75 protein-coding genes, 1 pseudogene and 1 riboswitch (1 of these 77 only partly in view) are annotated in these 105,139 nt (G+C 36.0%); of the genes and pseudogenes, 39 read left to right on the top strand and 37 right to left on the bottom strand.

Annotation, left to right across the window (positions count from 1 at the left end; all coding sequences use genetic code 11):
• Window positions 1–78: 78 nt before the first annotated feature.
• Window positions 79–579 carry a pyridoxamine 5'-phosphate oxidase family protein gene (locus J7574_RS13175; protein WP_290968989.1) on the bottom strand — a complete coding sequence of 167 codons (501 nt, stop codon included), beginning with the start codon at window positions 577–579 and terminating at the stop codon, window positions 79–81.
• Window positions 580–808: 229 nt separating this feature from the next.
• Between J7574_RS13175 and J7574_RS13170 the strand changes: the two genes are divergently transcribed.
• On the top strand, window positions 809–1,240 hold the full coding sequence (locus J7574_RS13170) for a response regulator (protein WP_290968986.1): 432 nt from the start codon (window positions 809–811) through the stop codon (window positions 1,238–1,240).
• Here J7574_RS13170 and J7574_RS13165 read toward each other — a convergent pair.
• The gene (locus J7574_RS13165; RefSeq protein ID WP_290968983.1) at window positions 1,230–4,052 is read right to left on the bottom strand and encodes a PAS domain S-box protein; all 2,823 of its coding nucleotides are present in this window, start codon (window positions 4,050–4,052) and stop codon (window positions 1,230–1,232) included. The two genes, J7574_RS13170 and J7574_RS13165, sit on opposite strands and share 11 nt — an antisense overlap.
• A gap of 210 nt (window positions 4,053–4,262) precedes the next feature.
• Here J7574_RS13165 and J7574_RS13160 point away from each other — a divergent pair, with 210 nt between their 5' ends.
• Entirely contained in the window at window positions 4,263–4,604 is a 342-nt protein-coding gene (locus tag J7574_RS13160) for a hypothetical protein (RefSeq protein ID WP_290968981.1), read from the top strand.
• Window positions 4,605–4,960: 356 nt separating this feature from the next.
• A complete protein-coding gene (locus tag J7574_RS13155) occupies window positions 4,961–5,785 on the top strand; it encodes a hypothetical protein (protein ID WP_290968979.1) in 825 nt (274 codons plus the stop codon).
• 69 nt (window positions 5,786–5,854) lie between these two features.
• Here J7574_RS13155 and J7574_RS13150 read toward each other — a convergent pair whose 3' ends face one another.
• Window positions 5,855–6,115 (bottom strand): SemiSWEET family sugar transporter, encoded by a 261-nt coding sequence (locus tag J7574_RS13150; protein WP_290968976.1) that lies wholly within the window; start codon window positions 6,113–6,115, stop codon window positions 5,855–5,857.
• A gap of 487 nt (window positions 6,116–6,602) precedes the next feature.
• Window positions 6,603–7,448 carry an SDR family oxidoreductase gene (locus tag J7574_RS13145; RefSeq protein ID WP_290968973.1) on the bottom strand — a complete coding sequence of 282 codons (846 nt, stop codon included), beginning with the start codon at window positions 7,446–7,448 and terminating at the stop codon, window positions 6,603–6,605.
• A 393-nt stretch (window positions 7,449–7,841) separates the two neighbouring features.
• Between J7574_RS13145 and J7574_RS13140 the strand changes: the two genes are divergently transcribed.
• The 5 genes from J7574_RS13140 to J7574_RS13120 are packed head-to-tail and all read left to right on the top strand — an operon-like array spanning window position 7,842 to window position 14,408.
• Window positions 7,842–9,056, top strand: coding sequence for a response regulator (locus J7574_RS13140; RefSeq protein WP_290968971.1), 1,215 nt, complete (start codon window positions 7,842–7,844; stop codon window positions 9,054–9,056).
• A 16-nt stretch (window positions 9,057–9,072) separates the two neighbouring features.
• Window positions 9,073–12,636 carry a response regulator gene (locus J7574_RS13135; protein ID WP_290968968.1) on the top strand — a complete coding sequence of 1,188 codons (3,564 nt, stop codon included), beginning with the start codon at window positions 9,073–9,075 and terminating at the stop codon, window positions 12,634–12,636.
• Between the two features lie 14 nt (window positions 12,637–12,650).
• Window positions 12,651–13,016, top strand: a complete 366-nt coding sequence (locus tag J7574_RS13130) for a response regulator (protein WP_290968966.1) — start codon at window positions 12,651–12,653, stop codon at window positions 13,014–13,016.
• A gap of 7 nt (window positions 13,017–13,023) precedes the next feature.
• Complete coding sequence (locus J7574_RS13125; RefSeq protein ID WP_290968963.1) at window positions 13,024–13,836, top strand: protein-glutamate O-methyltransferase CheR; 813 nt, start codon at window positions 13,024–13,026, stop codon at window positions 13,834–13,836.
• On the top strand, window positions 13,815–14,408 hold the full coding sequence (locus tag J7574_RS13120; RefSeq protein WP_290968961.1) for a chemotaxis protein CheB: 594 nt from the start codon (window positions 13,815–13,817) through the stop codon (window positions 14,406–14,408). Before J7574_RS13125 ends, J7574_RS13120 begins: the two co-directional genes overlap by 22 nt.
• Before the next feature lie 62 nt (window positions 14,409–14,470).
• Here the strand turns inward: J7574_RS13120 and J7574_RS13115 are convergent, their stop codons facing one another.
• Window positions 14,471–15,241: a porin family protein gene (locus tag J7574_RS13115; protein ID WP_290968958.1), complete on the bottom strand. Its 771-nt coding sequence runs from the start codon at window positions 15,239–15,241 to the stop codon at window positions 14,471–14,473.
• Between the two features lie 12 nt (window positions 15,242–15,253).
• Entirely contained in the window at window positions 15,254–16,375 is a 1,122-nt protein-coding gene (locus tag J7574_RS13110; RefSeq protein WP_290968955.1) for a hypothetical protein, read from the bottom strand.
• A gap of 299 nt (window positions 16,376–16,674) precedes the next feature.
• Here J7574_RS13110 and J7574_RS13105 point away from each other — a divergent pair, with 299 nt between their 5' ends.
• The 5 genes from J7574_RS13105 (at window position 16,675) to J7574_RS13085 (ending at window position 25,418) form a co-directional block, all read left to right on the top strand.
• A complete protein-coding gene (locus tag J7574_RS13105; protein ID WP_290968952.1) occupies window positions 16,675–16,998 on the top strand; it encodes a DUF6660 family protein in 324 nt (107 codons plus the stop codon).
• 107 nt (window positions 16,999–17,105) lie between these two features.
• Window positions 17,106–20,246, top strand: a complete 3,141-nt coding sequence (locus J7574_RS13100; protein ID WP_290968949.1) for a CusA/CzcA family heavy metal efflux RND transporter — start codon at window positions 17,106–17,108, stop codon at window positions 20,244–20,246.
• 248 nt (window positions 20,247–20,494) lie between these two features.
• Window positions 20,495–21,736, top strand: a complete 1,242-nt coding sequence (locus J7574_RS13095) for a TolC family protein (protein WP_290968946.1) — start codon at window positions 20,495–20,497, stop codon at window positions 21,734–21,736.
• A 2-nt stretch (window positions 21,737–21,738) separates the two neighbouring features.
• On the top strand, window positions 21,739–23,010 hold the full coding sequence (locus J7574_RS13090) for an efflux RND transporter periplasmic adaptor subunit (RefSeq protein ID WP_290968943.1): 1,272 nt from the start codon (window positions 21,739–21,741) through the stop codon (window positions 23,008–23,010).
• Window positions 23,011–23,417: 407 nt separating this feature from the next.
• Entirely contained in the window at window positions 23,418–25,418 is a 2,001-nt protein-coding gene (locus J7574_RS13085; protein WP_290968940.1) for a heavy metal translocating P-type ATPase, read from the top strand.
• A gap of 107 nt (window positions 25,419–25,525) precedes the next feature.
• Here the strand turns inward: J7574_RS13085 and J7574_RS13080 are convergent, their stop codons facing one another.
• From J7574_RS13080 to J7574_RS13045, 8 genes are all read right to left on the bottom strand, one after another.
• A complete protein-coding gene (locus J7574_RS13080; protein ID WP_290968938.1) occupies window positions 25,526–26,167 on the bottom strand; it encodes a VOC family protein in 642 nt (213 codons plus the stop codon).
• Between the two features lie 344 nt (window positions 26,168–26,511).
• Window positions 26,512–27,654 carry a cytochrome c peroxidase gene (locus J7574_RS13075; protein ID WP_290968936.1) on the bottom strand — a complete coding sequence of 381 codons (1,143 nt, stop codon included), beginning with the start codon at window positions 27,652–27,654 and terminating at the stop codon, window positions 26,512–26,514.
• A 111-nt stretch (window positions 27,655–27,765) separates the two neighbouring features.
• Window positions 27,766–29,232: a hypothetical protein gene (locus J7574_RS13070; protein WP_290968933.1), complete on the bottom strand. Its 1,467-nt coding sequence runs from the start codon at window positions 29,230–29,232 to the stop codon at window positions 27,766–27,768.
• Complete coding sequence (locus J7574_RS13065) at window positions 29,219–30,709, bottom strand: RagB/SusD family nutrient uptake outer membrane protein (RefSeq protein WP_290968931.1); 1,491 nt, start codon at window positions 30,707–30,709, stop codon at window positions 29,219–29,221. The genes J7574_RS13070 and J7574_RS13065 overlap by 14 nt, the downstream gene beginning before the upstream one ends.
• Window positions 30,710–30,712: 3 nt before the next feature.
• Window positions 30,713–34,072 carry a SusC/RagA family TonB-linked outer membrane protein gene (locus J7574_RS13060; protein WP_290968928.1) on the bottom strand — a complete coding sequence of 1,120 codons (3,360 nt, stop codon included), beginning with the start codon at window positions 34,070–34,072 and terminating at the stop codon, window positions 30,713–30,715.
• Window positions 34,073–34,082: 10 nt separating this feature from the next.
• Window positions 34,083–35,183, bottom strand: a complete 1,101-nt coding sequence (locus tag J7574_RS13055) for a FecR domain-containing protein (protein ID WP_290968926.1) — start codon at window positions 35,181–35,183, stop codon at window positions 34,083–34,085.
• 66 nt (window positions 35,184–35,249) lie between these two features.
• Window positions 35,250–35,849 carry an RNA polymerase sigma-70 factor gene (locus tag J7574_RS13050; protein ID WP_290968923.1) on the bottom strand — a complete coding sequence of 200 codons (600 nt, stop codon included), beginning with the start codon at window positions 35,847–35,849 and terminating at the stop codon, window positions 35,250–35,252.
• Window positions 35,850–36,143: 294 nt separating this feature from the next.
• On the bottom strand, window positions 36,144–36,575 hold the full coding sequence (locus J7574_RS13045) for a DUF1810 domain-containing protein (RefSeq protein ID WP_290968921.1): 432 nt from the start codon (window positions 36,573–36,575) through the stop codon (window positions 36,144–36,146).
• Between the two features lie 362 nt (window positions 36,576–36,937).
• Here J7574_RS13045 and J7574_RS13040 point away from each other — a divergent pair, with 362 nt between their 5' ends.
• The gene (locus J7574_RS13040; RefSeq protein ID WP_290968919.1) at window positions 36,938–37,687 is read left to right on the top strand and encodes a dihydrodipicolinate reductase C-terminal domain-containing protein; all 750 of its coding nucleotides are present in this window, start codon (window positions 36,938–36,940) and stop codon (window positions 37,685–37,687) included.
• A 64-nt stretch (window positions 37,688–37,751) separates the two neighbouring features.
• On the opposite strand, the gene J7574_RS13035 is transcribed toward J7574_RS13040, so the two are convergent.
• From J7574_RS13035 to J7574_RS13025, 3 genes are all read right to left on the bottom strand, one after another.
• A complete protein-coding gene (locus tag J7574_RS13035; protein WP_290968917.1) occupies window positions 37,752–40,670 on the bottom strand; it encodes a PQQ-dependent sugar dehydrogenase in 2,919 nt (972 codons plus the stop codon).
• 188 nt (window positions 40,671–40,858) lie between these two features.
• The gene (locus J7574_RS13030) at window positions 40,859–41,605 is read right to left on the bottom strand and encodes a succinate dehydrogenase/fumarate reductase iron-sulfur subunit (protein ID WP_290968915.1); all 747 of its coding nucleotides are present in this window, start codon (window positions 41,603–41,605) and stop codon (window positions 40,859–40,861) included.
• Between the two features lie 174 nt (window positions 41,606–41,779).
• Window positions 41,780–43,690 (bottom strand): fumarate reductase/succinate dehydrogenase flavoprotein subunit, encoded by a 1,911-nt coding sequence (locus J7574_RS13025; RefSeq protein WP_290968912.1) that lies wholly within the window; start codon window positions 43,688–43,690, stop codon window positions 41,780–41,782.
• Between the two features lie 203 nt (window positions 43,691–43,893).
• Here J7574_RS13025 and J7574_RS13020 point away from each other — a divergent pair, with 203 nt between their 5' ends.
• Both J7574_RS13020 and J7574_RS13015 read left to right on the top strand, forming a co-directional pair.
• Window positions 43,894–44,334: a MarR family transcriptional regulator gene (locus tag J7574_RS13020; protein WP_290968909.1), complete on the top strand. Its 441-nt coding sequence runs from the start codon at window positions 43,894–43,896 to the stop codon at window positions 44,332–44,334.
• Window positions 44,335–44,336: 2 nt separating this feature from the next.
• Window positions 44,337–45,668 carry a S41 family peptidase gene (locus tag J7574_RS13015; protein ID WP_290968906.1) on the top strand — a complete coding sequence of 444 codons (1,332 nt, stop codon included), beginning with the start codon at window positions 44,337–44,339 and terminating at the stop codon, window positions 45,666–45,668.
• A gap of 54 nt (window positions 45,669–45,722) precedes the next feature.
• On the opposite strand, the pseudogene J7574_RS13010 reads toward J7574_RS13015, so the two are convergent.
• Window positions 45,723–45,836: pseudogene (locus J7574_RS13010) on the bottom strand (winged helix-turn-helix transcriptional regulator); the annotation flags it as partial.
• A gap of 37 nt (window positions 45,837–45,873) precedes the next feature.
• Window positions 45,874–47,151, bottom strand: coding sequence for an acetyl-CoA C-acetyltransferase (locus J7574_RS13005; RefSeq protein ID WP_290968903.1), 1,278 nt, complete (start codon window positions 47,149–47,151; stop codon window positions 45,874–45,876).
• 237 nt (window positions 47,152–47,388) lie between these two features.
• On the opposite strand from J7574_RS13005, the gene J7574_RS13000 reads away from it, so the two are divergent.
• Entirely contained in the window at window positions 47,389–49,782 is a 2,394-nt protein-coding gene (locus J7574_RS13000) for a TonB-dependent receptor (RefSeq protein ID WP_290968900.1), read from the top strand.
• Window positions 49,783–50,457: 675 nt separating this feature from the next.
• On the opposite strand, the gene J7574_RS12995 is transcribed toward J7574_RS13000, so the two are convergent.
• From J7574_RS12995 to J7574_RS12985, 3 genes are all read right to left on the bottom strand, one after another.
• Window positions 50,458–51,480, bottom strand: a complete 1,023-nt coding sequence (locus J7574_RS12995) for an LLM class flavin-dependent oxidoreductase (protein ID WP_290968898.1) — start codon at window positions 51,478–51,480, stop codon at window positions 50,458–50,460.
• A 76-nt stretch (window positions 51,481–51,556) separates the two neighbouring features.
• On the bottom strand, window positions 51,557–51,964 hold the full coding sequence (locus J7574_RS12990; protein WP_290968896.1) for a DUF1634 domain-containing protein: 408 nt from the start codon (window positions 51,962–51,964) through the stop codon (window positions 51,557–51,559).
• Window positions 51,951–52,787 (bottom strand): sulfite exporter TauE/SafE family protein, encoded by an 837-nt coding sequence (locus tag J7574_RS12985; protein ID WP_290968892.1) that lies wholly within the window; start codon window positions 52,785–52,787, stop codon window positions 51,951–51,953. Before J7574_RS12985 ends, J7574_RS12990 begins: the two co-directional genes overlap by 14 nt.
• Window positions 52,788–53,026: 239 nt before the next feature.
• Between J7574_RS12985 and J7574_RS12980 the strand changes: the two genes are divergently transcribed.
• Together J7574_RS12980 and J7574_RS12975 are read left to right on the top strand one after the other, a co-directional pair.
• Window positions 53,027–53,914: an AraC family transcriptional regulator gene (locus J7574_RS12980; protein WP_290968890.1), complete on the top strand. Its 888-nt coding sequence runs from the start codon at window positions 53,027–53,029 to the stop codon at window positions 53,912–53,914.
• A 99-nt stretch (window positions 53,915–54,013) separates the two neighbouring features.
• Window positions 54,014–54,520, top strand: a complete 507-nt coding sequence (locus tag J7574_RS12975) for a hypothetical protein (RefSeq protein ID WP_290968887.1) — start codon at window positions 54,014–54,016, stop codon at window positions 54,518–54,520.
• A gap of 72 nt (window positions 54,521–54,592) precedes the next feature.
• On the opposite strand, the gene J7574_RS12970 is transcribed toward J7574_RS12975, so the two are convergent.
• Window positions 54,593–55,027: a DoxX family membrane protein gene (locus J7574_RS12970; RefSeq protein ID WP_290968884.1), complete on the bottom strand. Its 435-nt coding sequence runs from the start codon at window positions 55,025–55,027 to the stop codon at window positions 54,593–54,595.
• A 147-nt stretch (window positions 55,028–55,174) separates the two neighbouring features.
• A complete protein-coding gene (locus J7574_RS12965) occupies window positions 55,175–55,735 on the bottom strand; it encodes a GNAT family N-acetyltransferase (protein WP_290968882.1) in 561 nt (186 codons plus the stop codon).
• Between the two features lie 278 nt (window positions 55,736–56,013).
• On the opposite strand from J7574_RS12965, the gene J7574_RS12960 reads away from it, so the two are divergent.
• The 5 genes from J7574_RS12960 (at window position 56,014) to J7574_RS12940 (ending at window position 61,037) form a co-directional block, all read left to right on the top strand.
• Complete coding sequence (locus tag J7574_RS12960) at window positions 56,014–56,145, top strand: hypothetical protein (RefSeq protein ID WP_290968879.1); 132 nt, start codon at window positions 56,014–56,016, stop codon at window positions 56,143–56,145.
• Window positions 56,146–56,186: 41 nt separating this feature from the next.
• Window positions 56,187–57,200 (top strand): zinc-binding alcohol dehydrogenase family protein, encoded by a 1,014-nt coding sequence (locus tag J7574_RS12955; RefSeq protein WP_290968877.1) that lies wholly within the window; start codon window positions 56,187–56,189, stop codon window positions 57,198–57,200.
• Window positions 57,201–57,345: 145 nt separating this feature from the next.
• The gene (locus J7574_RS12950; protein ID WP_290968874.1) at window positions 57,346–57,732 is read left to right on the top strand and encodes a DoxX family protein; all 387 of its coding nucleotides are present in this window, start codon (window positions 57,346–57,348) and stop codon (window positions 57,730–57,732) included.
• Window positions 57,733–58,137: 405 nt separating this feature from the next.
• Window positions 58,138–58,764, top strand: a complete 627-nt coding sequence (locus tag J7574_RS12945; protein ID WP_290968871.1) for a GNAT family N-acetyltransferase — start codon at window positions 58,138–58,140, stop codon at window positions 58,762–58,764.
• 68 nt (window positions 58,765–58,832) lie between these two features.
• A complete protein-coding gene (locus tag J7574_RS12940) occupies window positions 58,833–61,037 on the top strand; it encodes a TonB-dependent receptor plug domain-containing protein (protein WP_290968869.1) in 2,205 nt (734 codons plus the stop codon).
• Window positions 61,038–61,122: 85 nt separating this feature from the next.
• Here the strand turns inward: J7574_RS12940 and J7574_RS12935 are convergent, their stop codons facing one another.
• Entirely contained in the window at window positions 61,123–64,965 is a 3,843-nt protein-coding gene (locus J7574_RS12935; RefSeq protein WP_367272604.1) for a two-component regulator propeller domain-containing protein, read from the bottom strand.
• A gap of 52 nt (window positions 64,966–65,017) precedes the next feature.
• Between J7574_RS12935 and J7574_RS12930 the strand changes: the two genes are divergently transcribed.
• The 9 genes from J7574_RS12930 (at window position 65,018) to J7574_RS12890 (ending at window position 77,387) form a co-directional block, all read left to right on the top strand.
• The gene (locus J7574_RS12930) at window positions 65,018–65,275 is read left to right on the top strand and encodes a hypothetical protein (protein ID WP_290971165.1); all 258 of its coding nucleotides are present in this window, start codon (window positions 65,018–65,020) and stop codon (window positions 65,273–65,275) included.
• A gap of 171 nt (window positions 65,276–65,446) precedes the next feature.
• Window positions 65,447–68,452, top strand: a complete 3,006-nt coding sequence (locus J7574_RS12925) for a TonB-dependent receptor (RefSeq protein ID WP_290968867.1) — start codon at window positions 65,447–65,449, stop codon at window positions 68,450–68,452.
• Window positions 68,453–68,468: 16 nt separating this feature from the next.
• On the top strand, window positions 68,469–69,992 hold the full coding sequence (locus J7574_RS12920; RefSeq protein WP_290968865.1) for a RagB/SusD family nutrient uptake outer membrane protein: 1,524 nt from the start codon (window positions 68,469–68,471) through the stop codon (window positions 69,990–69,992).
• Window positions 69,993–70,268: 276 nt separating this feature from the next.
• Window positions 70,269–71,444, top strand: a complete 1,176-nt coding sequence (locus tag J7574_RS12915; protein WP_290968863.1) for a cellulase family glycosylhydrolase — start codon at window positions 70,269–70,271, stop codon at window positions 71,442–71,444.
• 332 nt (window positions 71,445–71,776) lie between these two features.
• Window positions 71,777–72,808: a glycoside hydrolase family 43 protein gene (locus J7574_RS12910; protein ID WP_290968860.1), complete on the top strand. Its 1,032-nt coding sequence runs from the start codon at window positions 71,777–71,779 to the stop codon at window positions 72,806–72,808.
• 264 nt (window positions 72,809–73,072) lie between these two features.
• A complete protein-coding gene (locus J7574_RS12905; protein ID WP_290968858.1) occupies window positions 73,073–74,095 on the top strand; it encodes a glycoside hydrolase family 43 protein in 1,023 nt (340 codons plus the stop codon).
• 365 nt (window positions 74,096–74,460) lie between these two features.
• Window positions 74,461–75,639 carry an aldose epimerase family protein gene (locus J7574_RS12900; protein ID WP_290968855.1) on the top strand — a complete coding sequence of 393 codons (1,179 nt, stop codon included), beginning with the start codon at window positions 74,461–74,463 and terminating at the stop codon, window positions 75,637–75,639.
• Between the two features lie 195 nt (window positions 75,640–75,834).
• Window positions 75,835–76,815, top strand: a complete 981-nt coding sequence (locus J7574_RS12895; RefSeq protein WP_290968853.1) for a glycoside hydrolase family 43 protein — start codon at window positions 75,835–75,837, stop codon at window positions 76,813–76,815.
• A gap of 158 nt (window positions 76,816–76,973) precedes the next feature.
• Window positions 76,974–77,387: a 3-hydroxyacyl-ACP dehydratase FabZ family protein gene (locus J7574_RS12890; RefSeq protein ID WP_290968850.1), complete on the top strand. Its 414-nt coding sequence runs from the start codon at window positions 76,974–76,976 to the stop codon at window positions 77,385–77,387.
• 119 nt (window positions 77,388–77,506) lie between these two features.
• Here J7574_RS12890 and J7574_RS12885 read toward each other — a convergent pair whose 3' ends face one another.
• The 6 genes from J7574_RS12885 to J7574_RS12860 all read right to left on the bottom strand — a co-directional run bounded on the left by J7574_RS12885 (window position 77,507) and on the right by J7574_RS12860 (window position 93,890).
• A complete protein-coding gene (locus tag J7574_RS12885; protein ID WP_290968848.1) occupies window positions 77,507–79,435 on the bottom strand; it encodes an OmpA family protein in 1,929 nt (642 codons plus the stop codon).
• Window positions 79,436–79,446: 11 nt separating this feature from the next.
• Window positions 79,447–80,370: a type IX secretion system membrane protein PorP/SprF gene (locus J7574_RS12880; protein ID WP_290968846.1), complete on the bottom strand. Its 924-nt coding sequence runs from the start codon at window positions 80,368–80,370 to the stop codon at window positions 79,447–79,449.
• A 50-nt stretch (window positions 80,371–80,420) separates the two neighbouring features.
• Entirely contained in the window at window positions 80,421–90,455 is a 10,035-nt protein-coding gene (locus J7574_RS12875) for a gliding motility-associated C-terminal domain-containing protein (RefSeq protein WP_290968843.1), read from the bottom strand.
• A 266-nt stretch (window positions 90,456–90,721) separates the two neighbouring features.
• Window positions 90,722–91,789 (bottom strand): BamA/TamA family outer membrane protein, encoded by a 1,068-nt coding sequence (locus J7574_RS12870; RefSeq protein WP_290968840.1) that lies wholly within the window; start codon window positions 91,787–91,789, stop codon window positions 90,722–90,724.
• A gap of 115 nt (window positions 91,790–91,904) precedes the next feature.
• On the bottom strand, window positions 91,905–93,101 hold the full coding sequence (locus J7574_RS12865; RefSeq protein WP_290968837.1) for an NAD(P)/FAD-dependent oxidoreductase: 1,197 nt from the start codon (window positions 93,099–93,101) through the stop codon (window positions 91,905–91,907).
• A 30-nt stretch (window positions 93,102–93,131) separates the two neighbouring features.
• Window positions 93,132–93,890 carry a DUF6597 domain-containing transcriptional factor gene (locus tag J7574_RS12860; RefSeq protein WP_290968835.1) on the bottom strand — a complete coding sequence of 253 codons (759 nt, stop codon included), beginning with the start codon at window positions 93,888–93,890 and terminating at the stop codon, window positions 93,132–93,134.
• A 309-nt stretch (window positions 93,891–94,199) separates the two neighbouring features.
• Here J7574_RS12860 and J7574_RS12855 point away from each other — a divergent pair, with 309 nt between their 5' ends.
• Window positions 94,200–94,724, top strand: a complete 525-nt coding sequence (locus J7574_RS12855; RefSeq protein WP_290968831.1) for a hypothetical protein — start codon at window positions 94,200–94,202, stop codon at window positions 94,722–94,724.
• Window positions 94,725–94,959: 235 nt separating this feature from the next.
• Here J7574_RS12855 and J7574_RS12850 read toward each other — a convergent pair whose 3' ends face one another.
• The 3 genes from J7574_RS12850 to J7574_RS12840 all read right to left on the bottom strand — a co-directional run bounded on the left by J7574_RS12850 (window position 94,960) and on the right by J7574_RS12840 (window position 97,359).
• Window positions 94,960–95,424 (bottom strand): IS1595 family transposase, encoded by a 465-nt coding sequence (locus J7574_RS12850; protein WP_290968829.1) that lies wholly within the window; start codon window positions 95,422–95,424, stop codon window positions 94,960–94,962.
• A gap of 656 nt (window positions 95,425–96,080) precedes the next feature.
• Entirely contained in the window at window positions 96,081–96,458 is a 378-nt protein-coding gene (locus J7574_RS12845) for a hypothetical protein (RefSeq protein WP_290968827.1), read from the bottom strand.
• Window positions 96,459–96,726: 268 nt separating this feature from the next.
• Complete coding sequence (locus J7574_RS12840) at window positions 96,727–97,359, bottom strand: nitroreductase family protein (RefSeq protein WP_290968824.1); 633 nt, start codon at window positions 97,357–97,359, stop codon at window positions 96,727–96,729.
• 105 nt (window positions 97,360–97,464) lie between these two features.
• Here J7574_RS12840 and J7574_RS12835 point away from each other — a divergent pair, with 105 nt between their 5' ends.
• On the top strand, window positions 97,465–97,821 hold the full coding sequence (locus tag J7574_RS12835) for a helix-turn-helix domain-containing protein (RefSeq protein ID WP_290968821.1): 357 nt from the start codon (window positions 97,465–97,467) through the stop codon (window positions 97,819–97,821).
• A 3-nt stretch (window positions 97,822–97,824) separates the two neighbouring features.
• On the opposite strand, the gene J7574_RS12830 is transcribed toward J7574_RS12835, so the two are convergent.
• From J7574_RS12830 to J7574_RS12820, 3 genes are all read right to left on the bottom strand, one after another.
• A complete protein-coding gene (locus J7574_RS12830) occupies window positions 97,825–98,310 on the bottom strand; it encodes a MarR family transcriptional regulator (protein WP_290968815.1) in 486 nt (161 codons plus the stop codon).
• Between the two features lie 5 nt (window positions 98,311–98,315).
• Entirely contained in the window at window positions 98,316–98,798 is a 483-nt protein-coding gene (locus J7574_RS12825; RefSeq protein WP_290968812.1) for a GNAT family N-acetyltransferase, read from the bottom strand.
• 124 nt (window positions 98,799–98,922) lie between these two features.
• The gene (locus J7574_RS12820; RefSeq protein ID WP_290968809.1) at window positions 98,923–99,516 is read right to left on the bottom strand and encodes a hypothetical protein; all 594 of its coding nucleotides are present in this window, start codon (window positions 99,514–99,516) and stop codon (window positions 98,923–98,925) included.
• A gap of 248 nt (window positions 99,517–99,764) precedes the next feature.
• On the opposite strand from J7574_RS12820, the gene J7574_RS12815 reads away from it, so the two are divergent.
• From J7574_RS12815 to J7574_RS12800, 4 genes are all read left to right on the top strand, one after another.
• A complete protein-coding gene (locus tag J7574_RS12815) occupies window positions 99,765–100,670 on the top strand; it encodes a DUF4440 domain-containing protein (RefSeq protein ID WP_290968806.1) in 906 nt (301 codons plus the stop codon).
• Between the two features lie 46 nt (window positions 100,671–100,716).
• Window positions 100,717–100,920, top strand: a riboswitch (cobalamin riboswitch).
• A 109-nt stretch (window positions 100,921–101,029) separates the two neighbouring features.
• Complete coding sequence (locus tag J7574_RS12810) at window positions 101,030–103,075, top strand: TonB-dependent receptor (protein WP_290968803.1); 2,046 nt, start codon at window positions 101,030–101,032, stop codon at window positions 103,073–103,075.
• Window positions 103,072–104,217: a DUF5074 domain-containing protein gene (locus J7574_RS12805; protein ID WP_290968800.1), complete on the top strand. Its 1,146-nt coding sequence runs from the start codon at window positions 103,072–103,074 to the stop codon at window positions 104,215–104,217. The genes J7574_RS12810 and J7574_RS12805 overlap by 4 nt, the downstream gene beginning before the upstream one ends.
• Window positions 104,218–104,220: 3 nt before the next feature.
• Window positions 104,221–105,139, top strand: the 5' portion of a protein-coding gene (locus J7574_RS12800) for a cell surface protein (protein ID WP_290968797.1). The gene runs 281 nt beyond the window's last position; 919 of the gene's 1,200 nt are visible here — the first part of the coding sequence; the start codon lies at window positions 104,221–104,223; its stop codon lies beyond the right edge, outside the window.

Genomic DNA, 105,139 nt, shown 5'->3' with positions numbered 1-105,139 from the left:
CTTAGCGAACTTTGCGCTCCCCTTGCGCCTTTGCGGTTAAAAAAAGTTAAAAAAGGTTAAAAAATTATGCAGTTAAAACTACAATTTTAAACTTCCTTCAATTCCGTCATCCATTGTTTTTCCTGTTATCAGAGCTGCTGTCATTTTAGCAATAGCAACCATTTTTCCGTTTTTGTTATTCCAATAATATCCATCTTCAGGAACCACCTTTATAACACTCAAATTCGGATCGTCTATACCGCCTGGCATCCAGATTTTTACAGCGGGATTCCATAACTTCTCTATCGTTTCTCTATGATACGAAATACTAGCGGTTCCGTGAAGCGTTAAAAACTTATCATGTGGTTCGGCAAAAAAGATTTCAACCATCGGATTCAAAGTAATTTCAGCGTTCTGTCCACTGTTTCGATCAGACAAAAACCAAAGCTGACCTAAATCATCGATTTTCTGAACAGACATTGGTCTAGATTGGATTCTATATTCTTTATATGTACAAAACATACACGTTTTTATATCTGCAGCCAGATCCTTTATTTTATCTACTGCAAACTCGTCTGTAAGGTCTTTATGATCGCCCATAACATTATATTTTTAAGTTAGATTTTTATAATAATATCTTGATAAATAACTTGTTACTTAACTATAAGTAAAGTTGGCTCTTTTTACCATTTTTTAGATTATATAATTAAACTTAGAAATTATGAGATTTCAATTTGATTGTATTTTTGTAAGAAATTAATTTAATATCTGCTAGTTACATAAAATTAAAGTATCTTTGAGAGATTCAAATTTTAAGCCCAAAAATAGCATGACAGATTTTACAATATTCTATACTGATGATGACGATGATGACTTGTGTATTTTTGCTGATGCAGTAGAATCTATACCGCAGAATATTAAACTGCAAACCTATTCTGAAGGGCAGAATTTTTTAGATGCGATTTTCGATCCTCCTGCAACACCTTATGTAGTCTTCTTAGATTTAAACATGCCAGGAAAAAACGGATTTGACGTTTTAGAAGAACTTCGTAACTCCGATTATCAAAAAGACATTCCTGTTGTGATTTATTCTACTTCAAGCGAACCCGGAATTATAGAAAAATGCCGTAATCTCGGGGCCAATTGCTTTATTACAAAACCAGTTCTAATGAAAGATATTATAAAATCGATAGAACATGCAATTCAGATTGACTGGAAAAAATTCATCCCTAACCAATCCAATTTTGTGTTTAAATATTGATTTCAGACAAATTGGGAATGTAAATACTGAAAGTAGAACCTTTACCTTTTTCGCTCGAAACAGTAATGAAACCTTTATGGTTTTCAACAATTTTTTTGACAATTGCAAGACCAATTCCTGTTCCGCGGTATTCACTTTCGGTATTTAGACGCTGAAAAACTTCAAAGATTTTTTCTTGATAAATTAGTTCAAAACCAATTCCGTTATCAGAAACCTGAAGCTGGAGGTATTTTTTATCTTTAAATTCGGCATTAGGCAACGATTTTCCATCTATCCATTTAACCGAAATTTTGACTTTTGGAGGAACTCCAGGACGAGAGAACTTTAGGGCATTTTCGACCAAATTATGCAATAGCTGTCTGAACTGAAACTGAATAAGAGTCGCTTCACCTAAGTTATGATATTCTACTACAGCTTTTTTTTCTTCAATTCGATCCGAAAAGTCGCTTATTACTTCTTCTGCAATTTCGTCTATTTTGACTGTTGTAAAAACTCGATCGGCAGAGTTGGCACGAGAATAGGTGAGTAGATCCTGAATTAGATTTTGCATTTTTTTTGCCGAAAACTCAATTCGTGTCAAATAAGATTTAGCATTTGCAGAAATATTCTGTTCGTCTAAGTCGGCCAGTCTGCTGGCAAAAGTCTGGATTTTTCGCAACGGTTCTTGCAAATCATGGCTCGAGATATAAGCAAACGACTGCAGTTCGATATTCATATTAACCAAATCCCTGTTTTTGAGTTCCAGTTGTGTGGTACGTTCAATAATTTGGTCTTCCAGCTGACTGGTAATGTTCTTTTGCTCTTCGATATCCGTGCTGGTTCCAACCCACATTTGCACCTTTCCAGATTCGTCTACTTGAGCAATAGCACGGCTAAGCTGCCATCTATACTCGCCGTCATAACGTTTAAATCGGTGAATAAACAGAAAATCATGCCCCGTTTTTACAGATTCCATCCAGAGTTTTACGTTTTCTTCTCGATCGTCGGGATGCACGATTTGAAGCCAGCCATTTTTTTCGATTTCTTCTTTAGATAATCCAGAATAGTTGTAAATCGTTTCATTAAAATAATTCAGATTTCCAAGAGTATCACTTGTCCAAATAAGCTGAGGCATTGAGTCGGCGAGGAGCCTGAATTTTTTTTCGCTCTTCATCAATACCTGCTGCATTTCTTTTTCGATTGTAAAATCCATTACCGTTCCTAGCATTTTAGAAGGTTCTTTATTTTCGTCAAAAAAGATTTTTCCATGAACTTTGATCCAGCTGATTGAACGGTCTACTTTTAAAATTCGGGCTTCATATTTATAAATTCCCGTTTTTAGTGCTTCCTCAAAAGCTTTAACCACAATAGGTTCGTCTTCGGGAATGATACGGCTTCGAATATCCTGATGGATAAGTTTTGTGTTTTTTTCAAATCCAAAAATAGTAAGAAGGGTATCACTATAGATTAGTTTTTTTGTTTTGAGATTCAGATCCCACAGGGCAATTTCTGCAATTTCAGCCGCTAAACGCACTCTTGCTTCGGCGGTTTCTACTTTTTTTCTTGCTTTTACTTTAGAGGTTACATCATACACCATACACATAATTCCTGAAGCTTTGCCATCTTTTTCATAGAGCGCATTGTATTCATAATCGAGATAGAATTTTTTTAGTTTGCCGTTAATGTCGACATACGCCACAGATTCATTTTCACGAATTGTTTTTCCGTTTGCAAGAACTTCGCGCAATAATCGGGGATATTTTTGATTTTTTAATTCTGGTAAGACTTCCAATAAAGGAAAGCCAATACAATCTTTTTCTTCCTTTTGCCAGATATTGGACATCATGCTTTTATTGGCCATTTCGATTATTAAATCGTTACCTCTAAAAATAGCCATTGCAATTGGCGAATCCATAACAATGTCACGAAAAGCTTTTTCTCTTTCTGCTAATACGTGTTTCGCTTTAACTTCTGCCGTCACTTCGTAAGCGACCACAATAACTCCTGTAATCTCATTTTCTTCCTGTAAAGGATAAAACACGAGATTAAAATAAGCTAATTCTTGTTTGTTATAGCGATTTAAGGTTACCTCAAATTCATCGGCATAATAAGGTTCTCCAGTTTCAATAACATTTTTTAAAATAGGATATGCTACCTCTTTCGTTTCGGGAATAGAATCAAAAATTGGTTTATTAAGAATATCGCTTTCTTGTTTATCAATAATATGAAGACAAGTAGTATTGGCCATCTCGACAATTAAATCGGCTCCTTTTAAAATACAGATCCCAAGCGGTAATTGCTTTACCGTATTTCTAAAACGTTTTTCGCTTTCTTCAATTCTTTTGCGAGCCATTACCTGATGAGTAGTTTCGTTGCAAATAACCAAAACGCCCGCTGTTTTTGCATTTTCATCATTAACTGGACTGTAGCTAAATGTCCAGTAAACGTCTTCCATTTTGCCATTTCTATAAATAGGCAGCAACTGGTCTTCGTGCCAGGTTGCTTCACCTTTTTGAAGTACTTGATCTATTAAAGGTTTTATAAAATCCCAAATTTCAGGCCAGTAGTCGGCACCTTTTTCTCCTAGAATAGCAGGATGTTTTCCATTATTTCCTAAACTTGGGCGATATGCATCATTATAAAAGCAAATATGATCTGGTCCCCAAAACAAAAACATGGGGAATTTAGAGTTTAGAAGAATTCCTAAAGTAGTGCGAAGACTTTGGGGCCATGATTCTACAGGTCCAACTGCTGTTTTACTCCAGTCTTTGGCACGGGTAAACGCACCCATTTCTCCGCCATTTGCCAGAAAATCATAAGTGTTGTGGTTCATTTAAAATTATATTTTTACAGTATTGTTAAGTGATTGATTTTTAATGTTTTAAAAACCAGTCTCCCTTAATTTTATTTATGCTGTACTAAAATTACTAAAAAATAAATATTCGTAGAAACGCGATTTTTGAATGAGGCAAGATTAAAATCGTTAGAGTTAATTTTATCTCATTTCTATGCGGAAATTTGATTAACAGTAAAAAATAAAGCAATGAAAAGGGAAGATTCAAAACACGAAACCGATAATATAAAGAGATATCAAGAAGAAGGATATACGGTAAATTATTTATTTGAAAACGACCATCTGATAGATTCTGAAAGTAAAGTAGCCTATAAGCCAGAAGATGTTTTTATTGTGGCGCATCATCGTTACGAAGGTATGAGTGATCCTGATGATATGTCTATTTTATATGTAATAGAAACTAAAGACGGCGGAAAAGGAACTCATTTACTAGGATATGGTCCTATGGCAGATTTGGAAGAAGCCGAATTTTTTAAAGACATTCCAAAAGCGAATTATTCCAAAAATGCAGACATAAACGAATTAACATAAAAGAATAAAAATAGATTGGTATTTTTATTTTGCTGATGAGCAGTTGTTTCAAATTTATTTGAGGCAGCTGCTTTTTTTTGAGGGACAAAGTGACAAAGTAACAAAGTGACAAAGTTTTTTAAACATAGTGCTTTGTTACTTTGAGCCTTTGTCTCTTTGAAGCTTTAAAGCTTTGTCACTTTGTTACTTTGAACCTTTGCAACTTCAAAATAAAAATTATGAAATATCTCGTCAAAATTGTATAAAGAATTGACTGACAATATAGACGAAATTTGGATTATAGAAATTTAGCAACCAAGGTTGGTATTTATACGTAAATAAAGTACTAGCCGCTTTTTTTAACCAAAAACCATATAATGAAAAAACTTTACATAAATACTGGAAGCTTTGAGGCTGTTTTTGATAACCTGAAAGATAGTTTTGGCGGAGATTTGACGATCGCTGCCAATGAGTACACATTGAAAATTAAATCAAGATGGGCCAACGGAAGTATTTCTGGAGTTCGCTTTGAAAAAGAAATGTCGTATCTGAATTTCGATTTGACTTTCAATCAAGATGTTAATTTAAGTATAGAATCTAATCCTTATGCGCCTGTATTTTTTGCGTATTGCGAAAAAGGCAATGTATTGCACAGTTTTGGCGCAAATGGAGCAATTAAGCGCTTAAAAAGACAGCAATCGGGTATTATGAGCAACTCAACTTCAATAAACAGTGTATTGTATTTTGAAAGCCATAAGCACATTCAGTTTTCATTAATCGGAATGCCAACAAATATTGAGAAAACTGCAGATATTGATTTTGCCTCTCAAATTAAAAAAAGATTTACGCATCAATCTGGAAATTACATTTATATCGGAACAGAGAACCTAAAAATAGGAGAGAAGTTTCAAGAGCTGAAAAAAATTCCGCAGCAAGGAACCGTTCGTTATATACTGATGAAAAACATTTTGAGAGAAATTTTAGAGTTGGAGATAGCGCAACACAGTTACAATTACCTGACTCCGTTTGTGCCAGTTTTAAATTTTGCAGTAAAACAGTTAACCGAAATCAAAAAACTATCAGACATGAGTCTCGGGCATATTGTAGCGCCAGTGCTGTCTTTTAAAAGAACCTTACAATCAAGAATTCTAAAAGAAAAATATTTGGAATTAGAACCTTACAATCAAAAATTAGCTAGCTAGTAAGCATAACATATTCTTCACTTTCAAAAAAACAGCTTCGATCGAGCTGTTTTTTTCTTTTTAAAAGCTTTACTCTTTTTCAAAATAAAGGATAAAATAAACCATAATGAGATTTAAAATCAACGATATGCTATTGGTAATAATAATCGGCAAGTCATTTTTCAAAATGCCATAAATCACCCACACCGCAATCCCGAAAGTAAGTGTGCCAAACATACGAAGCGAAATCTGTTTGACTTTCTTGGTTTTCCAAACCTTCAATATTTGAGGAACAGTCGAAATTGTAACACATGCTCCAGCGAAAAGTCCGATAATATCTATATAATTCATTTTTTTTAAGTTTTAAAGCGGCAAAGACCCTAAGACACAAAGTTTTTGCATGCATGGTTTTTTATATCTCGCAAAGACGCAGAGTCGCAAAGTTTTTGTTTTAAGTTTTTGCATGCATGGTTTATTATATCTCGCAAAGCCGCAGAGGCGCAAAGTTTTTATCTTCAAGGTTTTTATGCGTTTAGTTTGTCATTGCGAGGAACGAAGCAACCACACTAACAATTATCGACTTAGCAAATGAGATTGCTTCGTTCCTCGCAATGACAAACAGGTCGCTTAAAAAAACTTTGCGCCTTCGCGCCTTTGCGAGAAAAAAATATGCTCAAAGTAAAAAGACTTAGGATCTTAGTATCTCAGCATCTTAGCAACTCAAAAAACTTAGCGCCTTTGCGAGAAAAAAAATATACTCAAAGTAAAAAAAACTTAGCATCTTAGTATCTCAGTATCTCAGTATCTTAGCACCTTAGCATCTCAGAACCTTAGCACCTTAACCAACCAACTCCCCACCATTTACATGAATAAATTGTCCAGTGATATAACTGCTATCTTCAGAAGCTAAAAAAACATAAGCTGGTGCCACTTCAGAGGGCTGACCTGCTCTTTCCATGGGATTGTCTTTTCCGAATTCTGATAATTTATCAAAACTTGCTACAATTAGTGGAGTCCAAATTGGACCAGGGGCAACGCCATTGACCCGTATTTTCTTTTTGGCGAGCATACTCGAAAGCGAACGCGTAAAGCTTACAATCGCTCCTTTTGTGCTCGCGTAATCTGCCAAATGCTCGCTTCCGCGAAAAGCCGTAACAGAAGTCGTGTTGATAATAACATCGCCTTCTTTTAAAAATGCAAGCGCGGCTTTAGTAATATAAAAAAAGGGATAAATATTGGTTTCAAAAGTTTTATGTAGTTGAGCGTTTGTAATCTTTTCAAGCTCATTTTGAGGAAAATGTACCGCGGCATTATTCACCAATATATTTACATTTTTAAAGGTCGTATGGCATTTTTTAATTGCCGCACGACAGAACTTTTCGTCTTTCAAATCGCCACTTATCAAAAGACATTGTCTGCCTTCTTTTTCAACCATTGCTTTCGTTTCTAAAGCATCTTTATCTTCTTTCAAATATACTATTGCTACATTTGCTCCTTCTCTGGCAAAATGTACAGCAACGCTTCGGCCAATTCCGCTGTCGCCTCCTGTAATAAAAGCTGTTTTTCCTAGTAGTTTTCCGCTTCCAACATAATTTTCTCTTATAATCTCTGGTTCGGGCGTCATCATGTATTCGTTGCCAGGAAGATTTTGCTTTTGCTTTGGAAATGTTTGTTTCTTTTTCATGATTTCTTTCTTTTAAGCTTTTTTGTATGCTACCTAAAATTAACTCACAGATACAGTTTTGCTTGTCTTAAAAGAAAATTTGTTTGCCTCTATCAAAACAAAAGTCTCGATTGTGTATGAAAATACACTGGTTTTAGAAAAAGTTAAAAAATATAAGAAATTTCTAATAAGCTAACAGTCATATAGAACGGGTAAATAGGATCTTGATAGATGGGAATTTTGTAACTATTTCCGATTTAAATAAAAAACCTGCCCACTATTTTTTTTATACATTTGAGAATTTCCGCGTCATTTTTTAACAACTCATTTTGTAATTCTTTTGAAAAATAGGAAAAATTTTACGTTTTATTTAAAGTTAATTATTTTGATTTGCAACCGATTTAGCTTCCCGACATGGTATTAATTGTAGACGATATAAGGGCCAATATTATTGCCCTACAGAAAACATTGGAACTGCATAATATCGATGTTGATAGTGCCGAATCTGGTGAAGAAGCACTCAAAAAAATTCTTAAAACAGATTACTGCCTCATTATTATGGACGTTCAAATGCCAGGACTTGATGGCTTTGAGGTAGTAAAAATTCTTTCTGGCAATAAACGCACAAAAGATATTCCGGTTATTTTTCTGTCGGCACTCAATACCGAAAAAAAATACATCTTTAAAGGCTATGAAACAGGTGCTGTCGAATACATTACCAAACCTGTAGATAGCGATTTGCTGATATTGAAAGTCAAGACTTTTATTAAAATCTACGAACAGCAGAACGAGTTGAAAGCAATAAAAGACCTGCTTTCTAAAGAAATAAAAATTAGAAAAGAAGCGCAGGACAATCTCGAAATTAAGATTGCAGAAAGAACAAAAGAACTCGTGCAGAAAAATGAGGAACTCGAACTTCGGAATCACGAATTGCAACAGTTTTCCTGGGTAGTTTCCCACGATTTAAATGAGCCAATTAGAAAAATTCAAATCTTTATCAAAATTATAAAAGACCTTTACTTAAAAGCAGATGATAAAGCAGTCGATTATGTCGATCGAACCATAAAATCGGCAGAAAGAATGCAAACTTTAATTACCGATCTTCTGGCATATTCTAGACTTTCAGCCCAGGTAAAACCTGAAAAAACGGATTTGAATGTGGTTTTGCAGGAAGTATTGGGCGATTTTGATTATCTGATTGAACGTAAAAACGCTTTAATTAAAACCAACGAACTTCCAACAGTTGATAGCATTCCTAGTCAGATGCGTCAGGTTTTTCAAAATCTGATTGGGAATGCTTTAAAATTCTCAGGAAATGAGGATAAACCTGTTATTGAGATTACTTCAGAAATCATTTTAGAAAAGTCAATAGATAGTCCGACGTCTCCTGAAGGTAAGTTTTGCAGAATTACAGTAAATGACAACGGAATTGGTTTTGATGAGATTTATCTGGATCGCATTTTTATTATTTTCCAAAGTTTAAATGACCGTCAGACTTATGAAGGAACAGGAATCGGACTAGCAATTGCTAAAAAAATCATTGAAAAACATAACGGATTAATCACAGCTAAAAGCAAACCAGGCGAGGGGGCAAGCTTTATTATTGTGCTTCCATTAAAATACGAATAAAATAACTTAGAAATATATGAATGGTAATTTTAAAAGGAATTTATTAATTAGTTCACTAGTTTCACTGCTTGTACTTACAGTAAGTTCTGTTGCTTCGTTTATTAGCATTAAAAGTTTGCTCAATAGTAACTTTTGGGTCAACCATACCCAAGATGTAATTTATAATCTAAACGAAGGTTCGTCTATTCTTACGGAAGCCCAAACGAGCATGAGAGGATATTTGCTTACGGGAGACGAACAGTTTGTAGAGCGATTTAACGACTCCGAAATTAAATCGAATGCTTATTTTGAGAAATTAGATTTGCTAACCGCTGATAATCCTTCGCAAACCAAATTGCTAGAAGAATTGCGTAACAAACGCTCAGGGTTCTTTAAATACCTAAACAATCAGATCGTAAAAAAGCGTTTAAGCAAGGAAACCCTGATTTTCAATTTGAATGAAGGCAGAAATATGATGAACGAGATGAGAGCGATCATCAAAAAAGTAGAAAGTTCAGAACAAAAACTTTTAGAAGAACGAAACTCCAATTCAGAACGTTACGGAAATTATAGTTTAGCCTTAATTGTTATTGCTTTCTTTATTGCTTTTCTAATTTCGATTGTCTTCTTGATTCGAATTCTAAAAGATTACAATGAGAGAACTTTACTACAGCAAGAATTACAGAAAAAAGATAAGGAAACCGCTGAGAGACTTCAAGTTATTAGCGGTATTGCAACCCAAATTTCTAAAGGAAATTATGATGTTCAGATCGATGATAGAAAAGCAGATACATTAGGAGCTCTTGGTACTTCTATTCATGAAATGAAAGATTCATTAAAGAGTTCTTTCGAATTATTATCTCAAAAAGAATGGCTGCAGTCTGGAGTTGCAGCTTTGAATGATAAAATGTTGGGAGAGAAAACCATTCAGAAATTATCTAAAGATGTAATCGAATTTTTATGCCAGTATACCAATAGTAGCGCTGGAGTTTTGTATGTGGTAGATGGAGAAGAAATAACTATTTCTGGCGGGTATAGCTATATTCCGAGTAAAAGCAGGGAAAGAATTAAAAAAGGCGAAGGCTTGATTGGTCAGGCAATTGTTTCGGGAAAAATGCTAGAATTGAAATCGCTTTCTCCAGATAATATCCAGATCAATTATGCATTGGGAGAAATTAAACCAACGCATATAGTGGCGCTTCCGCTAATGGATTTTAAAGTTGAGGGAGCTGTAGAATTAGCAAGCATTTACGGGTTTTCTGTGCTGCAATTAGAGTTCTTGAATATGGTTTCTAATAACATCGGAATTGCTTTGAAAGCGACCCAAAACCGTAAACGTGTTTTAGAACTTTTGGAAGAAACCAAATCGCAAGCAGAAGAATTGCAAATTCAGCATAGCGAAATGGAAGCTATAAATGCAGAATTGGAAGCACAGACCGAAAAATTGCAGGCATCAGAAGAAGAGCTTCGCGTACAACAGGAAGAATTGGAGCAAACCAATGAGGAGTTGTCAGAAAGAAGCGTTTTATTAGAAGAAAAAAACACAGAAATTCAGAAAAAATCAGAAGCTTTGGAGCTTACAACGCGTTATAAATCGGAGTTTTTGGCCAATATGTCACACGAGCTGAGAACACCGCTAAACTCGATTTTGCTTTTGAGTCGTCTGCTTTCTGAAAATAATAATAAAACCATGAACAATGAAGAAATTGAATTTGCAAAAGTAATTCAGAGTTCAGGGAATAGTTTATTGGGCTTAATTGATGAAATTTTGGATCTGTCTAAAATTGAAGCAGGTAAAATGGATTTGGAGTTCTTGGATGTTTCTACAAAAGAAATCACCGACAATCTTCATAATTTGTTTTATATGGTGGCAAAAGAAAAGGGAATTAATTTTGAAATTATTGCCAAAGAAGCGCCAATTGTGATTAAAACAGATAAAATGCGTTTGGAGCAGATCTTGAAAAACCTGATTTCAAATGCCATCAAATTTACAGAAAAAGGAACGGTAAGCCTTGAAATTAAAGTAAACGACGATAACAACAAAATAATTTGTTTTATAGTAAAAGATACCGGAATCGGAATTCCGTTAGAAAAACAGCCCTTAATATTTGAAGCTTTCCAGCAAGCAGACGGTTCGACAAAACGTAAATACGGAGGAACAGGTCTAGGATTATCGATCAGCCGCGAGTTGGCAAAACTGCTTCGAGGCGAGATCGTATTGCATAGTAAAGTAAATGAAGGAAGTACATTTACGCTGTGCCTTCCCGTTTTAGGAATGGCTTTGAATAAAGTTTCGGTTTCTAAAAAACAAGATGAAGAGTTTTTTGAAGAAATAACAGAAGAAACAGATAGCAAGCCAAGATACATCAGCGAGGTTGTGCCAACAGAAATTGAAGACGACAGAGATTCAATTGTCGAAGGCGATAAAGTAATCTTGATTGTAGAAGACGATATTAATTTTGCTAAATCGCTACTGGCTTTTACACAGAAAAAAGGATACAAAGGAGTTGTTGCCGTAAGAGGAGATTATGCTTTGAATTTTGCTTTAATCTATAAGCCAATCGGAATTTTATTAGATATTGAACTTCCAATTAAAAGTGGCTGGCAAGTGTTGGAAGAGTTAAAGAATCATTCTCAAACCAAACATATTTCGGTGCACATTATGTCATCGCACAAATTAAAACAGGAAAGTCTGCTAAAAGGAGCGGTAGATTTCTTAGATAAACCTGTTGCTTTTGACAAAATTCCAGAAGTATTTATGCGCATTGAGCATATCATCAACAAAGAATCTCAGAAAGTTTTAATTATCGAAGATAACCCGAAACATGCTAAGGCATTGGCTTATTTCTTAGAAACGTATGATATCAATTCGGAGATTAAAAGCGAAGTTTCGGCTGGTTTATCTGCTTTGGGCAAACAAGAGGTAGACTGCGTAATTTTGGATATGGGAATTCCAGACAAACAGGCTTACGAAATTCTAGATGGCGTTAAGAAAAATCCAGGATTAGAAAATCTGCCGGTGATTGTATTTACAGGAAAAAGTTTGTCTGTAAATGAAGAATTGAAAATTAGAAAATACGCCGATTCTATTATTGTAAAAACGGCACATTCGTATCAGAGAATGCTCGATGAGGTTTCACTTTTCCTTCATTTGGTTGAAGAAAAGAAAGAAGGCAATACAAAAGATAATCACAAAAAACTAAATTCGCTCAATAATATTCTCTTTGAGAAAAAAGTACTAATTGTAGACGATGATGTACGAAATATATATTCGCTTTCAAAAGCCTTGGAAGCCTTTAGAATGAATGTAATTACAGCTTTTGACGGAAAAGAAGCCATCAAGATTTTAGACGAGAACCCAGACACAGATGTAGTGCTCTTGGATATGATGATGCCTAATATGGACGGTTACGAAACAGCCGAGAAAATAAGAAGCAACCCTAAATTTCTTAATTTAGCCGTAATTGCAGTAACAGCCAAAGCGATGACTGGAGACAGAGAAAAATGCATTAAGGCAGGAGCTTCAGACTATATTACAAAACCTGTCGATGTAGACCAGCTTTTATCGCTATTGCGAGTATGGCTGTATGACAAAATCTAATCTTTAAAATGGAAATGGGAAAAAAACGCGTGTTGATTGTAGATGACGATTCGAGGAATATTTTTGCTTTGGTTAACACTTTAAAAGCAAAATCGTACGACTGTGTCTCTTGTTTAAGTGCCGAAGAAGCGCTTAAAATATTAAAAGAAGATGCATCAATAGATGCCGTTTTAATAGATATGATGATGCCAGAAATGGATGGTTACGAGGCCATTCCGCTTATAAAAGAAATTCCGTCGCAGGAATCTACCTTAGTGGTTGCCGTAACCGCTCAAGCCATGGCGGGAGATAGAGAAAAATGTATAGAGGCTGGAGCAGATGCTTACATCTCAAAACCAGTAGATGTAGATAAATTGCTTCAGATTTTGGAAGAAATTTAATGGAATTATGATTGAAGATATTGAATTAGAAACTCTTATAAATGATGTTTACGAATATTATGGTTTTGATTTTGGAAGTTATTCCAGAGCTTCACTTAAACGACGAGTAAGCCGGGTTTTTTATTTAGATGGATTTAAACATTTTCATGAATTTTTATCTAAAGTCCGTACCGATCCAGAATATTGCAAAAGAATGGTCGATGAAATTACGGTTAACGTAACCGAAATGTTTCGTGATCCTTCATTTTATCTTACGCTAAGAAAAGAAGTTCTCCCGTTGTTAGGAACCAAGCCTTTTATCCGTATTTGGCATGCAGGATGTTCTACAGGAGAAGAAGTGTATTCAATGGCCATTATGCTGAAAGAAGAAGGATTGCTGCACAAATCGATATTATATGCAACCGATATAAACGCATCGGTGCTGGAAACAGCTAAAAGCGGTATTTTTCCGTTACGAATGATAAAAGATTACGCCGATAATTACCGAGATGCAGGCGGGCAGGAGGATTTTTCAAATTATTACATTGCCAACTACGGCTTTGCAAAGTTCAACGAAAATCTCTCTGAAAAAATGGTTTTTTCGCAGCATAATTTGGTTTCAGATACTTCGTTTAATGAGTTCGATCTTATTTTGTGCCGCAATGTTTTAATTTATTTTGATAACAATCTGCAAAAGAGAGTTGTAAATCTATTTGATGACAGCTTGGCTGTTTTAGGTTTTTTGGCGCTCGGAACAAAAGAAACAATAAAATATTCTATATCTCAAACCAAATACAAACAATTTGCTAAAGAGAAAATATGGAGGAAAATAAAAGAATAACAAATTGTAAAGTCGTTATAATTGGCGGTTCGGCAGGAAGCTTACAGGCATTATTGCAAATATTGCCTTTTATAGAAAAACCGATCTCTTTTGCTATTGTAATAGTAGTTCATAGAAAAAATTCAGACGAACAGACTTTAGAAGATTTAATTGCTTTAAAATCTCAAGTAATACTAAAAGAAGTAGAAGACAAGGTAAAACTGGAAGCAGGATTTATCTATGTTGCGCCATCCAATTATCATTTGCTATTTGAAAAAAACGAAACGCTGTCTTTAGACACTTCAGAAAAAATAAACTATAGCAGGCCAAGCATCGATGTTTCTTTTGAATCTGCTGCAGAAATATACGGCAATCGTTTGGTCGGAATATTGCTTTCGGGATCAAATTCGGATGGAACAATCGGTTTAAGAGCAATTCAAGCAGCTGGCGGAAAAAGTGTGGTGCAGAATCCGCTTTCTGCAGATATGCCTTTTATGCCCAAAAATGCTATTTTGCACACCACTCCCGATTTTGTTTTAACCACAGATGAAATTCTTGAGTTTATAAAAGAAATTAAGATTGCTGATTTTTGATTAACGATTTTTGATTTCAGATCGAAGAAATCAAAAATCGTTAATCTGCAATCTAAAATTGTTTATGGTTTATTTTTTTCGTCTTCAGGTAAGATCACCTTATTCATCTCAGCTTTTTCTTCGGCTCTTTTCTGTGCCGCTTTTCCTTTACCAATAGGAATTCCCGCAGTGATGTACCAAGATCTGTTGAATTGGTTATTCGGGCCATCGCCCTTCATTACGGTTACTAAACCGTAGTAATATTGAATGGTAAAATTTAAGCCATTTCCAACATTCAGATGATAGCCAGTTCCAAAAGCAAGTCCGGCATCAATAACATGAATCTGATCACGAATATTCTTTTTGTAAATAACATCGTCGTTGTTTATTTCGTTCTTAAACTGATCAAAAGCTTTGGCAAGCAAACCAAATTGAGGTCCAGCTTTAACGTAGATATTATTCTTGAACTGATATTTAATTAATATCGGAACATTAAAATAACGAATTTCACGATTTACGCTTCCGCCAGCAAAAGTATTGTCCAGATTTGCATCATTTAGAGAATAAACAGGAATATCTTGCGCTCCCATAGGCGATTTTACAATTACACCTGTATTGATCATCCAGGCTGGATTTTTTCTTGATCTAAGATCAAAATAAAAACCAAGATTGAAACCTGGATTGGTGGCAGAAGATCCCATATTAGAAATGGTAGAAAAATTAACGCCGCCTTCCAGACCAAATTCTAGAAACTCCGAATTCAGTTTATCTCCAAAAATTAAAGAAATCAAAACTTGTGACTGAGCAGAAGTAATGCAAAAAAAAGTGATAAAGATTAAAAAACCTTTTTTCATACAATTGCTAAATTAAAGTCCAAAACGGTACTGTAAACTTGCCAACACTTGGGTGCGAGAGCCTAAGAAACCACATTCTGCTCTAAACATAAAGTGCTTGTTGTACTGATATTGAGAACCAATAATAAAGTTCCACATATCTTTTGGTCTTTTTTGAAGAGAATATTGTACAGAAGAATCTGCACCTCTTGCTAGAGCATTATCCAGAGTGCCTAAGATATTGCCTGCACTTTCCAAAGCGCGATTTGCCGTATTGTGTTTCGCGACATTTGCAGGTTTTTTTTGTTCAGCAGGTGTTAAACTATCCCACCAGTTGTCAACTTTTGTTTGGTTTTCGGCCACTTTGGCAAGACCATCATCTACTTTTTGCTGTGCATTATCAAGATTAATGAAGTCCGATAAAGGAAGATCACCATTGGTATCTCCTGCAATATGCACTCTAAAACCTCCAACCCATATCGCTACATTTTCATCTGGTTTGTTAAACTTAAAGGTTTTACCTAATCTTGGTCCAAAAATATAAGAAAATGCAGGTTTGTCAAGCGAACTAATATCGGTCCAAGCCATATTCATATCAAGAGCAAGCCACCCTCCGCCAATACCAACTGTTGGAGTCATACCAAGACCAAATGTTGTAGCGTCAAAATTTGCTCTAGTGCTAAAAGAAGTAATTTGCGACCAGTTATTATCGGCATCCGGAATCCAGATTCCGGCATTAATTTTGGTTGCTGTGTTGGCTTTACCAAAAATCCCATATATATTTAAGAAAGGCAGAAGCCAAATATCGGGTCTAATCGTTACGGCAGTAGCTTCTACAGACGATTTGTCAAATCGAACAATTTCGTCTAGATTATATTTAGGGCCGTTATTAAAACCGACTTCCAAGTTGTTGATTACAATTTCTGAGTCCTGCCAGAACCAGTTTACAGATAAACCGGCCGAATAAGGAAGTTTATAACCTTTTTGAGCCACCTTCTCTCCCCAAATAGGAAGAGCATAAGGGTATTCTTCTACTTTAAGACTGTCTTTTAAGGGTTGATTTTTTTCTCCTACAATTTTATCGGTATAAACTTGTCCGAATATTTGAATGCTGAAAAATAATAAAGAGGCTGATATTAGTGTCTTACATTTCATTGATTAGAGTATTTTAAAATTAATTAATAACTGCGAAAAATAAATGGTACTAATGTGCGTGAAGAATTCTCTGCTTATTTTTTTTGGCTTATAGAAAATGTTTTTAAAAGTTAAATCTGGGACTTAAAGAATTGTTAATTATTGTTAAAGTTAACGAAATTTTCTTACCTCCAACAAAATTTTTGAAGAAAATAAAAAAACTATTAAAATAATTTTCAGACCCTTAGCAAGTCTATTATTTTTAAGATTATCAATATCGTTATGTAGGAAAACTAAAAATAAATCGTAATTTTACAGTCGTGAAATGGATAGCAATCATATTATCAATTTACCTCTTGGCACTTTCCAATATGCCCTGTGCAGATATGGAAGTCAACAGTGCAATGCATAAAACGGCTCAGTTTGCTTCAGAAGACAATCATTCGCATGATAAGGCCAATGATTTATGTTCTCCATTCTGTGTCTGCAATTGTTGCGGAGCGCAGGTTTTAAGCTACCATTCTGCTGTAAGTTTTGAATTCCCTAAAGCTTACAATCAAATCTCAATTTCTTTACCAAGTTATAATTCTGTTTTTATTTCCGATTTCTGCGGAAGTATTTGGCAACCCCCTCAGATAGCATAATGATTATGCCCATTTCAAGATTTTGAAAATGGGTGAGAGCGTTGTGGACTTTCCACACATTTACAGACAATTTAATTGTCTAATTTCTCACGTCATTATAGATTCAAATGTTAGATAAAATCATACAGTTTAGTATACGAAACAAATTCGTTATACTATTATTTACCCTTGTGCTTATTGCCTGGGGAAGCTATTCGCTTAAAAATTTACCTTTAGATGCTCTGCCAGATGTGACCAATAATCAAGTGCAGATTATTACAACTGCACCGACATTGGCAAGTCAAGAAGTCGAGCAATTAATTACATATCCATTAGAAAGAGCTGTAAAAACAGTTCCTCATGTAATAGAACTTCGCAGCATTTCCCGTTTTGGGTTATCTGTCGTAACCGTTGTTTTTGAAGACGATGTCGATATTTACTGGGCGCGCGAACAGATATTTCAACGCTTAAAACAAGCCGAAGAAAACATTCCAGATTATGTAAACTCTCCTGAACTAGCGCCAATTTCTACAGGTCTTGGAGAAATTTACCAATACGATGTGTATGCCAAAAAAGGCTACGAAAACAAATATAGTGCGATCGAATTGCGAACCATTCAAGATTGGATTATTATCCCTCAATTGCAGGGAATTAAAGGCGTTGCCGAAGTAAGTTCTTGGGGCGGAAAATTGAAACAATTCGAAATTGCCGTAAATCCGAATATATTAAATAGCCTTGGTGTTACGATTACCGAAATTTTTGATGCTTTAGAAAAAAACAATCAAAATACAGGAGGCGCTTATATTGAGAAAGACCAATATACCTATTTCATTCGCGGTGTCGGAATGGCAAAAGGCATAAAAGACCTTGAAAATGTAGTAGTAAAAAACCGAAACGGTTCGCCTGTTTTGGTTCGAAATGTAGCGCAGGTGCGTGAAGGCATAGCATTGCGTTACGGAGCATCGACAAAAGATGGAAAAGGAGAAATTGTTTCAGGATTGGTTTTGATGCTGAAGGGAGAAAATTCTAGCGCCGTTGTAAATCGTGTTCACGAAAAAATGGCACAAATCAATAAAAGCCTTCCCGAAGGAGTTGTTGCAGAACCCTTTATTGACAGAGGAAAATTGGTAGACAATTCGATTAAAACCGTTGCCAAGAATTTGTTAGAAGGAGCTTTAATCGTAATTTTTGTCTTGATTCTGTTTTTAGGAAATCTTCGTGCAGGATTAATCGTCGCTTCAGTTATTCCGTTAGCGATGCTTTTTGCAGTGATTTTAATGAATGCCTTTGGCGTAAGCGGAAACCTAATGAGTCTTGGCGCGATAGATTTCGGAATTATTGTTGACGGAGCCGTCATTATCGTCGAAGCCACTATGCATCATCTGCAGAAATTCAAAAACAAAAAAGAATTAACGCAAGAAGAAATGGACGAAGAAGTCTATAATTCGGCTTCGAAAATTAGAAATAGTGCCGCTTTTGGTGAGATTATTATACTAATAGTATATCTGCCAATTCTAGCTTTAATTGGAACCGAAGGAAAAATGTTTAAACCAATGGCTATGACGGTTGGTTTTGCCATTATCGGTGCCTTTATTCTTTCACTGACCTATATTCCAATGATGAGCGCTTTGTTTCTTTCGAAAAAAACAGAACACAAAGAAAATTTCAGCGACCGCATGATTGCTTGGTTAGAAAGCCGCTACACGCCGTTATTGAAAAAAGCTCTAGAATTTAAAAAAGTTGTGCTTTCTGTTGCCATTGGATTATTCGCTTTAGCGTTTTTCATTTTCCAAAATATGGGAGGCGAATTTATACCAACAATCGAAGAAGGCGATTTAGCAATTAACGCCACCATTATGACAGGAAGTTCGCTTTCGCAGATGGTTGAAACAACGACCAAATACGAGCAGATCCTGAAAGCTAAATTTCCTGAAATAAAAACTATCGTAAGCAAAATTGGAAGCGGGGAAATTCCGACCGACCCAATGCCGATTGAAAGCGGAGACTTGATTATTGTTCTAAAAGACAAGAAAGAATGGAAAGGCAAATACCGCAATTGGGAAGAAATTGCCAATGCCATGAAAAAGGAAATGGAAATTATTCCAGGAGCCAATATTGAAATTTCTCAGCCCATTCAAATGCGTTTTAACGAATTAATGACGGGAAGCCGATCTGATATTGCAATCAAAATTTTTGGTGACGATTTGGAGATTCTAGATGCAAAAGCGACCGAATTGATTTCGAAAATAAAAGGAATCGACGGAATCGGTGATTTAAAAGCAGATAAAATAACAGGATTACCGCAAATTACAATTAAATACGATTACGATAAAATTGCGCTTTACGGACTGAATATTTCAGACATCAACCAAATTATTCGTTCGTCTTTTGCAGGCGAAGTTGCTGGAAAGATTTACGACGAAAGCAAACGATTTGATGTTGTCGTAAGAATGGATGAAAACAATCGAGGCGATATTACCGATGTAAGCAATTTGTTTATTCCGCTTCCGAGTGGTCAGCAAGTGCCGCTTTCTCAAGTTGCTTCGGTAGAATATGAACAAGGTCCTGTGCAGGTTATCCGCGAAGACGGAAAACGAAGAATCACCGTTGGATTAAACGTTCGAGGAAGGGATATTAAAAGTGTGGTAGAAGAAATTCAGGCAAAACTAGACAAAAGTTTCAAACTTCCTGCGGGTTATTATGTAACCTATGGCGGACAGTTTCAGAATCTGATTGAAGCTTCACAAAGACTTTCGGTTGCCTTACCAATAGCTTTAGGGCTGATTTTAGTCTTGCTGTATTTCACTTTTAAAAGCGCCAAACAAGCACTGCTAATTTTTAGTGCGATTCCGTTATCCGCTATTGGAGGTGTTTTTGCGCTTTCGCTAAGAGGAATGCCATTTAGTATTTCGGCTGGAATTGGTTTTATTGCCTTATTCGGAATTGCCGTTTTAAACGGAATTGTACTGATTTCGTATTTCAATCAATTAAAAACAGAAGGCGTTTCAGATGCGTTTCAAAGAGTTATTATCGGAACTAAAACGCGTTTGCGTCCTGTTTTAATGACCGCTGCCGTAGCTTCATTAGGATTTCTGCCAATGGCATTGTCCACAAGCGGCGGAGCAGAAGTGCAGAAACCTTTAGCCACAGTAGTTATAGGCGGATTACTCTCAGCGACTTTATTAACCTTAATCGTTTTACCGATTTTGTATTTATTGCTTGAGCATGGATTTAACCGCAAGGAGAAATTAGTAAATGAGAAAATATGATAATTAGATAATTTATTACTGCGTGTAAAAAATAATTTCTCTCGCTCCCGATAGCTATCGGGACAGCAGATCTGGCAGATTAATTTAAAAAGAAAAATAGCTGCTTAATCTTTAAAATCTGCGAGAGACAAAAAAAATTTTCACGTAGATCTAAACAGATCGAAGCAGATTTAATATTGATTTATAAATTATAATCTGCGTTTATCAGCTTAAATCTTTTAAATCTGCGTGAAACAAAAAATATAAAAATGAAAAATTCAATATATAAAAATCAATCGAAAAAGCTTTGCTCCCGATGGCTATCGGGATTGCGGTTAAGTGCATTCCTATTAGCAAGCACTATAACATTTGCCCAGCAATCAATAAGCTTAGAAAAAGCAATAGAATTGGCCAAATCAAACAACATCGACTTAAAAATAGCCGATAAAGAAATAGAAAAACAAACTGTTCTTAAAAAAGCAGCTTTTCAGCCCGATCCGCTTCAGGTGCAGTATCAAGGCGGTCAGTTTAATAGTGCCGATTACGATCATAATGTTTCGGTACAGCAGTTTTTTCCGTTAGGAAACATCACAAAAGCCAATCGACAATTGCAGGAAGAACTGGCAAAACTGGCTGAAAAACGAAAAGCTTTGTCTTCGTATGAAATCGAAAAAGCTGTGACATTGGCCTATTATCAATATTTGTATGGCGTTTCGATTCAGAAACTCAATTCAGAATTGAATGATATTTACACGAAATTCCTAAAGAATGCTGAACTGCGTTTTAAAACAGGTGAAAGCGGAAACATTGAAGTCATTAGCGCTAAAGCCAAAGTAAAAGAAATTGAAACGCAGAAAGCGCAGTTAGAATACGATTTGTCTATTTATCAGAAACAATTGCAGTTTTTCATTCAAACAGACCAAAATATTGTTCCTGATTCTAATACCGCTTTACAATACACTTTTATAGAAAATCAGGATCATACAAAAGCCGAGACTTTGATGACCGATTTGTATCAGCAGCAAATTTCGGTTTATCAAAAAGAAGCAGGAACATTTAAAGCTTTACGCACGCCAAAAGTAGGTTTAGGTTATTTTGCGCAAACGATAAATAAGGAATCTCTTTTTCAAGGTTTTACGACAGGATTGCAGATTCCGTTATTTGGAGGCGTTAATACAACCAAAGCCAAAGCGGCTGAAATTAGTGTTTCGCAATCACAATTGGCTTTAGACAAGAACAAAATAATGTTGAATCTGCAAAAAGAAGAATTGCAGAATAATTTTCAAAAACAGCAGAAAAACTTAGCGTATTTCCAGAACGAAGGTTTGCATTACGCCGATCAGATTATCGAAACTGCCCAGAAAAGTTACGCCAATGGCGATATGAGTTATTGGTCGTATATCAGTTTTTTAAATCAAGCAATTGATATTAAAAAACAATTTGCAGAGGCAACGCACAGCTACAATCAAAGCGCGATCGAACTTCAATTTCCAACCATCAAAAACAATTAAAAATGAAAAATATATTTGATAATAGTTTAACCGCAAAGAACGCAAAGGAATTTTCGCAAAGAGCGCAAAGTTTAATTTCCCTGTGTGCTTTGCGCTTTGTCCTTGCGTGCCTTGCGGTTATTTTCATAACAAGTTGTAATGAAAAGAAAACCGAAGAGCCACAAGAAGAAGAAAAAGAAACAACAGAAGTTGCTTTAACTGCTTCTCAATACAAAACTGTAGGTATTGAAACAGGAATTGTAGAAAACCGAAACCTGAATAAAATCATTAAGGCAAACGGCTATACTACAGTTCCTCCGCAAAATTCTGCTGAGGTTTCGACGTTGATTGGCGGAACGGTAAAGGATATTTTTGTTTTGGAAGGAACCTATGTCAACAAAGGAAAAGTTTTGGCAACCATTCAAAATCTAGAAGTTATCGGAATGCAGGAAGATTACCAATCGGCTGTGGCGAATGTAGAATATCTGCAATTGGAATACAACCGCCAGAAAACGCTGAGCGACGAAAATGTGAATCCGAGAAAGACTTTTCAGGAAGTAAAAGCTAAGCTAGCAGCTGAAAGAGCGCGTGCCCAGGCCGCAAAAAACAAGTTGGATGCTTTACATGTTAATACAAAAGGAACAACATCAGTCGTGCCAATTGTTTCGCCAATAAACGGTTTTGTAGGGAAAATCAATATTGCGAAAGGTGCTTTTGCAAATACAGAAGTTTCGCTTTTTGAAGTGGTCGACAATAGTCAGATGCATTTGGACTTGAATGTGTACGAGAAAGATTTAGGTTCTATTTCAATAGGCCAAGTAATTGACTTTGTGTTAACGAATCAGTCCAATAAATCGATTAAAGGAAAGATTTTCGGAATCAATAAATCTTTTTCTAACGAAAGTAAAACGGTTGCCGTACACGCCAAAATTGATCCAGCTGATGCCAAAGGATTGATTCCGGGAATGTACGTTTCGGCAAATATCAATATTGTGAATGCAACAGTTCCGGCATTACCAAAAGACGCAGTGGTGAAAAATGCTGATAAATATTTCGTTTTTGTAAAAGAAGAAGAACGTGCAGCAGAAAAACACGAAGATAAAGCAGGAGAAAAAGAAGAAGCTCACGAAGAGGAAATTCATTTTAAAGCTGTAGAAGTGGTTCCTGGCACAACCGATTTAGGTTTTACAGAAGTGAAATTTGTTCACGATGTTCCTGCCAATGCTAAAATTGTTACAAAAGGTGCATTTTATCTGCTTTCTGCAATGAAAGGCGGGGGAGAGCATACGCATTGATTTTTTTGAAGGTGCTGAGGTTCTAAGTTGCTAAGATGCTTAGTTTTTTTGCTGGAGTCAAATATGCTCGCAAAGGCTCAGAGTCGCAAAGTTTTTGAATGCCTCCAGCTAAAGCTGGAGGCAATTGAAAAAGAAATTTTGTACACTCCAAAAATTATCGGAATAGAAGGTTTGAAATGATTTTATTTCACGCAGATTTTGCAAATTTTAGCAGATTTAATTTAAAATTATCTGCATAATCAGCTTAAATCTTTTTTAATCTGCGTGAAACAAAAAAACTTTGCGTCTTCGTGTCTTTGTGGCAAAAAAAACGATACAAAATGCTTAAATTTAGAGAATATTTTAAACATAGTTTCACTAAACTTGAAACATCAAACGTGAAACTTTAAAAGTTAAAAAAGTTATCCATGATACATCAAGATAAAGAAATAAAAAACACAAAAAATAAAGCCAAACCGTCTTGCAGCTGTTCACATGACGAACCTGTGCATTCTGAAAATGATGAGCACGATCATGGGGGACATGACCATGAACACAATGCCGGAGAGGGTCTTTTTAAACTATTTCTACCATCAATTATATCCTTTTTACTGCTGATTATCGGAATTGGTTTTGATAATTATTTTCCGCAAGAATGGTTTACTGGGTATGTTAGAATTGTGTGGTATGCTATTGCCTATCTTCCTGTTGGGCTTCCAGTTCTTCGTGAAGCTTACGAAAGCATTATGAAAGGAGATATTTTCTCAGAGTTTTTCCTCATGTGCATCGCCACAATTGGAGCTTTTGCTATTGGCGAATATCCTGAAGGTGTTGCCGTAATGTTGTTTTATACCATTGGAGAAACCTTCCAGGGAATGGCGGTTAACAGAGCAAAAACTAGCATTAAAAAGCTATTGGATCAGCGCCCAGATGAGGTGCATATTTTAGAAAATAACGTTGCAGTAAAAGTCAAAGCCAAAGACGTTCAGATCGGGGCCATTATTCAGCTAAAAGCTGGAGAAAAATTAGGTTTGGATGGTGAATTACTATCAGATTCAGCGTTTGTAAATACGGCAGCGCTGACAGGAGAAAGCAAACCAGCGACGAAAAAGAAAGGAGACACTGTTTTAGCAGGAATGATAAACGGAAGCACCATTATTGAAGTAAAAGTTACAACAGCTTATAGCGATAGTAAATTGTCTAAAATTTTGGAATTGGTGCAAAATGCCACGGCAAAAAAAGCGCCTGCCGAATTGTTTATTAGAAAGTTTGCTAAAATCTATACGCCAATTGTAGTGTATTTGGCAATTGCCATTTGTTTGATTCCTATGCTTTTTGTAGACAATTACGTTTTTACAGATTGGCTATATAGAGCTTTGGTTTTCTTGGTTATTTCTTGTCCTTGTGCGTTAGTTATCAGTATTCCGTTGGGATATTTTGGAGGAATTGGCGCTGCAAGCCGAAACGGAATCTTGTTTAAAGGCAGTAATTTCCTTGATAGTATTTCGACAATCCAGAATGTAGTGGTAGACAAAACAGGAACAATGACCGAAGGCGTTTTTAAAGTCCAAGAAGTCATCATAAAGCCTGAATTTAATAAAGAGGAAATCTTAAAACTGGTTAATGTTTTAGAGAATAAAAGTTCACATCCTGTGGCAACTGCTATTCATAATTATGTTGGACCAATTGATTCTTCGGTAGAATTGAAAGATATTGAGGAAATTTCGGGACACGGATTAAAAGCTATACATAACGGAAAAGAACTGCATGTAGGTAATTTTAAATTGTTGGATAAATTCAATATTTCATATGATATAGATCCTTCCACAATAGTTTATACTACCATCGCAATTGCTTACGAAAGCAAATTTTCAGGTTATTTGACTATTGCCGATGAAATTAAAGAAGATGCCAAGGAAACAGTTTCTAAACTAAAATCTTTAGGGGTAAAACTGACCATGTTAAGCGGCGATAAATCAAATGTAGTTCAGTTTGTGGCTGATAAACTAGGAATCTCTCAAGCTTTTGGCGATCTGCTTCCAGAAGATAAAGTCAATAAAGTCAACGAAATTAAAGCTAAAAACGAAACGATTGCTTTTGTTGGAGATGGTGTAAACGATGCGCCTGTAATTGCGTTGAGTACGGTCGGAATTGCAATGGGAGGTTTAGGAAGCGATGCCACAATCGAAACTGCTGATATTGTAATTCAAGATGACAAACCAAGTAAAATTGCAATGGCAATTAATATCGGAAAACAAACTAAAAAGATTGTCTGGCAGAATATTACATTGGCTTTTGTCGTAAAAGCTTTTGTCTTAATTCTTGGCGCAGGCGGACTAGCCACGATGTGGGAAGCTGTTTTTGCCGATGTTGGAGTAGCGCTTTTAGCGATTTTAAATGCAGTAAGGATTCAGAGAATGAAGTTTTAGCAAACTAGTCTAAAGTTTAGATAAAAAAATCCCCTAAATCTGCTAAATCTGCGAGAGATTATTTTTCTCGCAGATTTAGCAGATTCGGCAGATTTAGAATTAAAATTTTAGCTCAATAATATTTTCATCATTTTCAGCGATATTTTCACTGGATTACTTTCAGAAGGAATTTGGGTAGGATACCAATTTCGAGTTGGCTGAACCAGAATCAATAAACCTTCGTGGTCGCCAATGGCGGCAAACTTATCTGTATTTGTATTTTGAGAAAAGAAATGAAGTCCGTGCTCTTCAATTAATTGATTTCCTAGTTGTAACGGACTTTCGGTAACAATTCCGATTTCGCTTATGCTTAAAATAGAAGCAGAGTTGAATTCGCCAACTTGTTCGTTATTTAGATCATGTCGGGCAATGAATTCGAGTAGATTTCCGTTGTGATCGAAGAAATAAATAGAATGCGCATTCCAGTTTTCAAAATGAGTGACTACACTTTTATCTTCCAAAACAATTAGTTCCACTCTGTCTTTACACCATTGAATAGCTTCTTCAAGCTGATTTTCAGGAATATTAAAAGCAAAATGATATATCGAATTAAAACTAGGATCTTCAACAAATTTTAAAATGGAAGTTCCGGCTTGAAACGTAATTGATTTTTGGTCATTTTCTAGAATGAAAAGCCCAAAAATGTTTTGATAAAATGCTTTTGTTTTTTGAATATCGTTTGTTTTGATTTCTATCTGATCTATTCTCATAACTGTATTTTTTATAAAAGAAAAGCTTCTTTTGCGTGATAGACAAATTTAATAAAGACCAATAACACCAAGACTCCAGCGGTATTTTATCTATCAATAAAAGGATAATAAATGATTATCGATTGGCATTAAATGGCATCTCTAAATAGTTTATTAAAGTTATAAAAAGACAAATCGGTTTTGCTGCAAGATTATCGAAAAATCTTTCCATATTATAATTTACAACTTTAAATTGTATTAAATCTTCTTTTGACTTTGTTTTCGAATAAAAAAGCCCATTTCTGAAAAAGAAATGGGCCTAATAGATTTGCAGATTTTGGGGCAAATGCAAATCATCAACTAAATTATTTCGGCATTTCTGGAATTATAATTCTTCGTGTTGGTGTGCTTAAAGTTTCAATAAAAGCTAATAAATCGCTAATTTCTTCTTTGTTCAAGTCTAGTTTTCTTAGCATTGGATCTGCTTTTGGAATCAAGGTGTCTCTAGCTGTCCCTAAATATCTTTTTTGAACAGGAGACGGATTCCCTAGATTGTAAAATTCTACAACATCCAATAAAGTTGGAAAATGTCCGTGATGCATCCATGGTCTCGTATTTGCGACTTCTCGAAGCGTTGGCGTTCTAAATTTGCCAATATCTTTTACCTCTTTCGTCACATTATAACGTCCGAAATCTTCATTTTTGGTTCCGAATAAAGTCTGTCCGTCATTATGGAACTGATTATCGCTGAAATAAGGCGTATTGTGGCAATTGATGCATTGGGCTTTAGTTCTAAACAAATGCATTCCTTTCACCTGCTGATCGGTATAAATATCTGATTTTCCACTTACAAACTGATCAAATTTACTTTTCGGACTATTGATGGATCTTTCGAAAGTGGCAATGGCATACTGAATTCGCTCTAAAGTCACTTTTTTATCTCCAAAAGCATCTGTAAATAACGAATTATAGCCTTTTATTGTAGCGATTCTGTCAACAGCAATTGTTAGTTTTTCATTCATTTCTAACGGATCTTGAACAGGAAATTGCGCTTGATCTTCTAAACTTGAAGCACGCCCATCCCAAAATAAGGAAGTTGCATAAGCCGAGTTTAAAATCGTCATCGAATTGCGTTTTCCTGTTTGGCGGTCGTGGCCAAAAGAACGCGTTAAGTTATCTGTCCATCCCAATTCTGGATTGTGGCACGACGCGCAAGCAATTTGTCCGCTTTTAGATAATCTCGGATCAAAAAACAGAATCTTTCCCAGACTTTCTTTTTCTTTAGAATACGGATTATAATCAGGATAAGGAACCGCAGGAAGCTCTCCAATATCCTGAAATTTAGATTTGTCTACATTTTCATGTAATTCTGCAGAAGGCCATTTAGAAGAATCGCCGCTGGAATACAGTTTTCGTAATTCCTGAATATCGATGTAATCAGGGCCTTCCATGCTTTTATAAGCCGTTAAGCTGAGCAGGAAAAAGATTGGAATGATTAGTTTTTTCAATTCTTTTATGTTTTACGTTTTTCTTGATTTTGTTTTAAGTTTCATGTTTCAGGTTTCAAGTTTCAAGTTATTGCGAGACGTGAAACTTGAAACCTGAAACATTAAACTTTTTTAAAGTGTAACTTCTTTAGGGCACGGAATGCTTAACGCTGAAGGTTTTGGGTACGTTCTGTTATTGTACATTCTGTATTGCGTAGAAACAGTTCCTCCAAAAAGTTTCTCGTTTGTTAGTTTTAATTCAAATGAAATTTCAAATAAACCATTGCTGATTTCTTTGTACGTTCCTTCGCCAGAAATAGCGATTACGTGTGTATTTGTTGCGCTCGATCCGATTGTAATATCCTGCGGAATTACCAAAACAGTTCCTTCTGTTTTGCTGTTTCCGTTGGCAGGGAAAAATTCTAAAGCTGAGGTAATATTAAATCCTGGTGATATTGCAGCCGAACTACTTTCGTTAGAAAACCATCTTTTTAGACCGAAAGAATTTACAGTATTAGTTCCGCTGGCAACATTAAATCCGATCTTGAAAGCATCATGATAAACGTCATCGTTTGGGTTTGCTGTTCCTTTGTCGCTGTAAAGTATCGCATTCTCATTGTCTTTCGTTACTATTATAGGGAAAGTTAAAGCATTGAATGTCTGCCAAGAACAAGCTCCATTGTTGTTAAACCAGTGTTCTCCATATGTTAGATAAAATGCATTGGTTGGATCTGTAAATTTCGAAGCAGGGTAAGCCTTAACGTCTCTTGCTGATTTAATAGGTTTTACAATGGTTAAACTGATGTTTCCTGATGCAACATAATTAGGAGTATTGATAAGGGTTATTTTGCTTTCGTAACGCGCATCATCATTTTGTAAATCTTCTAAAAGAGTCAAATGATAGGTTATGGAACTTCTGTTATCTCCATAATCATCATGAGTCAAAGAATATTCGAAACCATTTTGGAACTTAAAAATAGGATTGGTTTCTATTTCAGAAGGAATAAACCCGTTCGGGAAATTTACTTTAAAATCAACTTTTTCGCCCACTTCGCCTTTTACAACAAATTGATTTATAGGGAAAGTATAATTTGTTGTGACTTGTCCCAAATTAATTGTAAAAATGTTATTTGGTGCTGCAGTATTTAGATTTCCAATATGAATATTAGGATCTGATGTATTTTCTAATTTTAGTGTAATAGATTGTTTGTCTTTCCATCTTTGATCAAAAGAAACGAAAATAGTATCGGTTAATTTGTTGCCTTGAAAAAGTAATTCTGTTTCTGGCTTTACGGTAAAAGTATCAAGGCTTCCAGATGTGGTTGCACTGAAAGAAGCTGTAACTGGAGTTTTTAAGGTTGAAGATGTTAAAGTAACAGGAACCTTTAATATTTTAACCGATTTATTTTCATATTCAGCTAATGTTAGCGCCGTTGTATTGACACTTGGATATTCTAAAGGAACACCATTGTTTGTCATGAAATTAAATCGAATATAAGGATCAATATTTTTAGAGTCCAATCTATAATCATCTTTAGAACAAGATGAAAATACGATTACAGCTAAGCTTAATGCGGATATAATTTTAGTACGATTCATTTTGTTTTAAATTTGTATTTAAGTTGATATTACTGCGCGGTATTGGCAAGATGTATTTTGGAGACGGATAAGTCACACTGCAAGCAGATGAAATACAGCCATCATTTCTAGAAACATCTTTTTTATTTCTAGCTATATCAAAAAACAAATGCCCTTCAAAACAAAACTCTTTTCTTCGTTCTAGGAGCAATGCTTCCAAAATATTGCTGTTGTCTGTTAATAATGTGGCTTTTGCTCGTGCTCTTATGGTATTAATATCAGTTCTTGCTTGATCTACGTTATTTAAACCAATAGCAGCTTCGGCACGAATTAGATATTGTTCGCTTAATCTAAAAGCGACGTAACCTGGATTATCCTGATATTTTTTTGTGAAATTGTAGTTTAATGGTACTAATTGCAGATTTACAATTGTCCCAATTGATTTGGTTAAAAACAACTGTTTTCTAATATCGTTGCTTTCGTATAAATAAATCAAATCATTAGATGCAGAATAATAGCCATAGTTTGAATTAGTTGTATATCCGTATGCACTAGCCATTGTTAAGCTTGCATTTCCTTCGTTGTTTCTTCGAACCGTGAATTCTAATAAAATTTCTGATATTGGAAGATCTGGCTGTTCCCATTGTGCAACATAATTTTCTGATACAGTTAAAACTACTCCCGAATTTGAAATAATATCATTTGCGGTGTCATAGGCATTTTTCCAATCTTTTTTGTATAAATAAACTCTTGATAATAAAGCTTTTGTATTTACTTTGTTAAAATAAGAATAAGTTGGTCCGCTTATTAAGGTATTGTCTGTATATAAATCTAAAGCAGTTTTAATATCATTAATGATTAAAGTATAGGTATTGGCAACAGTTTCTCTAGCTGGATAGGTAAGTTTTTCATTTGTAGATGCTTTGCTGTAAACAATTCCAAGATGAGAAGCATCGGCTGTAAAACCATAATTTTGCGAGTAAACTTGGCTTAGCAAAAAATGAGTATAAGCTCTAATAGTTAAGGCTTCTGCTTTAATTTGGTTTTTCTCCTCTATTGTCGCATCTGGCAAGGCATCGGTAAATTCTAGCAATAAATTAGCTTGATTAATAATGCCATAGCTATTTGCATAAAAAGAAGCCAAATTCGATTCTTCGGCTCTATCATCAAAAGAGTATATTCCTGCGGTATTATCTCTAATAGAAATAGTACCAGTATTTGTACTAGAACTAGTTGCACCAATGGTAGGAGTAAATTTTATATTTCCACCCTGCAAGTCGGCATAAGTTGCGTAAGGAGCAAATCGCATAAGTTCTTCAAGCTCTCCATAAAGTCCTGACATTGCCTGAAGTAAGCCTTTTTTATTTTCTAATTGTTCTGTTATAGAAACTTTTGTGCCTGGCTCTTGTTCAAGAAAATCACTACAGCTTTGCATCAAAAAAATAAAGGCTAGTAGGAAAGCGAATCTTAATATATTGGGATGTTTAAAATGTTTCATTTTTTAAAATTTGGTATTAATTCCACATGAAATTGTTCGCGATTGCGGATAGTTGAAACTGAATTCTCTAATTCCGTTCATTCCAGACGGACTCTTTTCTTTGTACCAGTAAAAGGCATTAGAAACATCAGCAAATACCGTTAAAGTCTCTAGAAAAGTGTTTTTGATTGGTACATTGTAGCTCAGGTTAATGTTGCTTAATTTAATATAAGTAGCATCGTAAACGTATTTGCTCAAGTTAGGCAGCAAAGTGTTTCTGCTTGGAGCAGGCTGTGAAACAATATCTCCTTGATTTTTCCAGTAATCATAAGCATTTACAGACATATTTCTATTAGATAAATTGCTGTATTTTGATACAATTTCATCAGAAATCAACTTGTCTCCACCCAATTGAAATGCTCCTGTAAATGATAAAGTAATACGGTTGTTGAATGAAAAGCTATTGCTAAAACCTCCAAAAGCTTTTGGTTGCGTATCGCCAATAGGTTCCCAATCTGTTTCGTTAAATAAACTTTTCCAAGTTGGAGCATCATAAATCTGGTCACCTTTTTTAATTAAATCACGCCCTGTAGCAGGATCAACTCCAGCCCATTTTACTCCCCAGATAGTAGTAGTGCTGTAACCAATTTTTTGTGCAAGAGCGAGATTTGAAGTAGAATAATCGCTTCCTAAACCAACTAGATCGGTTACTTTATTGTCAACTGTTGAAATATTAACGGTAGTAGTCCATTTGAATTTTCCTTTCTGAAACCATTTCACTCTTGTTGTAAGCTCAAAACCTTTGTTATACATGCTTGCAGCATTTAACTGCATGCTGTTATAGCCCGTTTCGGTTGGAATATCTCGGCTTGTAATTAAATCATTTAGATCATCATAATAATATTCTAATGTTAATGCAATTGAGTTGAAGATGTTGAAATCTACACCAGCATTAAATTTTTTGTTTTTTTCCCAGCTTAAATTTCCGTTAGGTGCTGTGCTTGGTGTGGCATAAGGATTTCCGTTATAACCATTCTGGCTCACATTGTACAAACCTTTGGCACGGTAAGAACCAATTCTAGAGTTTCCTGTAGAACCATAACTTATTTTTAGTTTTAAGAAATCAATCCAAGAAGAATTGCTTAAGAAATCTTCATTAGAAATAATCCAGGCCAGACCAGCACCACTATTCAAGGCTACGTTGGTGTCATCTCCAAAAACGGAGCTTTCGTCACGCCTTAAATTGGCTAAAACAAAATATTTCTTTTTGTAATTGTAATTTAATTGTCCGAAGAATGAAACTCTCGAATTATTATTGATTTCACTTCTATAGGACTGTTTTGTTTTGGTTTCGTCCTCAGTTGTTAAAGGATTATCGTCTTGAAGTGCATCTTCCACATTATTGACAATATTTGGATTTACAAATCCAGTTCCAGAGATAAAATCAAAGTTGTTTTTTTCTTCTCCAAGTTCAAATCCTATAACTCCATCAATTGCATGGTTTTGAGTTATTTCTTTATTAAACAGCATTTGGCCTTGCCAATTCCATTTGGTGCCATTTCTTTTATTAAGGACACGTCTTCCCCAGTTTGGATAAGTGGTTCCGCCTAAAATAAAACTTCCATTGTTTTGCCCGCTTTCGTTTTCACCAGAGAAATAGCGATCTTGAACTTTATCCAAATAGTCTAATCCGAACAAAGTTGCAAAACGGATATTTTTGTTCCATTCATAACCTAGATTCAAGCTTGTAATAAGCGCTTTGGATTCGGTTATATTTTTATTTTGATCGATAGCCGCTAACGGATTTCCTCCTGTTGGGCCAATTAAACCCAGTTTAGAATACGTTCCGTCTGCATTGTATGGAGAAATTGTAGGCAGATAAGCAAAATCATAATAAATATTTGGTGCATCTTTTTTAATGTAACTTGGATTAAATGATAGATTTACATCCCATTTTGACTGTTTGTAGCCAATATTGACTCCACCATTCAGCTGTTTAGTAGTATTGCCCATTTGCGGTTCGTCAATATTCAAATAGGTGATGTTGGTACGATACGTAATTTTTGAAGTACCTCCTGAAACGGCAAAATTATATTTATTATAAATTCCGGAATTATTTAAAAGATCAAACCAATCGGTATTGATTCCGTTGTAAACAACTGGATTATAAGTGGAGCTAGTACTTTTATTGAAAGCATTATTTATTTCGGTGTATTGCTCTCCGTTTAAGTATTTAATTTGATTAATTGCAGTAGAAACTCCTAATTGATTTGAAAACTGAAATTTAGCTTTACCTTTTGTGCCTTTTTTGGTTGTAATCAAAATTACTCCGTTTGATCCATCAGCTCCGTAAATACCAACTGCCGCAGCATCTTTTAGAACCGTAAAAGAATCAATATTATCTGGCGAAAGAAAAGCCAGCGGATTTGATAAGTTTTCTCCAAGACTTCCAGTTGCTTCAAAACCGGTGGTATCAATACCTTTTTGCTCATTCATAATCACACCATCAACAATAATTAATGGTTGAGTTGAAGTTCCTAAAAGATTTCCATTTAAAGATTTTAAAGTTCCCTGACCACGAATATTTATTTTAACAGCCGTACCAACACCAGAAGTATTTTCAACCAAAACGCCAGCAATTTGCCCTTCAATCATTTTATCTACACTTTCAGAAGCCTGTTGTATGGGAATATCTTTTGCTTTTAAAGTCGAAATACTTCCCACAATTTCTTCTTTTAATTTAGTTGTGCCGTAAGAAGAAGTAATAATAACCTGATCTAATTCGTCTGTAACTTCTTGAAGATAAAAGACAAATTCTTTTTTATAACCAGCAGCTTGCGACTGCGATTCCATTCCTAAATAGGCCACTTCAAGAATTTGATCTTTAATATTATCACCTTTTAATTCGTACGCAAATTTTCCGTTTGCATCCGTTATAGCACCCATTCCTGTTCCGTTTACACGAATAGCCGCGCCAGGAAGAGGCTGTTTGTCTTTTGCACTGTAAACTGTCCCTTTAATGATGCGTTCAGTTTCTGCAACAGTAGCATTAGATTTGTCAACAGGAGTAGCATCTGTCAATAAAACCTGTTTTTTCTGAATGTAATAGGAAATATTCGTGCTCTTTAATAACTTCTTTAAAGCCGTTTCTAGAGTAGCATTAGTAACATCTAAATCGGCCAATTGATCGGTATCTATTTTTTTTGCATTATAAATGATTCTGAAATCACTTTGCTCTTCAATAGATTTGATAATTAGACTTATAGGTTTGTTTTTTGCGTGTATTGTTATGAGTTTATTCTGAGAAAATCCTTTAAATCCAGATATGAGAATGGCTAAGAAAAACAGAATTTTTCTTAAAAGGGGTGGTATCGTAAATGTCATGTTTATTTAGTTATCGCAGATTGGTAATTGTAATGGTTTTGTGTTGAATAGAATAATTAAAAGGCGTGTCGCGTTTTAGCAGGTCTAAAATGTTCTCGACACTAGATGCGCTGATATTGATAGTACCTGTAAAATTCTGTCTGGCCAAATCAGAATTTTCGTTGATAATCTCAACATCATAAGTGCGCTGAATCATTTTGGCAATTGTAGAAAATGGAGTGTCTTTAAAAGTAAGCTCGCCTTTTGTCCAGGCAACATAAAGCATTGGATCGACTTCTTTTACAAACAACTTTTTCGAATTATTCTGCCATGTCGCCATTTGGTTGGGCTTTAACAAAATAGTGTTAGAAGAATTAAGAGCTTCAGACATTTGGATGCTTCCTTCAATTAATGTACTGTTAACTGTAGGGTTTTCAGGATAAGCACTTATATTAAATGTTGTCCCGAGAACTTCAATGTCTGCTTGATTGGCATGAACAATAAACGGATGCGATTTATCTTTGGCCACCTCAAAAAATGCCTCACCGGTTAAGTATACATTTCTGTTTCCGTTTAAGCCAAACTGTTCAGGATAACGCAATATTGTTCCAGAATTTAAACTTACAGCAGTGCCATCTGAAAGTTTAAGTTTGAAACGTTTTCCGTATGGAACCGAAAGCGTATTATAAATCACTTTCTGATCCTGGACTTTACCAAAGTAAACAATTTCATTCGGAAATTTTTTAGCCACCAAAACTCCTTTGTTATTTAGTAGCTTGGTTTCTGTTTTTCCTGAGATATATTCCAGACGGCCGTCGCCTAATTCCAGAACAATTTCTTTTGGAGCATCAGATTTACTGTTAAATAGATAAATAGTTGTACCTAAACCCAGAAGCACTAAAAAAGTAGCAGCGTATTGCAAATATCTTCTGTTGCTTTTTTTGGGTTTTGTCTGGATTGCTGGAGCAGTCGCAACAAAACCAGAAGAAAGAGTGGTTAGCGCCCAAATCTTCTTAGCTTTTATAAATTGCTGCTTGTTTTCTTCCGATGCTTCGATCCAATCAAAAAGTGCCTGAACTTCTTTTTCTGAAGCTTCGTTAGAAAGGTATTTATTTATTATTTCCGATGTCATATATGCTTTTTAAAACTTCTCACCATATTAAGTACACCTCAGAATTAAAATACCCTAACTTTTTTCTTAGTTATTATAAATAAGAATGAAAATTAAGAACAGATAATCAGACAGTTTAGTTTTTAAAATCTTCAAAGCCTTTGTCATATGGGCTTCTACAGCTTTTAAAGAAATTCCTAATTCTTCAGCGATTTCTGCATTTTTTTTATTCTCAAAGCGCTTTTTAATAAAAATTTCTCTGGTTTTTGGCGGCAATTCGCTGATAGATTCCTGAATGATACGTTCTAATTCGGTTAATTCTAAAGTGTCGAACTGAATTGAGTTTAAAACTTCGATATCCAGTTCTCTTTCTTTGTGGTTTAAGAGGTCATTTTTGAATTTATTCTTCACTTTATTATGACGGATTAAATTCAAGCATTTTGATTTGGCATAAGTAAACAAGAAAGCCTGAATTCCGTTAATAGATTCCACATTTTCTCTGTTTTGCCATAGGTGTAGTAAGGCTTCCTGAGCAAGATTTTCAGCTTCGTCAGCATCATAAATAAATTGAATGCTAAAAGACTGGATTCTCCTAAAATATTTATCGTAAAAAAAAGTGTATGCACTTTCGTCACCTTCCTTAAAGGAATGGAAGAGATCTAATTCGAAACGTACATTCTTATTCATTAACGGAATTTATTTTAGCAAAGCAATAATAGTTAAATTTAAATAACTACTCAATTTTGCGCAGAAAGCGGCAAATATAAAAGTTTATTTATATTAATTCTAAATAAAATAAAATTATTGATGGTTCCGAGAAATTTTATTCAGAAAAGGTTTGATTTGGTTGCTTTTTCTAATGTTTTTTAACCGCAAAGGACGCAAGGCTTAATGTAAAACTTTGCGTAAACCTTCGTGTCTTTGCGGTTAAAAAAGGCACAGCGTTGTATAATACTTGCGCTCTTTGCGGTTTAGAAAAAACTAAAGATTGCTATACAATAATTGCAACGTATGAAAATCGGATGATCCGTCGAAATATTTATGAAGGACTTCCTGAAAAACAGGTTCTGTATTTTGAACACTGGCAAATAATGTCATACACGATTGAAGATTTTCTACATCGAGACCTTCAAAAATATCAGAAACATTTTCTTCTTTTTTAATTAGTTCAGAAGTGATTTCTATAAGATGTTTTCCTAAAATAGGATGCTCTAGAAAAGCGATCGCTTCGTCAGCATTTTTGATTTCGTAAAATTTGGATGTATCGCTTGAACCCATTCCTTTTATCTGAGGAAAGATAAACCACATCCATGGAGATTCTTTTTTACCATTTTTGATTTCGTCAAGAGCTGTTAAATACAATTTGTTTTGAGCATCAAGAAAACGAAGTAATCCATTGTTATTGTAAGCCATTATTTACGATATTTATTTGGGGATATCAGGTCATAAATCTAGTTAAAATTTGTTTACTTGTATATCATCAAATCTTTTTTTTAAAGTCAATTTTTAACATTTTAATCAGAATAATTTAAAAGAGGAATTGACGGTAAAATTTGATGTCCCGATTTTGTATTAACAGATAAAATCGTACTAAGAGTCATTTTAATTGTTATAAAACCAAGTTTTTATTGGTGTTTCTGTTATGGTTTTTCTATTTTTATGAACGGACGGTTTTAAAACGGTCTGAAAAAATAAAGTCAGATTGATATTAGCCACTTTATAATATCAATATTTTCAAACTAGGGCACGCTTCGCCCATTAAAAAATAAATGCTTATGAGAATAGGATTAATCGGATTCGGAAAAACTGGAAAATCAGTAGCCTCAATACTGTTAGAGAATAAAAGATTCAGCCTTGAATGGGTTTTAAGACAAAGTAATGTTTTGGAACACAGATCGGTTCCCGAGTTTTTTGGAATCCAGTCGGATGAACCTGGTTTAATCTACTCTAGTTCTCATACTTCTGTTGAAGAATTATTAGAAAAACATCCAGTAGATGCCATTATCGATTTTTCTTCCAACGAAGGAATTTATACTTATGGAGAAACGGCAGCGAAATACAAAGTGAAAATTATTTCTGCAATTTCACATTACAAAGAGAAAGAATTGAATTTACTTAAAAAACTAGCAGATAAAACTACCGTCTTTTGGTCGCCCAATATTACTCTAGGAGTGAATTACCTATTGTTTGCAGCTAAATTTTTAAAGAAAATAGCGCCGTGGGTGGATATTGAAGTAAATGAAGAACATTTTAAAGCCAAGGAAGGAACATCTGGAACAGCAGTAAAAATTGCTGAAGCATTGGATGTTGACAAAGAAAACATCAATGTTGTGAGGGCAGGAGGAATCGTTGGGAAGCACGAAGTCATTTTCGGTTTTCCTTTTCAAACGGTTCGTTTAATACACGAATCGATTTCAAGAGAAGCTTTCGGAAATGGAGTTGTTTTTGTAGCCGAAAATATAAAAGAGAAAGAAAAAGGACTTTATAATTTTGAAGATATTTTGACTCCTTATTTTACTGTTTAAATCAAAACAAAAAACTCGCTAAATTTTCATTTTAGCGAGTTTTTTGTTTTATATAATTAAAATATTATTGTTTACTGATTCGGATTGCTTTACTGCTTTCTTTAGTCTTTACAAAATAAATGCCGCTTGCATATTCTGAAATCGAAATGATATTTCCAAAACCTTCTTTCAATTTAGAGCCTAAAACAGAATAAACAGTCCATTCTAAGTCTTTTGACAAATGAAATATTCCTTTTGATGGATTTGGGTACACAATGATTTTCTTTGACTCTTCGTCAGGATTTTCTACTCCCAGATTGCAATTGTTTACAGTATAGAAAACTTTTTTAGTATTGCTTCCGTTTGAATTGGTAACAGTTAGCGATACTTCTCTAGTACCTTCTGTAGAAAAAATAACCGAATGCGGTCCAATTCCTGTTGCGGTGGCAGGCTGTGCATTTGTACCAAAATTCCATGTATAACTATCAATTGTGCCAGTAGAAACAGAAGTGAAGTTTACAGCAGTATTAAGACATCCAGTTTGTGGACTGAATTCGAAATCTGCAACAGGAGCAGTATTATTTCCTGATAAAACAAATTCCATCTTATTGACATTGATATCGTTTTCATCAAAATATAAAGTAATAGTATGATTTCCTTGCGTTAAAGGAATATTAGGAATAGTAACCGTCTGCCATGCCTGAAAGCCTCCAGTATTAGGAATATTTACAACTCCTGTTACATTTACTCCATCAACTTCTAAATGTAGTTTTCGAGTATTGTAAGGCGTGGCAATTCTCAAATTGACAGCGTAATTTCCTGTAGTATTTACCTTTGCGGTATATTTTAGCCATTCGTCTTTGGCTACATAAGCCAAATTAAATCCTCCTTCGTTGCAGGCTTCTGTGCCAACGCCGTCACCAGCTCTATAAGCAGTATCTCCACCGCCATTTTTATCAAGAAAAGCGCCTGGACCGACATCATAATTTTCGGCTTCAATAATTCCAGGAATTTGAGCAACAATTCCTAGATAGGGAGCATTCTGAAGCGTTATTGCATTATAAAAAGCGGTATACGTTATAGTCCCATTCGCAGGAGCTTTGAAGGTTTGATTTGCCGTTCCGCCTTGGCTCCAATGATCAAAATCGTAACGAATATTTCCAACATATTGTGGAGTAGGAGCATTTAAAGTTTGTAGCGATGCATTTGCCACAACTTGTTTTGTAGAAGGTGCAGTGACAGGTTTTTGATTGAATTCTAAATTAAGCGGAACAGGCGAACTTGTTGCTGTAACATCTACTAAATTTGGTTTGATATCGACAAAAGCAGTTCCCGTTAAACCGTTGCTGTCGGTAACTTTTACCGTAAAACGATACCAAACATTTGGTGTTTTTTCTCCTTGATTAGAAGCTGTAAAATCTCCAGATTTAACACCCTGAGGACTTGCACCTGGATGCGAATGGCCTGCACCTGGAACATCTTCATGAAAAAGATCAACGCTCCAAGAATAGGCACTTGCTGGCAGTGTCCCATCTTCAACATCTGTCGCTGAAGCCTCAAAATGAACAATATCGTCAGCGTTCCATTTTAAAGTCGGTAATGGAGAAACGATTGAAACTGTAGGCGCGTTGCTAAATTGGGTAATAGTTAGGGTTGCAGAATTACTTGTTACATTCCCTGCAGTATTCGTTACAACAACTCTGTAAGCTCCTGCATTGGCATTTGTGACGTTTGGTATGGTATAACTTGCACCGGTTGCTCCGTTGATATTTGCATTGTTAAATTGCCATTGATAGGTTAATCCAGTTCCGCTTGCAGAAACGGTAAAAGTTACTGGATTGGTTTCCATTATGCTTTGAGAAACGGGATGATTTACAATAGTTGGCGCCGCTGTTTCAATATAATCCAATTTGATTAAGGAGCCATTATTTCCGTAAGCACAATAGTAAATGTAACCATCATTTCCTAACATCATTCCCAACGCATATTGTTGCGGAGCGGTAAAGAAAGCAGTAGAAACGGGATCTGCAACAGTAGGATCAAAAGATCTTATTTCTGTTCTGACATAGTCTTTAATGATAAATTTTCCTTGAAGATTTGGGTAACGAGATATTGCCGGATTATATAAAACACCGTTTGTCAAAGCATTTCCAATACTTCCTGTTGCATAAGTAAATATTGGATTAGTAAATAAATTGGTTTCTGTTTGTTTCCCATCGCCTCCCTGTGGATGCCCCCACGCATAATTTCGAATTGTCGGATTACTGATTTCGTTTATCTCTTCCCAAGAAGTTCCAACATCTAAGACAAATAATTTATTAGCAACTGGATTAGCAACAAGTCTCCATGGATTTCTAAAACCGTAAACCCAGATGCTTTGTCTTTGTACGGAACCGCTTCCATAAAATGGATTTCCTGGTGCAGGAAGTCCGTCTTCGGTAATACGAAGAATTTTTCCCTTGTAAGTATCTAAATCTTGCGCATTTGTATTCAATTGGCTGTCACCAACCGTTACATACAAAAAGCTATTAAAGAATTTTAAGTCACCACCGTTGTGAAATCCGCCTCCAATAGGCTCCAAAAGCAGAATTTCTTGTCTGCTCACAACTTGATTGGTGTTGTTTATTTTTACTCTTTCAATTCGGTGTCGAATTACAGTTCCGTCATTAATAGAATAAAAAGCATAAATGTAGCCGTTTGTTGCAAAATCAGGATGAAGTGTAATTCCAAGTAAACCTTGTTCATTGTCTGTTACAGTGTTTACTGTAAAAACAGTCGAAACGGTATTATTTTGAAATACTTTGACAATTCCGCCTCTCTCAGCAATAAAAATTCTGCCATCTGAAGATTGTTCTAAAGCCAAACCTTCTTTAATTACGGAAGTTGGAGTTAAATTTTGAGTAATGTACTGACTGTAGGATTTTGACGAAATAAATAAACCGAGAACTATTAGTATGTGTAAAAATTTCGGTTTCCTGAAATTATAGGATAATTGTTTTTTCATAATTATTCAGAATTTTAAGATTTGGGTATTCAAAATTAATCCTTTTCTGTATAATTTTTTAAATTCAAATTTCGAACTTTTCAAAACAAAGATTATGAAATTGTAAAGCTCAGTAGGGCTCTAGGATGAGAAGTTTGCTGTAAAGTTTTTGTAGTGTTTTGTATTTTTAGGAGTATTCACTCTGGGTCTCACTTCCTTAAAAATAAAGCTTTCATGTATTCATAATTCATTTTGGCAATCGAAAGTACAGAAATACCTTGTGGACATTCGATTTCACAGGCTCTTGTGTCAGAGCAATTTCCAAAGCCTTCTTCATCCATTTGCTTTACCATTGAAATAGCACGTTTAGAAGCTTCTACTTTTCCTTGCGGCAATAATGCTAGATGTGTTATTTTGGCACCAACAAACAAAGCAGCACTAGCATTTTTGCACGAAGCAACACAAGCTCCGCATCCAATACATGCAGCGGCATCGAAAGCGGCTTCTGCAGTTTCATACGAAATCGGAATGCTGTTTGCTTCTGGCGCCTGACCTGTTGAAGCTCCGATAAATCCGCCTGAAGCGATAATAGAATCAAACGCTTTACGGTCAATTTTTAGATCACGTAAAACAGGAAAAGCTTTCGCGCGAAAAGGCTCAATATATATCGTGTCCCCGTCTTTAAAACTTCTCATATGAAGCTGGCAGGTTGTAGTATTTTTAAGAGGCCCATGAGCACGTCCGTTTATCATCACGCCACATTGTCCGCAGATTCCCTCGCGACAATCATGGTCAAACTCAATAACGCGTTCGCCCTGCTGAATAAGCGATTCATTCAATAAATCCAACATCTCCAGAAACGACATATGCTCTGATACTCCATCAATTTCATAATCTGTCATTTCTCCTTTCGTAGAAGAATTAAACTGTCGCCATATTTTAAGATAAAGTTTCATGGGGTTTTATGTTTTTTTGGTTTCAGGTTTCGAGTTCCAAGTTTCAAGTTTCAAGTTTCAAGTTTCAGGTTTCAAGTTCCAAGTTTCAAGTTTCAAGGGTTCCAGTTTTAGTCTTGCCTCTTGCTTCTTTGCTCTTTTTCACATCTCACAATTCACATCTCATAACTCATAATTCTATTTATAACTCCTCACGGCAAGTTCAACCGCTTCAAAAGTCAATGGCTCTTTATGAAGTTCGGGTTGGTTATTTAATCCTTTCCATTCCCAAGCCGATACGTAGCAGAATTCTTTGTCGTTACGAACAGCTTCTCCGTCTGCGGTTTGGTATTCTTCTCTAAAATGAGCACCGCAAGATTCTTCACGCTGTAAGGCATCATAACACATTAATTCGGCTAATTCAATATAATCGGCAATTCGGCCAGCCTTTTCCAGTTCGCTGTTTAAAGTATTATCACCTGTAATTCTGAGGTCTTTTTCAAATGAAGCTTTAAGTTGTCTAATCTCGATTATAGCTTCCTCTAATTTTTCTCTGCTTCGCGAAAGGCCGCATTTTTCATAAAGAAGACGCCCGATTTTTTTATGGAAATAATCTGCAGAAAGTGTTCCGTTGGTATGCAGGAAATGATCCAATTGTCTTCTCACAGCCTTTTCTGCTTCCTCAAAAGCGGGATGCGAAATATCCGATTTCGGTAAATTTAATTCGCCAGCCAAGTAGTTTGGAATCGTATAAGGTGCAATAAAATAGCCATCTACACAAGCCTGAAGCAGCGAATTGGCACCAAGACGATTTGCTCCATGATCGGCAAAATTAGCTTCGCCTAAAGCAAATAAACCAGGAATTGTGGTCATCAATTCATAATCAACCCAAAGTCCGCCCATGGTGAAATGTGCAGAAGGCGAGATGAGCATCGGTTCTTTATAAGCGTTTATGCCCGTAATTTTTTCATACATAGCAAAAAGGTTGCTGTATTTGGCTTCGATTGTACCTTTTCCTTGTGCTTTTATGGCATCCGAGAAATCGAGATAAATCGCATTTTTCATTGGTCCAACGCCATGACCAGCGTCAATTCTTTCTTTTGCAGCTCGCGACGAAATATCTCGTGGCGCTAGATTTCCAAAAGAAGGATATCGGCGCTCTAAATAATAATCGCGCTCTTCTTCTGGAATAGCATTTGCATTTCGATCGTCTGCCGCTTTTTTAGGAACCCAGATTCGACCGTCATTTCGTAGCGATTCCGACATTAAAGTCAGTTTAGATTGATTTTCTCCATGCTGCGGAAGAGAAGTAGGGTGAAACTGAATCCAGCTTACGCCCGCCATAAAGGCGCCTTTTTTGTGTGCTCTCCAAATTGCCGAACTGTTGCAGCCCATAGCAAGAGTAGACAGATAATATACTTTTCCGTAACCGCCAGAAGCCAATACAACGGCATCGGCAGCGTGACGTTCTAAAATTCCTGTTTCAAGATTTCGTGCAATTATTCCTTTGGCTTTGCCATCAATAACCACCAGTTCAAGCATTTCATGACGTGTATATAAATCTACTTTTCCTAATGATGCTTGACGTTCTAAGGCTTGATATGCGCCTAATAAAAGTTGTTGTCCTGTTTGGCCTCTAGCGTAGAAAGTTCTAGAAACCTGAACACCTCCAAAAGATCTATTGTTTAAGTAACCCGCATATTCTCTTGCAAAAGGAACGCCTTGCGCAACTGCATGATCGATAAGGTGAGCCGAGCATTCCGCTAAACGATATACATTGGCTTCACGAGATCTAAAATCGCCCCCTTTTATAGTGTCGTAAAACATTCTAAAAATGCTGTCGCCATCGTTTTTGTAGTTTTTAGCAGCATTTATTCCTCCCTGAGCGGCAACAGAATGCGCGCGCCTTGGAGAATCTTGAAAACAAAAAGATTTAATGTTATAACCTTGTTCAGCAAGCGAAGCCGCACAAGAAGCACCCGCGAGACCTGTCCCGACTACTATAATGTTTAGTTTTTTTCGATTTGCAGGGTTAACCAGTTTGGCTTTAGATTTATAAAGACTCCATTTATCTGCAAGAGGGCCATCGGGTATTTTTGATTTCATCATTTTTATTGTTTTAAAATGAATGGATACAAAAGTTTAAATAAAGCTAGGCTTTAATGGACTCTAATTTAGTGTAAAAATCTTATAAATAAAATTATTGACTCTTGATTTTCATTGCTTTATTGAAATTTATATGGTTTTATAAATTAAGTATTTGATATATCAATTAAATAATTATATTTGATATGTCAAATAAATTGATTGAAATGAGAAATAAAACACCAACAGGCACAGTACTTTATACTATTGAACAAGCAATAAAAGAGTACAGGAAAATTTGCCAGAAGAATATTCAAAAGGTAGTCAATGATATTACAGTTGATCAATGTTTGGTATTAATTATACTTAATGATAATTCAAATATTTCTCAAATAGAGATGGCGAGACTCCTTTTTAAGGACAATGCTTCTGTTACCAGAATTATTGAATTAATGGTTAAAAAAAATTATATCATAAGAGAAGAGAATGAATTAGATAAAAGGAAATCAAAGCTCGTAATAACTGAAAAAGGTTTGCATACAATAGATTTGCTAACTCCTGTATTTAATTTGAATCGAAGAACGGCACTCGATGGTTTGTCTGAAGAAGAAATTGAACAGCTTGATCAAATTCTAAATAAAATAATTTCAAATTGTAAAACGGTATAAAAATGATAAAACATATTGTACTATTATTATGGGGCCTCTCGATTGGACTGAATTCACAGAATGTAAGAGCTCAAAAGGAAGAAACTAATTTATCAGACTTAAATAAAAAGCAGATTATAGATTCGCTATCCAAAAAGCTAGAAGAATTTTATATAAAACCAAAAGCAATAGGAGAGATATCTAAAAAGCTGAATGAAAATTTAAAAAAAGGAATCTATAAAAATATTTTGCTTCCAAATGAATTTGCTTCAAAGCTTAGTGCAGATTTAATAGAAGCGAGTAAGGATCTGCATTTTAGAGTTATGTATGAGCCAACTTGGGTAGAAAGCCAGCAAAAAATCAAAGAAAAAGAGACGCAGGAAAAGCTTAAGGCAGAAGAATTAATAGAAGCTAAAAAGAAGAATTTCGGCTTTCTGCAAGTTAAAATTTTGGAAGGAAATATTGGTTATTTAGAATTTAATTATTTTGAAGATCCTGCAATTGCAAGTGAAACTGTTGCATCAGTAATGCAATTTCTTAATAATACAGATGCATTAATTATTGACTTACGTAAAAATAATGGCGGTGCTATGGAAATGGGACAATTCATCAGCAGTTATTTTTTCTCCAACAAAGAATTACCGCTTTATAAATACTATTATTTTGAAGAAAAGAGAAAAAAAATAGAAAGAGAAATGTGGCTGTTGCCATCAGTTCCTGGAAAACGATTAGATACAGTTCCTATCTATATTTTAACAAGCGGTGGCACTTTTTCAGCTGCCGAATGGATGAGTTATTCACTTCAAAATTTAAAACGTGTTACGATAGTAGGCGAAAAAACAGCTGGAGGCGCTCATCCTATTACAAGAACGGTATTGGCTGATGGCTTTTCTGTAAATATTCCGTTTGGAGAGGTCAAAGATCCAATTACCAATATGGATTTTGAAGGAAAAGGAGTTATGCCTGATGTATTATGTAAAAGTGAAGAAGCAATAAGTACGGCTCATTTATTAGCCTTGAAAAATTTGTCGCAACAAAATAAAGATGCTCTAAATGATCTTGATTGGTTTGCTCCAGTTGTCAAAAACAGACAGAAACCTTTTGTTGTTAATAGCGAACTTTTAAAATCTTATGAAGGTAAATTTGGAAAGTCTGAATTGGTATTTGAAAAGACGAATCTTTATTTTAAATGGAACAATATAATCACACTTTTATTGACACCGTTAGAATCTGATTTATTTATAGTTGATGGAACTGATGATTATCGTATAAAAGTTGTAGTCGAAAATAACTCCGTTACTGCAATCAAAAGAATCTATCGTAATGGGCAGGAAAGAATCTATAAGAAAGATTAAGTTTCGAAATCTTGACAAACATAAAAACTCCAAGTTTATAGGGCTTGGAGTTTTTTATTTACCTATAATCTCTTTTCGATACAATGTTCTCCAGTCTTTTAAGGCCATAATTACATTTGTAAGCGATTTGCTGTGTTCTGTTCTCGAATATTCTACTGTTGGCAGAAAAGTATCATAAACTGTTCAAAGATAACTATAGTTGGTTTTACTTTTCAATAATCATCGTTACGCCTTGCCCACCTGCGGCACAAATAGAAATTAATCCTTTTCCAGAGCCTTTTTCGTTTAGTAATTTGGCCATGACGCCAATAATTCTTCCGCCAGTTGCTGCAAAAGGATGCGCGGCGGCTAAACTGCTGCCTTTTACATTTAGTTTATTTCGGTCTATGGCTCCTAATGCTTTTTTTAGACCAATTTCGGCACTCAATTCAGGACTTTCCCAGATTTTTAAAGTGGCCAAAGTTTGCGCTGCAAAAGCTTCGTGAATTTCATAATAGTCGAAATCTTGAAGGTTTAATTCGGCTTTTTCCAGCATTCTTGAAGCAGCAAATAAAGGTGCCAATAAAAGATTCTGTTGATTTTTCACATATTCTATTGCAGCGATTTCACCAAAAGTTATATAAGCCAAGATTGGTAGGCCTTGTTCCTTTGCCCATTCTTCACTGGCTAAAAGAATACAAGAAGCTCCGTCTGTTAAAGGTGTCGAATTTCCTGCAGTTAAAGTGCCATTTACTTTGTCAAAAGCAGGTTTTAATTTGGCCAATTTCTCAATTGTACTGTCTCTTCTCAGATTGTTGTCTTTTTCTAATCCGTTAAAAGGGGTAATCATGTCATCAAAAAAGCCTTCATCATATGCTTTTGCCATATTCAAGTGACTTTTCAATGCAAATTCATCTTGTTCTTCGCGAGATATCTTATAGTATTTTGCCGTGATTTCGGTATGTCCGCCCATAGAAAGTCCTGTTTGTGATTCTTCATTGCGAGGAACCAAAGGAGATAAATCTTTCGGACGAAGTTTTAAAAAAGTTTTAATTTTTGCTCCTAATGATTTTGCCTGTCTTGCTTCTAAAAGGATTTTTCTAAGCTTCTCACTCACCGCAATTGGCATATCGCTAATAGAATCTACGCCGCCAGCAATTCCAGAATCAATTTGTCCGAGTGCAATTTTGTTGGCAATATAGATGGCACTTTCAATTCCAGTATCGCATGCTTGCTGCAAATCGCATGCAGGAGTCGCAGGATCAAGGCTGGTTTGCAGAACACATTCGCGAATTAAATTATTATCGTAAGTATGTTTGATTACAGCGCCTCCAGCAACTTCACCCAATAATTTTCCTTTCAGATTGTATTTATCAATAAGACCATTGAGTGCAGCGATCATCATTTCTTTGTTTCCCACATTTGAATAGGCCGTATTGGCTCTTGCAAAAGGAATTCTGTTATAGCCCACAATGGCCACTTTTCTTATTGTATCTGGTTTCATATCAAGGAGTTATTTGTTTGTTTTTTTTTGAAGTTTAGAGTTATAAAGATAGAAATAGATTTTGGTTTGCGACTTAATGCAGATTAATATTATCTGAAAGTAAGGGAGAAACCTTGATTATCAAATTTAGGAAGTCTTTTGTTATAAATCATTATATTTATTTAGAATGAATTAAAATAATTTGGAAAAGTTGAGATTAGCACATACTTTTGTCGCTCAATTTAAAATCAAAACCAAATGAAAATAATAATTAATCCAAGGGTTTATTTTTTTGTGCTGTTTTTTAGCTCATTAAATGTAATGGCGCAACAGCATGGAACTGTAAACGGAAAAGTTTCTTTGAATGGCAATAAACCAGCAGAAAATATTGCTGTAGCTCTAAAGGGAACAAAATATTCAGATATTACAACGGTTTCGGGGCATTATGAAATTAAAAATATAAAACCAGGTACATATACTATTGTATTAAACGGAGTAGGAATTCAGCCTATTGAGGATAAAGTTGTAATCAATTCCAAACAAATCACAACAAAGAATTTTTCTCTTTCTGAAAGTCAGGAAGACTTGGATGAAGTCGTTATTAAAAAGAATAAATACAAGCAAGACAAACCTTCTTTGTCATTACGTGTTCAAACTCCAGTTTTAGAAATTCCGCAAAACATTCAAATTGTGAGCAGTCAGACTTTAAAGGATCAGCAGATTACAAGTATGAGCGATGGAGTAATTCGTAACGTTAGCGGTGCAGTTCGTTTGGAGCACTGGGGCGATTTGTATACAAATATTACCATGAGAGGTTCTCAAATTCAAGCTTTTAGAAATGGTTTTAATGTTGTTTCTTCCTATTGGGGACCTTTAACAGAAGATATGAGTTTTGTAGATCATATCGAATTTGTAAAAGGGCCTGCAGGTTTTATGCTCTCTAGCGGAGACCCAAGCGGATTGTATAATGTGGTGACTAAAAAGCCAACAGGAGTTACAAAAGGTGAGGTGAGCGTACTTGGCGGAAGCTACGATTTTTATAGAGTAAGCGTTGATTTTGACGGGAAATTGGATAAAAAAGGAAAATTATTATACAGATTTAATGGAGCAGCACAAAAGAAAGGTTCGCACCGTCCGTTTGAACATAATGACCGTTATGTAATTGCTCCAGTCATTTCCTATCAAATCGATGATAAAACAAAAATTACTGCGGAATACAATTTCCAATATGCAAATATGACAGAGATTGGTTCTTACTATGTTTTTGGTCCTAAATCTGATGGATATGCAACGCTTCCTGTTGGATTTACAATGACGCAGCCTGGTCTTCCAGATACCAATATTCAGGATCATAGCGGTTATTTGCAATTTGAACACAAATTTGATGAAAACTGGAAACTTACTACTCAGACTTCTTATTTTAAATACATTCAGCAAGGTTACAGTTCATGGCCTAGTGCTGTTGGTCCTAACGCAGCAGGAACACTAGATAAAGGAGATATTATTAGAAATGTTGGCATTTGGGATGCGGATAGTAATATGTATTTGGGACAAATATTTGTGAACGGAAAATTCAATACCGGAAATGTTTCGCATAAAATATTAGGAGGAGTAGATTTAGGAAGCAAAGATTATATGGCAGATTGGGGACAATCGCATGATTTAGATACATACGATAATCCGTTTAATCTTTATAATCCAAATTATGGTACACCATCTAACGGATTCCCAGTTTTTGATCATGATACACCTTTAAGCCAAAGAGCCGGAGGACATTATGGTTCAGAATACGCGGCTGGTTATATTCAGGACGAACTTGGCTTTTTTGAAAACAAATTAAGAGTAACGCTTGCGGCAAGATATACATGGATTAGCCAGACTAGTAGCTATTATGAAGAAAAGGCAGATAGCCACATAACACCGCGAGCGGGAGTTAGTTATTCTATAACAGATGATTTTGCCGTATATGGATTGTATGATCAGGCCTTTACGCCTCAGTCAGGAGTCGTGAGAGAGGGGGATATAAAACCGCTTACAGGAAATAATGTTGAATTTGGACTTAAAAAAGATTGGTTTGATGGTTCTTGGAATACCAGTTTATCGGTTTATACTATTTTAAAGAAAAATGAACTTACCGCCGATCCTACAAATAAGCCAAACGAACAGTACAAAGTTGTTCTTGGAGAGAAAAGGGCTCAAGGTGTAGAATTTGATGTAAGAGGAAAACTATTTGATGGTCTTAACCTTATTGCCAATTATGCTTTTACAGAATCTATCGTTAAAGAATCTAATGTGCCATCTATTGTAGCAGGTTCAATTGTTCCAGGTTATGCCAAACACACAGCAAATGCATGGTTAAATTATACGCTTCAGCATGGTAAATTAAAAGGTTTCGGTGCTTCTATTGGAGGGACTTTCCTTGACGGACGCCAAACTGATACTTGGAGTGTGGGGACTCAAAAATTACCGTCTTACTTTAAATTGGAGGGAGGTTTATCTTATGAAACAGGTAATATCAAAGTTACAGCAAACGTATTCAATATTTTAGATAAATATCTTTATAGCGGTTCGTACTATGAATGGCTAAGTGCTTATTATTGGCAGACTGAAGCACCAAGAAACTTTAGGGTTGGGGTTACTTATAAGTTTTAGTTTTTTTTAAGTTGCTAAGATGCTAAGGTTCTAAGGTGCTAAGATTTCTAGTAACAAAGTAACAAAGTAACAAAGTGACAGAGTTACAAAGGTTTTATGAATTGCCTCCAGTTTTAACTGGAGGTTTCCAATTAAGATTGAGAAAAGGCTTTAGCCAAACTTTGTTAGTTCGGCTAAAGCCTTTTCTTTTCTGCTTTATTTCATCCAGCTAAAGCTGGACGCTACTCAATTATTTTTGAGGTTCTGAGGTGCGAAGGTTCTGAGATACTAAGATTTCTAGTAACAAAGTAACAAAGTGACAGAGTTACAAAGTAGCAAAGGTTTTATGAATTGCCTTCAGTTTTAACTGGAGGGGGCAAATTATGAATTGAAAAAAAGCTTTAGTCAAATTTATTGATAGTTTGGCTAAAGCCTTTTTTTCTGCTCTATTTTTCATCCAGCTAAAGCTGGACGCTACTCAATTATTTTTGAGGTTCTAAGATGCTAAGTTTCTGAGGAACTAAGATTTCTAGTAACAAAGTAACAAAGTAACAAAGTGACAAAGGCTTTATGAATTGCCTCCAGTTTTAACTGGAGGTTGCAAATTAGGGATTAAAGAAAAAGGCTTTAGCCAAACTTATAGATGGTTTGGTTAAAGCCTTTTTGGATTAAAATTCCTTTTATTTGCAGAAAAAACTATCCTTTCTTAATCAAAGGAATCAGTTTTGTTCCAATTAATTCTATTGCATTTATTAATTGTTTGTGTGTCAATCCAGCATTATCCATTTGAAAAGTGAATCGATCGACTCCGCCAAGCGCTTCACTGTGACGAAGGATTTTCTCGGCTGCTCTTTCTGGACCTCCAACGATTAAGACGCCTAAATCATCAATTAGACCGTCAAATTTGCCCTTGGTTACAGGAGGCCAGCCTCTTTCATATCCTAATTTAGTCCATAATTCGGCATAACCTGGATAATAATCTGCAATGGCACTTTCTGTTGTTGTGCCCACATAACCTGGCGAATGCAAACCGACTTTCAGTTCTTCTGGCTTGTAACCCGCTGCCTGTCCCGCTTGGCGATATAAATCGACTAAAGGTTTAAAACGATGCGTTTGTCCGCCAATAACGGCAACCATTAGCGGAAGTCCAAGCGAACCCGCTCTGATGAAAGATTCAGGTGTTCCGCCAACTCCAAGCCAAATAGGCAATTTCTCCTGTAAAGCTCTCGGATAAACTGGAAGATTGTTTAATGCAGGACGAAATTTTCCTTCCCAAGTCACAAACTCGTTATCGCGAATCTGCAAAAGCAAATTTAGTTTTTCGCTGAAAAGCTTATCATAATCATTCAGATCAAATCCGAAAAGGGGATAAGCTTCAATAGCAGAACCACGACCTGCGACGATTTCTGCTCTTCCTTTCGAAATTAAATCTAAAGTTGCAAAGCTTTGATATACACGCACAGGATCTGCCGCACTCAAAACCGAAACAGCACTTGCTAAACGTATATTTTTTGTTCTTGCCGCCGCTGCACTTAAAATAACAGCCGTAGCAGAATCTAAAAACTCTTTTTTGTGATGTTCTCCAATTCCGAAAACATCAAGACCAGCTTGATCTGCAAATTCAATTCTCTGCAAAAGCTGCTCCATCGCGTCAACACTGCTCAAAGTATTGTTGTCGCCATACATTGCCGAAGCAAAACTGTCTATTCCTATTTCCATGTCCTTAACTTTAAATTCCAATTTTTAAATCCCAAATTCCAAAATCTGCAATCTACAATCTAAAATCTATAATTTTTTAATGTGAAAATCCAAATGATATACTGATAATGATAATCATTATTACAATTAAAGTAATGCCGACATACAAATAATCTTTCTCTAATAAAAACGAGAATAACGAAAGCAAGACACGCAAAACTGGCGTTAAAAACAGCAAAATAATTCCTGTGAATATTAATGATTCTCCGTTTCCTTGAATCGCTCCGTTGTAAACAGCAGCAATTACTTCAAATATATTTCGATCGTTTTCCTTAAAAACAGAATAATCTTCAATTTGGTTTCCGTTGTGAATTAAATAGACAATTCCACCAATGAAAGCGACCGACAAGGAAATCCAAACTCCATAACGAAGCAGGTTTCCTATGATGGTTTGAAAATCCTTTTCTCCAAATTTTTCTTCTTGTACCATATTAGATTTTTCCATTTAGTCCGTTATAAATCATGTTTATTGCCAAAACAAAAATCAAGCAGGCAAAAAATATTCTCAATTTCTTCGGATTTGTTCGTACTAAAATCTTGGCTCCGGCCATAGCTCCAAACAAAACTCCAATTACAACAGGCATACAAATTCCAGGCTCGATATATCCTTTTTGAATATAGATTACAGAACTCGCCATTGCTGTAACGCCCATCATAAAATTACTGGTTGTGGTTGAAACTTTAAACGGAACACGCATAATATTGTCCATTGCAATTACTTTAAAAGCACCAGAACCAATTCCGAGTAAACCAGACATCATTCCGGCAACTCCCATCATGCTGAAACCGCCAATAACGTTTTTGGTTCCGTATTTTATCACTTCGCCATCGTGAGAAGGATAAGTTCCGTCTAATTTTAATTTTTTAGCCAACGGACTAGATTCTAAAACGATATGTTCTTCTTTTTTTCGAAGCGAATTAATAGCAGAAAAAATCAACGTTAATCCAAATAAAACCGCAATGAAGGAAGTAGGCGCAATAGTTGAAAGCAATGCACCGCAAACCGCTCCAATGGTAGTAGCGATTTCGAGAAAAATTCCCATTCGCATGTTGGTAATTCCTTCTTTTACATAAGCTGCGGCTGAGCCTGAAGAAGTGGCGATCACAGAGACTAAAGCGGCTCCAATGGCATAATGAATATCGACACCGAGAAGAATAGTAAGAAGCGGAATAATAATGATACCGCCTCCTAAGCCTGATAATGATCCGATAAAGCCTGCTAGAAAAGCACCCAGAATCATAATCAGTGTAAAGGTAATTATTGTCATTTAAGGTATGTTTTGTATTTGCTAATTTACGAATACAAATTCGTTCAAGGAAAAATTAGGGGCTTAATAAAACCTTAAAAATTTTTTAGTGGGCAAGTGTTCAGGTTTTAGTGTTCAGTCTCTCTTTTTGTGGCTGTGCTGGCTTTTTAAACTTTGTCAAGTTTTAAACTTTGACAAAGTTGCGTTGTTTACAACCTGAACACTAAAAATCTGACCACTGACCACTAAAATACCTATATTTGAAAATACAACCAAAAGAAGCAGTCTTGAATAAAATCCTCACGTATTCTTTAACGCATCACAAGAGTTTGTTTTCTTGGGCAGATCAGAAAGAATATTTTTATATTCAGACTAAGGAGCATCCTTATATTAGTGAGCCTTACCGTGCAGAAAGTTATGCGATTGAATTTCTGAGAAAGGGAAGCATTATCATGCATACCGGACTCGAAACAAAAGTAGTGCATGCTCCAGCCATTATTGCTTTAGGTTCTTCGGTAATTAGAAGTTTTTCTAAGAATGAAGACGAAATTTTAATCGATATTATATTTTTTAAACCGCAATTTTTCTTAGAAAGTCAGGCCAATGTGCTTTTTCTGGCGCAATATGATTTTTTCGAAAAGAATGAAAGTCATATCACTCCACTCACACAAACAGAGGAAAGCAAGTTTGAGCGTATTTTTAGCTTAATCCAAGAAGTAGTAAAAGAACAATCAAAGCATCAGGCTTCTATTTTAAGGAGTTATCTGTACATTTTAATTTATGAAATTGATGCCATTCAGAAAGAAAAAGCGGTAACGGAAACACAAAATCCTTTATTTGAAAAGTTTAAAGAGCTTCTTTTTAAAGATTTTTTGAATTTTAGAAACGTACAGCATTATGCCGACGAATTGCATATAAGCCGAAAATACTTGTCTGAAATCATTAAAAAGAACAGCGGCAAAACAGCAAGCGATTGGATTAACGAATTGGTAATTCTTGAAGCTAAGGTCTTATTGCAGAATAAAAAAATGTCAATCAATCAGATTAGCGATTTGCTGCATTTTTCTGATCAATCTGTTTTTGGAAGGTTCTTTAAAAACTATGAAAAGATTTCGCCTTTAGAATATCGAAAAAAACAAATCGATTAAAATCATTTTGCCGACATTTTGCACAAAATAGAAGTCGTATTGCTCTTTTTTTAGACCAACATTGAGTGCAATTTTGCTTTTTATTTTTAAAGAAAAGAAATGAGTAAAGTTGCAAAATTTGTAGTCATCATTAACGATAATGTCTTTTGGATGGAAGACAAGGCCGTTCAGTTTTATACCAATTTATTTAAGGAAACAGAATTAGGAGAAAAATACGCTGAAGAGTATCTTTCTCAAAAAGAGCTATTCCGAATTCAGAATGATTTTTCGATCGAAATCTTGATGGCATATCTTGGTGAAAGTCCGCAATCGTATTTAAAATTAGATTCTTCACGAATCCTAAACGAAAATCTTGGAGCATCAAAAGCCATTAATTTGAGCGAGATTATTTACTTTGATGAAGAGGATTTAAAAGCACTTATCAAACGCGCCGAAGAAATCGCCTCTCAGCGTAAACACGATTTGATTTGGGTGAAAGCTTTTGCCATTGATACTGCTTTAATCGATATCTTACGATCATTAAATTACGAAGAATTTGAGGGGAAAGACGTTGAAGATCAATTTCCAAAACGAATTTATTTCCGAAAAAAAATCGGAATGGATTGAATGCTTCGCAGTGCTTAACTTTGTCAAAGTTTTAAACTTTGACAAAGTTTATGAGCAGCCATAAACCCAAAACTAGATGCGATTATCGACTGCAAAAGATGTTTTTCCAATATTGGCAAGCAGTAAAGCAGCCGCACAACTTGTCCAAACCGAATAGTCTAAAGGTGCTTTTACAGAAACGGATACTGCCATCGCAAAACCAAAGAAGAACAATAAAAAAGCAGTTCCTAAAGCGGCAAGTCTTGTTTTAAATCCGAATAGGAGCAGAAGACTGAGTAAAACTTCAAAGAAAGTTGCAATTCCTCCTAAAATTTCAGCAATGGATCTGTTTGCATAAGGATTAAGCGTTTGAGTGTAAGCAACAAAATTTTCCCAATTTCCCCAAGCGACTTGATGCGAACCTGGCGCGCCCCAAACTCCAAATCGGTCTGCTACTGCCGAAAGCATTGTGATGGCCAAAACTATTCTTAAAATTAAACCTGCTTCTAATATGGTTATGTTTTTCATTCTAAATATTCCTTTTTATTTCACTGAAATGGAACCATTTTCTTTAAAGAAAAAGAAAATCATTCCTGATTATTTTTTTAATAACGATAGAATGATCGTCAAATTGTTTAAAATAATCGATAAAATGCACAAAAAAGGAATTGGAGATTATTTTGCGCTTATTTGCAGATGCTCGAGCCTTTTGCCAACGAGCGGTTTTTCGCCTACAACTTTAAACCCAAGCTTTAAATAAAGATTTTTAGCCAGCGGATTTCCTTCTTCGACCAATAAACCTAAAGTTTCATTGTTTTCATGCACGTATTTCTCAATTAGAAACTGGAGTAATTTAGAACCAATTCCTTTTCCTTGATGGTTTGGATTTACACCCAATGAATCGATATAGAATTCTCCAGCACGGGTTTCAAACTCAGGATCAAATTCAGGATTATGGTTTTTCCTAACATATTCTACAATAGGAGCACGCAAAGCTTCTATATCGGTCCCATTATAAATATTTACAGCACCAATTATTTCATTATTTTCTTCGGCTACAAAACAATTTTGATACGAATACTGATTGTTTTCTCTTTCAATAAAGTACTGCAGAAAGTCTTTCGCGGAAGCGTAATCTTCCTTAGCAATAAATTTATAGATGATATCTTCCATTGCCAGCAATAATATGGGAGCAATATTTCCTGCGTCTGTTTTTTCTGCTTTTCTGATATTCATTTTGAAGTGTTTTTTAGCAAATTTAAGGCTTTCTAATTTTTTAAAATTATTTCACGCAGATTAAAAAAGATTTAAGCAGATTTAGGAGATTTATCTAATTTAAATCTGCTTTAATCTGCAAAAATCTGCGTGAAACAAAAAAAATCACGTGAAATAACTTTGTCAAAGTTTCAAACTTTGACAAAGTTGCTAATGCGCATCCAGCTATGTGTTGAAACTATTTTCTTTTACATTCTTTTAAGGTTTAAAAATCTATGTTTCTATGTGTTTAAAACATTATGCAGTTAAAAAAAACTGTTCCAATCTGTCATCCCGATAGCTATTGGGAACGTGAAACAAAAAATAAATTAAAACAGCCAAATATTTACCAATATACGCCCAATTTATACCAATTACAAGATTTCAAGTAGCCGTATATTTGTAATAGAGTTTTAATTTAAACATCAAAAAAATGAAAGCAATAGGATTTAAAACATCATTACCCATAGAAAACCCAGAGAGTTTTATCGAATTTGAAGCCGTAAAACCAATTCCTGGGCCACACGATTTATTAGTTAAAATTGATGCGATTTCAGTAAATCCAGTCGATTTTAAAATTCGCCAGAGCAGCGCAAAAGATACTGTTTTAGAAACGCCAAAAATCATTGGCTGGGATGCTGTTGGGATTGTGCAGGCTGTTGGGCAAGAAGTCACTTTATTTGAAGTAGGAGATCCTGTTTATTATGCAGGAGATATCACCAAGCAAGGAAGCAATGCCGAATATCAGATTATCGACGAGAGAATTGTTGGCAGAAAACCAAAATCATTAAGCATTGAAGAATCGGCTGTAATTCCGTTGACTGCTTTAACGGCTTGGGAAATATTGTTTGACAGAATTCGAATTAGCGCTGATAAAGACAAAGGAAAATCCATTTTAATTATTGGAGGAGCAGGCGGAGTGGGTTCGATTGCGATTCAATTGGCCAAGAAAATTGCAGGTTTAACCGTTATTGCAACAGCGTCACGTCCTGAAACCATCGATTGGTGCAAACAGCAGGGAGCTGACTTTGTAGTAGATCATAAAGATTTGATTTCGTCTGTTCGAAAAGCTGGTTTTGAGCATGTTGACTTTATTTTAGATTTTGTAGATACCAATGCTTATTGGGACATTATGGTCGAATTGATCAAACCTCAAGGACATATCGCTTCAATTACAGGAAGCAGCGAGCCAGTTGCATTAAACAAACTAAAAAGTAAAAGCGTTTCTTTTTCTTGGGAGTTGATGTACACGCGTTCTATGTACCAAACAGAAGATATGGTCGAACAGCATAATATTTTAAATATTGTAGCCGATTTGCTAGACGATGGTATTCTGAAAACAACTTTGAACACCACTTTAAACGGATTTTCTGCTGAAAATCTGAAGAAAGCACACGAACTTTTGGAATCTGGAAAGACAATTGGGAAAATTGCAATAAAATTTTAAAGGCTGAAGTAGTTCTTGAGATTGTTTAAAAGCATTTGTTTTGGAAAAAGTTTGGATACTTATTTTTTTAATAAGAAAATTTAGGTATTTTAGTCCGCTTACAAGCCAAATTTGTATTTTAAATTTTAACCTAAACAAAATTATTATGATTTCAAAAAACACAGACCTTGGATTATTGCTATTGCGTCTTAGCACAGGTGGATTAATGCTTTTTCATGGTGTTTCAAAACTGATTCACGGAATTTCGTTCTTAGTAGAAAACCTTGGCACGTTTGGATATGCAGTTTACATTGGTGAAGTTTTAGCTCCGATCGCTATCTTGTTAGGATTTAGAACTAGAATTGCTGCAGTTCTTTTGGCTATTACCTGTGTAGTAGCAGTAGCAACCATGCACAGTCAAGAGATTTTCTCTATCAGCGAACACGGTGGTTATGCGTTAGAATTATTAGGGCTGTACTTTTTCGGCGCTCTGGCTTTGTTTTTTACTGGAGCTGGTAAATTTGCCGTTTCCAAAAGCAATCAATGGGACTAATTTTAATGTCAACATATTTTATTACAGAAAGCTCTAAATTTCGATTTAGAGCTTTTTTGTTTTTATGCCTTTCATTTTGAATATCATCTTATCATTTTGATAAGCTTTTATAGAGGAATAGGAAACCGTTTTTTGTTAGTTGTTTTATAGTGAGCAATTTATAGTCGTTTTAGTACTAATGGCATGCGTTTTGTTTTTACCAATAAAGAATATGGTAAGCTATCAGCCTAATTTTAATTTAAAACATTTAAGAACATGAAAACGAATAAAAACAGAAGTAAAGAAATCACAAAAGCTTATTTTTCAAATAAATCGAGAAGAAATAAAGATCGATTCGTTAATTTAATGGTATTTACGGTTGTTCTTTTTATCACTGTTATGATAATCGCTAAAATAGTTTAGGTCATGAAAACTATGGCGCATGCTGGTGATACAGCTATTTTTTCTTCTAATGAAAATAGGATTGAATCCTATGATTTCGTTATAATAGAAACAACAGCAAAACATATTTTATATCTGAATGAAATCTGCGAAGAAACTTTATTATCAGCCAAAGCACGCGGAACGGGTATTTCGGGCCGGCCTCCTGAAATGCTGGCAAAAAAGATAAGAGAAGGTGAAGCCGTTATTGCATTTGCACCCGATGGAAAATGGGCTGGTTTTGCTTTTATATCTTCATGGGAAAACAATCGTTATGTTTCTAATTCAGGATTGATTGTTTCTCCTAAGTTTAGACATACTGGATTGGCAAAAAAAATTAAAACAAAAATCTTCGAACTGAGCCGTAAAAAATACCCAGAAGCACAAATATTTAGTCTAACCACGGGTCTTGCTGTAATGAAAATGAATCACGAACTCGGTTTTGAACCCGTTACTTATTCTGAATTGACAAATGATGAGCTTTTTTGGGAAAACTGTAAGAGCTGTGTCAATTGCCCAATTTTATTAAGCAAAGAAAGAAAAAACTGTTTGTGTACTGCTATGTTATATGATCCGAAGAAAAATAGGGATGCTGATTCAGAATCTCGGTAAATAAGCCGAAAAAAGCTTTTTTATGCTATTTTTGCGCTCAAATTATCCATAAAGTTACCAAAATAGCAATGAAGCATTTATACGCAGTTATCCTTTTTATTTTTTCTTTTTCTATTAGCGCTCAATCTGTAAATGGTGTTGTAAATGATGCAGCAGGAAAATCTTTATCTGAAGCATTAATTCGTGATCTAACCTCAAAAACACATGCCCATACTGATGCAAACGGAAAATTTACGATTGAAGGAGTACAGGTAAATGACAGTTTGCTGATTACGAAAAAAGGCTTTGCATCACAAAAGATTAAAGTTGCTTCTTTAGACTTTTTAAGCATTTCATTAGAAGAAAAGCCGTTTCTGCTGGAAGAAGTTAAAATTAGCAACAATCTTAAATATTTAAATACGATTTCTAAAATTGATTTTGAAATTCAGCCCATTTCGAACTCTCAAGACTTGCTTCGAAAAGTTCCGGGGCTTTTCATCGGTCAGCATGCGGGTGGAGGAAAAGCAGAGCAAATCTTTTTAAGAGGTTTTGACTGCGACCATGGAACAGATATTAATATTACCGTAGACGGAATGCCTGTAAATATGGTTTCGCACGCTCACGGACAAGGTTATTCTGATCTTCATTTTGTGATTCCAGAAACGGTTGACAATATCGATTTTGACAAAGGAGCTTATTTTGCCGACAAAGGAGATTTTACAACGGCTGGATATGTTGGTTTTAATACCAAAAATGCTTTGCAAAACAGCTCTATTTCTTTTGAAGGCGGACAATTTGATACTTTTCGCACCGTTGCCATGTTTAATTTATTGAATAAAGAAAACCAGTCGGCTTATTTTGCAGGAGAATATATGATGACAGATGGTTATTTCGATGCACCTCAAAATTTTAACCGAATTAATCTATTTGGAAAATATAGCGCCAAAATGGAGAATGGAGATCGTTTGGCTCTTTCGGTTTCACACTTCAAAAGCCAGTGGGACGCGAGCGGACAAATTCCGGATCGTGCTGTAAACGATGGAAGTATATCGCATTATGGAGCTATTGACTCAAATGAAGGTGGAAATACAGACCGAACTAATTTCAATTTGCAGTATGATGCTAAAATTGACGAAAACACCCACATAAGAAACACGGCTTATTTAAGCAAATATGATTTTGAATTGTATTCTAACTTTACTTTTTTCTTAAACGATCCTGTAAACGGAGATCAAATTAAACAGAAAGAAAACAGAACTATTGTTGGTTTTCAGTCAGAATACGATCAGAAATGGAATGAAAAATGGCGTTTTAAGCTTGGAGCAGGTTTAAGAAATGATCATAATAAGGATGTAGAATTATCGCATACGCTAAACAGAAAAACGGTTCTAGATTATTTGAGTTTAGGAACTGTAAACCAGACCAATTTATTTACGTATTCCAGTCTTGATTTTACATCTGGAAAATGGCTTGTAAATGCAGGTTTGCGTTTGGATTATTTCAAATTTGGGTACGAAGATCAATTGGCGGCAACCTATACTAACCAGACGCAGACAAAAGCAATTGTGAGTCCGAAACTAAACTTTTTGTACACGCAAAACGACAAGCTGAATTATTTCCTTAAACTAGGTAAAGGATTTCACAGTAACGACACTCGAGTAGTAGTGGCGCAGAAAGGAGAAAAAATCCTTCCAGAAACGTACGGAGCAGATTTAGGAATCAATTGGAAACCATTTCCAAGAATGATTATTAATTCGGCAATCTGGTATTTGTATTTGGCTCAGGAATTTGTGTATGTTGGAGACGAAGCCATTGTAGAACCAAGCGGTAAAACAGAAAGAAAAGGATTTGATTTTGGTTTTAGATACCAATTAACCAATTGGCTGTTTTGGAACACCGATTATACTTTCACGCATGCAAGAGCAATAGACGAACCAAAAGGAAACGATTATCTGCCTCTCGCTCCGAAAAATACTTTAGCAAACGGAATTTCAGTAAAAGATCTCAAAGGGTTTTCGGGGAGTTTAAGAACTCGTTTCTTAGGAGACCGACCAGCAAATGAAGACAATTCGGTTGTAGCAAAAGGATATTGTATAACTGATTTCTCTGTGAATTATCAGATTAAGAAAGTCTCGATTGGAGTAAACATCGACAACATTTTCAATACGAAATGGAAAGAAACCCAATTCTTAACCGAATCAAGATTAGCAAATGAAACCGATCCTGTTGAAGAAATCCATTTTACAGCCGGAACGCCGTTTAACGCCAGATTGATCTTGAAATATACTTGGTAGTTTGATAATTAGTCAATGTGCCAATTAGATAATTAGATAATGATAGTAATTGACTAATTATCTAATTGACACATTCTCTAATTAATTATCGGTTCGCGTTGATGTAGTCTGTCGGTGACATATTAAAGTGTTTTTGGAAATTTCTGCCAAAACTGGTTTGCGATTTATAGCCTACCATTTCTGCGATTTCGTACATTTTATAGTTTTCGTTTAATAATAATTCTGCAGCTCTTTTTAATCGTACAATATTGATTAATTCGTTCGGACTCAAATTTGTAATATCTTTAATTTTTCGGTACAAAGTCGAACGGCTCATGTTCATGATTTCAGCGAGCGATTCTACACTTAGATCCTGATCGGTTATATTTTTAAGAATTTCATCGTCGAGTTTTTTCAGGAACTTTTCGTCTGTTTTATTGTGAGCAATACTTTTAATGTGCGAAAGTGGAGAACTTGCATAATAATTCATGATTTGTCTTCGGTTTTCAATCAAATTATTGGCTTGCACTTTTAGATAATCCATAGAAAAAGGTTTTGCCACATAAGCATCAGCACCCACTTCAAGTCCGTCGATTTGAGATTTTAAAGAGTTTTTCGCCGTCAGTAAAATCACAGGAATATTGCTCGTTTCTAGATTTGTTTTAATCTTTTTACACATCGTAATTCCGTCCATAATTGGCATGGTCACATCAGAAATCACGAGCTGAATATTTTCGTTATGAATGATTTTTAGTGCTTCTTCGCCATTTTCTGCTTTTAATATGGTATAAGTTGTAGCCAATTCGGTTGTAATAAAACTCAAAAGATCTTCATTGTCTTCTACAACCAAAATCTGCGCTTTTTCGTTTTTAATTTCAGCAGGTTCTTTTGGCCTTTCATTTTCTGTTTGTTCTTTTTCAGAATCCGCGTAAAGCATAAATTCTTCTTCTTGATGCAACGGAACAACCAATTCGAAAATATTGTAATTCGGATCGGCAACCAAATCTAAACTTCCGTTATGTAATTGCGCTAATGAATGCGCAAGCGAAAGTCCGATTCCTGTTCCCGATGCGGTACTACTGTCATCGACCCTGAAAAAAGGTTCAAAAATCTTGTCTTTTAAATGAATCGGAATCACATTTCCATCATTTTTCACCATCAAAGTCAGTTTCTTTTCATCTCTAAAAAGAGAAATAGAGACTTTTTTGTTCGAATATTTAATCGCGTTATTGATCAAATTGCTGAGAATCTTCTTGAAAGCTTCTTTGTCTACAAAGGCATGGATGTCTTTTTCGCCTAACTCCAAATCAAATTCCAGTTCGCGTTCTTCGATTAATTGGCTAAATCTCAAATGAAAATTTCGAACCATCGATGAAATATTCGCTTCAACGAAAGTCAATTTCAATCCGCCAATCTCTGATTTTCTAAAATCGAGCAATTCGTTTACCAACTTCAATAAACGAGAAGTATTTTTCTTCATAATCGAAAGATGCTGCGGCACTTCTTCCGATTCGTATTTCATTCCCAAAAGCTTTTCCAGCGGACCTTTAATTAAAGTTAGCGGAGTTCTGATTTCGTGCGCTACATTTGTAAAAAAGTCAATTTTTGCCTGATAGATTTCTTTCTCTTTTTCATCATTCAAATGTTTGATTTTACGGTTATTCTTGATCTGAGTTAGATTTTGAGAATAACGAATGATGTAGTAAAAACCACTGCAAATCAATGCGAAATAGAGTAAATACGCATAAGTGCTCGCATACCACGGCGGAAGAATTCGTATTTTGAGTTTTACCTCTTTGCTCCAAACTCCAAAACTATTGAGTGATTTTACTTTAAATACATAATCGCCTGGTGCCAATTCGGTAAAGAAAACTTTGTTGTTTCTTCCCAAATAAACCCAATCGTTATTTACATTTTCCAATTGATACCAATATTCCGTCAATTCGGGTGCGGTATAATTTAAAGATGCAAATTCGAGATTAAAAGACGATTGGCTGTTGTTCAATTCCAGTTCGTTCAGAAAAGAAATAGATTGTGAAATAGGCGAGTCGGGGCTGTTTACCTCGATATCTTTATTATTAATCTGAAGATTGGTAATGTAAATAAAAGGCGTGTATTTATTCTTGCTGAAATGTTTCGGATTAAAACTGATCATTCCGTTCAGGTTTCCAAAATACATATCGCCGTTTGTATCTTTAAAAGCCGAATTGTAGTTGAACTGATCGCTCAACAGTCCGTTTGCCGTGGTAAAAATCTTGATGCTTTTATGATCTGAACCAAATTTTACCAAACCTTTAGAAGTCGTTAGCCACAGATTTTTTGAATCATCTTCTAGAATGGAATAGAAAACATTGCTCGGCATTCCGTTTTTAGTCGTGAATTTGGTAAAAGTATGGTTTTGTCGGTTAACCAGATTTAAACCGTTTTCTGTTGCTACCCATAAGTTTCTCGAAGAATCTTCAAAAATGGCATTTATGGTATTATTGCTAATGCCTTTCGGATTTTTATAATCATACGTAAAAACCTCTTTTTTCTTGGTTTTCGGATTATAAAACAGCAATCCGTCGCGGTAACTTCCTGCCCAAAGGTTTCCGTCGCTATCTTCTTTCATATTCGTATAATGATACGTTTCTGGAAAGAATTTCAATATTTCGAAGTTATCTGCTTGTTCGTTGTAGCGATAAAGTCCCAATGTGGTAACGACAATAAGGTCATTATTTTTCATTTCATAAAAAGAAAAAATAAAATTGCTATGCAGTCCGCTTTTTCCATCATTGGCACTATAATGCTTTAGAATAGCACCCGAATTTCGATCCAAAACATCCAAACCGTGTTCAAAAGTCCCTACCCAAATTTTGTCTTTTCTAGGCATTAAAGCATGAATGTTATAATACGAAACATTGTAAGAAGTAAATTGCTGCGTTTTCGGATTAAAGCGATTTAGGCCGGCATCTTCTGTTCCAATCCATAAATCGCCATGGTCGTCTTTATGAATTTCTCTAACCGCGCTTCCGCTAATGGAGTTTTGATTGTTCTTCGGAAAATATTTTTTAAACTGTGTATATTGTTTCTGATGGTAATTGACACCGCCAAAATACGTTCCAATCCAAATTCCATTTTCCTTATCAATTGTAATTGAGTAAGCCGCATTGTCTGAAATCGCGTATGGATCGTTGTAATTTTTTTTAAGATTTACAGCCGTTTTGGTTTTTAAATTATACACATAAACTCCAGATTCGCTGGCAATCCAAAGTTCGTCGTTTCCTTTTTTTCTAAACTGGCGCACAAAAACAGGTTCTTTAATGCCAAATTGCAGTTCGCTTGTCGTTTTATCTTTCCTATTATATAAGAGTACGCCGTGATCTTGTGTACCAATTACAATATTCTGCTGGTCTACGGCATAAATAACGGTGATTCTAAAATTGGCTTTATTCGCTGGCGCATTTAACGGAATATTTTCAAAAGAAAGGTTTTCTTCCGAATAATGATAGATTTTATTTAGAGAAGAAGCCCAAATTTCTCCTTTATAATCTTTCGTAATCGAGGTTGTAACAAAATATTTATTGGGGTTAAAAGTGGTTGTTTCTTTCTTTTTTGGTGCATACTTATACAAAATGTTGCCAGAAACAAACCAAATGTTGTCTTTTTGGTCGTGATTGATGTCATTGATACGATCATTTATCGCTTCGTTCAAAATGGTAAAACGATCCAGCTTTTTGTCATAATGATACAAACCTTTATCGGTTCCGACCCAAATAGTGCCATTGTGCTCATGTAAAGACTGAATATAATTGCTTCCTAAACTATGAATCGGATCTCCGTTGCTTCTATAGGTTTTAAAACGATAGCCGTCAAAACGGTTTAAACCATCTTTGGTTCCAAACCACATAAAACCGTCATCATCTTGTATGGAGGTCAAAACGGTATTGTTTGAAAGTCCTTCTTCCACCTGAAAATGTTTAAAATAATAGTCTTGCGCATTCGAAAAATGTATCGAAAAAATGCTGCAACATAAAAAAAGAAAGAATTTACGCATGGTTGTGTTTTTAAAGCTAAAATCAAGATTTCTGCAAATCGTCTCAATATTCTACGAAATGTTGCAACCGAATGAAAACGGACTGTTTTTGCCACAATTTGAATCATTTGAGAGAGATATTGACACAAAAGAAGCATTTTATTTTGAATTAAAAGCGCCTACTTTGGATTTTCAAATAAATGATATTGATAAAATTTTAAGTCTAAAAATAAGCTATCAATAAAAATATGTTTGAAAAAACCAACCATTAATAATTTTGAAACAAAATGAACAATTTATTACAACCAAAGAATATTAGTTCTTTTTTTGTCCGCGTTCCGGACGATTAAAAAATTCAATATTTCATTAAACCAAACCACAAAAAGAAATAAAACTATCTAAAATGCAAAAATCAATGAAAACAAAGTTCACTCACTTTTTAACGAAGAGATATTACCTCTTGGTTTTCTTTAGTTTATTACTGCAGTCCGCTTTTGCCCAACAGATCACTGTAACGGGTAAAGTGACTACCGCAGACGGACAAGCAGTTCCTTTTGCGAATGTTTTGATAAAAGGAACCCAAAATGGTGCCGTTACCGATTTTGACGGGAGCTACAAAATTGCAGCTGGAGCAAATCAGACCTTAGTTTTTAGCTCGCAAGGTTATAAAACAATAGAAGTTGCCATCAATGGCAAAACCGCTATAAATGCTACCATGGCAGAAGATGCTATGAAACTGGACGAAATAGTGGTGGTAGGTTATGGATCGCAACAGAAAAAAGACCTTACAGGAGCTGTTGCTTTAGTTAAACCAGACGAAATTCAGAAAAGACAAGTAACCACAGTGGCAGACGGACTTCAAGGTTTAGTTACAGGAGTTAAAGTTCGCGGAGGCGGACGTCCTGGACAAGAAGCCAATGTGGAAATTCGAGGGCTTAAAAATCTTCAAAATACAAATCCTTTGTACGTAATTGACGGTTTAGTAACTTCTGCAAACAGAGACTTTAACCCAAATGATATTGAATCGATTCAGGTTTTAAAAGATGCTTCTGCAGCAGCGATCTACGGTTCTAGAGCGGCAAATGGTGTAATCATTATTACGACTAAAAAAGGTAAAAAAGGTCCGCTTCAGGTTGAAGTATCGGCGAAAAGCAGTTTTACAACGATGCCTCGTTACGATTTAATGGGAACCGAAGAGTTTGCCAAATACAACAATATGGCATACGATAATGCTGGACTTCCGAGACAAAAATTGAATATGGCGGTAGATACAGACTGGCAAGATGCGGTTTTTAGAACAGGAATGATTCAGGATTATAATGCTAGTTTTTCTGGAGGAAATGAGAATTCGAGTTTCTTTATGTCTGGAAATTATTTTGGAAATGAAGGAACGGTTGTAGGAACCGATTTCGACAGAATTTCATTCAGAGTAAACTCTAGCGGTACAAAAGGAATTTTCAGCATTGGAGAAAACTTGGCAATCAGTAATTCTAAAACCGATGAAATGTCTGGAAACCCAATTATTGATGTGTACCGAATGACACCGACAATTCCGCTTTACGACGCTTCTAATCCAGGCGGATACGGCTACGGAAAACAAGGTGTTGCCGATACTTTTGGTACAAACCCTCTGGCAATTGCTGATTTTGCGAATACTACCAATGAAAACTTTAGAATTAGAGGAAACATTTGGTCAGAATTAAAATTTGTGCCATGGTTGAAATACCGTTTCAATTTTGGATATGAAACCAGTTTTGATTCGTATAAATTCATGAGAAAAAAAGGAAGCTGGACTTTAAACCAACCGCAAGATCCTTCTCAAACAGATCAAAACAAAGGAAGATCAGAGACTTTATTGTTCGAAAATACATTGACTTTCAAAAAAGCATTTGGCAAACACGATATTACACTTTTAGTAGGTCAGACGTATCAAAAAGACAATTACAACCAGATTTACGGTACAAAGAGAAATCTTCCGATGAATTCTGGAACGGGAGAATATTATGAAGTTTTAAATCAAGGAGATTCGCCAGTCGTGGGTGGTTTCATCAATGAGGCGGCTTTAACCTCATACTTAGGACGATTAGAGTACAATTATGATAATCGTTATTTATTTAATGCCGTTTTAAGACGTGACGGATCTTCAAAATTCAGCGATGCCAACAAATGGGGCAATTTCCCTTCTCTTTCTGCAGGTTGGAGAATCAGCAATGAATCTTTCTTTAAATCAGAGTTCATTAAAGACTTAAAATTAAGAGCAAGTTATGGTGAATTAGGTTCTGGAAACATTGGAAATTACGAATACAAAAGCTTCGTAAATAATTTTGGACAGATTGTATTAGGAAAAGACCAGACTTTATATCCTTCTGCAGCGCAAGTAAAATTATCAAATGCAGAATTGCGTTGGGAAAAATTAAAACAAACCAACATAGGAGTAGATTTAGGAGTTTTAAACAACGATTTGCGATTTACAGCCGATTATTTCATCGCTCGTACTGAAGATGTATTATTTGGTTTCCCAATTTTATTGACTACAGGAAACGATGGAGGAAATCCAATTTCTAATGCCGCAACGGTAGAAAATAAAGGTTTTGAGTTGGAATTGGCTTACAGCAAAAAAATCAACGACTTCTCGTTTAATGCTTCTGTAAACTTCACCAAAATAAAAAACAAGCTGGTTTCTTTAGGTAACGGACAAAATGAAAATTACTCTGGAAATACCGTTACAAGAGCAGGTATGCCAGTAGGAATGTGGTATGTTTTGCAGACAGACGGTTTGTTTCAAAATCAGCAGGAAATTGACAATTACAAAAATGCAAATGGAAAAGTGATTATGCCAAATGCTGTTCCTGGAGATATTCGTTTTAAAGACAATAATGGAGACGGACAAATTACAAACGAAGACAAAGCTGTTGTTGGAAGTCCGTGGCCAGAATTTGAAATGGGTTTCAACGCAGGTGCTGAATACAAAGGTTTTGATTTTTCGATGAACTGGATCGCTTCAAACGGAGCAATGGTGTATGACGGATTTAGAAGTGTTGTAGATCGTTTTGATGACAATAGCAACTACAGAAAAGGGATACAGCCTTGGACGCCAGAAAATCCAAACACTGATTTTCCTCGAGTTACAAAAGGATCAACTTTAAATTCAAGAGGAGATACCGACCGTTTCTTAGAGAGCGGCAACTTCATCAGATTGAAATACATCGGATTCGGATATAGTTTTCCGCAAAATGTGTTACAAGGTTCTGGCATTTCAAGAGCAAGATTGACCTTATCGGCACAGAATATTATTACGATTACTAAATACCAAGGATTGGATCCGGAGTTTACAAACAATAATATTTTTGAAAGAGGTGTAGATAATGGTGCATTTCCGAACCTTAGAACTTATTCTTTAGGTGTAGAGTTTAGCTTTTAATTAAAAAAACAGCGTAATGAAAAAAATAATAATTATAACAGCAGCTTTTCTAGGTCTTGTTTTTACGGCTTGTGAAAACGAATTGGACTTGAACAGCCCAAACGATATAACAGTAGACCAATATTGGAAAACGGAAAGTGATGCACAAGCAGGCGTAAACTCGATTTATGCCATGTTTTACAAAGACGGATTGTGGGCAAGATGGATTTATTTTCGCCTAGACCTAACTTCTGATGAAGGTTATAGCGTGAGTCCGTGGACCGAATTGGCCGATTGGACGAGATTCAATTATATCAATTACAATTTTTGGGAAGGAAATGCCGTAACCTGGAGAGATACCTACAAAGCGATCTTTAGATGCAATCAGGTTTTGGCCAATGTTCCGAATATTGCTTTTCAAAACGAAGACGATAAAAAGAAAATTATAGCTCAGGCTAAATTTTTCAGAGCATTGCACTATTACTATGCCGCTGTAATTTGGGAAGATATTCCGTTGGTTTTAGAACCGTCTACACCACAAGCTTTACCACAGCAGAAAAAGGTAGATGAAATCTGGGCTCAAGTTGAAAAAGATTTGAATGAAGCTTTTGAAGACTTGCCAAGAGATTGGTCGTCAGATCAGTTAGGAAGACCAGATAAAGGCGCAGCAAAAGCTTTTCTTGCCAAAGTTTACATGCAACAGCACAAATGGCCAGAAGCAAAAACGGCATTAGAGTATTTGATTTCTGGAGCAGGAGCCAAGTACAGTCTGGTGGCTAATTACAGAGACAATTTTACAGATACAAACGAAAATAATAAAGAATCTGTATTTGAAATCCAATTTGGCGATCAAAGAAAAGGAGGAACAGATGAGGCACAAAATGCGGCAGTTTCTAGCAACCGTTCTCAGTTTTTTGCGCCAAGAGGAATTGGCTGGTCAGACGGGCAGGCTCGCATTTGGTTAGTTGATGCCTTTAAACAGGAAAACAATAAAGACGGAAAACTGGATGAAAGGTTACGATGGACTTTATTCTACCCTCAATTACTGGCTGATTTTGGAGACAAAACCTACGGCAGAAATTGGGAATGGAACAACAATGAAGCTTGGTTTAGAAAAGGAAGCCGCGATTATTACAGAAACAACGAAGATTACTACAATCAGGTAAACTACAGATTGGTTCGTTATGCGGATATTTTATTGCGCTATGCTGAGGTTTTAAACGAATTGGGAAGTACGACAGCAGCATACCAATATGTAGATATGGTAAGAGCTCGTGCCAATATGAACCCGCTAGCAATAGCACATCCTGAAATTGGAAGCGATCATGATAAATTCTTAGAGCGTTTAAAAATGGAAAGAGTTTTAGAGTTATGCGGAGAAAGTGTTCGTTGGGAAGATCTGAAACGTTGGGGAGATTTAAATACGCAAGCTTCAGTTGATAAGATTGCGCTTCGTGATCCTGATTTTAAGAACTTTAAGGTAGGTAAAAATCATAGAATGCCAATTCCGCAAAGTGATGTAGATAATAATCCAAATTTAGAACAGAACTCTGGATATTAAAATTATACATCGGGTGAAATGGAATAAAATAATTTCATTCAGCAAATAAAATCTAAAATGATCTGCTAAAATCTTTTAAAATCTGCGTGAAATGCCTTTTTATATCTTTTTTTTCACGCAGATTGCTACAGATTAATGCAGATTTGAATTGATTTAATTAATGAATTAGAATTGTAAAAAACAATTTCGTCCAATGATTTAAAATTGATTTTTGGGAATCAGATGATTCTGATTCCCTCTTTATAAAGAACAATCGTTCAAAAAAATAAAATTGAAATGAAGAAAGTAAAATTGTGTCTAACATTGATGTTAGCAGGACTCGTATTGCTTAGCTGCAACGATAAAAAAAGTAATCTTGAAGAAAAGAAAAGTGAAACCACCTCTGTAGAGAAAAGAGAAATCTGGACCAAAGAGCAAGCCAATAATTGGTACGCAGAACAACCTTGGTTAGTAGGAGCAAATTATTATCCTAGCACCGCTATAAATCAGTTAGAGATGTGGCAGGAAGATACATTTGACCCAAAAAGAATTGATCAGGAATTGGGTTGGGCAGAAAATCTGGGCATGAATGTAATGCGTGTTTATCTGCACGATTTATTGCACCAGCAAGATGCTGAGGGTTTTTACAAAAGAATGGACACTTTTTTAGGAATTGCCGATAAACACCACATTAAAATCCTTTTTGTTCTGTTTGATTCTTGCTGGGATCCGTTTCCTGTTTTAGGAAAACAGCGTGCTCCAAAACCGCATACTCACAATTCAGGTTGGGTGCAGAGTCCAGGACAAAAAGCATTGCAAGACAAAACACAATATCCTCGTTTAGAGAAATATGTTAGGGAAACGGTGGCGAAATTCAAAGATGACAAACGCATTTTGGGCTGGGATGTATGGAATGAACCCGATAACATGACAGGACCATCATACGAAAAAGTAGAAATTAAAAACAAGGTCGATTTGGTTCTGGCTCTTTTGAAAAATGTTTTTGTTTGGGCTAGAGAAAGCAATCCGTCTCAACCATTAACTTCTGGACTTTGGACAGGAGATTGGAGCGACGAAGCTAAAATGGCGCCCATGCATAAAATGCAGGTCGAGCAATCTGATATTATTTCTTTCCACAATTACAGCACGCCTCAGGATTTCGAAAAAGTGATTAAACAATTGCAACGTTACGGAAAACCATTGTTGTGTACAGAGTACATGGCAAGACCAAACGGAAGCACTTTTGAAGGATTTCTTCCTGTAGCTAGAAAATACAATGTAGGTGTAATCAATTGGGGATTTGTAGACGGAAAAACACAAACAAAATACGCTTGGGACAGCTGGACTAAAACCTATACAGCAGAGCCAAAAGTATGGTTTCACGAAATATTGCATACAGACGGAACACCATACATCAAAGCCGAAACAGATTTGATTAAGAAAATGACTTCTGAGGCAAACGCTAAAAATTAGATAATGTGCCAATTTGGTAATTAGATAATGAGAAAATGTGGCAATTAGAAAATTCTTTTTGCCACTCCCGATGGCTATCGGGATAAAAGGATTTTTTTCTGTTGCTACATAAAACATAGCCCAAGGTTTCAACCTTGGGTACATGGAGTGCGGTAAATCGTTGCGTACCCAAGGTTGAAACCTTGGGCTACGTTTGATAAAAAATCATTTTAATCCTTTTAATCAGTGGCAAAAAAAAAGATAATGTGACAATTAGAAAATTAGCTAATTAAAACATTTATAGAAATTATCTAATTATCAAATTGACTAATTGACACATTAAAAAAAAGCTTATGAAAACATTAAAAAACTTATTTTTTCTAGCAACAATTTTAGTTGGTTTTTCTGCGAATGCGCAACAGCCCGATCCGCCGGGACAGATAAAAGGAAACGAAAAACCAAAAAACGAAGCCTATCTTTTTGCGCACATGACGCATAACGATTACGGCAGATTGTATTATTCAGTTAGCTTAGACGGACTTCATTGGGAGAATCTAAACAACGGAAAACGCGTTTTTGAAGACTATAAAGGACATCCTGATATCTGCAAAGGTCCAGATGGGAAATATTACATAGCAGGAAATACAGGCGATGATGCCAAAAGCATCAATATCTGGGTTTCGGATGATTTGATTACTTGGAAAAAACATGCCGATTATACGCCAGATTTAAAAAGCACGCCAGATTATTCAAACGCTTTACAGCGAATTGGCGCTCCAAAATTGTATTATGATGAACCTTCTCAAAAATTCATTATGACATGGCACACGCCGCATCTCGAAGGAACAAAAGAAGATGGCGAACGTTATTGGGCGAGCCAGCGCACTTTGTATGTTTTATCTAAAGATCTAAAAACCTTTGAAGGAACACCAAAACGTTTATTCGATTGGGATATGGGAACCATTGATGTCTTTATTCGCAAAGTTGGAGATTCTTACTACGCCGTGATTAAAGATGAAACGTACCCAACGCTGTATTGGACAACAGGAAAAACCATCCGAATTGCCAAATCAAAATCCCTTTTAGGACCTTATTCTTTGCCCCAGCAATCTATCAGTCCAAACTTTAGAGAAGCGCCTATGCTGATTCCTTCTCCAGATGACAAAATATGGTACATGTATTACGAACAATATCCAGGAGTTTCCTACGGATTATCGATTGCCGATAACCTAAACGGACCTTGGTTTCAAGCCTCTGGTTACACTTTTTTCTCTGATTGGGACAAATATAGTCTCCCAGAAAAAGTACGCCACGGTTGTATGATTACAATCTCAAAAAAAGAATACAACAGTTTAGTGAAGAAATTTGGACTGAGTAAAAAGTAAAATGTTAGAAGTGAAATGTTAGAAGTGAAATGTTAGATGTGAAAAGTGAAATGTCTTGGTAAAAAGTTATTTGCATCTCACATTTCACATTTCACATCAAACAAAAAAATGGTTAGTTAAGTTAGTTTAGTTCTGTAATTATCGGGTTTATGTGGAGATGAACCCGATAATTCATTTTGATTAAGAAATGCCACGTAACACGATCATAAATAAGCGCCTAAATAGGGTTGCATGTATTAAGAATTTCAAGCAAAAAATAATAAAATGAAAAAACACCTCATTTTGCTACTGTTCACAACGCTAAGTTTTGCACAGCAGAAAACCTTCACGAATCCAATTCTGCCATCGGGAGCAGATCCTTATAGCACATATTACAAAGGATATTATTACTACACCAATACACTTGGCAATAAATTGACTTTATGGAAAACAAAGGATCTTTCGGATATCAAGAATGCAGAAAGTAAAGTGATTTGGACTCCGCCAAAGAATACCGAATATGCTGCTGAAATATGGGCGCCGGAGTTTCATATCATCAACGGGAAATGGTACTGCTATTTCGCCGCAGATAATGGCAATAACAATACACACCGCATGTATGTTTTAGAAAATAAATCATCAGACCCATTTAAGGGAAATTTTGAGTTTAAAGGCAAAATTGCGGCTAAGACAGATAAATGGGCCATTGACGGAAATGTTTTTGAATACAAGAAGCAATTGTACATGATTTGGGCTGGTTGGGAAGGCAATACCAACGGACAGCAGAATATTTACATTGCCAAAATGAAAAATCCGCTAGAAATAGAAGGCGATCGTGTTCTGATTTCTGCACCAACTCACGATTGGGAAACGCACGGCGCATTGCACGATGAGGTAAATCCACCGCAGGTGAATGTGAATGAAGGGCCTCAGTTTTTGGAACGAAATGGTAAAATCTTCATTGTTTTTTCTGCCAGCGGCTGTTGGACCGATTTCTATGCTTTAGGATTATTGAAGTTTAAAGGCGGAGATAATTTGCTAGATGCTTCGGCTTGGGAAAAAGCTCCAGAACCAATTTTCAAGCAATCAGAGCAAAACAAAGTCTATGCTCCAGGTCATAATTCGTTTTTTAAATCTCCCGACGGAAAAGAGGATTGGATCTTGTATCATGCCAATTCTAACCCAGGTGAGGGTTGCGGCAACAAGAGATCTCCAAGAATGCAGAAAATCAATTGGGACGCAAACGGACTTCCTGTTTTGGGCGAACCCGTTAGCGAAGGAACTAAATTGGCAATTCCTTCTAAATGATTGAAACTTTTAAACAGAAATTATTTTAAACACATAGAAACGTAGCTTTTGGGAACGTATTAAAGGCGTTTCACTAAGAATAATACACATAGCTATGGTTAAAGCCTGCTTTTCTTTAATCTCAGACAGAAAAAACAAAAATCTATGTTTCTATGTGTTGAATTAAATTTTATTGAATTTGAACACATAGAAACCTTTGGGAAACGTATTAAAGCGTTTCACTAAGAATAAAACACCTAGCTATGTGTTAAAGCTTGCTTTTTCTTTAATCTTAGACAGAAAAAACAAAAATCTATGTTTCTATGTGTTTAAATTAAAATTTATTCAATTTGAACTAGCAGGTAAACTTTTAAATACTCAAAAAGATGAAAAATATTCAAATTACTGCAGTTTTGTTGCTTGCTCTTTTGCAATTCAATTGTAAAGAGGCCAAAAAAGACAATGAAACTTTAAAAAACAATATCGAAATCAAATCAGATTCGGTAAAAACGGTTTTAGAAACTAAAAATTTTGACACTATTATCGATGGTAAAAAAGTCAGTTTGTATTGGATCGAAAACAAAGGAATAAAAGCTGCTTTTACCAATTACGGCGGGCGATTGGTAGGTTTATGGGTGACGGATAAAAGTGGAAAACAGACCGATGTAGTGGTCGGAATGAACAGTGTAAAGGGCTTTAAAAACTCGACAGAACCTTATTTTGGAGCCACAATCGGCAGAGTTGGCAACAGAGTTGCATTAGGCAAGTTTACTCTTGAGGGAAAGCAATATAACATTCCGTTAAATAATGGAAAAAATGCTTTACACGGTGGTGTAAAAGGTTTTCAAGACGTAGTTTGGGATGCTGAGAAAACAGATTCAAAGACTTTGGTTTTTACATACGTTTCTCCAGATGGCGAACAAGGTTTTCCTGGAAATCTGAAAGTAAAAGTAACTTATACGCTTACAGACGATCAAACGGTGAAAATGGAATATGAAGCGACAACCGATAAAGCTACAATTGTAAATCTAACCAATCACGCTTTTTTCAATCTGAATGGAGAGGGAAGCGGAACGATTTTAAATCACGAATTGCAAATTTATGGAGATAAATTTACGCCAGTGGATGAAGGTTTAATTCCGACTGGAGAATTAAAATCGGTTAAAAATACACCATTCGATTTTACTTCAAAACATACGATAGGCGAAAGAATCGAAACGAAAGACCAACAGCTGCAATTTGGAAAAGGATATGATCACAATTATGTGTTGAATACCGATAAAAAAGATGGTTTTGTTCATGCGGCAACAATTAAAGGAGATGTTTCAGGTATTACTTTAGATATTTATACAGAAGAGCCTGGACTTCAATTTTATAGCGGAAACTTTATGCAAGGTTTAAATACCTTTAAATCAGGTGCTAAAGATGATTTTAGAACGGCATTTGCTCTTGAAACCCAGCATTTTCCAGATGCTCCAAATCAGCCAAAATTTCCTCAAATTACCTTGAAAGCAGGAGAGAAGTATCACACCGTTTCTTTGTATCGATTTTCGACAGAAAAGTGATAAAAAAAGAGAGGAGAATTTAAGAAGTGAAAAGCTGTTTTTGACATGTAAATAGTTGACATTTTTTTAAGTGAAAAAAAAGCAATTTTCACATGAAATCTACGCAATTATTGCTATAAGTTTTATCTATAACAGTCTTTTAAGTATTTGATTTTTAGTTTAAAAATTATATTTAACTAAATAAAAAGTTTAATAATGAAAAATTATAAATATTTTAATCTATTGGCTCTGTTTTTTGTTGTAACCTGCTGTGCTCAGCCCGAAAAAACAGCTCAAAAAACGTCTTCAAATGATCGGCCAATTTTGTTGGCAGACCCAACCATTTTTTACGAAAATGGAGTTTACTATTTGTATGGCACAACAACAGGAAATTTTCCGAACGGAGAAGGTTTTCAAGTTTACACTTCTTCAGATTTAAAAAAATGGAAAGGTCCAGTTGGTGCACAAAATGGTTTGGCTCTGAAAAAAGGGGACGCTTTTGGAACGAAAGGTTTTTGGGCACCTCAGATTTTTAAATTCGATGGGAAGTATCAAATTATTTATACTGCCGATGAAAATATTGCAATTGCAACAAGCGACAGTCCGTTAGGGCCATTTAAAAGCGATTCTAAGGCTCCAATGTTTAATTTGGGCAAACAGATCGATCCGTTCATTTTTGTTGATCAGGATGGCAAAAAATACCTTTATCACGTACGTTTGATTGATGGCAACAGAATTTTTGTAGCAGAATTGAAAGAAGACCTATCTGGAATTAAGGAAGAAACGCTGAAAGAATGCATTTCTGGTGTGCTTCCTTGGGAGAATACACAAAATGTGCCTTGGCCAGTAACAGAAGGTCCGACGGTTCTTAAGCACAACGGTTTGTATTACATGATTTATTCGGCAAACGATTTTAGAAACCCAGATTATGCAGTAGGGTATGCCACAGCCAAAAGTCCGTACGGACCTTGGGAGAAAGCTGTTGAAAGTCCGATAATAAGCCGTAAGGATTTGGGAATAAATGGAGTAGGACACGGTGATGTTTTTTATGATAAAAATGGAAAAATGAAATATGTGCTGCATACACATTACAGCAATAATGAAGTTTCACCTAGAAAAGCTGGAATAATTGACATTGATTTTGAAGGAAATAAAATCAGAGCAAATGCGAAGAGTTTTGTCTTGTTAAAAGAATAAACTGCTGATTTTAGAGTTAATAACGGGAAAAGAGATGCTAAAGCGTCTCTTTTTTTTGTTTTGTAAATGAAGAGATTGCAAAAGGATTAACATAGATATAATTTAAAACGTTGGTTATTTCGCGTCAGATTCGTACATTGGTGAAAATTCCAAAAATCATGACAAAAAAAATAGAAGATTTAATTCCGCACCGAGCTCCATTTCTCTTTGTTGATGAAATTATCTCTTATACAACAGAAACAATCGTTGGTTTAAAGACATTTACAGATAAAGATGCTTGGCTCCAAGGAAGTTTTCCAGATTTTAATTTTGTTCCTGGCACTATTTTAATCGAGGCAATGGCACAATGTGGAGGCGCAGGAATAAAGCTTTTGGGAATCGCAGATGGCGTTTTTGGTTTAGTAAGTTTGGATAATGTGGAGTTTTTTGGCGGTGTTGAGTTTAATAAACTGGTGAAATTTGTGGTGAAAAACATTCGCACAAGCGAAAAAATTATCAAACAGTCTGGTGAAGCTTTTGACGAAGATCGATTGATTATGAAAGGAGAGTGGCTTTGCGTGAAGCTGCAGTGAGAGAGAGTATAGATGAAAGATGAAAGAGGCAAGATGAAAGAAAATAGAAGAAAGAAGAAAGACTTGTTTCAGATTATAGATAAAGAAAAGCGTCCTAGATTATTGGACGCTTTTTTATTTTACATTTTTGTGATGATGAATTCGCTTCGGCGATTGATTTGGTGCTGTGCTTCTGTGCAGGGAACTCCGTTGGAGCAATTATTGATTAATTGGGTTTCTCCGTAACCAATGGCGCTTTCTATTCGCTCTGGAGCGACGCCTTGCGAAATCAGATAATCTCTGGTGGCTTTGGCTCTTCGGTCGGACAGTTCTAAGTTGTACTGATCATCGGCTCTGGAGTCGGTATGCGATTCGATTTTTATGACCACAGTGCTGTACTGATGCATTAATAAAACGACTTTATTTAATTCTATTGCAGCATCATAGCGGATGTCTGATTTGTTTAAATCAAAGAAAATAATTCCGATTTTGATTTTTAAAACGCCATTTTCGCGAACAATCAAGGCTGGATCTAAACCAACTGGAACTTCGGTTTTTCCAGAGTTATTTGGCGTGATAACCGACTTGGTATTGCTGGTGAAATTGTCTTTTGAAACTTCAATCGTATAAGGCGTATTACAAGTTAAAGCTTTTGCAAATTCGTATTTTCCGTCAATTTGAGAAACGGTTTCTGCTATTTTTTCGCCATTTTGGCTTTTAAGAATTACTACAGCGCCTGCAATTTTATTGTTGGAAATGGCATCAAAAACATACCCATTTATTGATTGGTTGCAGAAACGTTCAAACGAATAAATATCATCATCGCCTTTTCCTGTTTTTCTATTGGAGCACACAAAACCTTTGTTGGTCTCTTCGTTTACAATAAAAGCGAAATCATCCATATTGCTGTTTAGCGGCGCTCCAAGATTGACTGGATCACTAAAAACGCCGTTGTTTAATCTGCTTTCAAAAACATCGAGTCCGCCCAGACCTAAGAAACCGTCGGAAGCAAAATAAATGGCTTGATTGGTTATAAACGGGAACATTTCGCGTCCTGTTGTGTTTATTTTATCGCCTAAATTTTTAGGGTTCGAATATTGGTTTTCGCCTAAAATATCGACTACAAAGATGTCGGTAGAACCAATAGTTCCCGGCATATCCGAAACGAAATAAAGCTTTTTGCCGTCTTTGCTTACTGATGGATGCCCAACGGAGTAATTATCGCTGTTGAAAGGCACTTCTTTAACATCTTTCCATTGTACAGTTCCGTTTGCGCCTTCTGTAGCCGTGGCGGTATATATTTTCAAATTATTGATGCCTTTGCTGTCACGTTTCAATTTTCCATTGTAATTGTTTCTAGTGAAATAAATGGTTTTTTCGTCGGGCGAAAAGGCAACGCAGGCTTCATGAAAATTTGTGGAGATTTCTTTAGCAAATCGTTGTTTGGAAGAAACATTAGATCCTGTTTCATTGATTTTTCCTAATTGCATGCTCAAATAAGGCTGATCGTTCCAGCCATATTTTTCCGTTTTGAAATAGGAGGAATCTGAAGTGGTAGAATATACCAAATCGCCTTTGTAAAACATCGGGCCAAAATCGGAATAAGCGCTATTGATTTCTAAATTTTCAAGCATAAAAGAAGGCTTTATATTTTGAATGTCTTCTAAGGTCACATTTTGAAGCGAAAAATTCTGCGCTCTCACATCGGTGGCTTTTTGTTTTGCTGCGAAGGCTTTCATCCATTTTTTTGCCAAGTCATAATTCTGAATTCCTTGCAGAGACTGCGCATAGCGAAACAGATATTCTGGCGGAACTTCATTAGGATAATCGGCCACTAGTTTTCCGTACCATTTGCTGGCTTCTTCCATTTGAGTATTAAAATAATAACAGTCGCCCAAACGCTGCAGCATTTCTCTGGAAGGATCACCATTTTTTATCGAAATCTCATACGATTTTGCCGCTTCGACATAATACATTTTGTCGAAAAGAGCATCGGCTGCTTTGTTTTTGGTCTGCGAATAAATCGTCTGTATAACCAATAATACGAGTATAGTAATTGTTCTTTTCATAGACTATTGTATTAAAAGAATCGAGGTGATTTAAGTCCTTTTTTGCGGGAAACAAGCTCGAAACGAAGCATAATCTCATGTGTGCCGCTGTTGTAGTTCTGGAGTTCGGTTGTGGTATAATCATAGGCATAACCTACCATTAGCATTGGAGAAATCTGTATTCCTGCCAATGCGCTCACAGAATCTGATGTACGATAGGAGACTCCAAGCGTTAAAGCGTTATTAAACATAAAATTGGCTGAGATGTCGGCAATTAAAGGCGCTCCAGCTACATATTTGACTAAAACTGCGGGTTTAAATTTGGTATGAGCCGAGAGATCAAACACAATCCCTCCAATCAGGTATAAGTGAATTCTTTGATTGACAAGGTTTTCGCTAATATCATCATAAGTATAGCGCTCTTTTGTCATGAAGTTTGGAATCGCAATTCCGACATAATCTCTTTCGCCATGCCAATAAAGTCCAGCCCCCACAACAGGCAGAAATTTATTATTGATGTTTTCACGAAATTGAGCATCCGGATCTTTATAGCTTCCTTTGGTCCAGTCGATATTAATAACACGTCCGCCTCCCTTTATTCCAAAAGAAAGTTTATGCGTTTGTCCAGATTGAATGGTATAAGAGAGGTTGGCATCCAAATACTGTTCTTCTGTAGGCCCAATTTCGTCGTTTACTATAGAAATTCCCAGACCCAAATTTTTGGCTATTGGAGTATCTAATGAAAAACTCTGCGTATCTGGCGCGCCTTCAATTCCAACCCATTGTGTGCGATAAATGCCTGTTATGGCCAAATGACCAAGAGATCCTGCATAAGCTGAATTGACGGTAAGTGTATTGTACATATATTGCGTGTACTGCGGATCCTGCTGTGCGGAGGCAGCATATACCGAAAGTATACTTATTATCGTGAAAACCTTTTTTATATTTTTAATCATAGCCAATATATTTTGGTTAATCCTGTTCTTTTCGAAACTCGTCTGCGGTTTTATTTCAGATAAAGCCATCCCGAGGTTTTTTTAGATCCATCTCCCAAATCAAGAATATAGAAATAGGTGCCTTCAGGAAGCGTTTTCGAAGAGCTTTCTTCTTTACCGTCCCAAGTATTATTGTAGCCTTTTTTATAATAAACCAAATTACCCCAACGATTGAATATTTCCAGCTGGTTATCCGGATACTGATCGATACAGTCTATGTAGAAATAATCATTTTGTCCGTCATCATTTGGTGAGAATTCATTATAAATCTTCAAGCAATTTGGAGCTACAGTTGCGCTAGCCTGATTGTTGCTCGCGTTGGTGTCTACTTGATCGAGTTTGGTTAAATGCGCTGTATTTAAATAATCTTTAAAATCAACGACTTTGACCGTAATGTCGAGTGTTTGCGACGCACCTTTTGCAATAGAAGGAACTGTCCAGATTCCTGTTGCAGCATTATAAGCTCCTGAAGAAGCTGTAGCGTTTACAAACGAATAGCCTTTTGAAAGCAAATCTTGAATTTCGACATTGGTAGCGGCTAGGTTTCCAAGATTTTCCGCTGTAACTGTAAAAGTAACTTGAGAATACATTGGAACTTCGGTTTTGTCTACCTCTTTACGAATGGCTATATCTGTTGCTGGAATATTGATAGATTCAGAATCTTCGTCATCTTCGCTTTGGTCACCATTATCATTATTTGGTGTAGAATCAGGATCAAATTGATCGCTCGCTGTTACCTGAGCGATATTGACATAATCTGAGTTTTCTAGACCCGCCGTTGAAACTACCGTAGCCTGATAGGTTAAAGTAAGTCCGCCAACCGGAATGGTCAATTTCTCCCATCTAATCGTGTTGATGCTAAAAATTCCTCCATTGCTGATATTGGTTAGATTTTTTAATCCTAACGGAATAATATCTTCTACCGAAACTCCAGTGGCTTGACTTGGACCTTCATTTCCAATTTGCAGGGTATAGGTTACCACTTCATTTACATTTGCATTTTTATTGCTTACTGTTTTTTCAAGGCTCAAATCGGCAACATTTACCTGTATGGTAATGCTGTCCTGATCGTCTTCGGTCGGAATATTGTTGTTTGGTGTAGAGTCTGGATCTGGCAGATCACTTGCTATTACTTCGGCAGTATTGGTGTATTCTCCACTTTGTCCCGAAGGTTTGTTTACTCTTGTATAGATTTGCAGTGTCTGGGTGGTTCCTGCATTTACGGTTCCTGTATTCCATATTCCTGTTACGTTGTTGTATACACCGCTTGTGGCAGTATAAGTAGAATAGTTAAATCCAGAAGGCAGAAGGTCTTTTACCTGTACGCCTGTAGCATTTCCAGGACCATCATTAGTAACGGTAACTTCAAATATTACGGTGCTTCCAACATCGTGCACTACATTTCCAGAAAGCGTTCTTTTATTCAAAGAAAGGTCAGCCATAATAATTTGCGGTGTTACTGCAATGCTATCGTAATCATCTTCTGTTGGAACACCATTTCCAGGCGTACTGTTTGGATCTGCCTGATTGGAAGTCATTACTTCTGCTATGTTTAAATATTCATTAGCAGTTCCTGTTGGCGCTTTTACCAATACCGTAATGATTAATGTGTGGCTGTTTCCTGGTAAAATTACTCCGGGATTCCATTCTCCAGTTGCGGGATCGTAACTTCCAGATGTTGAATTGTAGAATACATAGGTGTAACCAGAAGGGAGTATGTCTTTTATGGTTACGCCTGTTGCAACGCTAGGCCCCGAATTAGAAACCGTTATTGAAAAAGATATTCGTGATCCTATCGCAGGAGTAAGATTATTATTGACTACTTCTTTTATTAAGGAAAGATCGGCAACTGCAGGAACTGGTGTCAAAAATACAGTATTCATATCGTCTTCTCCGACAACACCGTTGTTAGGAGTAGAGTCAGGGTCAAATTCGTTTGATGCGTAAACTTCGGCCGTATTGTTGTAGTCTCCATTTCTGTTTACTTCAACAGAAATAAGAAGGCTTTCGCTAGTGCCTGCGACTATAGTTCCAATATCCCAAATTCCTGTAGTTTCAAAATAATTTCCCTGTGTGGCGCTGTAAACACGATAGGTATAACCGCTCGGGAGCAAGTCTTTAACTTTTACGCCAGTAGCATTTTGCGGACCATCATTTTTTACAGCAATTTCAAAAGTTACTGTTGAACCAAAGGCAGGACTGAAATTACTGCCTACAATAGCTTTGGTTAAAGATAAATCTGCAATTGGAAGAACAGGAGTGGTTGCTGCAGAGGCATAATCGTCTTCCGTTGTAACTCCGTTATTTGGAGTTGAATTTGGATCTGGCAAACTGCTGGCTGTAACTTCGGCAATATTGGTATAATTTCCAGAAGCATTTACAATACCTGTAAGTTGTAATGTTTGAGAATCTCCATTTATTAAAGAACCAACTGTCCATCTACCTGTTGCACTATTATAAGTTCCTTTTGTTGCAGTAAAGTTGCTATAAGTATATCCAGATGGGAGTAAGTCGGTAACTTGAACTCCAGTTGTATTCTGAGGTCCATTATTAGTTACGATAATTTCAAAAGTTACTGGTGTACCAACTAATGGGTTCGATTTATTTACTGTTTTAGTCAGTGATAAATCGGCCGATAATGGGTTAGGAACTGTTGTTGCTGTTGCATAATCGTTTTCTGTTGGAACTCCATTATTTGGTGTTGAATTGGGATCCAGTTGATCTGCTGCTGTTACTTCGGCAATATTGGTGTAGTTTCCAGAAGCATTTACAGTCGCGTAGATTTGCAAGGTTTCTGAATTTGCATTTAATAAGTTTCCTACTGTCCAAATTCCCGTTGCAGGATCATAAGTTCCCTTTGAAGTGCTAAATGAGGCAAAAGTATATCCAGATGGCAGTATGTCGGTTACCTGAATTCCTGTATTATCATTTGGACCATTATTAGTAACTACAATTCTGTAATTAACTAATGCCCCAACCAAAGGAGTAGGATTACTTACTGTTTTGGTTAAGGAAAGGTCAGAAGTTTGCGGTATCGGACTTGTAGAAGCAGAAGCATAATCGTTTTCAGTTGTAACCCCATTATTTGGCGTTGAATTCGGATCAGGAAGGTCTGCCGCGGTAACTTCTGCCTCATTCAGATAATTTCCTGTTGGATTTACTGTTGCGACAATTTCTAGTGTTTCTGAGTTTCCGCTTATTAAATTACCGATCGTCCATAATCCCGTTAAAGGATTATAAGTTCCTTTTGAATTGTTAAATCCAGCGAAAGTATATCCAGAAGGAAGCAAATCGGTTAATTCGATTCCAGTATTATCATTTGGACCATTGTTGGTCAATATAATCTCGAAAGTAACCTGAGAGCCTATAATAGGGGTAGAATTGTTTACTGTTTTGGTTATTGATAAATCAGAAGACTGTATTACAGGAGTTGTACTTGCTGACGAATAATCATTTTCTGTTGGATCTCCGTTATTAGGAGTGGAGTTTGGATCGGGAAGATCTGCTGCTATCACTTCGGCAATATTAAGATAATCGCCTGAATCGTTTACTGTAGCGACAATCTGTAACGTTTCAGAATTGCCATTTGGCAAGCTTCCTATTGTCCATACTCCCGTTGTCTGATCATATGTTCCTGTAGTGACAGTAACTCCATTGAATGTATATCCAGAAGGAAGCAAGTCTTTAACTTTAATTCCAGTATTATCCTGAGGACCATTATTGGAAACAAGAATTTTAAAAATAACAAGAGATCCCACAACAGGCGTTGGATTGTTTACTGTTTTGGTTAAAGCTAAATCCGAAATTAGCTGGATCGGAGTTGTGGTTGCCGTTCCGTAATCATCCTCTGTTGGATCGCCATTGTTAGGAGTTGAATCTGGATCTGGAATACTGCTGTTTACTACTTCGGCAATATTGGTGTAGTCTCCAGTAGCATTTACTGTTGCGTTTATCTGCAGTGTTTCAGATTCCGTGTTTTCTAATATGTCTAACGACCATATACCCGTTATTGGGTCATAAGTTCCGCTGGTAGAATTGAAATTCATGTAAGTATAACCAGATGGCAAAAGGTCTTTTACTCTAACTTGTGAAGTATTTTGCGGACCGCTATTGGTGGTTATAATCTGAAAAGTAACCAATGAGCCTACCAATGGGGTCGGATTGCTTACAGTTTTGGTTAATGATAAGTCTGCAGCAGGCTGAATTGGCGTTATGATCGCGCTGTCTTCATCATCTTCGCTCTGATCTCCGTCATCATTGTTAGGAGTACTGTCGGGATCTGGGAGACTGCAGGCAATGACTTCCGTAATATTTTTATAATCTCCAGTTGGAAGTACTTTTGCATCTATGATAAGAGTTTCTGTGGCTCCAGCATCAATAGTTGCAACATTCCAAATACCAGTAGTATAGTCGTAAATACCATCGGTAGTGCTGTAGTTAACAAATTCGTAGCCAGAAGGCAGAAGGTCTCTCACCAAAACACCTGATGGTTCGTTTGGGCCTTTATTTGTAATAATAAGCCTGAAAGAAACCTGAGTTCCTATTACAGGACTTGTGTTTCCTGCAACAACCTCTTTGGTTAACTCAAGATCTGCTGTTGGACCTATAAAGGTTATTGTAGCATTGTCTTCATCATCTTCGCTTTGATCGCCATCGTCATTATTTGGCGTACTATCTGGATCGGGAAGGTCACTGGCCGTTACTTGAGCAATATTTTTATACGGACCTGTCGCATTTACAGTTGTCTTAAAGGTTAAATCTAGTGAAGCGGCATTTAGAAGCGCTAAATTTTGCCACGTAAGATCTCCATTGGCAACATTATAAAACCCGTTGTTTGAGACCGAACCGGGTATTATTGTAAAACCTTCAGGAATCACATCTTTTACAGCTATTCCAGTGGCATTTCCTGGTCCGTTATTAAGAAGATGAAGTGTAAAAGTAACTTGATCTCCTGCTGCAGCAGAGGTTGGAGAAACGGTTTTGGTAAGCTCTAAATCGGCTTGTTTTAAAGTGACGGTAGCACTGCTCATGTCGTCTTCAGGAAGTCCATTTCCAGGTGTGCTGTCTGGATCAAATTGTTTGGCTGTCTGTACTTCGGCAACATTCACATAATTGGCGGCCGTGGCTACATTTACTTTTGCTGTTATCTGAAGTGTTATGGTGTTTCCGTTATTAAGATTGCCAATATTCCAGATGCCTGTGGTTTTGTCGTATTTTCCGCCGCCATTATCACTCACATAAGTATAACCAGAAGGCAGTTTATCTGATACCGTAATGCCGGTAGCATTATTTGGTCCGCTATTGGTAACCGAAATAGTGAAGATAACATTGTCATTTATACTCACAGTAGTAGGTGAAACCGATTTATTAAGTGACAAATCGGCTACGTCAAGAACTATTGCCGCACTGCTCTGGTCATCTTCATTAGGATTTTTATTGTTTGGCGTACTATCAGGATCGTATTGATCTGAAGCAATAACTTCTGCTGTATTAACATAAGATCTCGTGGAGAGAATAGTGGCTTTAAACTGTAAAGGGATAATATGGCCACTAGGTACGGTAAGGCCGCTCCACGTAATGGTATTGTCACCAACATTGTATACTCCTGAATAGGTGACAGATCCCGGAACTATAGCAAAACCTAGCGGAATATAATCGCGTATAGCAACATTAGTCGCAGTGGCAGAGCCGCCCTGTGCATTATTGTTAAAAACATTTATATTGAAAGTAACCACATCACCAACACTTCCAGTTGTTGGCGTTACCGTTTTAGTCAATTCTAAATCGGCAATAGCCAGTATCGAAAGCGTCATCGTATCTGATGAAGGAGGGCAATTTCCATTGGTTACACTCCACTCAAGTGTATAAAGACCAGGAATTGTTCCCGTAACAGCTGTTGTTGGATTTGAGGGATCTGCAAAACCAATTGTACTAGGTCCGGAAAGCTGTTTCCAGCTTCCTGTTCCAACTGTTGGAGTTGTGGCATTCATAGTGATGGTAGAAAACTGAGGCATCACTAGGTTTGGTCCCGCTTCGGCAGTTGAAGGTTTATCATATATCGTGATAAGCACATTATCTTCAGAAATACAGCTCGTGGAAGCGGCCGTGGTAACTGTCCATTTAAACTCATAAACACCAGGTATTAATCCAAGAATTAAGGAATTTTCAAGATTTGGCGATGCAATACTAGCTGTATTTGGTCCAGAGACTTGTGTCCATGTTCCTACGCCCGATGTTACTGTTACAGCATTCATTGTAGCGCTTGTTGCATTACAAAGCTCTTGATCGGGTCCAGCATTGGCAATGGATGGTGGTACATCATTGAAAGTTACAGAAACTAAATCTGAAGTAGGCGCACAAGCAGAAGGAGCAGTAAAAGTGCCATTGGTTACAGTCCATCTTAAGACATAAGTACCCAATTCATTTATGTTAGATAAAGTAGTAACGGGGCTGTTTGGATTATCAATTACGGCATTTCCTCCAGTAGGCTGCGATTCAAATGTCCATGTTCCAATACCAACGGCAGGAGGAACGGCTGCAGTTTTATAGGTGGTCTGACAAGCAACAGCATCGTCTGGCCCTGCGTCTGCTGCACTTGGCGGTGCATTCATTTCTATTCGGACAATATCAGAAAGAGATCGGCAATTGTTGCTTTCAAACACCCATTCTAAGATATAAAGTCCAGGAACGGTTAAACTTGAAACGGTTGTTGAAGGTGATGTCGGATTGTCAATAACAGCTACGCTTCCTGTTGGCTGATAAACAAATCGCCATTCCGATAAGGTTACATCTGGAGGGGCAGTATTTCCGCTCATCGTAGCAATACCGCCAACATCATTAATACATAAAGTCTGGTCTGGTCCAGCATCAGGATCTATACTAGCACCATTATAAATAGTTACATTTACAGAATCTGAAGTTCCTGGACAGCTAGCGCCGTTAGGAAATGTACTCGTATTGATGGTATAGGTAAAAACATAACTGTTTCCTGGAACTACAGTTGCATTGGCAATATAGCTGTTAGGAGGCGATTGGGTAATTACAACATCAGCTGGGTTTCCTGTAGTACTGGTTAGTGCCCAAGTTCCAGTTGAATTTTCATTGGCAATAAGCTGCACGCTAGTAACATCACAATGTGTTTGATCGGGTCCTGCATTTGCTGCTGGATCGACCACAACCACCATATCGTCAAAGCTACCTGGACATAAAAAGATGCTTTTGGCAGTGATAGTCCATCTAAATGTATACGTACCCGCAACCAGGCCGTTAATTACGGTATTAGGATCTGAAGGGTCTGCAATTGTAGGCTGATTAGGAGCGCCTGTAAGTACAGACCATTGTCCCAATTCGAAGAAGCTATCATAAGCATTTCCAGCCATAGTTACGCTAGTACTGTTACAGACATTTTGGTCTGGCCCTGCCGCCGCAGGATGAGGCGGAATACCAATAGTAAGATTAATATCATCAAATGCCTGACCGCAAATATTAGCATCAACTGTCCATCTGAATATGTAATAGCCGCTATAAGTAAAGGTAAATACGGCATGAGGATCATGAATGTCGCTGATAGTATAATTTCCAACCCCAGAAATTCTAGTCCATGTTCCAATTGCCCCAGTGCTTTGTGTGGCTGCCATTGTTATGGTATTGCCGCAAGTTTCCTGATCTGGACCTGCATCGGCAGCAGGAGGAGTTTCGGCAACCGTAATAGATACGCTGCTCTCGCTAGGAAGACAAGATCTAAGTCTTGAAGTAATGGACCATGTAAAAACATAAGTTCCGTTTCCAGGAACAGTTACCATTGTATTAGGGTCACTATCGTCAGCAAATACAACTCCTGTAGAAGGTGTTACAGTCCAAATACCAAATTCCCCGAATGCAGGTGTATTTCCGCTCAAATTAAAAGTGGTTGTCCCTGAGGTATAACAAGCGTTTGGTCCTGCATTTGATGTGGTAGGGGCCACACTATTATCTGTAAAAATGGTCACTGTATCAGAAACAGATGCGCCACAGGAAGGACCTGGATGCGAATAAGAGACCGTCCATTGCAATTCATACGATGAACTTATGGTTTGAAAACCCGATGCAATAGCTTTGGGGTCGTTGACATCAGAAAATGTGATGGTATTAGGCCCTGAAATCTGACTCCATGTTCCCATTTCGCCTGGTTCGGGCTCTGCTGCATTAAGAGGTACGTGTGAGTCTGCACAAACTACCTGATCTAGTCCAGCATCTACATTGTCTATAGAAGTGTCTGAAACATAAACTGTAACGGTAGCTACTGAAAATCCGCACGTGGCGCCACCGCCTTTTGTAATATATTGAAAAACGTAAGTTCCAGAGATCAGATTGCTTACAGGTGTGTCTATAGCAAAATTATCAGCTATTACGGCTGTGTTCGGACCACTAAGCTGACTCCAAAAATGCAATCCGTCATCGGTGCTTACACCTGATAAAACGGTTGTTGTATCACCGCAGGGCAAACTGACATCGGTTCCGGCATTGGACGGAGTAGGATCGCCAGAAACCAAGACATTCAAAGTATCAAAGCCATAATCGCATTCAACCGTTAAAGCTCCGGTTTGTTTTCTTATAAATTCGACGGTATAATCTCCAGGTGCTGTAAGGGTTAGAGTAAGAGAATTTCCAACATCCTGCAAGGCAGTAGGGAATGGGCCTAAAGGTGAAAGGGCAGGACCGCTTACAATTCGGTATTGATTGGAGCCTGTTCCTGTTACAGCAAGCGGAATGGTAAATACGGTCGCATTACAGCTTCCAACAATATCATTTCCGTTATTTGCTACAATAGTTCTAGTTGGGCCATTGTACTGTACGATATAATCTTTGGTGAAAATACAGCCTGTATTGTTATTGGTAAGCGTATAGCGAAAGCGATAAGGAGCCCCCGCAGAGGAAATGTTTGTAACCAAAGTGGTCGGATTTGTTGGCGAAACAATTACAGCACCAGCACCTCCCGAAACCTGAGACCAAGCTACGGTTTCTCCCGCGTATAAAGGCGTTTGAGCAATAAGTGTGACCTGATTTACCGTATTATCGCAAAAGAATATATTCTCGTCTCCTCCTGCCAGTTTCGTTACATCTTGCGTTGCTGCAGGAACATTGATTACTACTGTGTCGTTTCCTGAAGCACATGGTCCTACAACGGTCCATCTGAAAGTATAAGTTCCTTGCACTAAATTGGACACACTTGTATTGTTAGAGTTTGGATTGCCTATGGTTGGAGTATTTGGTCCCGAAACAAATGTCCATTGTCCGCTTTGTCCATTAAGTCCGCAGCCTCCATAAGTAGCACTTAAGTTGGTTGATTGTGTTGTAGTGTAGCAATTGCTTAAAGTTTGGTCTGGACCTGCAGAAATTGGTTTTACACCTCCATAATTAGTTACCGTAATTTGAGATGTGGTTCGGCAACGTTGGCCAGGGGCAAATTCAGGTCCTTCAATAACCCATTGCAGCGTACTCACGCCACAGTTTGTGGCTGGTAAAGTAATTGTTGAGGTTGCTGAATTTGGAAAATTAATCACAACTCCAGCATTATTTGCGCCTACAATCTCCCAAAATCCCGTTTCTCCACTATTTTGAGGCGTGTTTGCGATAATGGCCAATGTTCCGTTATTATTAGGGCAACTGGCAATATTAGCACCAGCATTTGCCTTTGTAATAGGTTTTACATTCACTACTTTGTCCTGATAAGACAGTACTCCATCGCCACAGGTTGCGCTGTATCTAAAAATATAAGTGTTGCCTCCAGTATATCCAGAAACTGTCGTGGTAGAACTTGTTGGAGAATTAATGGTTACTGCCGGACCCGAAATTTGTGTCCATTTGACCGTACCAATAATTGGAGTCGGATTATTTCCAGTTAAAACTAATGCATCGGTTTCACAAATAGTTATATTTAGTACTCCAGCATTTACACTACAGTTTTGCGCATTGGATTGGAAAGTGGCAAGTAAAATTAAAATTGCAGCAAAAGCCAGTTTTTTCGATAAAGCGTAAATTCTCCAAGAAAAGTAAAATTGTGCCATAAGCAATCGGGATAAAAAGGCAGCACATGAAAATAGATAACCACCTTAAATTAATAAATTGTTTTAAGCATTAATTTGGATAGAGGTTAAAATAAAATCTGGGATACTCAAAATTAAAGAAAGATAGCTTCGGAATATTTTTTTCGATGTTGCATATTATAAAATGAAACAAGAAAAAGTATGTGAAACATGCAAAAAAGGAGATAGAAACAAACAAAAAAAGCTCTAAATTCAAGATTTAGAGCTTCCTTACCTATTTTTATAAATTAAAACGCTTCGCCTATTCTAAAATAGATTCCCCAGTCTCCTTTACCTACTGCACCATCTAAACCAACATTAAATTTTGATTTTTTAAACGGATTGTATCGATAGCCAACACCTCCTCCAGGATACATTTTCCAATCAAAGCTGGGAGTGTCAGAACCGTAAATGGTGGCAATACCAAAAAATCCAACCAAACCCATTTTTTTTGCAAAATTGTAGCGGTACTCTCCTTGTATGTCCATTAAGCCCGAACCTCTATATTTTCCTTCAGAATAACCGCGAATGTCTGTTCCGCCAATGGTGCTTTGCTGTTCAAAAGCAACATTTCCGAGACCAAACTTGCCATAAAAACGTGCTGCAATCACATCTTTGCCATCGCGATTTTGGAAATATTTATTGGCTTGAAAAGAAATTCGGTTAGAGGCAAGGTCGTTATCCATAAATTTGGGATACGTAGACCAATCCATTCTAATTTTGTAACCTTGAGTAGGATAATAAACGGCATCTCTCGTATCATATAACAAATTAAAAACGATTGCATTGCTGTGCGAAACCGAAGCAGGAGAAATATTGTCTTCGTAAACCGTATTGTAATGAGCATACGTATAAGAAAGTCCGCCATAAAACCTTCCTACAATTTTGCGCTGTCCGCCAACACTCAAAACAGTGGTTTTGGTTCCGTAATCATAAAAATCAGGCTGATCAATATCATCAACGTAGAACTGCGAATTCTGATTTCCTGTAAAAAAGAAAAGTTTCAAACGCCATTTATCTTCATTCAAATACCATTTGTTAAAAAGCGCTATAAAATAAGATTTATTAGTGGTGTAAATTGCCGACATTCCCGACAATGATTTTGGCGAAATAGTATCAGCTTGATTCACTTTATACATTGCCATCGGAATTGCGCCAAACATAAAATCAAGATTTCTGTTATAGCTTAAATAAGGCATTACTCTCAGTTCGATTCTCTTATCTTTTGTTTTTTTCGGGACAGAATCTGCTATTTTCTGTGCGAAAGAAGAATAGATACAACCAGCAAAAAAGAGAAGAAGTAGAAAATGCCTCATGGTATAAATTTGTTAGTTAAACTTATATTGGTGTGTAATTACTAGTGTAGCATTTTTTCAGGTACTTGTAAATTTAAATAAAAAATGTAAGTAATTGAAATAAAAACAATTAAGATTAAACTGACCTATTGAATATAGAAAGTAGTTTTTCCAAAGCATTTTCAGCATGCAGCTGCGCACCGTTTTTTAAGGTATTTTCTAAGGCTTCTGAAGCCCTTTCGAGCATTCGTTTTTCAAAAGAAGAAATAGCAGTTTTTATATCAGAAAATGGATTATGAGTTAAAAAATGGGCCAGTTCAACAGCGTCAAGCATCGCCAGATTAGCACCTTTTCCAGCAAAGGGAGGCATACGGTGAGCGGCGTCTCCAATAATAGTGATGTTTTTTTGCGTTTCCCAAGACTGATTTTGAGGGAAATAATATTGCGGACGCAGTATAAAATGCAACTCAGAACTCGTAAACAGTTCATACCATTTAGAACTCCAATCAGGATAAACGTCTTTAAACCAGTCAAAAATCTTCTGATTGTCTTTAAAATCTAAATTATTTTCTGCAATCCAGTTTTCAGGAATTTTACTGCTCAAAAGAAACATTAATGAGCCATCTCCTTTTGTGCCGTACATAATCGTTTGTTCCTTGCCTAAAGCCAGCACTTTTCCACCTTTAGAAAATTCAAAAAGTTTGGGAGCATTTTCTTTGGCATTATAAATTGTGCCTTCAATCATGGTAATGCCCGAATAGATGGGTTTTTGGCTGCTTAAGTAAGGACGAATTTTAGAGTTTGCTCCATCTGCGCCAATTACCAAATCAGCATAAACGGTTGCTCCATTTTTAAAGAATAGGCGCCAGCCATCATTTTCTTTTTCCGTAGAAAGGAATTGACTATTCCAAACTATCGTTTCTGGCAAAAGCGAACGCATTAAAACAGCCCGAAGCTCTGAACGATCTATTTCTGGTCGTGGTTTGGCAATATCTTGCAGTGAATCTTGTTTTGCATTTGAAGTTTCTTCAGAAACCGTTTTGCGAATATTGTGTTCATCAAATTTCAACTCAAAATTCTGATTGACAATTCGAGCTTTGCTAGCATTTGGGCGAACGTTTTTGTAGAATTCATCTAATAAATTCGCTTTTTCCATAGCAATTAATCCTGAATCTTCGTGCAAATCCAACGGAGAACCTTGCACGCGAACTTCTGAGTTGAGGTCTCTTTCGTAAACTTTTACATTTATATCCTGAAGCTGTAAAAGGCGAGCTAGCATCAAACCGCCCATACCGCCGCCTACAATGGCAACCTGTTTATTTTTTAGTAACATAGTTTTGTGTTTAAAATCTATGTCGCAAAATTATTTAGACGAAAGAGCTGATAATAGTATAAATCGGTCGTTTTTGTTTTGAAAAAGCACTTTGGGCAACGAACCTGAAATTTTCTTGATTTCTTTTATAAAATGGGTTTGATCTGAAAAATTCTCTTCTGGAAAAAGTTTTCCTTTTGCAATATGCTCCAGTGAAGCACGAAAGCGAAGAATAGAGCAATACACTTTTAGTGAAAGGCCAAAATAGTGATTAAAATATCGGTTTATTTGACGGCTGCTCCAATAAGATTGTTCCGATAATTCTTTAACGGTCATATTTCCGTTGCTTTCGTAAATGAGTCTAAACAGTTTTTCTTTTCGATGATCTATATGTTGCACTATGAAAGATTCGATTTTTGCAGAAGCTTTTTGGCAAAACAATTCAAAATTGTCTAAATCCGTTTCATGAAAATCCCAAAAATCATTGTAAAGCAGTTTGCCTGAGTTTAGAATGCCAGCAATGCTTTCGCGAAAAATGTATTCAGCAGCGAGAAGTTTAAAGCTAATGACGAATGTACGGCTATTGGCAGGAATTTCACCCTTTTCATATTGCTGTGTCCCCAAACCTAAAAGCCGGATCTGAAAAGGTGTTTTGGCAGTTTTTATTAGTGATAAATCAATTCGTCCGTCAGGAAGGCCAATTGTTTCTAGTGTTTCATCCGATTTATTTTCCATACACCAAAAACTATCCACAAAATCCGAAAGGTTTTGGCTGGGTTCAATGTATTGGTATGCTAAATCGTTGATCATTGTATCAAATTTAAAACGAAATTATGCATTTTACTATTCCTTTTTTGAAAAGAACGAAGTGCTAAAAAGCCTGTAAAGCTGTTTTAAGTTTCTAAAAAACAGCAATGAAAAACTTAACATTGGGTAAGTTGTTGATTTTTAAGTAAATGTGAGCTGTTTTTTGTGGCGATGAAAAACTTAACATTGGCGAATACCTTTTTCAATCTATATTTGTTTATTATTTTTTGATGTTAATTTAATGATTTAATAACATTAAAAATTAGTTTAATCCGAAATAAATTTAATTAATTTCTTAAAATTAACAGAATAATGGCAAAAGAAAACCATACTAATGAAATCGATCAGGAGGTAGAAACTGCTGCAGTCATTTCTAATGAAGAAAATCAGCAAGAAAACACTTCGGCTTCAGATACAGAATTGGCTGTGACAGAGACTTCAGAATCAAAATCAAAACCTAAAAGAGCTCCGAGAAAACCAGCAGTAAAATCGGTTTCAGCTGAAGGAGAAACCGCAGCAGAAGCTGAGAAAACAGAAATAGGGGAAGAAGCTGTATCTGAAGCTAACGAAGAAACATCTGATGAAAACCAAGACCAATCGAAATCTAAAAAGAATAAAAAGATGAAAGAAAAAGATAAAAAAGAGAAAAAGAAAAAAGGGGCTAAGAAAAAAGAAAAAGCAAAAGATAAAAAGAAAGCCAAAGCGAAAAAAGCAAAACTAAAAGCGAAAGCGAAGAAGAAAGCCAAAGCAAAAAAAGCAAAGGATAAAGCCAAAGCAAAAAAAATCGCAAAAAACAAAGCAAAAAGATCTAAAGCGAAAAAGAATAAGAAGAAATAAATTTTTAATTGATAATTGATAATTGATAATTGATATCAGATTATCGGACTGAGCGTCGTGAGGCTTTTGGGGAGGCCTCGCGCAAAGTTCTGATATATCAATAAAATTTAAAAAGCCACAGATTGTAGATTAAAGGAATTCTAAATCTTTTTTAATTCTATAATCTGTGGCCTTTTTAAATCTCAATCTCAAAATCTTGCATCTTTTTTCTTTCCTCTTTCCTCTTCCCCTCTCTCTACAACATCTCACATTTCTCTTTTTTCTGCAAAGCTAGTTTATCAATTTTCTGAAGAAATTCGCGATCAAATTCAGAGTAGGCTCTTAAGATGTATTTTTCATCTCTAATTTTCATGACTAATCGAATTTTTTGAACCATCAGCCAAATCGGCTCGTACCTTTTATGTCCTAATAAATACTGAATTTTAAGGATCGACATTTTTCTGTGGGAGAGAGTCATCAATTCGATGCAAATCATCCAATAACGAATGGGTAGATTTGAATTTTCCATTACAGTTCCCGAGCGCAGGCTAATACGGCTACCGCACTTTCGGCATTGAAATTTTAAATCGCTTTGTCTAAAAGAATGCGCATCATGGCCACATTTTCTGCACAAAAGGCCATTTTCTAAACGTTTGTTTTTGAGCTCTTCGATACAGGTTGCCTCGTCAGAATATTTCTCAAAATATGCGCGTAATTCCATTAATGCAATGCTAAATTTGTTTTTGGAAATATAGAATATTTTAAAGAAAAGAGAATATGGTGAGGTGAAAAATTTGATTTTTTATTCACGGCTCAAACCTCGGGCGATGGTTGGTGCTATTTTGCTCCTCTGGAGCTTTTGATGATGCTTTCTCTACCGATATTTCGCTCCTCTGGAGCTTTTTTTATATTCTCCTGACTAATTTTTTGCTATAAATATGGAGCTCCTCTGGAGCTTTTGATGACGCTAATTCTTTTTCTACCAATAATTTGTTCCTCTGGAGCTTTTGATGATGCTTTCTCTACCGATATTTCGCTCCTCTGGAGCTTTTTTATATTCGCCTGATTAATTTTCTGCTATAAATATGGAGCTCCGCTGGAGCTCTTTTAATGTCGCTAGCATTTTTTTTATCAATATTTCGTCCCTCTAGGACGATTGCAAACAACAGAAAGAGCTCCATCGGAGCTCAATATTGGTAGAAAAAAAATAGTACCATCAAAAAAGCTCCAGCGGAGCGACATATATTCAGTTTTTGAAGAATAAAATGATTTTAAGCTGTTTTTATGCGAAACACAAAAATGAATAGCATGCCTAAAAAATAAAAAGGAATATTCCAGATTTGGAATATTCCTTTTTATAGCAGGGCAAAATTGTGATTATAATTTAGCTGCGATTTCTTTTTTGTATTTGTTTAGGATAGATTTTGTCATACCTAAATTGGCTTTTGTAGAATCTACGGCCAGGTAAATAAAATATTCCTGATTGTCAGAAACATCAATAATGTGAATTTGTGAACTTAAGGTAATCATAATATTGTCAATAACCTGTTCTTGTAGCCCTAAAGCTTTAATAGCATTCTTTTTTGCTTTTACGACTTCAAGATTATAAGCTGATGCCAATTCTGGATCAAAATCTGCCACTACAGATTGAGAATAGTAGGACATACCGCTTGCAATTTCAGCTACAGAAACTGCGATGAACCCAGGGACGTTCTTTTTTAGGTCTTCCCCAAATTTCGTTAAAAAATCTGACATAATTTTAGAATTTTAGTTGTTGTAAATAGATTGAATTATTTTGGATAAAAGCAAAATTAGGGATACAATATTATTTAATTATCCGTATTGCGTACCTTTTTTCAGACAAATGTCAAAAAATAACATTGCCTTTATAAAATGGGTTTTTCTATTTTTTTAACTGAATTCTCTTTGGGTTTGAAAATGAAATATTTAAACGAAAAATGCTTCTGAAAAAGCGTTATTGCGCCATTTCAAAAGCATTCTTAATTAAGTAAAAAATAATATTTTACTTGATTTCTGTTATAAAATCTTCTTTCGGAGTTCTTACTTTTTTCAAGTTAACCAACCAGTCATTAGCATCATCTCTATATCCTAAAGGCAATACTAAAACACTTTTTAATCCAAGTTCGTTTAAACCTAAAAGCTGGTCTACTTCAGCAGGAATAAAACCTTCCATCGGAGTTGCGTCTACTTGCTGCTCGGCTGCTGCTGCGATTGCTACACCAAACGAAATGTACGCTTGTTTTGCAGCATGGTTAGCGTGCCATTCTTGTCCAAGTGGCTCGTACATTCCCCAAAGTCTTTGTTTGTACTCATCCATTGCATCAGCAGGAATTCCTCTTTCGGCAATTGTTCTGTCAAATACAGCAGAGATTTTTTCTAGACTATAGCCATCCCAAGCCGCCCAAACCAAAACGTGAGAAGCATCTGTAACTTGGCTTTGGTCAAAACTTACCGCTCTAAGTTTGTCTTTCAATTCTTTGTTTGTAATAACAAAAATCTTGTAAGGCTGTAGTCCAGAAGAAGAAGGTGCAAGTTTTGCAGCTTCAAGTATATAATCTACTTTTTCTTGTGGAACCGCTTGTCCGTTCATTTTCTTTGTAGCATAACGCCACTTTAATGCATCTATTAAGGCCATTTTCTTTTATTTTAAAATTGTGTTCAAATGTAAACACTTTAAGTGTATTTTTGTCATCCGATTACCAAAAGTAACTGTAACATCGAGGTAACCCACTGATAAGACATGATAAAAGAACTGAAGCACGATCCTAAAAAATGCAATCAGCACATTATGGCCGTGCATGATGCGATGTATATTTTAAACGGAAGATGGAAAATTTCCATCATTGCGTCACTTTGTTTTAATACCTTAAGATTTTCGGATTTACTAAGAGAAGTGGAAGGAATTTCAGGAAAAATGCTCAGCAGAGAACTGAAAAATCTAGAAGAAAACCAATTAGTAACCCGAACAGTTTTAAAAACGCAACCCATAACAGTTGAATACCAATTAACAGAATACGGACACACTTTAAAAGAAGTAATAGATTCTCTAGCAAAGTGGGGACACAATCATAGAAAAAAGATTACGGGCAAAGAATAGGTATTAGTTTTCAGTCTCAGTTCTCAGTTCTAAAGTTCTTTGAAGAAAACCTTTACGAGTTAAATTTTGCTCTGTTTCTTCAATCGCTCTCAAAAGATTATTTTGGTTATCGGTAATTTCGTTTAAGGTCTTTTTTATTACGGCCCAAACCGGTTGCATTTTTACCACAAGTTCCTTTCCTTTTGGTGTAAGCACAATCAGTCTTTTACGTTCGTCTGATTTGTCTTTTTTAGAACTGATCATTTTTTGTTTTTCTAATTCCTTCAATAAACTTATAGTTGACGGATGGCTATAGCCAATTTCACTCGCAATTTCTACAACACTTAGCATTTCTTTGATGTGTAGCGTATAAATTACAGGAAACCATTTGGGTTCAAAATCAATATCGAAAGACTTATATACTAAAGCACCGTCTTTACGCAATTGTTCGCTCAGACGCTGCAGGCGAGTTGATAGGGCTAAGATTCCAATTTCGTCAATTATATTCATTTCTTTTACTTTAGTTTTAAATGGCAAAAAACATTATCCGGTCTCATTAACGGAAAATCAGTCGGAAGCGCTTCCTTTGGTATCGTAATGAAATTATTCTTTTCATAAAAACGCAAAGCCGCTTGCAATAACGTAACCGTCCCTAAATATAAGTCTTTAATTCCTTTTTCTTTGCTATAGGCAATTAATTGTTCTAATAATTGCTGAGCGATTTGAAATTCTTTTCCTCTGTATTCTTTCTTCACGAACATTTTTCTGATGGCCGCCGCTTCAGGACTAAATTTTACCAAAGCAATGGTTCCCACTAGTTGCTCATCTATAAAAGCGCCAAGGAAAATACCGCCCGGTTTATAATAAAAATTCTCAATGTCCAATAAATCGGGTTGATCTTCTAAAGTTACGGGAACATTAAATTCTTTTTGCTGAATGTTTAAAATCAAATCTACGATTTCATTTTCGTACTTATTTTGTACAGGCTGAATGTGCATTTGTATTGTAAATTAAATATAGGTACAAAACTACGTAGTCAACTACATATATGCAACAAAAAAACTGCTGAGATCAGCAGTTTTAAGTCTTTTTTATGATTTAAACGATTTCTGTCAGAAAATTTTATTCTTTAACTAGAACAATTACGGCTTTATAACCCGTACCAACATTCCATTCGCTTGACGAAATAACTTGGCCTTTATCGTCATAAACTTTAAATTCGGCTGTGTTTGGAGAAGCAAAACCTTCGTTTAGTGCTTCAATATCAATTTTATTGATTCCTTTCACCAAGTTTATTTTCACGCTTTTAAAATCGCCAGTCAAGAAAACTTCAGGCTCAATTACTTTATCGTTTAAATATACTTTTACTTTATCGCCGTCTACAAAAGCTGCATCACGATACATAATGGTCGAAGTAGCCGCTGTGGTATTGATGTTACCCAAAAACTGATTTCTTCTATAAAAAATACCTTCAACATTAGCGTCTGGTTTGTATAGATTTCGATCTTTAAATAATTCGTCTGGATTAACCTTTGGCGGTTCGGGTTTCTCGATAGGTGCAGGCGGATTTTCTTTGGGAGCTTCTTCTTTTGGCGGAATAACTTCTTTTTTTTGTGCATTTTTTGCCGGAATAGGTTTGAATTTTTGATCAAGTTCCTGAGCAAAACCGTGCAGTGAAAAAGAAATAAAGGCAATTATTAAAAGTATTTTTTTCATTTTTATAAATATTAATCTTGAGAGGTTGATATAAAGATTAGATGCATCATAATCTTTTATATATAAACATTTTATAGCACTAATTATTGTCTTAAAAGACGTTATTTTTCTAAAAATTAACTTTCTGTTTTGATTTTTTATGCTAAAAATAAGCTTTCGCAAAAGTTGTTTTTGAATGCGTTGTAATGTTTTTAAAATACTGAATGTCAATGTTGTATATTTGTGTTTCAATCAAAAATAAATAGGCTATGATCAAGTTTGCTTTGACTTTTCTTTTTTTGACAATAAGTGTTTTGGCGCAACAGCATAAAACAGATTCTCAACTTAAAAAGCAGATTGAAGATTATAATGCTGCTTTCGCAACTGCTTTGGTCGGAAATAATAAAGAGGCAGTGCTAAAGTTGTATACAGATCAAACGGTACTTATGCCCGAACACAGTAGGCAAAGGGTCGGAAAGAAGATGATCGCAGCATTTTACGAAAAATGGTTAGCGCAAGCAAAAGTCAATTCTTACCAAAAAAGTATTTTAGAATTGCAAGATTTTGAAGATTATGTTTTAGAAATTGGCAATTTTACCGAAAACCTTCATTTAAAGGACTTAAAACCCTATGCGTATGCTGGAAAATATATGGTTTTATGGAAAAAAGCTTCTAAAAATAAAATCACAATTGCGGCAGAAATTTGGGGAGCCAATGCCTATTTTGACGATCGATTTATTCCTGAAATTGATGATGCAGAAGTTCCTCCAACAAAAGAATACACTTCATCAGACAAATTGATAAAAGAAGTGATAGGAAGAAACAGTTCTATAAAGAGTTTGGTTCAGAATAGGCTAGGAGCAGAACATGCCAAAATGTTTATGCCCGATGCTATGTACTTAACCTATTATACCCCAATTCTTTCGGGAGAAAAAGACATTACAGCTTATTTTACAGAACACGAAAAGTCTGGAACATTAAAGATTGAGCAGATTTCGATTAAGACTTCTGGAGTTATTGTTACCAAAAAAGCAATTGTAGAATTTGGTTTTTATAATGTAGATTGGCGTGATGGAGCCAATAACGGAAATGTAAAAGGAAAAAGCATAAATGTCTGGAAAAGAAATGATAAAGGGGAATTAATGCTTTTTCGCCAAATGGTAAATCACGATTAAAAATTAAAAAGCGACCGCTAATTTGCAGACACCATACCTGCGTCATATATTTGCGCCTGATTTTGGTCTGTTTTTTCAATTCAGAAAAAACAGTTAAAAGGGAATCAGGTGTAAATCCTGAACAGACCCGCTACTGTAAGTTCTATATAAGTCTTTAAACATTACTAATGCCATTGTTCGCCGCGGCGAATGAGAAGGCCGTTTAAAGATGGAACAAGTCAGGAGACCTGCCACGATCACATAGTTTAAGACTTTCGTGGTATGAAGTTGATGACAAGATAATAACCTGCTATTTCTTAGCCGGATTACTACTGTTGTATAATTACTGCATCACACAAAGTTTATTTAATTAAATCGTGATGTATAATTGTAGAAAAACGTTTTTAGCTTTTATTTTATTGATTCCTTTTTTTCTTCATTCCCAAGTCGTGACTGATAGTTCGCGGGTTTTAAAAGAAGTCGTTTTAAAAGGAAAACCTTATCAGGAAGTAATTCCGGTACAAAGTCTTTCGGGCGTTCTGCTCGAAAATTTGGCGACTCATAATGTAGCAGACGCTCTTCGCTATTTTGCTGGAACTCAAATTAAAGATTACGGCGGAGTCGGCGGACTCAAAACGGTTGATGTTCGCAACATGGGAACGCATCATGTCGGCGTTTTTTATGACGGAATCCAGTTGGGAAATGCACAAAATGGCTTAACCGATTTAGGAAAATATTCGCTTGACGATATGGAATCTTTGACGATGTACAATGGCCAGAAAAGTGAAATTTTTCAATCAGCCAAAGACTTTGCATCTGCTTCTATCATTTATTTGCGAACCAAACGCCCTGTTTTTTCGGGCCATAAGAAAACAAATTTACTGGTTCGTTACAAAACAATGTCTATCAATTATCATGATCCTTCTTTTAGATGGGAACAAAAACTCAGCGATAAAGTTAGTTGGAGCGTAAGTTCTGAGTACATCAAATCAAACGGACAGTATAAATTTCGCTATAAAAGAAAAAATCAAGACGGAAGCACTGCTTACGACACTACAGCCACGAGATGGAACAGCGATATTGAAGCTTTGCGATTTGAATCTGGCCTTTTTGGGCAGCTCAATAAAGGAACTTGGGATGCCAAAGTTTATTATTACGATTCTGAAAGAGGCGCTCCGGGAGCTATTGTAGAAAATAAGTTTCGAGATGGTTTCCGCCAATTCGATAAGAATTTTTTCTCTCAAGCTTCTTTAGTAAAAGACATTTCCGAAAAATATAAATTTCAACTTAAAGGAAAGTTTGCTTACGATTACACCCATTACATTGCCAGAGATACCACGAATGTTTTGGGCGAAACTGTAACTGAAGGCGCACAATCTGACGACAGTTATTTTCAGCAGGAAGCTTATTTTTCGGCCGTCAATATGTACAGCATTTCATCTACTTGGGATGTTTCATTATCAACCGATTTTCAATACAATAAATTAAATGCGACCAGAAGAGGAATTCAGACGCAATTTTCTTTTCCTCAGCGATATACTGCACTGGTTTCTCTTGCCTCTTCTTATCGATATGAAGGTTTTAAAGTTTTAGGAAATGTACTCGCCACGCGCGTTATCGAAGAGGTAAAGTACAATGCCAAAGCACCCAATAAAACCGAATTTACACCCGCTATATTTTTAGGTTACACGCCATTTAAGCAATACGATTTCAATTTAAGAGCCTTCGCTAAACGCATTTTCAGAATGCCAACTTTCAACGATTTGTATTATACCATGGTCGGTTCGAGCACTTTGAGACCAGAATATATGAACCAATATGATGTTGGTTTTACGTACAATTTTCCTGTAAAAGAAAGTTTTTTCGATCGATTTTCTCTTCAAGCAGATGCCTATTACACCAATACAAAAGATAAAATAATTGCCGCTCCGACAGGAAATTTATTCCGTTGGATGATGACTAATATTGGTCAGGTGAAAGGAAAAGGTGTTGAAACGGTTCTGAATATGGCAACTCATATCGATAAAGTAAATCTAACCGCAAACTTGACTTATACGTATTCTCAAAGTCAGGATTTTACCAAAGTATCAGGCTTAGAAATGTCATCTTATGGCGATCAGATTCCGTATACGCCTTGGCATAGCGGATCTGGAATTGTAAATGCGGGTTACGAATCTTGGAACTTCAATTACAGCTTCATTTATGTTGGAAAACGCTACAACGGAAATGTCAATAATATTAAAGTCAATGAAGTGCAGCCTTGGTACACGCACGATTTGGCAGTTCAGAAATCTTTCGCATTCGAAAATTACAAATTAAATGGTGCCATTGAAGTCAACAATGCTTTTAACCAGCAGTATGAAGTGATTTACAATTATCCGATGCCAGGACGAACATTCAAATTTATAATCAGTTTTGAGTTATGAAAAAGAGCATTTTACAAATAATATTCACTTTAAGTGTTGCTGTTTTATTAGTTTCCTGCCGTGAAGACGAAACGATTTTTCCTTCTTCAGATGTAAGTGTGGCTGCACCGAGAAGCGAAGGCAAAATTGAAGGTTTTTATCTTCTGAACGAAGGAAATATGGGAATGAATCGAGCGAGTTTGGATGTTTTCAACTACAGAACAGGAAATTATACAACAGATGTTTATTCCGAACGAAATCCTTCTGTGGTAAAAGAATTGGGAGATGTTGGAAACGATATTAAAATCTATGGAAATAAGGTCTATGCCGTTATTAATTGTTCTAACAAAGTCGAAGTTTTAGAAAAATGGACAGCAAAACGCATTAAAAAAATAGACATTCCAAATTGCCGTTATGTGGCTTTTTATAAAGACAAAGCTTATGTGAGTTCGTATTCTGGACCTGTTGCCATAAATCCGAATGCTGAAATTGGTTTTGTTGCCGAAATTGATACCACTTCGTTAGAGATAAAAAGAAAAGTAACCGTTGGCTATCAGCCGGAACAAATGGTGGTTCATAACGGAAAATTGTATGTGGCCAATTCTGGCGGTTATAGGGTTCCAAATTATGATCGAACGGTTTCGGTAATTGATTTGGAAACGTTTACAGAAATTAAAAAAATCGATGTTGGCATTAACTTGTATAGCATGCAGATTGACAGTCGTGGTGATATTTACGTGAGCTCGCGAGGCGATTACTACAACACGCCATCTAATCTTTTTGTGATTGATACGCAGACAGATGAAAAGAAAATGCAGCTCGATATTCCTGTTTCTGGAACTTGCCTCGTTGATGATTTATTGTATTACTACAGTGTTTCTTGGAGCTATTTAACAGGAAGCAATAAAGTGAGTTACGGAATTTTGGATACCAAAACTAAAAAAGTAATCACGGACCAAATTATTACAGACGGAACCGATAAAAAAATCATGATCCCGTATGGACTTCAAGTCAATCCAGAGACTAAAGAAATCTACATCACCGATGCTCAAAATTATGTGGTAACGGGTTATATCTACTGCTTTACGCCCGATGGAAAATTAAAATGGAAAACAACCGCGGGGAATATTCCTGCTCATATTGCTTTTATAACTAAAAACTAAAAAATGATACAAAAATATCTTTTGAAAATCGCTTTGTTTTTGATTCTCTTTTTGGGATTCATTGCTTGCGATAAAGACAATGTTGCAGAAGATTTGCTTCCCGCAGAAGTTCTGAAAGAGTCCTATACAATTGACCGCTTTAAAGTGCTGAATATAGCAACAGCGCTTCCGAACACGGCAAAACTGACTTGGAGCATTAAAGATTCAATTATTTCAGAAAATACAGCTTTGGATTTTATCAGCCCGTTTGAGAAAAACTATCCGCTGACTTTAAAAGTAGAACTGAATGGAGAAGTAAAGGTTTATTCTTCATCAATAAATGTACTAAAAGAAACAAAAACGTACAGTAAGTATATTTTTAATGTTCTTGATTTTCGTCCCGCTGTCGGTCAGTTTACCAATGAAATTCCAAAATATGCGACAGGAAATACCGAAGCAAACCTGATTAGCGCCGCAAAAAAAGCAATTGTGGGTTCCAATACATCTATGATTTCGCTGGGCGGTTTTGGCGGTTATGTGGTTTTTGGCTTCGATCATACGATTCCTAATAGGAACGGTCGAGATTTTAAGATTTTAGGAAATGCTTTTTGGGGAAATGAAGCCAACGAAGCACGTGCAGGATCTTGCGAACCGGGAATTATTATGGTTGCTTTTGACAGAAATAGAAACGGTAAACCAGATGAAGACGAATGGTATGAAATCGCTGGTAGCGAATACTTTAAAAACACGACCATAAAAAACTACTCAATCACTTATTTTAAACCAGATGCGAGCAAAACTCCTGTTGCAGGAAATGAATTTTGGCAGTTTGATAACGAATATATTAAGTGGCAAGACAATGCTGGAAAATCAGGTTATAAAGTGCAGAATGTATTTCACAACCAGAATTATTATCCGCTTTGGATTGCCGATGCTTCATACA

Origin of the sequence: Flavobacterium sp. (assembly GCF_017744675.1) — a bacterium.
Classification (GTDB): Bacteria; Bacteroidota; Bacteroidia; order Flavobacteriales; family Flavobacteriaceae; genus Flavobacterium.
Note: the sequence above shows the minus strand (reverse complement) of the source record. Positions and strands in the feature narration are given on the sequence as shown.

Bases quoted from the DNA above. Each gene is read 5' to 3' on its own strand.
- J7574_RS13175 (WP_290968989.1), bottom strand. From the start codon at position 579: ATGGGCGATCATAAAGACCTTACAGACGAGTTTGCAGTAGATAAAATA.
- J7574_RS13170 (WP_290968986.1), top strand. From the start codon at position 809: ATGACAGATTTTACAATATTCTATACTGATGATGACGATGATGACTTG.
- J7574_RS13165 (WP_290968983.1), bottom strand. From the start codon at position 4,052: ATGAACCACAACACTTATGATTTTCTGGCAAATGGCGGAGAAATGGGT.
- J7574_RS13160 (WP_290968981.1), top strand. From the start codon at position 4,263: ATGAAAAGGGAAGATTCAAAACACGAAACCGATAATATAAAGAGATAT.
- J7574_RS13155 (WP_290968979.1), top strand. From the start codon at position 4,961: ATGAAAAAACTTTACATAAATACTGGAAGCTTTGAGGCTGTTTTTGAT.
- J7574_RS13150 (WP_290968976.1), bottom strand. From the start codon at position 6,115: ATGAATTATATAGATATTATCGGACTTTTCGCTGGAGCATGTGTTACA.
- J7574_RS13145 (WP_290968973.1), bottom strand. From the start codon at position 7,448: ATGAAAAAGAAACAAACATTTCCAAAGCAAAAGCAAAATCTTCCTGGC.
- J7574_RS13140 (WP_290968971.1), top strand. From the start codon at position 7,842: ATGGTATTAATTGTAGACGATATAAGGGCCAATATTATTGCCCTACAG.
- J7574_RS13135 (WP_290968968.1), top strand. From the start codon at position 9,073: ATGAATGGTAATTTTAAAAGGAATTTATTAATTAGTTCACTAGTTTCA.
- J7574_RS13130 (WP_290968966.1), top strand. From the start codon at position 12,651: ATGGGAAAAAAACGCGTGTTGATTGTAGATGACGATTCGAGGAATATT.
- J7574_RS13125 (WP_290968963.1), top strand. From the start codon at position 13,024: ATGATTGAAGATATTGAATTAGAAACTCTTATAAATGATGTTTACGAA.
- J7574_RS13120 (WP_290968961.1), top strand. From the start codon at position 13,815: ATGGAGGAAAATAAAAGAATAACAAATTGTAAAGTCGTTATAATTGGC.
- J7574_RS13115 (WP_290968958.1), bottom strand. From the start codon at position 15,241: ATGAAAAAAGGTTTTTTAATCTTTATCACTTTTTTTTGCATTACTTCT.
- J7574_RS13110 (WP_290968955.1), bottom strand. From the start codon at position 16,375: ATGAAATGTAAGACACTAATATCAGCCTCTTTATTATTTTTCAGCATT.
- J7574_RS13100 (WP_290968949.1), top strand. From the start codon at position 17,106: ATGTTAGATAAAATCATACAGTTTAGTATACGAAACAAATTCGTTATA.
- J7574_RS13095 (WP_290968946.1), top strand. From the start codon at position 20,495: ATGAAAAATTCAATATATAAAAATCAATCGAAAAAGCTTTGCTCCCGA.
- J7574_RS13090 (WP_290968943.1), top strand. From the start codon at position 21,739: ATGAAAAATATATTTGATAATAGTTTAACCGCAAAGAACGCAAAGGAA.
- J7574_RS13085 (WP_290968940.1), top strand. From the start codon at position 23,418: ATGATACATCAAGATAAAGAAATAAAAAACACAAAAAATAAAGCCAAA.
- J7574_RS13080 (WP_290968938.1), bottom strand. From the start codon at position 26,167: ATGAGAATAGATCAGATAGAAATCAAAACAAACGATATTCAAAAAACA.
- J7574_RS13070 (WP_290968933.1), bottom strand. From the start codon at position 29,232: ATGAATCGTACTAAAATTATATCCGCATTAAGCTTAGCTGTAATCGTA.
- J7574_RS13065 (WP_290968931.1), bottom strand. From the start codon at position 30,709: ATGAAACATTTTAAACATCCCAATATATTAAGATTCGCTTTCCTACTA.
- J7574_RS13060 (WP_290968928.1), bottom strand. From the start codon at position 34,072: ATGACATTTACGATACCACCCCTTTTAAGAAAAATTCTGTTTTTCTTA.
- J7574_RS13055 (WP_290968926.1), bottom strand. From the start codon at position 35,183: ATGACATCGGAAATAATAAATAAATACCTTTCTAACGAAGCTTCAGAA.
- J7574_RS13050 (WP_290968923.1), bottom strand. From the start codon at position 35,849: ATGAATAAGAATGTACGTTTCGAATTAGATCTCTTCCATTCCTTTAAG.
- J7574_RS13045 (WP_290968921.1), bottom strand. From the start codon at position 36,575: ATGGCTTACAATAACAATGGATTACTTCGTTTTCTTGATGCTCAAAAC.
- J7574_RS13040 (WP_290968919.1), top strand. From the start codon at position 36,938: ATGAGAATAGGATTAATCGGATTCGGAAAAACTGGAAAATCAGTAGCC.
- J7574_RS13035 (WP_290968917.1), bottom strand. From the start codon at position 40,670: ATGAAAAAACAATTATCCTATAATTTCAGGAAACCGAAATTTTTACAC.
- J7574_RS13030 (WP_290968915.1), bottom strand. From the start codon at position 41,605: ATGAAACTTTATCTTAAAATATGGCGACAGTTTAATTCTTCTACGAAA.
- J7574_RS13025 (WP_290968912.1), bottom strand. From the start codon at position 43,690: ATGATGAAATCAAAAATACCCGATGGCCCTCTTGCAGATAAATGGAGT.
- J7574_RS13020 (WP_290968909.1), top strand. From the start codon at position 43,894: ATGAGAAATAAAACACCAACAGGCACAGTACTTTATACTATTGAACAA.
- J7574_RS13015 (WP_290968906.1), top strand. From the start codon at position 44,337: ATGATAAAACATATTGTACTATTATTATGGGGCCTCTCGATTGGACTG.
- J7574_RS13005 (WP_290968903.1), bottom strand. From the start codon at position 47,151: ATGAAACCAGATACAATAAGAAAAGTGGCCATTGTGGGCTATAACAGA.
- J7574_RS13000 (WP_290968900.1), top strand. From the start codon at position 47,389: ATGAAAATAATAATTAATCCAAGGGTTTATTTTTTTGTGCTGTTTTTT.
- J7574_RS12995 (WP_290968898.1), bottom strand. From the start codon at position 51,480: ATGGAAATAGGAATAGACAGTTTTGCTTCGGCAATGTATGGCGACAAC.
- J7574_RS12990 (WP_290968896.1), bottom strand. From the start codon at position 51,964: ATGGAAAAATCTAATATGGTACAAGAAGAAAAATTTGGAGAAAAGGAT.
- J7574_RS12985 (WP_290968892.1), bottom strand. From the start codon at position 52,787: ATGACAATAATTACCTTTACACTGATTATGATTCTGGGTGCTTTTCTA.
- J7574_RS12975 (WP_290968887.1), top strand. From the start codon at position 54,014: ATGAGTAAAGTTGCAAAATTTGTAGTCATCATTAACGATAATGTCTTT.
- J7574_RS12970 (WP_290968884.1), bottom strand. From the start codon at position 55,027: ATGAAAAACATAACCATATTAGAAGCAGGTTTAATTTTAAGAATAGTT.
- J7574_RS12965 (WP_290968882.1), bottom strand. From the start codon at position 55,735: ATGAATATCAGAAAAGCAGAAAAAACAGACGCAGGAAATATTGCTCCC.
- J7574_RS12960 (WP_290968879.1), top strand. From the start codon at position 56,014: ATGCAGTTAAAAAAAACTGTTCCAATCTGTCATCCCGATAGCTATTGG.
- J7574_RS12955 (WP_290968877.1), top strand. From the start codon at position 56,187: ATGAAAGCAATAGGATTTAAAACATCATTACCCATAGAAAACCCAGAG.
- J7574_RS12950 (WP_290968874.1), top strand. From the start codon at position 57,346: ATGATTTCAAAAAACACAGACCTTGGATTATTGCTATTGCGTCTTAGC.
- J7574_RS12945 (WP_290968871.1), top strand. From the start codon at position 58,138: ATGAAAACTATGGCGCATGCTGGTGATACAGCTATTTTTTCTTCTAAT.
- J7574_RS12940 (WP_290968869.1), top strand. From the start codon at position 58,833: ATGAAGCATTTATACGCAGTTATCCTTTTTATTTTTTCTTTTTCTATT.
- J7574_RS12930 (WP_290971165.1), top strand. From the start codon at position 65,018: ATGCTGCAACATAAAAAAAGAAAGAATTTACGCATGGTTGTGTTTTTA.
- J7574_RS12925 (WP_290968867.1), top strand. From the start codon at position 65,447: ATGAAAACAAAGTTCACTCACTTTTTAACGAAGAGATATTACCTCTTG.
- J7574_RS12920 (WP_290968865.1), top strand. From the start codon at position 68,469: ATGAAAAAAATAATAATTATAACAGCAGCTTTTCTAGGTCTTGTTTTT.
- J7574_RS12915 (WP_290968863.1), top strand. From the start codon at position 70,269: ATGAAGAAAGTAAAATTGTGTCTAACATTGATGTTAGCAGGACTCGTA.
- J7574_RS12910 (WP_290968860.1), top strand. From the start codon at position 71,777: ATGAAAACATTAAAAAACTTATTTTTTCTAGCAACAATTTTAGTTGGT.
- J7574_RS12905 (WP_290968858.1), top strand. From the start codon at position 73,073: ATGAAAAAACACCTCATTTTGCTACTGTTCACAACGCTAAGTTTTGCA.
- J7574_RS12900 (WP_290968855.1), top strand. From the start codon at position 74,461: ATGAAAAATATTCAAATTACTGCAGTTTTGTTGCTTGCTCTTTTGCAA.
- J7574_RS12895 (WP_290968853.1), top strand. From the start codon at position 75,835: ATGAAAAATTATAAATATTTTAATCTATTGGCTCTGTTTTTTGTTGTA.
- J7574_RS12890 (WP_290968850.1), top strand. From the start codon at position 76,974: ATGACAAAAAAAATAGAAGATTTAATTCCGCACCGAGCTCCATTTCTC.
- J7574_RS12885 (WP_290968848.1), bottom strand. From the start codon at position 79,435: ATGAAAAGAACAATTACTATACTCGTATTATTGGTTATACAGACGATT.
- J7574_RS12880 (WP_290968846.1), bottom strand. From the start codon at position 80,370: ATGATTAAAAATATAAAAAAGGTTTTCACGATAATAAGTATACTTTCG.
- J7574_RS12875 (WP_290968843.1), bottom strand. From the start codon at position 90,455: ATGGCACAATTTTACTTTTCTTGGAGAATTTACGCTTTATCGAAAAAA.
- J7574_RS12870 (WP_290968840.1), bottom strand. From the start codon at position 91,789: ATGAGGCATTTTCTACTTCTTCTCTTTTTTGCTGGTTGTATCTATTCT.
- J7574_RS12865 (WP_290968837.1), bottom strand. From the start codon at position 93,101: ATGTTACTAAAAAATAAACAGGTTGCCATTGTAGGCGGCGGTATGGGC.
- J7574_RS12860 (WP_290968835.1), bottom strand. From the start codon at position 93,890: ATGATCAACGATTTAGCATACCAATACATTGAACCCAGCCAAAACCTT.
- J7574_RS12855 (WP_290968831.1), top strand. From the start codon at position 94,200: ATGGCAAAAGAAAACCATACTAATGAAATCGATCAGGAGGTAGAAACT.
- J7574_RS12850 (WP_290968829.1), bottom strand. From the start codon at position 95,424: ATGGAATTACGCGCATATTTTGAGAAATATTCTGACGAGGCAACCTGT.
- J7574_RS12845 (WP_290968827.1), bottom strand. From the start codon at position 96,458: ATGTCAGATTTTTTAACGAAATTTGGGGAAGACCTAAAAAAGAACGTC.
- J7574_RS12840 (WP_290968824.1), bottom strand. From the start codon at position 97,359: ATGGCCTTAATAGATGCATTAAAGTGGCGTTATGCTACAAAGAAAATG.
- J7574_RS12835 (WP_290968821.1), top strand. From the start codon at position 97,465: ATGATAAAAGAACTGAAGCACGATCCTAAAAAATGCAATCAGCACATT.
- J7574_RS12830 (WP_290968815.1), bottom strand. From the start codon at position 98,310: ATGAATATAATTGACGAAATTGGAATCTTAGCCCTATCAACTCGCCTG.
- J7574_RS12825 (WP_290968812.1), bottom strand. From the start codon at position 98,798: ATGCACATTCAGCCTGTACAAAATAAGTACGAAAATGAAATCGTAGAT.
- J7574_RS12820 (WP_290968809.1), bottom strand. From the start codon at position 99,516: ATGAAAAAAATACTTTTAATAATTGCCTTTATTTCTTTTTCACTGCAC.
- J7574_RS12815 (WP_290968806.1), top strand. From the start codon at position 99,765: ATGATCAAGTTTGCTTTGACTTTTCTTTTTTTGACAATAAGTGTTTTG.
- J7574_RS12810 (WP_290968803.1), top strand. From the start codon at position 101,030: ATGTATAATTGTAGAAAAACGTTTTTAGCTTTTATTTTATTGATTCCT.
- J7574_RS12805 (WP_290968800.1), top strand. From the start codon at position 103,072: ATGAAAAAGAGCATTTTACAAATAATATTCACTTTAAGTGTTGCTGTT.